The sequence below is a fragment of the Natrinema sp. 74 genome (assembly GCF_046097095.1).
In the GTDB taxonomy this organism is placed as follows: Archaea; Halobacteriota; Halobacteria; order Halobacteriales; family Natrialbaceae; genus Natrinema.
Genome location: NZ_CP175698.1, coordinates 782,143 through 895,669, shown reverse-complemented (window position 1 = coordinate 895,669; position 113,527 = coordinate 782,143). Strand labels below are relative to the sequence as shown.

Sequence of the window (113,527 nt, the reverse complement as noted above, 5' to 3'; positions counted from 1 at the left end):
CAGTTACTGCCTTCCGGGTATCGCCAAATCACATTGGGTTGTTGACAGTGACTGTCGTGTGGCTACCAGAGTACCGCGCTCGAGAACGACCCGACCTCGCAAGCCGGTATCGAAAGCGGGGCAGTTCCGTTACGTCCCGAATGGTCCGTCGAGGAACCGCGTCATCGCCGCGTTGAACGCGTTCGGTCGATCCCGATTGACGAGGTGGCCCGAGTCGGACAGTTCCACCCGATCGCCGTCGGCGACTGCCGAGACGATCTGCCGGCCTTGGCGCTTGACCAGCGGGGCTTCTTGCTCGCCGTGGACCACGAGTGTCGGCGTTTCGACGTCGGTCAGTTCGGGCGGGTCGTACCGGTAGAGCGCGTCGAAAATCTTCCGGAACTCGGCCGTCGAGATGTCGCCTACGTTCGCGATCGCGTCGGCTCTGACCTCGGGATTGACCGACAGCCACCGCTCCCCGGTTGCCACCTGGATCGAGTACAGCATCGACTGGAACGTTCCCGTCGGCCCCGAAAGCGACAGCGATGCGGTCAGCGCCGGCACCGGCGACCAGAACGGCTTCAGGACGACCGGGACGTCGATCGGCGGCATTGATCGGACCGCGCCGCCCATAACCGCGCTCGTCGCGCCGTCAGGATGGCGGTCGAGGAACTCCTGGACGATCATCGAACCCAGCGAGAGCCCGCAGAGAGTCGGCCGCTCGATCGCGAGAGCCGACAGCAGCGCCTCAAGGTCGTCCGTGAAGAGTTCGATCGAGTATCGATCGGGCTCGGTCGCGCCGGTCTCGCCGTGGCCGCGAACGTCGAGGGTGACGACCTGATAGTCGTCGGCAAAGTGCTCGACCTGTGGCCGCCAGGCCTCACCGTTCATCCAGCCGCCGTGGACGAATACCAGCGGCGGGCCGTCGCCGGTCGTCTCGTAGTGGATCCGGCCGTCCTCGAGCGCGAGTTCCGCCATGCCTCCCTGTGAGCGCCGCGCGGTCTTAGAACGACTGGTTGCGTTGGCATAGCGTGAGAACGGTCGACGACGGCACCCTCGGATAGCTCGCGGCCGCGCTCACCGCTCAGCGCTCGAGTCGGTGCCGAGCCAGCGGTCCCAGAATGAGTCGAAATCAGACTCGTCTTCGGTGAGGCGATCCCACTGCGCGAGGCCGCGTTCCTCCCGCGACCCTGGAATCGTGTTGTCGAGGACGAGCGCCGCGAGCCCGCCGACGGCCATCCCGGTCGAACCGATAATGTAGATCGTGTCGACGACGGCCTGCGCGGCGGTCTCGAGTGGCCCCGCAGCGGCCGTCTCCGAGACGCCGATCGCGGCCAGCAACGGATCGATCGCGTCGACCAGCGCCGCGACTGTTCCCTCGAGACCCACGGCCTCGCGGAACGCGATCGTACTCTCGAAGTTGCCCATATAGGCCGGGATCGCCAACCCGACGAAGAGCGCAAAGCCGATGACGAAGGTGTTCCTCGAGGAGTCGAGATCCACGTGGCGCAGGTTCGAGATACCGACGGCGACGATCTGGCCGAACATGGCGATGAAGAGGCCGCCGACGATCGGGTCCGGGATCGTCGCGATCAGCTGGCCGAAGTAGCCGACGAAGCCGACCACGAGCATGACGGCGGCCCCGAGTTGGACGACGTACCGGGAGGCAACGCCGGTCAGCCCGATCGCGCCGATGTTCTCGGAGTAGGAGGTCGAGCCGGAGGTTCCCATGATCCCCGAGAAGACGTTCATCAGCCCTTCCATCCCGATGCCGTGGTTCATCCGCTTCTCGCTCGGCGCGCCCGACCCCGAGAGGTTCGCCACCGCGTAATAGTCGCCGATGCTCTCGACCATCGAAGCCAACACCCCGGCGAACATCCCGATGACGAACGCCGTCGTCACCTGCGGAACGCCCCACTGGAAGGGATAGATCGGGAGGAGGAAGCGGCTGTCCGTTACCTGGCCGAGGGGGACGTAGCCCGGGTGATCGCTTCCGAGGACGGGATCGATCGACACCGGACCCAACGTCACGTCGAGCGAGAGAGCCGCGGCGACGACCCACGCGATCACGAGCGCGAGGATCACCGGGTAGAGACGGAACGCCTTGTGCCGAACGTCGAGGTACTGCGAGAACAGCAGGATGAGGCCGAGCGTGAGACCGAGCAGCCACCAGCTCTGGTTCGCTGCCGTGATCTGGGGGGCGCTGAACAGCGAGAGCCCGATCAGTGCGATCGTCGGTGCGACGACGACCGGCGAGAGGAACCGGCGCAGTTTCCCGACCAGCCCGAAGTACCCCATCGCTACCTCCACCGTGGCGGCGACGATGATCGCACCCTGTAACTGCAGCAGTGCGGCCTGCCAGTCTGGCTGTCCCGCGACGCCACCGGCGGTGACGACGCCGACGATCGCCAGCGCCGGCGCGAGCATCGAGAACGGCGCGCCCTGAACGATCGGATACCGGTTCCCGAACGTCGTCTGGGCGAGCGTCGCGATCCCCGAGACGACGAAGAACGTGCCGACGAAGCGGGCGGTCACGTCGGAGGGCATCCCCATCGCCCCCGCGAGGATCAGCGGCACCGCGATGTTCGCCCCGACCATCGTCAGGTAGTGCTGGATCCCGAGGACGAACGATTCGCCCAGCGGCGGTTTGTCGTCGATACCGTACTCGATGTCCTCGCTGACGGCAACCTCGGAGTCCGCGTCGCTGCCGCCACCAGCGTCCCGATCGCTGAATTCGTCCCCCGCGTTACTCATAGTTCTCGTCGGATAACGAGCGAGGGCGCTGAAATGGATATTGATCCGGCGTCGCCGGCGTTTCGGTCTGTGTGAAAGTACTGTGAGGTGACCAGACGAGGCCGGACGGCGTCCGATCGACGCCGACGCTACCGCTCGTCCGCGGCCCGATCGGCCGCGGCGCGGACCGTCTCTGGCGACAGCGCCTCGAGGGAGACAACCTCGCCTCCCGTCTCACCGGCGACCAGTTCCGAGAGGCCCGCTCGGGAGTCGTCGCCGGCGTCGACGACGACCACGGTCGCGTCCTCGGCCGCGAGTCCACGCGCGGCCCGTCGCGTCGCGTCCGTCGGACTGCCGTCGGCGACGTTGGCCCGCCCGTCCGTGACGAGGACGACGACCGAGGCGTCGGTGTCGGTCCGCTCGACGACCTGCCGCGAGGTCTCGAGCCCCGCGGGCAGGGGCGTCCGATCGCCCGACGGGAGGTCCTTGAGGTGACGAGCCGCCAGCGAGACGCTGTCGGTCGGCGGCAGGAGTACGTCGGCGTCTTCGCCGGCGAAGGCGACGAAGGCGACCCGATCGCGGTGCTCGTAGCTGTCACGCAGTAACTCGAGGACGACGCCTTTTGCGGTCCGCATCGCCGGCCGCATCGAGGCGCTGGCGTCGACGGCGAAGACGATCGTTACAGAGGTCTCACCCGTTCGGACGGACTGCTGGAGGTCCCGCTTTTCGATCCGAGACTCGCCGCGGGTCGCGGCCGACCGGACCGACGCCGCGGCGTCGATCGGCCCTTCGCCGGACGCGGGCTCGGTGCGGACGCGAGCGCCACGGTTGTCGACGCTCGGGGCGGTGCTCGCACGCGCTCCCGTCGCCGCTGCCCCATCGGTGTTCTCGACCGTGGTGGCCTCGAGATCGGGTGCCCGCGCCTCGCCGATCTCGGCTCGCTGCTGGCCGGGGACAAGCGGCTGGACGGTGTCGTCCTCCGCGTCGTCGGGCGACTCGTCGTCTCCATCGTCCAACTCCGAGTCGGAGTCGCGGTCGCTCGAGCCGTCGGACCCGCCGTTGCCGGCTTCCGCTGGTGACTGGTTCGCCGACGCCGGTCGCTCGCCGTCCTCCGGTGGCTGCTCGGGGTCGGCATCGTCGCCTGATTCGCCGTCGGCGTCGTCGCTCGAGGGACCCCCATCGTCGCCGTCGGCTCCCTCGTCTCGCTCACCCTCGCGACGACCGGGTTCGTCACCGTCATCGGAGTCGGGGTCGGCTTCCGCGTCGCCGTCATCCGCGTCCGCGTCGCCCTCGTTGGACTCGCCGTCTCCGCTGGCGTCGTCCGGCGACTCCTCGTCGAACCGATCCTCGAGCAGGTCGTCCAGGTCCGGTTCGTCCTCGAACGGGGTGCTCCGGAGGCGGTGGGGGAGCGCGTACGTCGCGGCCTCGTGGACGTCGGACTCGATGACCGTCTCGCGGCCCTCGAGTGCGGCCAGCGTCATCGCGGTCCGGGCGGTCGCCACGTCGCCGCGGTGGCCGTCGACGCCGGCCTCGAGGCAAAGTTGGGCGATTTCTTCTTTGAACTCGGTCGGGAGCGAGACGCACGAGAGGCGGTCGCGGGCGGCAGCCAGATCGTCGCGCAGGGTCTCGGTTTCGGCGGCGTACGCCGTTTTCGGGTCCGTCGCGCCGCCGTCGGCCTCGAGCGCGCGGTCGATGATTTCGACGCGGTCGTCGATCTCGCGACAGCCCTCGACGGTGGCCTGCAGCGCGAACCGGTCGCGCAACTGAGGCCGGAGGTCGCCCTCTTCGGGGTTCATCGTCCCGATCAGGGTGAAGTTCGCAGGGTGGGAAACGCTGACGCCGTCGCGCTCGACGGTGTTGACGCCGCCGGCCGCGGCGTCGAGGATCACGTCGACGAGATGGTCGTCCAGCAGGTTGACCTCGTCGACGTAGAGGATACCGCGATTCGCCCGAGCCAGAAGGCCGGGATCGAAGTCGGCCGCGCCGGCCAGCGCGTCCTCGACCGAGAGCGTGCCGACGACGCGGTCGCGGGTCGCGCCGAGCGGGAGCGTGACGAGCGGGACGGGCCGCGTTTCGACCGGCAGGTCGGCTGGATCGCGGTCGCGACAGTCCGCACACTGCAGGTCGGGGTCGGCGGGCGAACAGCCGTACGGGCAGTCGGCGACGGCCTGCTGTTCGGGCAGGAGATCGACGAGCGCTCGCACGGCGGTCGACTTCGCGGTTCCCTTTTCGCCGACGACGAGCGCCCCGTCGAGGCCGTCGTTGGCGGCGACGGTCAGCAAGACTCGCTTCAGATCGTCCTGTCCGACGATCGCCGGAAAGGGGAGTGACGATAGCTTTTTGCCTCCGGCGTTTGCAACCATACTTGAGCTAATACAATAGAGGTTTAAAAACGCGATGACAACGATCGGGATATATACCGCGACGGAGAACGAACTCGGCTCGATCGGGCGGGCTGCCGACCGCCTCGAGGATATCGAACTCGTGGTCCGCTCGGAAAGCGACCTCGAGGACGAGGCCGCCGTCGAGGAGTTCGTCGAGGAATCGCGCGACGCCGCGGCAGTGATTTGCTGGCTGCACGGGGCCGAAGACAGCATGCCGGGCTACGATTACGCGACGAGCGCGCTCGAGGACGCGGGCGTCCCGCTGATCGTCAAGGCGACCGGCGACGCATTCGCCGTCGAGGACACGACGGTTTCGACGGCGCATCGTGAGCTGGTCTACGACTACCTCGAGAAGGGCGGGACGATCAACGTCGAGAACCTCTGTCGGTTCCTCGCCGCCGAGTACGAGGGCCGGGACCTCGAGTACGACGAGCCCACGGAACTGCCGACAGAGGGCGTCTACCACCCCGACTATCCGGGGATCGAGTACGAGGACCTGCTCGCGACCCACGACCCCGGGAAGCCGACGGTCGCGATCTGGTTCTACGAGTCTCACTGGACCCACGAGAACACCCGCTACGTCGACGCGCAGGTCCGGGCGCTCGAGGAGCAGGGTGCAAACGCCCTGCCGATCTTCTGTAACCCGGCAACGGACACCGACGAGCAGGAGGACGCAGAGTGGGTGACCGACAACTGGCTGCTCGACGACAGCGAGGCGTCGGAGATGCCTCGAGAAGGCGGCGAAGCCGCCGGTAGCGAGCCGATCGTCGACGCCGTGCTCTCCTCCTTTATGTTCTCACTCTCGATGGACGAGCGCGGCCGCAGCGCCAGCGATGAAGGCGATTCCGCGGAAGACGTCTTCCTCGATCGGCTCGGGGTTCCCGTCCTCCAGACGATCACGACCATGCGCTCGCGCCCGCGGTACGAATCCAGCGACACGGGCGTGATGGGCTTCGAACTCGCTCTCTCCGTGGCGCTGCCGGAGTTCGACGGTAACGTCATCACCCACCCGATCTCGGGCAAGGAGCGCACCGACGACGAGGCCGGCATCGGCTCCGCGCCGAAACACCACTTCCCGATCGCAGACCGGATCGACCACGCGACTCGGCTCGCGGTCAACTGGGCCGAACTGCGCCACACGCCCAACGAGGACAAGCAGGTCGCCGTCGTCCTGCACAACTACCCGCCGAGCGACGACGGGATCGGCACTGCGTTCGGCCTCGATTCGCCCGAGTCGACGGTCAACCTGCTCGAGGAACTCGACGCTCGAGGGTATGATTTGGGCGACAACATGCCGGACAGCGGACAGTCGCTCGTGGAGAAACTGACCGCGCAATTGACGCTCGAGGACCGCTGGGTCGCGCCCGAAGACGTTTGCGATCTCTCTGTCGACGTGGTATCGCCGGAGACCTACGAGGGCTGGTTCAGCAGCGCCGACGAACGCTTCCAGGAGAATATCGTCGAGGAGTGGGGCAACCCGCCGGACCGCCCGTTCGCGATCCCGGGCGTCGAGTTCGGCAACGTCCTCGTCACCGTCCAGCCCCCGCGCGGGTTCGGGATGGACCCTTCGAAGGTCTACCACGACTCGGATCTCCAGCCGCCCCACGACTACTACGCCTTCTACGGCTGGCTCCGGAATTCCTTCGAGACCGACGCGGTCGTCCACCTCGGGACCCACGGTAGCCTCGAGTGGCTCCCCGGGAAGACGGTCGGGCTGAACGGCGAGAGCGCGCCCGACCAGTTGATCGACGACATCCCGAACGTCTACCCCTACATCGTGAACAACCCCGGTGAGGGGACCCAGGCCAAGCGCCGCTCCTACGCGGCCATCGTCGACTACCTGACGCCGGTCATGCGAAACGCCGGCACCTACGACGAGCTCTCGGAACTCGAGGAACTCGCGAACCAGTATCGCGAGGCCGGCATGGAGGACGCCCGCGCCGACGACGGCGAGCACCTCGAGACGCTGATCCGCGAGAACGTCGAGGAACTCGACCTCGCCGTCGAACTCGGGATTTCGGGGACGATCGACGAGCAGGCGGACGTTCGCGGCCCCGACGAGGCCGGGTCAACGCTCGCGGAAGGCGAAGTCGCGGGCGATGCGGTCGACGTTGACGAACTCGTCGAGCGCGTCCACGAGTACCTGACCGACGTGAAGACGACTCAAATCCGGTTAGGGCTACACACAATGTCCGAACCACCGGCCGACGAGCGCCTTGTCGAATATCTGGTCGCGCTCACCCGACTCGAGAATCCCGGCGCGCCGAGTCTGCGCGAGAGCGTGGCCGGCGTGCTGGGCGTCGACTACGAGCAAATGCTGAACGCGCCCGGCGAGTACGACGAGGCCCTCGGGATGACCTACGCCGAGGCCGCCGACGAAGTCTACGAGACCAGCGTCGACCTGCTCGAGACGCTGGCCGCACACGGCTTCGACGTGCCCGAATCGGAACGTGAAGCCGGTCCGGACGAGGAGGTGAACATGAATCTGCTCGTGGTCGACCTCGAGACGATCGGCGACGCGCGAGCGAAGTCGGGCGCGCACGACGACCTGCGCGAGGTGCTGGCGTACGTCTGCGAGGAGGCCCAGCCCCGCGTGCAGGGGGCCGAAGACGAGATCCCGCGCACCGCGGACGCCCTCTCGGGGGAGTACGTGCCTCCCGGGGGTTCGGGCGCGCCGACCCGCGGCGGCGTCGACCTGCTCCCGACGGCGCGGAACTTCTACACGCTCGACCCCCGCAAGGTGCCTGCGAAGGCCGCCTGGCAGGTCGGGAGCGAGGTCGCCGAGGGCGTCCTCGAGCGCCACTACGACGAAAACGACGAGTACCCCGAGGAGATCGGCGTGGTCGCCTGGGGGACACCCACCGTGCGAACCCGCGGCGAGACGATCGCACAGGTGCTCGCGATGATGGGCGTCGAGCCCCAGTGGACCGACGCCGGCCGGATCGACAACGTCGAGCCGATCCCGCTCGAGGAACTCGACCGACCCCGAATCGACGTGACGACCCGCGTTTCGGGGCTGTTCCGGGACGCCTTCCCCGCCGCTGCGGGGGTCATCCACGACGCCGTCGACGCGGTCGTCGATCTCGACGAGCCCCTCGAGATGAACTACGTGAAGAAACACGTCGAGGAAGAGCAGGCGGAACTCGAGGAAGAGGAGGGGCTCGACGAATCCGACGCCCACAAGGCCGCAAAGCATCGGGTCTTCACGACCAAGCCCGGCGGCTACGGTGCCGGGACGAACAAGGCCGTCGACGAGGGTAACTGGGACGACCGGTCGGATCTCGCCTCCGTCTACGTCCAGTGGGGCGGCTACGCGATGGGGTCGAGAGGGCGCGTCTCCGACGCCCACGACGCCTTCGAGCGCCGCCTCTCGTCCGTCGACGCGACGGTCAAACTCGAGGACACGATGGAGCAAGACGAGTTCGACTCCTCGGACTGGTACGCCTTCCACGGCGGCTTTATCTCCGCCGTGAGTGAGCTTTCGGGCGCGGAGCCGGCCGCTTACGTCGGCGACTCCTCGGATCCCGACAACGTCGACGTCTACACGAACGAGGAGAAGGTCCGCAAGGCGATGCGCTCCCGGGTCCTGAACCCCGACTGGCTCGAGTCCATGGAGGAACACGGCTACAAGGGCGCGGGCGACCTCTCGACGACGGTCGACGTGACGCTCGGCTGGGACGCTACGACGGGCGTCGTCTCGGACACGCTGTGGGAGGAGGTCGCCGAGAAGTTCGCGTTCGACGAGGATCGCCAGGAGTGGATGCGCGACGTGAACCCGTGGGCGCTCGAGTCCATTACGGACACCTTACTCGAGGCGATCGAACGCGACCTCTGGGACGCCGACGAGGAGACCGTCGACCGCCTTCGCGACCTGAACCTCGAAGTCGAAGGCGACCTCGAGGCCAGAACGACCAACGAGGGCGTCGGTGCGGACGCGGAGGTATCGACCGATGACTGACGGCACGGAACAGCAGGGATTCGAACAGGAGTACGCCGACCTCGGCGCGACGACGCAGAACGCGATGGAGATCGCCGAGACGAGCATGGACATCGTCCGCCAGTTCGTGCCGGACGAGACGCTGGCCGATCGAATCCGCCAAAAGTCAGTCCACTCGATGGGCGACATCGAGTTCCAGCACCTGATCGAGTTCACCGGGAGCGACGACCTCGGCGACGACGAGGACGCGCCGGTTCGGGCCGGCGCGCAGGCCGTGCTCGACGAGGCGACCATCGTCACGGATATCACCATGTCCAAGGCCGGAATCACCGGCCGCGGTCACGACTGCGAGAAGCGCAAGGCGATCGGTAACGGCGCCGAACTCGCGAAGGAGACGGGGATGACCCGAACCGCCGCGTCGGTGCTCGAACTCGACAAACAGGGAGCCTACGACGGCGCGATCGCGACGATCGGTAACGCGCCGACGGCCGCCTTCGCGCTGGCGGACTGTATCGAGAACGGCACGCGCCCGGCCGCAATCGTCGCGACCCCCGTCGGCTTCGTCAAGGCCGAGGAGAGCCGCGAGCGCATCCGCGAGATCAGCGAGGAGCACGGCGTGCCGGCGATCACGAACGTCGGCCGCCGCGGCGGCAGCGGGCTGGCAGCGGCGCTGACGAACGAACTGATCCACGTCGCGAAAGATGTGCGGACCGACGACCTTGACCTCGAGTTGACGGCCGAGGCTCGAGCGGCGAGGGTCGAGTCCGACAGCGAGGACGAATGAGCGACGAGTACGACCTCGAGGCGGGGCCGGATCCGGCGACGTTCGCTGCGGGGGCGGCGGAGCCGGATATCGACGAATCGACCGACGATCCCGTCTACGCCGTCGGCGTCGGCCCCGGCAACCAGGAGTATCTCACCCCTCGCGGGGAGCGAGCGATCCGCGAAGCCGACGTCGTCGTCGGTTTCACGACCGTCGTGGAGTTCGTCGCGGACCTGACCGACGCCGACCTGCTGACCTGCGGCTATAAGGACGAAGCCGAGGCGCTCGAGGAGTTCGGCGAGCGCGTCGCGGCCGGCGAGTCCGGAACCGCGGTCGCGATGGGCGACCCCAACCACTCGGGCTACCAGTTCGTCGGGAAGGTGCAGGACGCCGTGGAACGCGAGGATTCCGATATTCCAGTCCGCATCGTTCCTGGCATCTCCTCGCTCCAGATGGCCGCCAGCCGCGCCCGCACGCCGATGGAGGACACCGCGTTCGTCACGCTCCACAAGAGCGGCGACCTCGAGGCCGACATGGAACGCCTTGCGGCCGCCGCGACGGTCGACGAGCGCCATCTGCTTGTGCTCCCCCGGCCCTACGACCGGATGCCTGGAGATATCGCGGCCTTCCTGCTCGAGGAGGGTGCTGATCCGAACCTTGAGGCGCTGGTGCTCGAGAAGCTGACCCACGAGGACGAGGCGATCTACCGGTTCACGCTCGCGGAGCTGTCGGAACACGCCGGCGGGAGCGGTCCAGACGACACGCCGTTCTCCGATCTGGTGGTGCTCGCCGTTCGACAGCCGATCGAATCGAAGGCTAAAACGTCGGCACGACGCTGAAACCGACGATTCGCGTCGTCGATCCGTTGGCGTGCGTCGTGATCCGCCGACGACTCGACGCCGTCTCTTTCGTCAGTCTGCCAAGCGCCAGCCGAACTCGAGCCACGCGACGCCGAAACAGAACGCCAGTATACCGATCGTGGCCCCCGGAGTGGCACCGTGGGCGACGAGAGCGATCGGCGAACCGGCGAGCAGGACGACCGGGACGAGCGGCGCGCCCGAGCGCCGAAGCAAAACGGCGATCGCGAGCACGGCGACGAGGTTACCGACGGTCCCGACGACCGCCAGCAGGCCCGCGACGCCGTCGATCGGCTCCGTCAGCACGACGTCGACGGCCGCTGCGACGCCCTCTCGCTGGTCGGCAGTGAGGTCACCGGATTCTCGAATCAGGACGGCCGTCGCAATGCCGGCGATCGCTTCGAACGCGAGATAGCAGACGAGATACACTGCGACGCCGACCCGTCCGACGGTTGCGACGGTCCCGCGGTACTCGCTCAGCAATAGGTAGAGGCCGATCCCGAGGAGACCAAAGAGCGGTAACAGAAGCGCATGGACGAGAAACCACGTGTCCACGACCGGAGAGAGGGCCGCGAACGGCTCGTTGCCCGCGCTCGGATGGATCCACAGAACGACCGCGAGGAGAAACGGCGCTCCGACGAGGAGGAGCCCTCGGCCGACGACCCGCGGATCGCGGATCGATCTCGCAGTCTCCCTCGACTTCGATTCCGTGTCGGTCGTCATTCGACGGTCCCCATCGTGTGTTACCGCCGAGTACGTGTCAACTCATAAATCTTTAGCAGATCGGATCGATGGTATCGCGGGCGGTCCGTCACCGTCTCCGTTCGGTCTCTTCCGCCCCGTTTCACTCCGGAACGTCGCCGGCAACGACGTACTGCTCGTAGTTCGGCTCCTCGCCCCAGAGCACCGACTCCATCAGCGGCTCGTACTCGACCCGCTCGAGCCCGTGTTCTTCGAGTACGTCCACCAACTCTCCCGGCGGCCGGCCGTCGTACAGCGGCAACTCGTCGTGGATCTCCTGATAGCCGTCGAACGCCTCGTCGAAGTCCCAGTGACCCTCGACCAGGACGATCCGGCCGCCCGGACGGACGACTCGTTGCCACTCCCGAAGCGCCGCCGACGGGTTCGGCAGCGTCCAGACGAGGTGCCGGGCCGTCACCAGATCGTATGCGTTTTCGGGATCCGAGATCGATTCCGCGTCCCCGTTTCGGAACTCGACCGACCGGCCGCGGTCGCAGGCTTTCGCTCGAGCGCGCTCGAGCATGTCCGTCGAGAGGTCGACTCCGGTGACGTCGTGACCGAGTTCGGCCAGCAACAGCGAGATGACGCCCGTTCCACAGCCGACGTCGAGCGTTCGTCGAGGTGGGTCACCGGTCCAGTCCCGGAGGATCGACAGCCACGCGTCGCGCTGCTCGTCGCTGTGGATGGCGTGGTGGCTGTCTCCGTCGTACGACTCCGAACGGCCGTCCCAATACTGCTGGACGCGCTCTTTGACGGTCTCGTCGTCTCGAGTCGTCACGACTGGCCACCCCTGGTCCGGCCTGCAGATCGGTTCGAACCGATCCGACGATCTTCGAACGACATTGTTCCCTTCAATCGACCGTCGAACAAAATAACTGTTTCGAGAACCGGCACCGTGGTGAGACTCCGCGCGAGGCCACGGACGTCCCCGTCTCGATCGGCCGGCCGCGGACGGCACCCCTGCGCTGGAGCGACCGATCAGATCGGCCTCACTCGACTTGCTCGTACTCCCGTAAGACCGTCGAAACGGTGTTCTCGACCTCTTCGAGCGCGACAGCGTTGGTCTTTCGGAGGTCGTCGGCGTCGCGGGCCTCGCTCAAGTGCTGCAGCGCTTCCCGAAGGTGGTGCTCGATCTCGGTGTCACTCCCGCTTTTCCCACTCATAGTTCGATCCGACGGTCGTAGCCGACTCGAGCGGTTAAGTCCGTCGGTGGTGTGAATCGGTCGTACGCGGATAGCTCGGCCCGCAGCCCGGCGGGCGGTCACTGGCGCGCGGCGTAGAATAGGCCGGCCCTGTCCTTTTCCGAGTCGCGGCCGACGTTCCGCCATGAGCCCTACCATCGAAGTGAGCGAGGACCTCCTCGAGGAGATCGACAGCCACATCGCCGAGGGCGAAAGCCGCGAGGAGTTCATCGCCGAACTCGTCCACCACTATCAGGCCGAGGGCAACCTCCTCTGGGAGGGCTACGGCGGTCCTCCGTAGCGTCACGCGCTGAAACCGTCGGCGCTCTCTTACTCGAGTGCGTCTCTGAGCGCCGCTCGACGTTCGGCGAAGGCTGTGTCGTCGAGCACCGGCGTCGTCGACGCGAGATCGAGTTCGACCGCATCGGCCAGTTCGATCCAGGTTCGACACCCCCGGTAGCTCCCGCGTTCCTCGATGATCGTCGGCGACTCGAGTGTCGACACGCGGAGCAACAGGACCCGTAATTCGTCGTCCGGATCGTACTTGTCTCGTAGCCCCGCTGGCGTGTAGACGTAGTGGCGTGAGAGGGCCTCGAGGTCGTCGCTCGAGACGGCGAACTCCTCGCGGACCTCGGCGACGGCGCGAATCGGCACGCCGGCCTCGGGCTTAGCGCTCGCCCGGTGGTAGTAGTCCTCGTACCGGGACTGGTAGCGTGCTGGCTCCTGATGCGCGTAGGCCGGATAGAGGACGAACCGGCCCTCGAGATCGCCGGGGTCGAGAGTCGGATGCCGGACGAGCACCGTCTGTTCGCCATCGAGTAGGGCGTTGACCACGCCGGCGCGTTCTTTCAGCGCCGGGGCCGGAGTCGGTATCGCGTCGCTCATGACTGTCGGTCGATCGGACGTGCGCTCGCCTCAATTGGGTTGCGATCGTTCGAGCGGTCGATTCCGTCCGTTCCGACCGGTATCGGCAGCCCACAGTCGCCGTGTCTCGACGACGCCCGACAGGTCCCAACCGGAACAACCGGTAGCAACGGCGAGAGCGCGCCGTCGGTATACCCTCCCCCCGGACCATCCAATCGATGGGACTGACGCTGACGCCGGCGGCGCGAACGCGAAGCCGCATCGCTGCGTTCAGTCATCGGCACCGGATCCCGCTCCCGTCGTTCCGCTCTCGACCGTCTCGGGATAGCTCGATACGTCGGCGTACGCGACGAGGTCGTGACCGAGACGGCGGACGCGGTCGGCGACTGCGTCGTCCTCGATTCCGTCATCTGTGATCGTCGTACGGGAGTTGGGAACGGCGACCTCGGTCGGGAGCGGCCACGCGTGTAGCGTCCGGCTGACGGTCCGGAGGTGTGCGATCGCCGACCCGGGGAACTCACCGCCGGCCACCTCGAGTAGCCCGACGGTCGTCTCGGCGAACTCCTCGCGGCGACAGTAGTCGAGGGCGTTCTTCAGCGCCCCGGTGTACGACCCGTGGTAGTTGGGCGTGCCGAGCGCGACGCTGTCCGCGTCTGCGATCGTCGCACGGAGGTGATCGGCGTCCGACGGCTCCGGTTCGACGGCGTTCAGACTCGGGAGTTCGTACGAGCGGAGATCGACGAGTTCCGTCGTCGCTCCGTTCTCCCGTGCGGCCTCGAGGACCGATTCGAGAGCGATTTTCGTTCTGCTCCCGTCGCGCAGACTGCCACAGAGCGCGACGACGTGTGGTTCGTGTGATTCGGTCGTCCCAACCATCGTATTAGGGAACGATGTCGGTTGGCTAAAATGGTCGCCAAACGCGTATTTTATCCGTCGATTCGCAAACCGCGGGTGTTATCGCCGGACGGACGCGTCGTCGGACGACGTGAGCGTCGTCGGTGTTCCATCCGATAGGACGGCGACTCGATCGAGGTGGGCAGACATCGGCCGACGCTCGGCCGGTGCCGGCGGTGGCTGACGCATCGTTGCCACCGACGGATTCAAGGTCAGTTGTGCTAACGCAAATACAGTGATGGACGAGACCCGGACGCCGATGCGGATCGAACGAATCGCCGCGAACCCGGATCGATTCCCGGCGCGAGGACCATGAAGGGGTTCGTTCTCGGCGGCGTCAGTTCCGGCGTCGGCAAGACGGTGGCGACGCTGTCGATCGTACAGGCACTCGAGGACGCCGGCCACGCGGTGCAACCGGCCAAGGCCGGCCCCGATTTCATCGACCCGAGCCATCACGAGGCGATCGCAGGTCGCCCGTCTCGGACGCTCGATTCGTGGCTTGAGGGGACCGACGGACTGCGCCGAAACTACCGCCGCGGCGAGGGCGATATCTGCGTCGTCGAGGGCGTGATGGGGCTGTACGACGGCGACGGCTCGAGCACCGCGATGGTCGCCGAGGCCCTCGAGTTGCCGGTCGTCCTCGTGGTTGACGCCAAGGCGGGCATGGAAAGCGTCGCGGCGACGGCGCTTGGCTTTCGCGAGTACGCGGCTGCCATCGGTCGCGATATCGACGTCGCCGGGATCGTCGCCCAGCGCGCCCACGGCGGCCGTCACGAGCAGGGCATTCGCGACGCCTTACCCGACGATCTCGAGTATTTCGGCCGGATTCCGCCGAACGGCGACCTCGAGATCCCCGATCGACATCTGGGCCTCGAGATGGGCGACGAAGCGGCGCTTCCGAGGGACGCGCTCCGGGAAGCCGCCGAGTCGCTCGAGGCAGAGCGACTGGCAGACGTGTCGAGCGAGCCGCCAGCACCCGAGACGCCGTCCTCGACCGCCGGAGCCGTCGAAACGGTCGACGCCACGATCGCCGTCGCCAGCGACGCTGCCTTCTGTTTCCGGTATCCGGCGACGATCGAGCGCTTCCACGAACATGCGGAACTGGTGACGTTCTCGCCTGTAGCGGGCGACCCCGTCCCCGACTGCGACGCGGTCTATCTCCCCGGCGGCTACCCCGAACTCCACGCCGCCGACCTCGAGTCGGCCGGCACCCTCGCGGAACTGGGCGAACGGGCGAGCGAGGGGCTGCCCGTCCTCGGGGAGTGCGGCGGGCTGATGGCGATGAGCCGGTCGCTGACCACCGCCGACGGCGAGCGCAGCGAGATGGCCGGCATCCTCCCTGCGGACGTGACGATGCACGACCGCTATCAGGCGCTCGATCACGTCGAACTCGAGGCCACCGAGGGGACGCTGACCGCGAACGCCGGCGAGACGATTCGGGGCCACGAGTTCCACTACTCGAGCGCCGACGTCGACGGCGACGCCCGATTCGCCTTCGAAACGGCCCGTGGCGACGGGATCGACGGCGACCACGACGGCCTGATCGAGTACGACTCGCTGGGTACGTACGTCCACGTCCACCCTGAGAGCGGGGCGTTCGACCGGTTTCTCGAGCGTGTCGTGACGACGGACTGACGGTCACACGGCCACTCACGATTCTGAGAGTATAGTCAACTAAGTAACACGATCAGCCGAGTAGGGGCGCGTATGGCAGAAACCATCCAGCGACTCGACCCCCTGGAGCGAAAGCCACTGACTGACCGCACCTGCCTCGTCACTAGTTCCTCGCGCGGGATCGGTCGCGATACCCCGTTCGAACTCGCCCGTTGTGGTGCCGACGTAGCGATCAACTTTCGCTCTACGGAGGAACGAGCGCTCGAGGTGGCCGAAACTATCGAGGAGAACTGCGAGACGGCGGTGCCGGTACAGGCGGACGTCTCCGACCCGGCGCAGGTCGAACGAATGGCCGAAACGGTCCACGAGGAACTCGGTGCGATCGACGTGCTGGTCAACAACGCGGGGATTACGATCGACCGAACGTCCGAGGACACGACCGACGAGGACTGGCAGACCGTCATAGACGTCAACTTACACGGGACGTTCAACTGCACAAAGGCGTTCTACGAGGACATCAAGGCGTCGGAGCATAACTCCTGAGTAACATCTCGAGCGTCATCGGCCAGCAGGGCAACTTCCGGGCAGGGACTCGGTATCAACGGCGACATAGAGTGATAAAACCGGCAGTCCGCGGCGCTCGAGCCGACGGTCCGACGGCTCGAACGCGGGTCAGCGGCCCGTCGCTGTCACTGACAGTCGAGCTCGCTTTAACAACTCTCGTTGTTCTACTCCAACTTCGTCTGAGCAATCGAAGTTGCTCTATTCCAAACAAAATTGTTTTAGGGACGGGCTCTGTTCCAACGGGTGATGCCACCCATCGCGCTTCCACACGACGCGAAGGCCGGGCCGACCAAGTCGGAGGTCCGCGCCGTCGTCCGCTCGAAGCTCGCGCTCGAGCCGGACGACCACTTCGCGGAGGTCGGCTCCTGTACGGGGGCCGTCACGATCGAAGCCGCACAGCGAGCCGGGCGGGTGACCGCCATAGAACGGAAGGCCGAACGCCTCGAGACGACAGAGCAGAACCTCGCCGCGAACGAGGAGTCCGTGCGCGCGGCCGTCGAACTCCGCAACGCGGAAGCGCCCGAGGGACTGCCCGACGACGCCGACGCCCTCTTTCTGGGCGGGAGCCGGAACTTCGAGGCGGTGCTCGATCACGCCGTCGAGACCGGCGTCGACCGCATCGTGATGAACGTCTCGCGGCTCGAGGTCGCCGGGACGGCGACCGAGGCCTTCCGCGAGCGCGATCTCCTCGAAGAGGTCGTCCAGTTTCAGGTGAGCCACGGCTACGAACTCGCCGGCGCGACGAGTTTCAACTCGGATAATCCGGTCTACATGCTGGTCGGGAGCGCGACGACAGACGACGACGGTGAGACGGTCGCTGCCGATGGAGGGAGCACCCGCCAATGACGCTCTACGGCGTCGGACTCGGTCCCGGCGAGGCCGACCTCGTGACCGTTCGCGGGAAGCAGGTCCTCGAGAACGCCGACGTGGTCTACTCGCCGGGCCGCTTATCGCGGACCGTCGCGCTGAACCACGTCGCCGAGTCGAAGATCGGCGACCTCGACTTCCCGATGACGAGAGACGAGGAGAAGCTCCGGGCGGCCTGGAAGGAGGCCGCGGCGGAGATCGCCCCGAACGCGCGCGACGGCGACGTCGCCTTCGTGACGTTGGGCGATCCGAACGTCTACTCGACCTTCGGCCACCTGCGCCGGACGATCGACGCCTTCCACCCTAAGGTCGACCTCGAGATCGTCCCTGGTGTGAGCGCGGTGACGGCCTTTGCGACCGCGCTCGGCGTCGAGATCGAAGCCGGTGCAGGTCTCTCGCTCCGCGAGGCTGCAAGTGGGGCGAGTCCGACGGGACCGGATCGGATGATCCTCTTCAAGGTCACCGACGCGCCGGCGACCCACGAAGGGCTCGTAGACGCCGGCTACGACGTGACCTACGGCCGCCGACTGTTCATGGAGCAAGGCGAGACGCTCGTCACCGACGACCCCGAAGACATCGACGAGCGCGATTACTACACGCTCGCCTACGCCGAGAAGGAAGCCCTCGAGGTCGAGCAGGCGACGGCCGCCTTCGAGACCGACGGTACTGAGTCGGAGGTTCGATCAGATGGCGGCCGCGAGCTGAGCGACGACGAACTGGCCGCCCTCGAGCGCACCGAGGGCTGCGAAGGCGGCGATTGCGGAGGCCATCGATGACCGACGAGACGCCAGACGACCCGCAGGACGCGATCGACTCGGAAAGCGAGCGCCGCCGCGAGGAACTGGACGACCGGATCTTCGAGCACAGCGCCGGCGACGATCAGGAGGGCATTCCCTTCGTCGGGGCCGGCCCCGGCAACCCGCGGCTGCTGACCGTCGCCGGGAAAGAACTGCTCGAGGAAGCCGACCTCGTGGTCCACGCAGGCTCGCTGGTCAACAGCGAACTGTTAGACGAGTACTGCGGCCACGCCGAACTCGTCAATTCGGTCGGCAAGGACCTCGAGGAACTGATTCCCCTGATGCGGGACGCCTACGAGGACGGCGAGAACGTCGTCCGGCTCCACAGCGGCGACCCCGCGATCTACGGGGCCGCGCTCGAGCAGATGGACGCGCTCGAACACGAGGGGATCCCGACCTACTTCGTGCCCGGCGTCACGTCGGCGTTCGCGGCCAGCGCGACGCTGCGGACCCAGTTGACGCTGAACGAGGTCTCGAACCACGTCGCGTTCACCCGGCCGCAGGGCAAGACCCTGACGCCGGAGGAAGACCACATCTCCGACTTCATCGAGATGGGCGACGTGACGACCTGCATCTACCTCGGCACCCACGCGGTTCGAGACACGATGGATCGGCTGCTCGAGGACGACCACGACCCTGAGACGCCGGTCGCGGTAATCTATCACGCCTCGTGGCCGGACGAGGACGTGATCGTCGGCTCGATCGGTGACATCGCCGATAAAGTGGAGGAAGCAGGGTATCGTGCCTCGGCACTGGTCGTCATCGGCGACGCCGTGACCGGCGCGGGCTACGAGCGCTCGTTCCTCTATGGCGACTGGGCGAATCGCGGCTCCTCGGAAAACTCGGCTGAAACGGAGGCCAGCGATGACTGAGATTCGGTTTGATTGTTACTGCGAATACGGTGAAAGCCCCTGCCACGCTCGACCGGTTGCGACTCGCTGCGGTCCTCACTGCGTTGCGGTCCTTGCGTCGTCTCACCGGGCCGAGCGCGGCAGCCCCTTTCAGTCCCACCCCCGCGGTGGACCGGACGGGCTGGAGGAACGCGGACAGGACGAGTTTGCTACGATGGAGGCTTCACAATGAGTTCAGGAACTGAGAACGCGGATACGACGGACGACACCGGATCGGACGACGGCGGTCACTGTTCGACGCCGGATTCGGACGGCGAAGTCGCCGAGGAGATCGCGATCGTCTCCTTCGGCCGGAAGATGGACACCGCCGAGGAGATCAAGGAAGAAATCGGTGATCGCTACGAAGCGATCGAGATCCTCGAGTATCACGGCGACGTCTTCGAGGAGCACTGGGGCGAGTACGACTGTTTCATCGGGCTGATGGCCTCGGGGATCGCGATGCGGAAGACGGCCCACCTGCTCGACGACAAGTGGGAGGACCCTGCTATCTGCGTCGTCGACGAGGAACTGACGTGGGCGATCCCGATCACCGGCGGCCACCACGGCGCGAACCAGGTCGCACAGGACCTGGCGACGATGGGTGCCGTTCCGGCGATGACCACTGCGAGCGAGGCGGCTGGGAAGCAGGGCGTCGAGTCCCGCGCGAAGGCGATGGACACCCACGTCGTCAACGGTGATTCGACGGTCAAGACGAACCTCGCCGTACTAGACGATAACCTCGGCCCCGTCGAGCGACTCGAGGGGCCGAAGGCCGTCCTCGTCGGCGACGACGTGACGGTGCTCAAGCGAAACAAGGACAACGGCGTCGTGCTCGGCACCGGCAGCGTCTCCGGTGCCGACAAGGAGGCCTTCCTCGCCGCGTGGGAAGAAGCCCTCGAGCAAACCGACTACGGCTTCGCCGACGTCGAGTTCGTCGGGACCGCGACGCGAAAGGAAGACGAGGAGGGCTTGCTCGAGGCGGCCCAGGAACTCGATCTGGGCGTCGTCGCCTTCGACAAGGAGACGCTGCTCGCACACGAGGGGCCGACCCCCTCCAAATCGAAGGAGTTGATCGGCTGGCCGGGCGTCTCTGAGGCCTCGGCGATCGCCGGCGGAGCCGAACAAGAACTGGTCTTAGAGAAGCTCAGCTACGAGAACGAGGTCACGGTGGCGATCGGCAAATGAGCGTCGAGGATACAGCGACCAGCGGCGACGGCACACCCGACGACCACGGCACCCTCTCCGTCGTCGGCATCGGCCCCGGCCTGCCCGACCACATGACCATGCGGGCCAAGGAGGTCATCGAATCGGCCGACGTGGTCATCGCCTCGAGTCTCTATCAGGAGTTCCTGCGGGCCGACGGGACGATCCCCGCCGAAGAGCGAACCGACGAGGACGGAATCGCGACGCGCGAAGACGGCACAGAACAGGAGATCGTTCGCTCGACGATGGGCCGCCAGATCGAACTCGCCCGCGCGGCGTTCGACTACGTCCGCGAGGGGAAAGACGTGGCCCACGTCTCGGGCGGCGATCCCTCCGTCTACGGCAAGTCCGACCTCATCTTCAAGATGGCCGAGGAGGAGGACGCGACGGACGTGCCGATCGAGATCGTCCCCGGTCTGACCGCGGCGCTGGGCGGCGCGGCCAACGTCGGCGCGCCGTTGTGTAACGACTTCTGTACGATCTCGCTGTCGGATAAGTGGCGCGGCTGGGACGAAATCGAGGAGAAGTTGCGCGCGGCCGCGATCTCGGACTTCGTGATCGTCCTCTACAACTGCTGGCGCAACTACGAGAAGGCGGTCGAGATCGTCCGTGAGGAGCGGACCGACGACGCCTACGTGGCCATCGTCAACGACGCCGGCCGGAAAGACGCCGGCCGCAACGGCGAGAGCCAACACGTGACGACCCTCGGCGAGGCCGCCGACCACGACGACAAGGTGTCGGGGATGGGCACCTCGCTGATCATCGGCAACCACGAGACCGAGACCTGGCGCAACGACGACCGAACGTACCTCGTCACCCCGCGCGGCGGGCGTGACGTCGACGATTTCTAAACTACGACCATGAGTACGGACACCAACGCGGACGCTGACGACGAATCGACTTCCAACTGCGGTGCCTCCTCGAGCGAGAGCACCACCGAGACTTCGAGTTCCAAGTGCGGCGGGTCGAGCACCACCGAGACTTCGAGTTCCAAGTGCGGCGGGTCGAGCACCACCGAGACCGAGGCCTCGAGTTCGGGTTCCAAGTGCGGCGGATCGAGCACCGGTGACGACTCGAGCAGCTCGACGTGTGGTGCGTCCTCAAGTTCGAGTTCCTCGTCCTCGAGCTGCGGGGCCTCGAGTTCGGACGACGATAGTTCGAACGAACAGGAGGTCGGCGCGACGATCGAGGACTTCGACGCCGAGCCCGGCCAACTGATCGCCGTCGGCCTCGGTCCTGGCCACCCCGAGGGGATGACCGAGCGCGCGAAGGACGCCCTGCTCGAGGCCGACCACATCGTCGGCTACACGACCTACATCGACCTCATTCCGGACGAGATCACCGACGAGGCGGAGGACATCTACGACACGCCGATGTGCGGCGAAGTGTCGCGCACGGAGGAGTCGATCGACCGCGCGCTCGCGGGCAACGACGTGGCGATCGTCGGCAGCGGCGACCCCAACGTCTACGCGCTGTCCGGCCTCGCACTCGAGATCTTAGAGTCCAAGGGCGCGACGGCCTCGATGGTCGACTTCGACGTGGTGCCGGGTGTCCCCGCGGCCCAGTCCTGTGCGGCCCGACTAGGCGCACCGTTGGTCAACGACACCGTCTCGGTCTCGCTGTCGGACCATCTCGTCCCGATGCCGGAGATCGAGTCGCGACTGCACTCCGTCGCGAGCGAGAACTTCACGATCACGATCTACAATCCCTGGAGCCGCAAGCGCCGCGAGAACTTCGAGAAGGCCTGCGAAATCCTCCTGACCCACCGCGACCCCGACACGCCGGTCGGCATCGTCCACGGGGCCGGCCGCGAGGACGAACAGGTGATGATCACCGAACTCGGCGAACTCGAGGAACTCGGCGAGAGCGAGATCATCGACATGACGACGACGATCGTCGTCGGCACCGAGGACACCTACGTCTGGGACGACCGGATGGTGACCCCGCGGGGCTACGAGACGAAGTACGACTACTGAGCGACGATCCAACCAGCGAACGCCACCACTATGCCACGATACGAAGTCACCATCGAGAAGGACGCCTGCGACGGCATCTTCGCCTGTCTGACACGCGATCCCCGGTTCGTCGAGGGCGAGGACGGCCTCGCGACGATCGACCCCGGTGCGGATCCGGTCTACGACTGCGAGGGCGAAGTCATTGACAACACCGAGCGCGTCGTCGCGACGTTCGACGACGACCGAATCGACGAAGCGCAGCAGGCCGCAGCGGCCTGCCCGACGGACGCGATCGTCGTCCGGGAGGTGGGCGAATGAGCGACGCTGAGTCGGCGGCCGACGGCGAATCCGACGCAGGCCTCGAGATCGAAGTGCCGTCCGATCCGCTCGCCGGCCACCCCGCGACGGCGTACTTCTGGGGCCACGTCGCCGGGAGCGGCGACGTGTCCGACAGTGAGATCGAGGTCGTCACCAACGACGAGGAATCCGCGCAGGTGCTCGCAGCCGTCGCGGGCGGCGACGTAGCACACGAGACGACCACCCGCGACTACGCCCACGACACCTCGATTACGCGTACGGAGGACGAGTACACGCTGTCGATCGGCGGCGACGGAAACGCTGGCGACGACACCGGCGACGCCGGACTGCTGGGCCGCAGCGGCGCGCTCGGCCTTCCGGTCGACGGCCGCGGGAACTACCGCTTCGGCGCGTTCGCGAGCCACGATCGAGAACTGCTCCGGGGCCTGCTCGAGGGCTGTGGCACGATCTGCTTCAAGTCAAAGAGCGGGACGGTCGGCATCTCGTTCGTCCACGACAACCGGGAGCTGCTCGAGCTGGCACAGGAGTTGATCGCGGAGTGCCCGATCGACGCGCCCTACGACGACCTTTCCGAGACCTCGTCGGGCGGTTACTGGTTCGGCGTCGACGACGACGCCGCGCCCGACTTCGGCACGTGGCTCTACGAGGGCTGCGAGGCGACCGGCCTCTTCGCGCCGAGTCGCCGCCGCAAACTCGAGAAGAGCCTCGAGCAGGCCGAGGCGTACGACGAGTAGGCGAATGACCGACCGACACCCACGCTATCGATGAGCACACCCGACGAGACCACGCCCGCGACGGTTGCCGGCTTCGACGACGAGGCCGTCCTGCTGGTCGGCCACGGCTCCAGACGCGAGCAGTCAAACGAGCAGGTCCGCGAACTGGCGGCCGACCTCGAGTCGCGGCTCGGGATCCCGGTCGACGCCGCGTTCCTCGAACTCGCAAAACCGGCGATCGACGAGGCGTTTACGGGACTCGCGCCCGTTGCCGACCGGGTAACCGTCGTCCACTGCTCGCTGTTCGCGGCGAGTCACGTGAAAAACGACGTGCCGCTGGCGATCGAGCAGGCCCGCGCAGAACACGACCTCGAGATCCGAAACGGGGCGCATCTGGGGGTTCATCCGGCGATCCTAGACCTGTTGGACGACCGCGCCGCCGCGGTCGAGGACGAACTGGGCGTTGACCGCGAGGAAGACGACATCGCGGTCGTCGTCTGCGGCCGGGGCTCGAGCGATCCAGACGCCAACGGCGACGTGCACAAGCTGGCCCGGCTGCTGTTCGAGGGCCGCGCGTTCGACCGCGTCGAGGCGACGTTCATCGGCGTCACGGAGCCGACGCTCGAGGACACCCTTCACGGGCTCTCGAAACACCGCCCGGACGCGGTCGTCGTCCTGCCGTACATGCTCGGCGATGGCGTCCTCACCCAGCGCGTGCGCGACTGGACGGCGGAGTTCGACGCCGAGTACCCGTACGTCAACGCGCTCGCTGGCGACCCGTTGGGCACCGATTCGCGGCTACTCGATGTCTTCGCCGACCGCTGGCAGGAGGCCCGATCGGGGAGCGTCGAGATGTCCTGTGACACGTGCAAGTACAAGGTCGACCTCGAGGGCTACGAGGAGGACGTCGGCGGGGCGCGGGCGATGCTCCGCGCGCTCGCCCATCAGGAGGCCCACGCCGACCGCGAAGACGTCGACGACGAACCCCACAGCCACGACGCGCCCGAAAAGCACGTCGCGGTCTGTCTGAACCAGACCTGCGCCGAGCAGGGGTCGCCGGCGGTCCTCGAGCGCCTGCGCCAGGAAGCCCGCGACTCCGAGCACTGCGACGCCCGCATCACGCGGTCGTCCTGTCTGGGCCGCTGTGGCGACGGGCCGATGGTCGCGGTCTACCCCGACGGAATCTGGTACGGCGGCGTGGCGAGCGAGGACGCCGAGCGGATCGTCGCCGACCACCTCGATCGAGACCGGATCGTCAGTGATCTCGTCGATCAGACGCTGTAGCCACGCGGATTATCGCGGTATCCATGCGGAATCGCACGCGAAGTGACTGCGGATACGAACCCAATTCACCGACCAACTCATGAGCTGCCACGAAATCGAAGCACTGCGACTCGGACTGATGAACGTCCTCGGCGTCGGGGACGATAGCGCCCGCGAACACGCGGAGAACGAACTCGAGGGCCACCTCGAGGGCCCGATTCAGGGCCTCGCGGAGGCCGACAGCCTCGCGGCGGTACAGCGCCACCTCGACGCGGCGCTGGTCGACTTAGAGGAGGAGGTCGCCGCGATGGACGCCGACGATCCCGAATACGACTACACGCGGGGGCGGCTGCTTGCGGTCCGCGACGCCGAGCGCGCGGTCGAACGGCTGTCCGCCCAGGGCGAGCACATCGTCGACGGGCTCGGGGACGCCCACGACACCCTCCACGAGACGTTCCCGGTCGAGGAGTGACGATGAGCGAGACCGTACCCGACGACGATCACGAGACTTCGTTCCGATCGGCCCCGCTCGGCGAGATCGAACCCGCTCGGAGCAGACATATGTGGACCCGCTCCGCGGTCTGCGTCGCCGAGTCCAGTGACCTCGTCGTCACCGGCGAGTGGGACGGCACCGTCACCGCCCGCGACGCCGATTCGCTCGAGACGCGCTGGACGGTCGATCATCCGGACCACGCGGTGGGAATCGCGTCGCTCGAGGGCGGAAGCGACCCGACCGACGACGGCGACGAGGCAGCAACGATCATCGTCGCCGGCCGCGGCGAGACGGGCACGATCGCGGCCTACGACGCCGAGACGGGCGACCGGCGCTGGCGCTACGACACCGCCGACGACGTCGGCGACCCGACCGAGGACACCATCTTCTACCTTCCCTATGTCGTCGCGCTCGAGGTCGGCACCGACGCCGACGGCAACGATCGGCTCTACGCGGCCGCGCGTCGCTACGAGCGCGACGGCGAGATCCGCCAGTGGCACAGCACCGTCTACGCGTTCGACGCCGACGGTAGCGTCCGGTGGACCTACGGGACCGACGCCTCGCCGATCGCGCTCGATTGCCGCGCCGACGGCGAGCGCCTCGCAGTCGGCTACAACCGCTGTATGGGCAACCACGACACCGGGCTCGTCGTCCTCGAGACCGGGGGCGCGACGACCGAGTCGCCACAAACCGGCGGCGGCGACCTCGCGTGGACCTGGGATCCCGGCACCGAAGGCGACCGTCGGGTCGGGGACGTGTCGTTCGACGGGGAGACGATCGCCGTCTCGAGCCACGGCGACAAGCGTGGCTACTTGCTCGGACCTGGCGGGGCCGAGCGCTGGAGCGTCGACCTCGCGGTCGAGACCGAAATCGACGGCGAGACGCTGTATGCGTACCCGAACCACGCGTACGCGAACGACGGCCGGGTGGCGTTCGTGACCGGCAACACCTACGCGGTCGAGAGCCGCGAGACCGAACACCGGCATCCGAATGAACACCGGATCGCGACGTTCGACGCCGACGGTGAACTGCTGTGGGACGACGAGGTTCGTGGCTTCGTCCACGGTCTCGCCGCCGACGGCGACCGGCTCGTGGCACCCTGTGCGCAGAACTTCCGGGTACGCGATCCCGACACGCACACCGTCCGCCGGTTCGACCTCGCGTCCGGCGCGGCGAGCCGTGAGCGCGTCGACGGCATCGCCACGGCGGCCGCCGCCGGCCACAGCACCGTCGCGGCGATCGAGGAACCGGTACAGTATCACGACGAGGGGCGGACCCGCGGCCAGTACGCGCTTCACGTCGACTCGCTCGAGTAGCCGTCGGTCGGTTCGGACCGGTGGTCGCCTATTGTGTTGGATAGTCGCACACGCAAGGCCAACCCCCACAACGCCGACTCTCGTCTGTCCGTCCGTACCATGAGCGAGGATTTTACATCGAACGGCGACGGGGGGCATTCGTCTCTCGAGCGCGCCACGTCCCGTCCCAATGAGGGCGAGCAGACTGCGGGACCGCCGCCTCGAGTGATGACCGACGGCGGCCAGGCGGAGATGGAGGAGTCGGAAGACGAAGAGCCGGAAGACGAGGCCGAGACGAACGCGGAAGCGGAGGCAGCAGTCGAAGACGAGGGGGAAGCGGCGGAATCGGAGGTGGAAGTCGAAACTGACGAGGAACCGGAGGAAGAGGGAGAAGAGGAACCAGCGGAAGCGGAGGAGGAAGAGGAAGAAGAGGAACCGGAGGAAGAAGACGAGTACCACGTCGAAGGTGCCGACGAGGTGTACGAGAGCGACGACACGTCGGGCGTCCTCCATCTCGATCTCGGCGGATTGTTCTTCGACTTACTCGGACTCGAGGTTAATCTGGACCCGGTGACGCTGGACGTGTCGGCACGTCCGGGTGAGAACAACCTGCTCGGCAACCTCCTGTCGGCGGTGTCGGGGCTGCTCGACGGGACCGGCGGCATGATCAACAAGGCGAAATCGCTGTTGAGTAAGCCGGTCGAGTTCGTCCGGAACGTGCTGAACAAGCCCGTCGAGAAGCTCACAGGGCTCTTCGGTGGAGGCGAATCCGACGAGGCCGCTGAAGACGAAGACGAGGGCGAGACCGAGGGTGAGGCGGGCTCCCCCGGCCCGCTCTCGTCAGCCGTGACCCGCCTGAAAAACGGCGTGTCGGGGGCCGCGAGCTGGCTGCGAGAGAAGTTGGCCGCGCTCGTTCCCAGCTTCCCGACCGAGGAGATCGTCTCGGCGATCGTCAGCGCGATACTCGAACAGTTGCTCGAGCAACTCGAACCCCAACGCACCGACGAGACCCGCGGTGAGACGGAGCCGTCACAGGCGGAGGCGACATCATGAGTGATGATTCACTGACACAGCGGATCGATACCGAGAAGATCACCGAAAACGTCGACGTCGACGAACTGGTCGAAGGGACCGACTGGGAGGACGAGATCGATCGAGATAAACCGCTCGGCGAGGCGCTGGGCGGCCAGATCGGCGCAATCCTTGGTCGAGCGATCGGCGAGTCCCTCGGCCGAACGATCGGGAATATGGTCGTCGACGAACTGCTCAGTTCCGACGAGACGGCGGACGAATCGGCCGCGGAAGACGAGGAGGCAGGCGACGAACAGCAAGCAGAATCCATCGAGGAGGGCGAGGAAGACGAGTCGGACGAAGAAGCCGCCGAGGCGGGCGAAACCGAACCCGAGGCCGAGAGCGACGACGACGAGACGGCCGCGGACGAGGGCGATACCGACGCTGAGGGTGAAGGTGATACCGACGCTGAAACCGACGCCGAATCGCAAGACGACGTCGAGGACGAGGAATCGACCGACGAAGAACGGACTGCCGAAGCCGAGGAGTGATCCGCTGATGCAGGGACTCCGTTCGCACCACGAAACGAGTCGCGGTGATCGCCGTGAGTGACGACTCGGGACTGACGGAAGTGGTCGCCGAGGAGGTCGGCAACCAGCTCGATGCATCCGATATACTCGGCGACGGAAGCATCGAGGACGGTATCGACAGCGGCGAGGTCGGCGCTGCGGTCGGTCGTCGGTTCGGCGAACGGTTCGGCCGCGAAGTCGGCGCGGCGATCGGCCGGGAGGTCCACGAGACGATTGCCACGGGCCTCGACGAAGGGAACTCCCTCAGTGAGATCCAGGCCGACCTCTCGACGGCGGTCCGGGACGCCCTCCGCGAGTCGTTCGCGAACGTGGGTGGCCGTGACTCGCTCGAGTCGATAGCCGAGAGCGTGACGAAGGGCAGCGGTGCCGAGGACCTTCTCGAGGGCGTCGGAGGCGGTGAGAGCGACGAGGCGGCGGACGAAGCACCGTCATCGGCTGACGAAGGCGGCGAGAGCGGCGAGACGAGCGCCACAGAGGCGGTCAAAGAGGCCGCCGGCAAGGCCGGTGACTCGGTCAAGACGACCGCCAGCAGGGCAACAGAGACGGTCGACGGGGTCACCGGCGGCGCTGAGGCCGAGGAACCGGCCGACTCCGAAGCGACGGCCGAGGAGGTTGACGAGACCGATGAGGGCGACGAACCCGACGAACCGGCCGACGAGAACGACGAGCCCACCGAAGAACTCGAACCGGCCGACGTGGACGACCCATCCGCGGCGGACCTCGCAAATCTCAGAAGAGAGACGCTCGAGGACTTCCTCGGGGTGATGACATACAGCGACCTCCAGTCGGTCGCGAAGGACGTCGACGTGAAGGCGAACCTCAGTCGAGAGGAGATGACCGCGAAGATCATCGAGGTGGTGACGGACGAGGAGTCCGACGGCGACTCGGACTCGGAGTCGGACACCGAGGGAGCGGAAGCCGAGTAACGCCGCGACGCGTCTGTCCTCCTCGTGAGCGACCACGGACGACGGCGCGCCAAACCGATATCGAACACCTATGAGCGACTCACAACTACGGGAACGCGTCAGCGACGTACTGAACGAGGCCGACACATCGAGCGAGTCGATCGTCGGCGGTGACGATGCGACCGCCGAAGACGGCGAGGCGGCCCTCCTCGAGACGGCTGCCGAGGCAAACGATATCGTCGAGTCGACGGAACCAACCGAGTTGCTCGCGGCGGTCGGATTGGACGTCCTCGAGGACGGAAGCGAGCCGGAATCGATACCCGAGGCAATCGCCCGCGGCGAGGAAGAACGCGTCGAGGACCTCCGGCGGTTGCTGCGGCTGGCGAAGCTCGCCGACCGCGCGGGCGACAGCGAGTTCGAAGGCGCGGTCGACGACCTCCGTGCGACGATCGGGGAACGGGCCGATTCCACCGACGACGCCACAGAGCGCACGGCAGACGGAGACGAAGCGGACGGCGACCTCGCGGCGGACGCGGCCGAGAGAGACGGAAACGCGTCGGGGACGGCCGACGACCTCGGTGACCGGCTCCGATCGGCGATGAACGGGTCGTTCGTCGAGTTCGGCGAGGAGGTCTCGCGGCTCAAAGCCCAACTCGAGGAGCGACGCGCCGGAGCGGCCGACGGTGAGACGGCCGCGGACGAGGAGGACGCGACGACGGCTGCGGGCGAAACCGACAACGAGCCGCGACAGTCCGGGTCCGGCGATCCGGATCGCGACACGGCGTCGCGCGGTCCGAGTCGCCATTCCACGATGGCGCCGCCGCCGTCGAAGCGGGCGGACATGCGCGGGACCGCGCGCTACTCGACGATGCCGACCAAACGCAGGTAGTGAGGCGACGTTCGGCCCGAGCACGAAACGGATCGCGACGGCGAGTCGGACAGGCCATCGCCCGCTGAAGCCTTATTCGGTTCCTCGCTGACGACTCGGTATGACGAGGCACATCAGTGAAACGCAGGTCCGCCACTGGCTCGACGAGACCGCGATCCGAGACGTGACGCGCCACACCGACGAGGACACCGAGTTCAATTTTCAGGTCGAACTCTCGCGTCTGCCAATCCACGTCATTAAGGAAGACGAGTTCGGGCCGATCCGGGTCGTCGGCCGCAGCGGGTTCGACACCGAACGGGCGAAGAATCTGCTCCGAGACGACCGGCGACGGAGCGAACTTCTCGAGTACGTCGGGCCGATGCTGGCCGCGACACCGGGCTTTTATACGTTTCTCGACGAGGAGGGGACGGCCTGTCAGTTACGCGAGGCCGAGACGGTTCAGGTGGAGTACCGCGTCTACCCCGACGAGGCCAGCCAACAGGCGCTGATGGACGGCGTCATGTCGATCGCAACGAGTATGCGGTACGTTCAAAACGCCGTGGCAGCGGTCGCACAGGTCGAGTAACGGCCGTTGGGTGGCTCGACGAAACCGAACGCCAGGCGGTCGGCTCGGACCGCGAGCGCGTTCGATAGCCAGGCCGCTTTCGGGAATTGCGTTCAGGGAGTTAACAGCGATGCAACTCGGCGCGCGGAAACGTCAGCTGGACCGTCTCCCCGACGGTCGGAGGGTCGTCGGTGAACGCATCGATGGCGACCTCGTCGAACGATACCGTCACTCGGGTGGTCGCGTCCTCACGGACGACGCGGTCGACGATCCCCGAGACGTCACCCGTCGATCCGCCGATCGCGACCGATTCTGGCCGGATCGCTACGTATCCGTCAGACGGTCCGTCGCGGCCGAGCGCGTCCTCGAGCGAGGGCGCAGCCGACAGCGGAATCGCGTTCGAGCCCGTGAACTCGGCGACCATCGGTGACGCGGGCCGCTGGAAGATCTCGTCGGGCGTACTGATCTGGACGACGCGGCCGTCTCGCATCACTACGATCCGATCCGCGATCGCTCGCGCGGTCGTGCGGTCGTGGGTTACGTACACGCTGGTCACGTCCGCGAGCACGTCGGCCAGATCATCTCGTAGCGTCCGCCGAGTCGGGACGTCGAGCGCGGCCAGCGGTTCGTCGAGCAACATCACGTCGGGCCGAACGGTGAGCGCTCGAGCGAGTGCGACGCGTTGTTTTTCGCCGCCGGAGAGCGTCGGCGGGTAGCGGTCGGCGAGGTCGGCAACGCCGAGTTCGGCCAGCAACTCGTCTGAATCACGCGTCTCGTGGTGGTACCGGACGCCATATTCGACGTTCTCTCGGACGGACAGATGGGGAAACAGGGCGTAGTCCTGAAAGACGAAGCCAAAGCCTCGTTGCTCCGGCGGGCGGTCGTCGAGCCGGCGTCCGTCGAGCGTCACGGTCCCGTCGTGGTCGTGAAAGCCGGCGATGGCCTCGAGCAACAGCGTCTTGCCGCTGCCGCTTGGTCCGAGGATGGCGAGGCTCTCGCCGCGCTCGACGTCGAACGCGGCGTCGACGGTGAACGCTTCGGCACCCTTCGCGGTGAACGTCGCTTTGAGGTCTGCGTGTAGGCTCATCGGGAGAGTCCGCCGCCGATCGTGGTTCTGTCGGTGAAATACCTGACGACGAGGAAGACGAACGCGGACACCCCCAGCAGCAAGAACGCGACCGCGCCGCTCTCGTCGAGCCCGCCCTGGAGATATGAGTTGTAGACGAAGACGGGAGCGTGCTGTGCGGTCACCTGCCCGCCCGCGGGCGGATAGAAGAACGAGACGCTGTAGGCGACGACGGCGACGGCACCGAACTCCGAGACGGCCCGCGCCCATGCGAGGATACCGCCGGTGATCATGCCTCGAACCGCGAGCGGGCCGGTAACTCGGCGGAACGTCTGCCAGCGGTTCGCGCCGTGAATGCGAGACGCGTACTCCAGACGCACGTCGATCGTCTCGAACGCCTCTCGAGTCGTGTTCACGGCGTAGGGCGCGGCGACGAACGTCATTGCAAGGACCATGCCGACCATCGTCCCGAGCACCGACAGTTGCGGAAACGCGCCCTTCTGTCCGAAGCCGAAGAGAATGATGATGCCCGCGACCGAGTGTGGGACGACCAGCGGGAGGTCGACGAGGCTTTCGACGAGTTGCTGGCCGGCGAATCCCTTCGCGAGCAGGTGTGCGAGCGGGACGCCGAGCAGGAGACTGAGCAGCGCCGCCAACAGCGGACCATAGACGCCGAGATAGAGCATGCGCTGTACGTCCGGATCGAGCGCCTTCTCGAGGATGAGCGAGGGTGACTGTCGCGCGACGAACAGCAACAGCGGCAGCCCCAATGCGACCATGAGGAGGCTCCCGGCGGTCGCGGTCGCGACGGTAAACGGCGACCCGTCGAGCGCGTAGGCGGTGACGGCCGCACTGCCGACCATGAAGTACGCGTACCAGGTCGGTTTCTCGAGCAGGAACGCCGTGGCAAACGCCAGTAGCTGTACGGCGATGAACGCCGCCACGAGCGGCGTTCGGCCCACCGTTTCGGCTCCGAATCGCGTCTCGGTTTCTGTCGCCATGAGTGCGTCGTATCGTTCAGTAGTCGAGTATCGGTGCAGCGAAAGTCAGGAGCCGCTGAGGTCCAGCGGTCCGAGAGTGGACTTCGCGCTGGCGACCTCCATTACGCGGTCCGGAACCGCGTCCTCGGAACTGTTCGGCACGACGATGGGGTCGACCGGGGCGAGCCCCTGGTTTTTCAGGATCTTCCGTCCCGGCTCGGTTCCGAAGTACTCGACCCACTGAGCACCGAGGTCCGGAGACCGTGCGACGCTCGGGACGGTGATGCCGTAGGCGATGGGCGCACCGGTGTAGGTCCCCGAGTCGGTCTCGACCTCCGCCTTGGCGTAGTGGTCCGCGTACGTACTCGTCGCCTTCGAGAGGTCGACTTCCGGCTGCAGGTCGATGAACGGTTTCCCCGACGTACTGGAGATGGACTGGTAGTAGAACACGTAGTCCAGTTCGCCCGACTCGAGTTGGCCCTCGAGTTTCGTCTCCGTCCCGGTCGGGACCGTCGAGTTCTCCCGAAGCTGCTGGTAGGTGGCCTCGTCGTACAGCCGCTCGCCCTCGAACTCCTCTTTGCCGAGTTGCTGGGTCATCACCGCGCGGTAGCCGCCCGGGTCGACCGCCGGGTCGGAGTGGCCGATCGTGACCCCGTCGCGGCTGAGCACTTCCCACCAGTTGTCCGTCGAGATGTCGTCCGCCCCCGGGGAGTCCTCCCGGTACTGGATCGACATCGAGTTCGTGGTGAAGACGGCGTACCAGTCCCCGTAGTCGGGCAGGACGTCGTCGCGAATGAGTCGGAAGTCGGAGACACCGAGCACGTCGGCTTTCCGATTCTGCTGGGTGATCTTGTTCTTGGAGTCGACCGAGCCCTTGGCTTCGCGCGTGACGTCGACGTCGTATTCCTCCTCGAACTGCGGTTCCGCCTTGCCGAACGGCGACGAGAGCGACCCGGCGTGGAAAATCATCATCGAGTCGCTGCCCCCGCTGCCGTTTCCACCACCGAGACACCCGGCTACGGCGAGCGCCGCAGCGCTCCCGCTTCCCGCCAGAAACGCTCGTCGGCTGCGTTGTTCCGACATAGATACATCGCTGTTCCGTCGGTATCGGTATAACCGTTTCCCTCATAATCCGAACGCAATAGTTCTCTCTTCCACGTCTGGAGGACTTGAACGATGGCTGACCGCGCCACGAACGAAGCCGAAAGGTGGTCGCGAGCGCCGTTCGATCGATGAAAACGAACTTCTCGTCCGCCCGCAAACGGAGACGCAAGCGGCCATACCGAACGGCCGGGCACCGCGTGGCCGATGATACCCATGGAAAAAGCGTTCGACCCCTACCTGCGTATCGACGACGTGACCGTCGATCGGAGCGATGTCGAGATGCTGCGCGCGATCGACGACCGCGGCTCGCTGTCGGGCGCGGCAGACGCCCTCGAGCGCTCCTATCCGCGCCTCCAGCAGCGCGTGGTGGACCTCGAGGAGGCGATCGGCCCGCTGGTCGAGCGCACCCGCGGCGGGGCCGATGGCGGCGGGAGTTCGCTGACGGCGGCGGCCAGGGACTTGCTGGCGCGGTTCGACCGGCTAGTCGCGGCTTACGAGGGCGTTGCCCGCGTCGACGAGGCGGTGTTATCGGGCCCGGTCGTCGACCGTGACGGCGAACTCGCGACCGTCGAGACGGCGGTCGGCGAGGTGCTCGCGGTCGTCCCCGCGGAGGCCGAGACCGCCGCCGTCACGATCCGCTCCGACGCGGTCTCTCTCCACGCGCCAAGCGACGCGCCGCCGGCCGAGGGGACCAGCGTCCGCAACCGCTTTTCCGGGACCGTCGCGTGGCTCGAGGCCGGCGACGCCGTCGCCCGCGTCGGGGTCGACCTCGAGGGCGACTCGACGGCCGACGACGACCCCGTCGAACTCGTAGCGCTCGTCACCCGTCGGAGCGTCGACACGCTCGGCCTCGAGTCCGGGCGCTCGATCGTCGCCTCGGTGAAGGCGACGGCGGCGCGGGGCGTCGCGGTGACGGACCGAGACGGAGACCTATCGGCGAGGTGACGCGCTCGAGTCGGTCCTAATGTGCGTACCGCCCGTGTCGGGAGTGGGGATTCGACCCCGTGTATCGACGCGTTTCGTTGCGATCGGTCCAAAGCTCTCCGTTCCGCCTCCGCGTTGTGTCCAAGAGCCCGACGGTGCTCGCGGGGCCACAGGTCTTTCTCGCGGGGAGTTGTAGCGATTGGCATGTACGACTCGATTCTGGTCGCGACCGACGGTAGCGAGGCCGCGGCGACCGCGGTCGATCACGCGGTCGCACTCGCAGAGCGGTTCGACGCGCCGCTTTTCGGCGTCGCCGTCGTCGACGATCGAACCGAGTACGATTCCGGCATCGTCGATCCCGAAGAGGCTCGCCGGCACCTCCGAGAGCGCGCCGCGGGTTGGCTCGCGGCTCTCGAGGAGACGGCGAGTGAGGCCGGCGTGGCCGTCGAGACGGCCGTTCGAACGGGCACGCCACACGAGGAGATCCTCGCGTACGCGGCCGAGAACGACATCGACGTGATCGTCGTCGGTGCCCGCGGTCGCTCGTCGTTCAAGGGGGCGCTGCTCGGAAGCACCGTCGACAGAGTCGTCAGAATCACTGATCGGACGGTGCTGGTCGTCGGAGCCGACGGCGGCTCGGCAGCAGGTCGGACCGACGGTGAGCCGCCCCGCGAGACCGGGGCCGATGGCGAGTGAGGACGCGTCCGGGCGTGGAGGGCGAACACTTACCTTCGCTGTCGTGTGAACTACCCGCATGTCATTGCTCGTCCCCTTCGACGGATCGGTGCTGGCGACGAACGCGCTCGAGCGGGCGTCGACGTTCGGCGACTTGCTCGACGAGGAGGTCGTCGTGCTGACGGTCATCCCGGACGACGCGGACTACGCGCGGGAGCGGGGCTGGATCACGGAAGGCGAGCCGTTCGATGCAGAGGCGATCGCCACGGGGATGCAGACCCGCGCCGACGAGGTCGCGCCGGAGGCGACGTTCCGAACCGAGCGGGTGAGTTCCGACGAACCGACCGCGACGTCGACGACGAACGTCGTCCGCGAGATCCGACGGGTCGCCGGAGAGATCGAGGCCGCCGTCGTCTTCATCGGTTCGGAGAACGCAGGCTCGGTCATCGCGCCGCAGTCGAGCGTCGGCAGTCCGGTCGCCAACGACCAACGGTACGACGTCTACGTCGTTCGCGAACCGGGCGACGAGGTCGCTCCCGAGGACGTGACCGATATCGACTCGACGCTGGACGACCGCTGATCGGCGAGCGGTCGCCGTCCGCCCGACCCGCTATCGGCGACTCGCCCCGCCTATCGCATGGCGGCTCGGAGGAACGTTTATTCCGCTGACCGACCACGATTCGGACGACAATGGACGATCGGAACGGGTCGGGCCGAGACGCGACCACGCCGACCGGGCCCACCCACAGCCCTCCACGCTCGTTCATCGAGCAGGCGAACGTCGCGGACCCGGACATCCACGGGACGTTCGACGCGAACTGGCCGGACTGCTGGACGCGCGCGGCCGACCTCCTCTCGTGGGACGAGCCCTACGACACTGTCCTCGAGGACGCCGACGCCCCCTTCTATCGGTGGTTCGCCGACGGCCGACTCAACGCCGCGTACAACTGTTTAGACCGCCACCTCGAGGCGGGGCGCAAAAATCACGCCGCGATCCGCTGGGAGGGGAAACGAGGCGAGCGCCGGACCTACACCTACCGGGACCTCTACGTCGAGGTCAACGAGTTCGCGGCCGCACTGCGGGACCGCGGCGTCGAGGAAGACGACGTCGTGACGATCTACCTACCGATGATCCCGGAACTCCCCATCGCGATGCTGGCCTGTGCCCGCATCGGCGCGCCACACAGCGTCGTCTTCGCCGGGCTCTCGGCGGACGCGCTCGCGACGCGGATGGCCGCCGCCGACAGCGAGTATCTCGTCACCTGCGACGGCTACTATCGGCGCGGCGACGCCTTCAACCAGAAGAGCAAGGCCGACAACGCCCGCATCGGCCTCGAGCAGGACGTCCAGACGGTCGTCGTCGATCGGCTCGGCGACGACCTGCCCCACGTCCTCGGCGAGGACGAGTGGGACTACCACGAGCTTCGCGATGCATTCGCCGGCGAAACCGTCGAGCCGGTCTCCCGGAGTGCGGAGGACATGCTGTTTCTGATGTATACCTCGGGGACGACCGGCGAACCGAAAGGAGTCGTCCACTCGACAGGGGGGTATCTCGCACACGTCGCGTGGACGAGCCACGCCGTCCTCGACGTCAAGCCCGAGGACACCTACTGGTGTGCAGCGGACATCGGCTGGATCACCGGCCACTCCTACATCGTCTACGGCCCGCTCGTGCTGGGGACGACGACGGTGATGTACGAGGGCACGCCCGACTACCCAGACCGGGATCGGCTCTGGGAGATCGTCGATCGGAACGCCGTCGACGTCTTCTACACCGCGCCGACGGCGATTCGCGCGTTCATGAAATGGGGATCGGAGTACCCCGAGCAACACGATCTCTCCTCGCTGCGGCTGCTCGGAACCGTCGGCGAACCGATCAGTCCCCGCCCGTGGAGGTGGTACCGCGAACACGTCGGCAGCGGTGACTGCCCGGTGGTCGACACCTGGTGGCAGACCGAGACCGGCGCGGTAACGATCTCGACGCTGCCCGGCGTCGACGACATGAAACCCGGCTCTGCCGGACCGCCGCTGCCGGGTATCGACGCCCGCGTCGTCGACGCCGGGGGCGAGGCGGTCGATCCCGGCGAGGCCGGCTACCTCGCGATCACCCGCCCGTGGCCGGGCATGGCCCGGACCCTGTACGACAACGACGAGCGCTTCGTCGCGGAGTACTGGCAGCGCTTTTCGGATCCCGACGCCGGCGAGTGGCGCTACTTCAGCGGCGACACGGCTCGAGTCGACGAGGACGGCTATATTACCGTCCTTGGCCGGGTCGACGACGTAATCTCCGTTTCCGGCCACCGGCTGGGCACGATGGAGATCGAGGGCGCGATCGCCGACGTCGACGGCGTCGCCGAGGCCGCCGTCGTCGGCCGCTCGAGCGAGGCCGGAGACACCGAAATCTACGCGTACGTCAGCACCGAGCGCGGCCGGGAGCCGAACGCGGCCGTCCGGGAGGCGATCCTCGAGAGTATCGAGTCCGCGATCGGGCCGATCGCCCGGCCGACCGAGGTCGTCTTCACGCCCGAACTGCCAAAGACCCGGTCGGGCAAGATCATGCGCCGCCTGCTCGAGGATGTCGCCAACGGTGAGGAACTGGGCGATACGAGCGCGCTCCGGAACCCCGAAATCGTCGGCGAGATTCAGGCCGAGATCGGGACCGAGGGTGACGACCGCGGCCACTGATTTCGCCGTTTCAGGTATCGCGAAACGGTCCGCGTCCCGACGATCGCCCTCGTCGAGTCGGATCGGGCCGGAATCCCCCGCTCTTGGCGACACAGTTATGTTCGCGTCGCCAGAACGGGCGAACCATGAGTCTCGAGGGGGCCAGGGGAACGGTGCTGACGCGGCGAGAGTACGAGTCGCTCCTCGACGCCGCGGAAACGTACCGCGAGGCGCTGGTCGTCCGCCTCTGCGGGGACGTGGGGCTCCGGCCGGCCGAACTGACGCGACTGACGATCGACGACATCGAACAGGTGCGGATCGATCCACCGCGCTATCTGATCCGGATACCGGGTGAGGACGACGGACGCGGCCGGACCGCCTACCTGCCGACCCGCGTCGAACGCGAACTCCGGCGGTACGCCCGCAGCAACGATCTGTCACCCGAGGATCGGATCTTCACCGTCACGGCCCGCCGACTCCAGATGCTCGTTTCGGACGTCGCCGATCGGGCGGCAGCCTTGTTCGACGATCCGACCCTCGCCGACGTATCGACGAGCGACCTCCGGCAGTATTTCGCTCACACGGCCCTGGTCACGCACGACGTCAACCCCCGCGTCGTCAAGGCCGCGGGCGGCTGGCGCAGCTTCGAAGCGCTCGAGGCCTATCTGCCGGAGCCGACCGACGCCGAGATCGTCGACGCTTTCGACGCCGTCGAGCGGCCGTCAGGCCCTCGTACCGGCGAGTCGCGGTCCAGTCCCGCGGTCAGCGACGACAGCGTCGTTCGGCTCCTACTGGCCGCAAGCGACCGGTACGCGCTCGTCCGTCTCGACGCGGACGGCTACGTCGAGCGCTGGAACCGTAGCGCGGCCGCGCTGTTTGGCTACCGGGCCGGCCAGATCGTCGGCACGCATGTCTCGACGTTCTACACCGACGACGCCATCGAAGATGGAGAACCCGAACGGACGCTCTCGGCGGCTTTAGAGGAGTCCGGTGCCGAAACCGAGGGCTGGCGCGTCCACGAGGACGGCTCGCGGTTTCGCGCGACGGAGGTCGTCTCGCCGCTGCGAGACGATCAGGGTCGCCACCGCGGCTTCGCCGTCTTCGTCCGCGACGTGACGGCCGCCCACGAGGAACTCGAGGCCGCCCGCGAGCGCCGAGACGAACTCGAGGGGCTATACACCGTCGCCCGCCGCCACCGGGCCGTGACCCACGCATTACTCGAGTCGAGCGACCACGAGGAAATCGAGCGAACGACATGTGCCACGCTCGCCGACGGGCGAGCCTACGACGCCGCCTGGATCGACCGTGCGACCGTCGGGGGACACGGCCGGAAGCAGCGCGCGGCGATCGGCATCGACCCGGAGGAGATCGATCGACTCGTCCCAGCGGACTGGCACGAGGACGAGCCGACCCCGGAACACGAGCAACGATCGGTGGACGCCGACACCGACTCGCGCGAGCGGACAGTGGCCGTCACGAACGACGTCACGGCGACGGTCGACGGCGACGCGTTCGCAGGTACCATCGCAAAGGTGCCACTCGCCTACGGCGACACCGTCTATGGGACGCTCTCGGTCGCGACCGAACGGTCGGGCGCGTTCGTGGACGACGAACGCGCGTGGCTCGCGACCATCGGCCGTCAGGCCGGCTACGCAATCGCCGCCATCCGCCGGCGGAACCTCCTGTTGTCGGATCAAGTGACCGAACTCGAGGTTGCCTGTCGCGACGACCGGTCGTTCTTCGTCGACGTTTCGCGCCGACTGGACTGCCGGTTCGAACTCGACTCGTTGGTCCCGATCGGGGAGACGACCCGGCTCTACTACGTCCGACTCGAGGGGGCGTCGCCAGCCGACGTCTTCGACCGCGCCGCAGACGACCCCGGAATCGACGACTGTCGGCTGGTCGAGACCGGCGAGGAGAGCTGGCGCGTCGAGTTCGTCATCGAGGGCTCCTGTCCGGTCGTCACGCTGACCGAGTACGGCGTCACCGTCCGCGAGGCGGTCTTCGAGGGCGGGACGGCGACGATCACCGGCGACTGCGCGGCCGACGCCGACCTCCGGACGATCGTCGACGGCCTGCGCACCGCGTTCCCCGAGTCCGAACTGATCGGCAAGCGCGAGGTCGAACGGACCGTCCAGACGGCCCGCGAGTTCCGCGAGGGGCTCGAGGACCGACTGACGGACCGCCAAGAAGCCGCGCTTCGGGCGGCGTACTTCGGCGGGTATTACGACTGGCCGCGAGAGAGCACGGCCGAAGAGGTCGCCGACGCGATGGGGGTTTCCTCGCCGACGCTGCACAATCACCTGCGAAAGGGCCAACACGAACTGCTGCGAACGTTCTTCGACGAACCGGACGGGTAACTCGCGGGCGCACACGCCGAGTCGAACGTCGGCTCGATCGATTCAGTACTAAGTCTCTAGATGTTCGGTTCGATTACAGCTATTCAGTGACTCGGACTCGCGCGAGCGGTCGATCGACGACTCGTCGCACCACCGCGTTTCCCCGCGAGCGACGGTCGGCGATGGGCTATGAGGACCAAACTCGGTCGATATAGCCGTCGTTTCCCCGGGAGAATCGGGTCGATTTTGCACAGCTAGAGGCCGGCTTTACTATGATCGTTGTAGATTGGGTCCATGTACCATGTCACAGGACAACGCCGATCTCGAGGCACGACTCGAGGAACAGGAGGCCTTCGAGCCTCCCGAGTCGTTCGTCGAGCAGGCAAACGTCACTGACGCGGGGGTATACGAGGAGTTCGAGGAGAATTGGCCGGAGTGTTGGGAGCGGGCCGCCGACCTCCTCTCGTGGGACGAGGAGTACGATACGGTTCTCGAGGACGGAAACGCCCCGTTCTACGAGTGGTTCACCGGGGGGACGCTCAACGCGTCGTACAACTGTCTCGATCGCCACGTAGAGGAGGGCCGCGGCGACAGCGTCGCCATCGAGTGGGAAGGCGAACTCGGCGACACGCGCACCTACACCTACGAGGAGCTACTCGACGAGGTCGAGGACTTCGCGGCGACGCTACGGGACCTTGGCGTCGAGGAAGACGACATCGTCACGCTGTACATGCCGATGATTCCGGAGTTGCCGATCGCGATGCTGGCCTGTGCCCGCATCGGCGCGCCACACAGCGTCGTCTTCGCCGGCTTCTCGGCGGACGCGCTCGCAACCCGAATGAACTCGGCCGACAGCAAATATCTCGTCACCTGCGACGGCTACTACCGTCGCGGCGACGCGCTCGATCACCTCTCGAAGACCAACGAGGGCCTCGAGGGGGTCGAGCACGAGGTCTCCGACGTCGTGGTCGTCGACCGACTGGGCGACGACCTCGAGCACGAGCTCGCGGGCAACCAACACGACTACGACGAACTCGTAGCCGACCACGAGGGGTCGACGGTCGAGCCGGTCCCCCGCGACGCCGAGGACATGCTGTTCCTGATGTACACCTCGGGGACGACCGGACAGCCAAAGGGGGTCAAACACACGACCGGCGGCTATCTGGCGTACACCGCGTGGACGAGCCACGCCGTGTTGGACATCGAGGCCGACGACACCTACTGGTGTTCGGCCGACATCGGCTGGATTACCGGCCACTCCTACATCGTCTACGGGCCGATGGCGCTTGGCACGACCAGTGTCATGTACGAGGGGACCCCGGACTATCCCGAAAAGGACCGACTGTGGGAAATCGTCGAGGACAACGAGGTCGACATCTTCTACACCGCGCCGACGGCCATCCGCGCGTTCATGAAGTGGGGATCGGAGTACCCCGAGCAACACGACCTCTCGAGCCTGCGACTGCTCGGAACCGTCGGGGAGCCGATCAATCCGCGCGCGTGGAAGTGGTACTACAAGCACATCGGTGACGAGGAGTGCCCGATCGTCGACACCTGGTGGCAGACCGAGACCGGCGGGATGATGATCACGACGCTGCCGGGGGTCAACACCATGAAACCCGGCTCTGCCGGGCCGCCGCTGCCGGGCATCGACGCCCGCGTCGTCGACGCCGACGGCGAGGCGGTCGACGCCGGGCAAGCCGGCTACGTCACGGTCAACAACCCGTGGCCCGGGATGCTCCGAACGCTGTACGACAACGACGAGCGGTTCCTCTCCGAGTACTGGGAGGAATACTCCGACGAGGACGCCGACGAGTGGGTTTACTTCCCCGAAGACGGCGCGAAAATCGACGAAGACGGCTACATCACCATTCTCGGGCGCGTCGACGACGTGATCAACGTCTCCGGCCACCGACTCGGCACGATGGAGATTGAGTCAGCCGTCGTCGGCGTCGAAGGGATCGCCGAAGCCGCCGTCGTCGGCGGACAACACGACGTCAAGGGCGAGGCGGTCTACGTCTACGCCATCCCAGAAGACGACTACGAAGGCGACGAGGAACTCGAGGAACGAGCCACCGAGGCTATCCTCGACTCCATCGGCCCGATCGCAAAGCCCGAGGACGTGGTCTTCACGCCCGAACTGCCAAAGACCCGGTCGGGCAAGATCATGCGCCGCCTGCTCGAGGACATTGCAAGCGGCAACGAACTCGGGAACACCTCGACGCTCCGGAACCCCGACGTCGTCGACGACATCGCAGAACAGGTCTCGAGCGACTGACGCTCATTCGATTTTCGAAAAAAGACACGACAAAACTACACGATTCACGCACATATGACAGAGAATAACAGCCACGATTCGACCGACGACGAGGTCGCAACGGACGGTGGCATCGCCGGACAACCCGGCCAAGCCCACCGAAACACGGACTACCTCAGTGCGGAGGTAAACCTACTGAATCCGAGCACGACGTTCATGCGCGATCACCTGCGTATCGTCTGGACCGGCTTCGCTATCTGGGTGCTCGCCGTGTGGGGTCCGGTGACGATGACGTATCTGGCGACCGACGCGATGACGACCCAGATGCCGGTGTTGGGCTTTCCGCTACACTACTTCCTGGTCGCGTTCGGCGCGCCGACGAGCGCATTGATCCTCTCGTTCTGGTACTCGCGCAAGCGCGACGCGCTCGACGAGAAGTACGGTATCGATCACACGACGGTCGAAGAAACGGGCCGCAGCGGTGGGGCCACGGCCGCTGACGGGGGGGTCGACGAATGACCGGCCTTCCAGTCGTTCCGCTACAGGAGAGTCTCCTGCCGGAGTCGCTCAATATTTCGTTCAAGTTACTCCCAGCCATACTGGTGTTGGGAATGCTGAGCCTGTTCCTCGCTATCGGGTTCGTGTTCCGCGTCGCGGACACCGAGAACATGTGGGTCGCCGGGCGCTCGATCGGCAACGTCGAGAACGGAATGGCCATCGGCGCGAACTGGATGTCGGCGGCCTCCTACCTCGGGATGGCGGCCTCGATCGCGCTGGCCGGCTTCTACGGACTGGTGTACGTCGTCGGCTGGACGACGGGATACTTCATCCTGCTCATCTTCATGGCGGCCCAGTTGCGCCGGTTCGGGAAGTACACCGCACCGGACTTCGTCGGCGACCGCTTCAACTCCGACGGAGCGCGCGCCATCGCGGCGGTGACGACGTTCCTCATCGGTTTCGTCTACGCCATCGGGCAGGCGAAAGGCATGGCACTCGTCGGCCTGTACATCTTCGGCGACTACGGCGGTCTCATCCCCGGTCTCGACGGCTATCAGGTGATGGTCGTCGCCATGATGGTCATCACGGTCGGCTACCTGACCCTGTCTGGCATGCTCGGCGCGACGAAGAACCAGGCGGTCCAGTACGTCATCCTCATCGTGGCGTTCGTGGCCGGCCTGTTCGTCGTCGGCTACGTGAACGGCTACTCGACGGTGCTGCCCCAGCTCGAGTACGGCATGCTCATCGACGACCTCGGCAGTGAGTTTTCCAAGCCGTTCGCCACCTCGAGTTACTACCTGTGGGTCGCAACCACGTTCTCGCTGATCGTCGGGACCTGTGGGCTCCCTCACGTGCTAGTGCGGTTCTACACGGTCGAGAGCGAGCGGACGGCCCGCTGGTCGACCGTCTGGGGGCTGTTTTTCATCTGCATCCTCTACTGGAGCGCGCCGGCGTTTGCCGCGTTCGGGACCGACCTGTACTCGCAGAACATCGGCTCGACGTACGGCGATCCCGGTATGAGTAGCGCGGCCAGTGAGGTCATCGTCGTGCTGGCAGCACAGCTGTCGAACCTGCCACAGTGGTTCGTCGGACTGGTCGCCGCCGGGGGTATCGCGGCGGCGATCGCGACGGTCGCCGGGCTGTTCATCGCCGGCTCGTCGGCCATCAGCCACGACATTTACACGAACATCATCAACGAGGACGCGACGCAGCGCCAGCAGATTCTCGTCGGCCGCCTCTCGATCGTCGCACTGGGTGTGCTGACCACGCTGGCCGCGCTCGACCCCGCGTCGTCGATCGCCGCGCTCGTCGGCTACGCGTTCTCGCTCGCCGGCTCCGTCCTGTTCCCGATGTTCTTCCTCGGGATGTGGTGGGAAAACGCCAACCGCGAGGGCGCACTCGCCGGCATGACAACCGGACTGGTCCTATGGTCGATCCCGATGATCAACCAGATTGTGCCGAACTACGTCTCCTCGCTCGAGGCCCCGCTGTCGGCGGGACTGGCACAGTGGATGCCGGCCATCGGGTCGGCGCTGATCACCCTGCCGATCGTCTTCATCGTCACCATCGGCGTCTCGTTGTTGACCGACGAGCCCGACATGGAGACTAAGCGGATCGTCCGGCAGTGTCACAGCCCCAAGCCGATGGCACAGCAACAGACCGCCGAAGACGTCGTGACCGACGGGGGCGAGACCCCCGCGGACGACTAACCCCATGTACGAACGCATACTGATTCCGACCGACGGGAGCGAAACGTCCGAGGAGGCGGTCGAGCACGCACTCGACCTCGCCGAGAAGTACGGAGCCGCGGTACACGCGCTGTACGTGGTCGATACCAACGCGATGAGTCTCAGCCTTGGCGGCGAACAGCTCGATCGCATCGAGCAGGGCCAGTACGGCGAGATGCAGGAGGTGCGCGAACGCGCCGAACGCGCCACCGGCTACGTGGCCGACCGCGCCGGCGAGCGGGGGATCGAGACCGTCGAGCACGTCTCGGCGGGTCGTCCCCATTCGATGATCGCCAACTACATCGACGACAACGACATCGATCTCGTCGTCATGGGATCGCACGGCCGCTCGGGTGTCCGGCGAGCGCTGCTCGGCAGCGTCACCGAGCGGACGCTCCGATCGACCCGCGTGCCGGTGTTGGTCATCGACGCGGACGAAGCCGAGTAACGAAGCGACGATTCGTTTTTTCGCTGCTCATCGAACAGCGATGGCGATCGCGAGAGCGCTACCGTGAGGCGGCCGGTCCCGCCGCGGGACCGTCCCCCGTTTCTCGCGGGCCTATCTGTTCTGCTGGCGGATCGCGAGTTCGACGTTCCACATGAAGCCAAAATACGCGACGATCCCCGCGAGCATCAGCATGTAGTACACCCAGGTCGGCGGCTCGAGCAGATAGGCGACGCCCTCGACCAGCGTCACCCAGACGACCGCGAACGCGAGATCGGTCAGTATCCCCCACCGCTCCTCGCGGGCGGTCCGCAGCCACTCGCCGGCACCCGTCATCGGTCCCTCACCCGGCTCTCGAATGCGTTCATCATGTGTGGGGTTCTCAGGGTCGACGAAAAAGCCTATCGACGTTTCCCCGGCCGAGAAGTGCCGAATGTCCCGGTGATGCTCAGTCCCAGTACCCGACCGCGTCGTCGATATCGTAGTAGCCGTGAAACGAGCGCTCGTCGCGCCCGCCCGGCGGTGAGCCGACGAAGACGCCGAACTTGTCCATCTCCGGGTAGATCGTCACGTCCGGCTCGTTCATCGTCGACATCGCGAGATATCGGAGCGGCTCATCCCCATCGTTGACGAGTCGGTGACCGCCGCTCTCGTTGGCCGGCAGCGTCACGAAATCGCCCGCCGAAAGCGGCTCGAGACCGTCCTCAGTCCGGAGTTGGCCGTCGCCCGCCAGCACGTAAATCGCCTCCTCGTTCGCCGTGTGGTAGTGGTAGGGCCACGAGCGCTGCCCGGGCGGAAGTTCGTAGAGGCTACAGCCGAGGTCGTCGGCATCGACGGCGCTCGAGAGCTCTTTCCGGCGGAACGTCGCCTCCTCGCGCTTGTAGACTGTCCAGTCGATAGCGGACTCGTTAACTTTCTCCATGGCTTGCTCTCACATCACCTCGAACGTACGTTTCCATGGAGCTTTCGTTGGATTTCGACCCCGCCCTCGAGTTACACGGAATTTCACGGAATCCATATGGCAAAATGTAGTCTGCCGGTGGATTCTGGTGGCCTCTATCTGACGAACCGGCTTCGCGACACCGCGAAATCCGGCTGCTCGGAACCCGTCGGCGGGCGCGAGCGAACCGAAAACGAAACCACCTAACCTTGCCCCGGAGTTGATGGACGCATGCACGACGATAGCGAGGTCGCCGTCCTCCGGCTCGGTCACCGCCCCGGCCGGGACGACCGGATGACGACCCACGTCGGCCTGACCGCGCGAGCGCTGGGAGCCGACCGCGTCCTCTTTCCCGATAACGCCGGCCAGTCCCTCGAGACGGTCGCGGATATCACCGATCGCTTCGGCGGCCCGTTCGACGCCGAACTCACCGACTCGCCGCTCGGCGTCATCCGCAACTGGGAGGGACGGGTCATCCACCTCACGATGTACGGCGAACGCGTTCAGGACGTGGAAGACGAGATCCGAGATGCCCACCGTGCCGACGGTGAGCCGCTCTTGCTCGTCGTCGGCTCCGAGAAAGTCTCCTTCGACGTCTACGAGGAGGCCGACTGGAACGTCGGCGTCACCAACCAGCCCCACTCCGAGGTCGCGGGGCTCGCCGTCTTTCTCGATCGGTTGTTCGAGGGGCGCGAACTCGAGCGGGAGTGGGCCGACGCCGACCGGCGTGTGATCCCGATGGAGACGGGCAAGCGCGTTGAGTCGGCGGACGAGACTGACGAACGTGGCGTAGACAGCGTGGACAGCGAAGAGTGAACTACCGACCCGGACCCGGAACGAGCACCGAAAACGGCCGATAGAGCCGGCGAATCGTATCGCGAACGAGCGACGACGGTCCCAGACGGCGTTCGTCGACCGCGTACCGCTCGCCGGTTCGTTCGACGGTCTCGCCCGCTTCGAGTCGCTCGAGTATCGGTTCGACCTCCTCGCACGAGAATTCCGTTCGATCGGCGAGCTGTGCCGGCGTGAGCGCGACCGGAGCGTCGCGGAGTTCGTCGAGGACCACTCGCGCATCCGATGTAAACTGCATCGTCTCGCGCAGCGACGCGTCCACCATTGGGTTCGGATCGGGCGTCCTCAAGCGGTTGATCCCGTGGCGTCGGTCATAGAGCGCGTCCAGACAGAGCCACCAGCCAATGGCCGCGAGGGCGACGTAGAGCCATGAGAACGCGACGACGGCGGCAACGGCACACCCGATTCCGATACCGCCGCCGACCAGTATTCTCGAAGCGTACTGCGGCGCATCGATCGCCGATAGTGCCGTCCTGAGAACGGCCAGTCCACCTATCGCAAGCAGACCGCCGACGACGATCCCCCAGGAGTCGGTGAAGACGGCGAACGCGACGAGCACGACCGAGACGCGGATCGGGTCTTCTCGTCCGAGTTCCGTCCGGAGGGTCTGAAGCGTTCGACCGACCGATTGGGTCATGGAATTCGGTTCGCCGTCACGATACAAAAAAGAAGTGGAGAGGTTGACACAATCGGGCGAACGGGTTCACTGATAGTTTGCGGGGTTTGGGGCGGTTAGCCGGCCGGCCGAAACAGACGAATCGGTCGGCACAGGCGTCGGCCAATCGATCGAGCGATTCCACCGGCCCCCATCTCGCGATCGTCGATCGCGTATCCGGTCCCGATCCGTTCGATCGGCCCCGAGTCGCCGTGGACCTTGAGTAGCCGTTCGAAATCGTCCTCCAGGAGTCCGGTTCGGTCGCAAAGCTCCGCCTTCGTGAGCGGTCGATCGGCCTCCTGTAGTTCCTTGAGCAGCCAGCTGTTGTGGAGCGCTATGAGGTGAACCTCGTCTTCTGACAGTTCCTCTTTGTCGATGTCGCTTGTATCGTCGGTCCGTCGCGCATACAGGCCGTCGAGACAGATCCAACAGCCGACTGTCAGCAGCACACCGCCGACCCAGAAGAGATTACCGTCTCGAAGTTGGACGATTCCGCCGGCGACGGCGAACAGACCGAAGGCTATCTGGGCGAGCGCCGGATCGATGTCGAACTTGTCGAAGATGACCTCCTCGGCCAGCGGTGTGATCACCACGATCGATGCAATCATCGCAATCTCGGTTACGTCAGCACCGAATACGGTGAGAACGCCGGCGAGGATGAGGGCAGCGACGACATCGGAGCTGTCGATCCGATCGCGAAGTCGGGAGACGGTCTCGAACTCCATTTGTTGGAGATAAAACACGACCGTTCCTAAGTCTATCGCTCGGGTTTCGTTTGCTCTGCGAATGTAAGAGAGATACAACTTTAAGAAAGGGGTGCGCTATCACGAGCCATGGACCTGGACGCGGTCGACGAATCCGCACTGGCGGGGAACGTCGCGACGCTCTTCGATCAGACGGCGGCCCAACACGGGGAGGCACAGGCGATGGAACACCACGGCCGGCGCTGGACTCACGCGGAACTGCGCGACTGGACGGCCGAGCTCGCCGGCGGGCTCCGCGACCTCGGCCTCGAGTCGGGTGATCGGATGCTGCTCTTCTTGCCGAACTGTCCGCAGTATCTTGTCGCCTCGATCGGCGCGTTCAAAGCCGGCGTCGTAATCTCACCGGTCAATCCCCAATACAAGCGCCGCGAAGTAGCCTACCAGCTCGAGGACACGGACGCGAAGGCGATCGTCACTCACCCAGCACTCCGGGAAACCGTCGATCAGGCGACCGAGGACGCCGGGATGGAGCCCGAGGTGATCACGATCCGGAGCGAGGACTGGCCGCGAGACGACGCGGACCACGCCTTCGAAGAGCTGCGCGGCGAACCGACGGTGGTCGACCGCGACGGCGACGACGTGGCCCTGCTGCCGTACACCTCCGGGACGACGGGCGATCCAAAGGGCGTCCAACTCACCCACGACAATACGCGAGCGCAACTGCTGTGGCCGCTGGTGGCTTCGAACGTCGACGTCGAACCCGAGGAGGTGCGCAGCCTCACCTGGCTGCCGCTGTACCACATCACCGGCTTCACCCACACCGCGCTCCAGCCGCTGGTCGGCGGCGGCCGGCTCTACTTCCGCAGCGCGCTCGAGTGGGACGCCCAGGAGTGCATGCAACTCATCGAAGAGGAGGGAATCACCCACTTCGTCGGCGTGACGACGATGTACGCTGACATGGTTGATTCCGACGACTTCGGCGAGTACGACCTGACCAGCCTCGAGTCGGCCTCCGAGGGCGGCGCGAAGCTCTCGACAGCGGTCCAGGAGCGGTTCGAGGAGACCGCTGGCGTCGACATCTCGGAGGGCTATGGCCTCACCGAGACCCACGGCGCGACCCACACTCAGAGCGGGTCAACCTTCGGCCTGAAACACGGGACGATCGGCCAGCCCTTGCGGATGATCGACTGCAAGATCGTCGACGAGTCCGGCGACGAGGTCGCGCCCGGCGAGGAAGGCGAACTCGTCGTCCGCGGCCCGCAGGTGATGAAAGGCTACCACAATCTGCCCGAGGCCACTGAAGCCGCCTTCACCGAACACGGCTACTTCCGGACCGGCGATATCGCCCGCCACGACGAGAACAACTACTACGAGATCGTCGACCGCAAAAAGCACATGATCAACACCGCCGGCTACAACGTCTACCCGAGCGAACTCGAGGACCTCTTACTCGAGCACGAGGCCGTCGCGGACGTGGCCGTCGTCGGCGTGCCGGACGAGCGGCGCAACGAAGTACCCAAGGCGTTCGTCGTTCCCGCCGAGGGGGTCGAGCCCGGCAGCGACGTGACCGCCGAAGCGATCAAAGAGTTCTGTCTCGAGGAAGTGGCCAGCTACAAACACCCCCGCGAGATCGAGTTCATCGACGAACTGCCGCGGACGACCAGCGGAAAGATCCAGAAGTTCAAGCTCGAGGATGACGTGAACTGATCGGCCACGCGAACTGTCGGCCCGCGGTCGGCTCTCTCGTCCGTGGCTACGTCGTCTCGTAATATCGAACGCCGTCGTCGAGGTCGGACGTCACTTCGTCCCGCCTCTCGAGGGTGCCGAGTGCTCCGAGCGTGTCGAGCACCGGAGCCATATGACGGACGGTGCCCGCACGCTCTTTTGCGATCGACAGCGGCGTAGCGGGTTCGATCGCCGCGGTCGCTTCCTGCGTCTCGGCCAGCAACTCATCGAGTCGGTCGCGGGTGGTCTCGATGACCCGCTGTGGGTCCTCAAAGGACGGGCCGTGGCCGGGGAAAACGTGCGTCGCGTCGGTCTCGCGCAGCCGATCCATCGCCGTGTAGTAGTCGTCGACCGCCTCGTCGGCCCCCCGATCGATGCCGACCTGGAAGGCCCCGGCGCGAAACGGCTCGATGAGCGCGTCGCCGGCGAACAGCACCGTCGTCCCCTCGAGCGTCGTCTCGTAACAGCAGTGGTTGATCTCGTGGCCGGGCGTCTCGAAGGCGCGGAACTCACGCCCGCCGACGGTGAACGGTTCGGTCGGATCGACGGGGTGGGCCGTCTCGAGGTCGATCAGCCGCCGGTCCCGACCGATCTCGTCGATTTCTTCGTCGACAAGTTCCTCGCGCTTGTCACCGCGGTAGCCGGCCGCCGTCGCCGCCTCCCACATCTCCGCTCGAGCCGTCTCGAGGTCGCGCTCGAGCCGCGACAGCGCCGCCGCCGGGACGTGGACAGTCGCGCCGGCCTCCCGGAGGGCGGGGAGTTGGCCGATGTGGTCGCTGTGGACGTGGGTCACGAGCACGTGGTCGACGTCTGCCGGTTCGCGGTCGATCTCGGCGAGACCCTCGAGCAGTTCCGACTGACCGACCTCGCCCGGTGCGCCCGCGTCGACGAGGATCGATTCCGGCCCCTCGAGCAGGTAGGCGGCGACATGTTTCGGCGGCCAAGGCACATCGAACTCGAGGCGATGGATACGAGAGCGGGCGCGATCGGCCCGGACAGTTCCGCAGGAGGAATCGGTCGTCATTGTCTCGAGAAGTGCCATCCACCCACATAAACGTCGCGTCCGAACGCGCCGCCGCCGATCGAAGCCGCCACGTTCGTGGCGGCAGTCGCCTCGAGCTATCTACCGAGTGTATCCGAACGACAGCTACGCAAGACGAGAACGAAAACGACGCACTCTGCTATCGCGGGTACGAGGGATTTCCACGCCCTCCCCAGCCGATTCACTCGCTGCTCACGGCTCCCGCTGGTCGCCGTTCGCTCTCGAGGGATTCACTCCGTTCATCCCTCACACCGCTCGCTCATCCCTCGCACGTAGTCGAGCAGACGGTTCGCCGTCAGCGAACCGTCGCACGGCGTGCGCCACCGCAAGCTGGGTTCTCGGTCCAGCGCGATACGCCGTCCTCGATTCTCGCGGTAGCGAGGCGGGGCACTTGATAAGACTTAATGGCTTCATGCCGTTACACGTAGGTAATGGCTTTTGAGGACCTGCTCGAGGACCCGGTGATCCAGAAATATTTGCACGAGCTGGTCGGTCCCAAGGGGATGCCCGTCGCGGCGGCACCCCCGGACGGGGAGGTGACCGACGAGGAGCTCGCGGAGGATCTCGACCTCGAGTTGAACGACGTGCGGCGGGCGCTGTTCATCCTCTATGAGAACGACCTCGCCAGCTACCGGCGGCTGCGCGACGAGGACTCGGGATGGCTGACCTATCTCTGGACGTTCGAATACGACAACATCCCGGAGAACTTAGAAGAGGAGATGTACCGCCTCCACGAGGCCTTAGCGGACCGCCGCGAGTACGAGCGCAACCACGAGTTCTACCTCTGTGAGATCTGCTCGATCCGATTCGAGTTCGGCGAGGCGATGGACTTCGGCTTCGAGTGCCCCGAATGCGGCTCGCCGCTCGAATCGATGGACAACAACCGCCTGGTCACCGCGATGGACGACCGCCTCGACGCTCTCGAGGACGAACTCAACATCGACGCCGACGCCTGATGGTCGTACTCGCAACCAAACTGTACGTCGAGGGCGACGCCCGCGAGCGGTCGCTGGACTCGCTGCGGTCGCTGGTGGACAACGAGATCGGCGACTTAGACGTCGCGTTCGACATCGGCGTGCGCCACGACGACTTCCCCTCGGTGACGATCGAGGGCGACGATGCTGTCGTCGCGCGCAACGTCCTCCGCGAGGAGTTCGGCGAGATCGTCCCCGACCTCGAGGCCGGCGAAACCTACGTCGGCACGCTCGAGTCTTGGGACGAGGACGGGTTCGTCTTAGACGCCGGCCAGCCGGTTCGGATCCCGGCCGACGAACTCGGGCTCGGCCCCGGGACCCCGACGCAGATCCGCGAACGCTACGGCCTCGTCCAGCACATGCCACTGGCGTTCGTCTACAGCGACGAGAACGAGGGCGCTTCCTCCCGACTCACCGACGCCGAGCGCGACCGCCTCTACGAGTGGACTCGCGGTGCTGGCCGACTCAACGTCAACAGCGCTACCCGGGCGGAGGTCCGAGCGACGCTCAACCGCGCGGGCCACGCTCAGGACTACGTCACCGTCGAGCGACTCGGCCTCTTAGAGCAGAGCGTGATCTGTACCGAAGATACCGACCCGCCGGGACTGCTCGCCAATGTCGGCGAGTACCTCCCGGCGGAGCTCCGCTGTGTCGTACCATAGCATGAACCGGCGATTCGTTCTCGCGACGCTCGCGGTCGTACTGCTGACGATGGGAGCCGGTTGCTCGGCGTTTTCCGGCGGGATATCGGACGAGCAACTCGACCGCGAAGCGAACTACAGTGACGTGCGCGACAGCGACGCCGACGTCGCTATCGCGCTCGAGGACGGAAACCTGATCAGCGGGGGTGAGTTCCGGGCCGTCTACGACCTCAACGGGACCCGGAAGCTGGAACTGTCTCGATCGTCCCTCTTCAACGATGAACCACTGAACGTCTACGGCGTTCGCTACTGGTATCCTAACGGAACCGAACTGAACGGCTCCGAACTTGAGGTCAAACAGGGTCGTTCGGCGACCACGATCGCGGTGCCAAACGAGAACGGCACCCTCGCGTTCTCGGGCAAGGCCGGACGCAAGACGTTCAGTCTGCCGGCCTACGTTGGCGGCTCCTACGAGATCACGCTGCCCGAGAATCACCGAACGACGAACTTCCTGTTCGGAGAGGTCTCGCCCAACGGAGCCGAGCGAGAGATCGTCGACGGGCAAGAGCGGCTCTCCTGGGAGCAGATCGAGGCCGACCGAACGATCTCGCTCCGGTACTACCTCGCACGAGATATCCCGCTGTTTCTCGGGCTTATCGGGACCACCGTCTTACTCGGCGGTCTCGGAATCGGCTACTACTATCGGCAGGTCAAACGGCTCCAGAAACAGCGCGAGGAGTTCGGCATCGACGTCAACACCGACGACGATTCGGACGGCGGCCCGCCGGGACTCCTGTAGTCGCCAGACGTATTTCTCAGCGTTTCGAAATACCGCTTAGCCGTGCATCGCTCGTTCGTCGAGCCAGATGACGGCGGCGCCGTCGATCTCGAGTCGGCCCATGACGTACCTCGTCTGTAGCTGCGGCGGCTCGAGCGACGACGGACGGGCAGAACGAGTTGAGCCGGCCTCGTCGACGAGCCAGCCGTAATAGCGGTCGTTCTCGTCTGCAATATCGAGGACGAGCACCTGCGGATCGTCGATCCGTGTTGGCGTTCGAAACGACGAGCCGAAAAGCCGCGGGAGGTCGACGACGGTGACCCGCTCTCCGGCGACGGTAATCGTTCCCGCGTTCCAGGGGTCGTCGGCGTCTGCCAGCGGGTCGTCGTCCCCGATACCGAGGACGGAGGCAACGGCGTCGGCCCTGATGCAGTAGCGTCGCTCCTCGAGGTCGAACGTGAGCACGGTCACACGGTCGTCGGTCCCGTTTCTGCGGTTCGATGCCGATCCCATTCTGTCTGAGGGATGGACGGTCGGAAAATAAGTATTTTGATGGGGCAAATAGTAGCTCGAGCATGATATCTACTAGAGTGGAATTACCGTGATTCCGACGTGAGTCCCGCAGGGGTGGCGGTCGGTGGTTAAACGACCGCAGAGAGAACCGCGAACAAGCCGGGTACGGCGAGTGCGGCGATACCAGTTGGGGAACGATCGCGTGGGACAAAGGTCGAGAGCGGTTCAGTGGACCAGACAAAGAGGTACGTATGGCGGCTAGGGGAGCACAAGAGGGTTCGGTATCCTCGAGCGAGTACACGTCCGTTGTTGGGAACTAGAAGACGGGGTCGTTTCTATCCAAGTACACGAAGACGGAAGCTGGGGGCCGGTATCTCTTACTCATGACGGAGTCTCGTATGAAAACGAAACGTGTTACGCAACGAGATACTATCTCGTCAGATGACTGTCAACGTAGAGTCAACGTTTTAGTGATGGAACTTGATACACGAACAGGACTATGGCCCCGGATCTCTCGGAAAAGCTTCTCGGAATGGATATCGACGCTGCCGACCGGACTCGCGATGCGGGCGGCGAGGCGGGCGAACAGGAGGAACTCGTCCAGTTCGTCGTCGTCGGCGTCGGCGAACATCGACTTGCGCTGCCGGTCAATGCGGTCAGGACGATCACGAAACCGCCGGCCGAACTGACTCGCGTTCCGCGGTCACCGCCCGCGGTCGAGGGGCTGATGGACCTACGCGGGGAGATCACTGCGGTCATCGATGCACACGTCCATTTCCCGACGACCGAATCCCGTTCGGGGCGCGAGCGCTTGCTCGTTCTCGACCGACCCAGCGATCAGCAGTCGGCCGCGATCCGAGTCGACGACGTCATCGGCGTCGAGACGACACCCGAGAGCGACATTCTCGACGGTGACGCGGTCGAAGCCAGCGAGTTCGATGGCGATGCGCTCGAGCATCCGTTGGTCGTCGCGCTCATCAGACAGGAGCGAGAACCCCGCGCCGATGTCGGTCGTGTGGTCACGGAGCGACCGGCCGACGACGGCGTCGCACCGACACCGAGTCCCGACGCCGGTGGCGCGACCGGAACCGGCGGATCCGCGGCGCTGTCGTCGGCACAAGGCGTCGGCGGCGAACTCGGCGATTCGGTCGGCGAGACGTTCGAACTCGAGCCCACCGAGGACGCCGACGCCGAACCCGGCGGTGAGACGGAGGGAGAGCCCGAGGATTCGGTCGAGGAGATCGTCGTCGAGGCGACGCCGCTCGTCGACGTCGAGCGCCTGTTGTTAGCGTCGGAGCAGAACTGAGACCGCCGTTGACGTCCGGTCTCGAGGTGCGGGTTCGAATGGGTTCTCCGAGGCGGACTTGACACTTATCACGACTGATAATCGAGAGACAGCATTTATGGTAGTCGTATCTCTATCAGAGTCTGGTGTACTACTGAATGTCGACAGGGGTGCTCATCGTGGACGACTCTCATTTTATGCGGAATTTACTGCGTCAGATCTTGGAACAGGATTACCGCATCCTCGGAGAGGCGTCCAACGGAGCAGAAGCCGTCAAACTGTACAAAGAACACGATCCCGACATCGTTATGATGGACATCGTGATGCCCAAGTGCAACGGTATCAAGGCGACCGCGGCGATCAAGAAGATCGATCCGGACGCCCGCGTCATCATGTGTACGAGCGTCGGACAGCGTGAGAAAATGAAACTTGCCGTGAAGGCTGGCGCTGACGGCTACGTGACGAAACCGTTTGAAGAACCCAGCGTCAGAAAGGCTCTTTCAGACGTCGTCGCGGCATGACGCGAGTACTCGTTGTCGACGACTCGCAGTTTATGCGGACAGTCATCGGCAACGCGCTCACCGGGGCCGGATACGAGGTAGAAACGGCTGCGAACGGATCGGAAGGCGTCGAACTCGCCGATACGTTCGATCCGGATGTCGTTACGATGGACGTCGAGATGCCCGAAATGGACGGAATCGACGCTGTCGAGCGAATTATGGCGACGAATCCGACCGCGATTCTCATGCTCAGCGTTCACACCGAGCGTGGTGCGGAGGCCACGTTCGACGCCTTAGAGCGCGGTGCCGTGGATTTTCTCCATAAACCCGACGGTACCGGATCGCGGAACATTGCACACTTGACCGATGAGGTCATCGAGACGGTCGACGACCTCGCCGAAGCGGACGTCTCGTCTGTCGCGCTCGCCCGCGCTTCGGCGACGGCCTACACGACCGGTGCGGACCGCGTTAGCAGTCCCGGGCACACGACCACAACCGGGAGCGCCGTCGCCGGCGGTTCGGACGTCCAGTCGAACGTCGACCACAGCGCGCCCGGGCCCAGTGTGACGCCCGGGATCGGCTCCGACGTCGAACATGACGAACCGGCACCGATCGCGGTCGACGGCGAGCGTGCGGCGGCCCCGACGATCGTTATCGGCGCGTCGACCGGCGGCCCGAAGATTATCGAACGGCTGTTCGAACGGCTTCCGGCCGATCTCGAGGCGAAGGTGCTGGTCGTCCAGCACATGCCCCCCGGTTTCACGACGCGACTGGCCGAGCGACTCGACGATCGCAGCGCCTACGACGTCACCGAAGCGACCGACCGCCAGCGGCTCGAGCCCGGCGAGGCCGCGGTCGCGCCGGGTGACTTCCACCTCGAGGTGGTGAGCAACCTCGGTGAGACGCTGCGTCTGGGTCTCGACGACGGCGAGCGCGTCCACGGCGTTCGGCCGGCGATCGACGTGACGATGCACAGCGCAGCCGAACGGGTTTCCGACGCCCTCTGTGGCGTCGTACTGACCGGGATGGGCCACGACGGCGCAGCCGGGATCGAGGCGATCAAGGCTGCCGGCGGGCACACGATCGCACAGGACGAGGCGACGAGTCCGGTCTTTGGCATCCCCTGTCAGGCGATCGAAACGGGCGACGTGGACACGGTCGCGCCCGCCGGTGGCGTCGCCGATGCGATCGTCGACGCCTTCACGACGGACGGTGAGAACGATGACTGATTATCTCACAGACTTCGTTCAGGAGAGCGAAGAACGGATCACGGAACTGAACAACGCCCTGCTCACCCTCGAGCGTGACCCCGACGACGAGGCGGCGATGGAGAACATCTTCCGGATCGCACACACCCTCAAGGGCAACTGTGGGGCGATGGGGCTGGAATCGGCAAGCGATCTCGCCCATGCGATCGAAGATCTCCTTGACGCCGTCCGCGCGGGCGACCTCGTGGTGACGTCGGAGTTGATGGACGCCGTTTTCGACGCCGTCGACGAACTCGAGACGATGATCGACGAGGTCGGCGCGACCGGTGAGGTCGAGACCGATCCGTCGGCGACGATCAGGGCGCTCAGAGCGCACCTTGAGGCCGTCGACGAGACGGGATTCGTCGCGCCGTCGGCCGACGAGATCGACGGCGTCTGTTCCCGGTTCGAGCCGCCGGCCAACGACGACCACGACGTCTATTTCGCTCGGCTCGCGATCGCCGAACGCGAGGGCGTGAACAACGGCAAACTGGTCGTCGACGCCCTGATCGACGCGTTCGACCTCATTGGGACCGACCCGTCACAGGACCGGATCGAGGCCGCGGAGTACGACGGCGGTTTCGACGCCGTGTTCGCGACCGCGGTCGGCGAAGCCGCGATCACCTCCGGTCTCGAGCCGGTCGAAGAGGTCGACAAGTTCGAAATCATCGACGTGACAGACCGGTTCGACGAGGCCGACGAGGCTCCTCAGCCAGCCGACGAGATCGAGGCAGGCGACGAGATTTCCGCCGAAGAAGCACAGGACCTCGAGGTCGACGACCTCCTCGACGAGTTCAACGAGTTCGACGACTTAGACGAGATGGTCGAGGACGTCGACGACGACGACCTCGAGGCCTTCGAGGACATGGGCGAGGCCGGCTCGTTCGACGACCTGCTCGAGGACGAAGAGGTCGACCTCGAGGCCGAATCGGACGGGTCGCCGGCCGATTCGATCGATGCGGGCGATGGATCGCCGTCCGACTCGTCGGAGGACACTGACGCGGCCGCCGAGGGCGAAGCGGCCGACGCGGCGTCCGAACCTGACGACGTCGACGACGCCAGTGCGGTCTTCGACGAACTCAAAGACGAGGTGGAGATGGTCGGCTTCGACGAACTCCAAGACGAACTCGCCGAACTCGAGTTCGACGAGTTCGACGAGGAGGAGGAGGTCGGTATGGACGAACTCCTCGGTGACGACGCCGACGACGACTCGTTCCTCGAGGGCGACGCACCGTCGGAGAGCGAGGTTGACGATATCCTCGTAGACGAGGACGTCACGGCCGATATCGACGAGAGCGCCGATGACGATGCGTCCGGATTCGAGTCCGCTTTCGAGACGACGGAACCGGAAGCAAGCGATGCGACAGAGACGAACGCTACCGACGGCGTCGCGGACTCGACGGCGACCGAGACGCCTGACACGGAGGCCGACGAAGAGATGCCTGATACGGCGTCCGACGAAGCCGGTTCCGCGGCCGACGAGACATCTACAGCGTCAGACTCGGAACCTAGCGAATCGGCCGACATAGCCGATCTCGAGGGGGCGACGGGCGACGAACCAGCCGCCGAGGAACCGACGGACGACGTGACCGACGAAATCGACGAATCGGACGCCGCTGGCGTTGCCGAGGCGACGGATGACGAGCGCTCTGCCGACGAGGTGACGGCCGAAGACACCGTCGCCGACGAACCGACGGCCGACGACGAACGTAGTAGCGACGGCGATGGCCCGGCGACGACCGACGATGTGGCCACAGAGACGACCGACGCCGAGTCGCTCGAGGGCGAATTCGAATCGGCGACGATCGGGGATACAAGCGACGACGAATCGGTTGCAGAGACGGTCGCGTCGGACTCGGAGGACTCGTCCGAGCCGAGGGAAGCGGAACGCGGCGCAGCGAGCGACGAAGCGACCGAATCCGACGGCGCGGTCGACCGCGAGTCCGAGGAGAACGACACGTTCGAGGACGGTGACGATCCCGCGACTAGCGGTTCGTTCGGAGCCGACGCCGCCGATGAGTTCGAGTCGGCCGACGAGACAGCGGCGTTCGACGATTTTGGAGTGTCAGACGACGAGGCGGCGGCGTTCGACGAATCGGCGGACGACGAGTTCGAGTCGGCCGACGAGGCGGCGACGTTCGATGATTCGGCAGATGATGAGTTCGAGTCGCCCGACGAGACAGCGGTGTTCGACGAATCGGCAGACGACGAGTTCGAATCGCCCGACGAGACAGCGGCGTTCGACGATTCGGCAGATGACGAGTTCGACGAGGAACTCGACGACGAGGTCTTCGCCGGAACCGACGAATTCGACGTTGGCGCGGCGGAATTCGATTCTTCGACGCCGGAGTCGGATGGGGACGACGACTCGAGTCCGGCGTCGGCGGCCGCCTTCGGTGACGGATCGGCCGGCGGAGATGACGACGACGATGACGATGTCGTACGGACCGTCGAGGAACCGTCTCTCGAGGTGCCGGCGCTCTCCGTCCCCGAGACGGACGAACGGACGGAGAACGACGACGACCAGACCGATGAGGTTCAGTCCATCCGAGTCGACGTCGAGCAGATCGACTCGCTGTTGACCCTCGTCGAGGGGCTGGTCACGAGTCGCGTCCGCCTCCGCCACGCGGCCGAGGCCGACGGCGACAACGGCGCGCTCGAGACGGAACTCAACTCGCTATCGGAGCTGACGACGGACCTCCAGGAGACGGTCATGGACATTCGACTCGTGCCGCTTCAGACCGTGACGAGCCGTCTACCGCGGGTCGTCCGTGACATCGCTCGCAATCAGGACAAGGAGGTCACCTTCGAGATGAACGGCGAGAACGTCGAGCTCGATCGCGGTATTCTCGATCGGATCGGTGACCCGCTCATCCACCTCGTTCGAAACGCCGTCGACCACGGGATCGAACCGCCCCAAGCGCGTAAAGCGGCGGACAAGCCCCGTGAGGGGACCGTCGAGGTCCACGCCGATCGCGAACGCGACCGCGTAACCATCACGGTCGAGGACGATGGGAGCGGGCTCGATCCCGATCGGCTTCGGGCCGAGGCCGTCGATGCCGGCGTTATCGAGGAGTCCAAAGCGGCCGAACTGTCCGACGAGGACGCCTACGAACTCATCTTCCACCCCGGCCTCTCGACGGCCGAGGAGGTGACCGACGTCAGCGGCCGCGGCGTCGGTATGGACGTGGTCAAGCGGACGATCGACGATTTAGATGGCACGGTCTCGATTGACAGCGAGCCGGGCGAGGGGACGACCGTGACGATGGAACTGCCGGTGTCGGTTGCAATCGACGAGATCCTGTTCGTCGAGAGCGGCGGCGAGGAGTTCGGCGTCCCGACCAAGGCCGTCCGCGACATCGAGTCGGCCAGCGCACTCGAGTCGACCGGCGAGCAGTCCGTCCTCCCGAGCGAAGACGGCGACTACCCCGTCATCCCGCTCGCCGACGTTTTAGAGACGCCGACACCCAGTGCGAACGGCGATGGGATGGTCGTTCGCATCCGCGGTGAGGTCCGCGAAGTAGCCCTGCACTGCGACCGCGTCCACGGCCAGCAAGAGGTCGTTGTCAAGCCCTTCGAGGGCTTTATGAGCGGCGTGCCGGGGCTCAGCGGTGCGACGGTTCGGGGGCGGGGAGAAGTAGTCAACATCCTAGACGTGACAACACTATGAACGAACGCGAACACCCAACCCTACGGAGGAACGCATGACGATGATGGTCGACATACGCAAGCTGAGCTTTATAAACGAAATGGCGAAAGTCGGGACGAACGGCGTCGCCGACAACATGGGCAAACTGACGGGCGAGGACGCCCAGATGGAGGTGACCAAGACCAACTTCATCGACGTCGAGGACATCGAGTCCCAGCTCGACGGCGGTAAGCGAGTCGGCGTCCGCGTCCGGCTGTTGGATCCGCCCCACGGTCACATCCTCATCCTCTTCCCCGAGGCGAGCGCGAAGAAGATCACCGCGATCATGCTGCGCGATGTCGTCGACGATATGGGCGACGTCTCCGGCAAGATGGCTCGCAGCGCAGTCGAGGAAATGGGCAATATGATGGCCAGCGGATTCATCGACGGCTGGGCCGACGTCCTCGGCCGTGCGATCGATATCGCCGCGCCACAGCTCGTCTATGCACCGGCGGGCGATATCGTCACCCGGACGGCCAGTTTAGGCGGCGACGATCTCGCCCTGTTCTTCGACTCGGATCTGTCCGTGCCGAGCTATCAGATCGAGGCCGAGATCTACGCCTTCCCCGACCTGGCTGAGTTCGTCGAAATGGTCAACGGCATCGAAGTCCAGACCGCATGAAACTCGACGTCAACGCACTCGGTACGTTCTACCGAATGGCTCGAGAAGGGGCCGGACTGGCGGCGGGCCGACTCACCCACATGCTCGGCGTCGAGACACAAGTCGGCGTGACGAAACTCAACTTTATGCGCGGCCAGGAGATCCGGCGTGACTTCGAGGACTCGACCGAGAAGGTCGGCGTCCGGGTCAAGCTCACCGGCGCGATCGAGGGCTACTCGGTCGTCGTCTTCGAGCGCGAGAACGCGCTTCGCATCGTCCAGACGCTGCTCGCCGAAGCCGGCCCCGAGGCAGATGTCGACGCCGATGTCGACGAACTCGACGGGTTCGACGAGATGACTGAAAGCGCCACGACCGAGGTCGGCCACATCATGAACAGCGGGTTCATCGACGGCTGGGCCGACGTCCTTGAGGCCGTCATCGACGTCTCCACGCCGGAGTTCGTCGAAGGCCAGACCGCCGACCCGTTCTTCGGCGACATCGACGAGGCACCGGCCGACGACGACCTCGCTTTGCTCTTCCAGAGCCGGATCGAGACCGTCGGCACCGAGGTCGGCTTCAGCCACTACCTCTTCCCCAAACGCGAGTCGCTCTCGACGCTCTTAGAGCGCCTGCGAACCAGCGAAGGTATCGAGTACGACAAACTCGATGGCTTCGACCGAATGGCCGAGCGCGGTGCCGAGGAGGTCGCCAAGACCGCGACCACGCTGACCGGCATCGATACGAGCGTCGAGATCCGTCGACTGAACTTCGTCTCGCTCGAGGCGATCCCCGAGCAGGTCGCAAACGAGACGCTCGTCGGCGTCGCCTTCGAGTTCGACGGGATGCCAAGCGGCTATCTCCTCTTCCTGTTCGACGAGGAGTCGGCCCACGAGATCGTCGACGCGATGGTTCCGATGGAAGTCGAAGAGGAGGGCTTTGGCGAGATGGGAACCAGCGCGATCAAGGAGCTAGGAAACATCATGGCCAGCGGCTTCCTCGACGGCTGGGCGAACGTCCTCGATACGACGATCGACCACTCGACGCCGGAGTTCATCCACGACATCGGCGCTGCTGCCGTCGACCCGGTTATTATTCAACTTGGCGAGAATCAAGACTTCGCGTTCGTCTTCGACACGGTCGTCGTCGCCGACGGCCGCGAGTTCGACTGTGAAGTGTACGCGATTCCCGACGAATCGGACTTAGAACGGGCGCTGAACAACTTGGACGTCGATCGGATCGAAGAGACGCCGACGACGGCAGAGTTCCAGGAAGTCGATAACGCATGAAAACCTACGGAACCGAACCAGGTGCACCGACGCCGGTCCAGGTCGGCATCTCCGAACTGGTCGTCAGCGACGGCGACGACACGCTCAAATCCTACGGGCTGGGGTCGTGTCTGGCCATCGCCCTCTACGATCCAAACACCGGAATCGGCGGGTTGGCACACGTCATGCTCCCCGACGGCGACGACGCGGACAACAGCGAACGTAAACCCGGCAAGTACGCCGACACGGCGATCCGCGCCCTTCTCCGGCGGATGGTCGAGCAGGGAGCTAATTACACCGCCGTCGAAGCGAAGATTGCCGGCGGCAGCGACATGTTCGAGTTCGAGAGCTTCGGCGACGGCGTCGGCCAGCGAAACATCGCCGCCGCAAAAGAGGAACTCGAGAAGTTGGGCGTCCCGCTTGAGGCCGAAGACGTCGGCGGCGAATACGGCCGGACCGTCGAGTTCACGCCCGGATCGGGCACGCTCACGGTGACGTCCTCGAGCAGCGACAACGGAGTGACGGAACTGTGATCGGCGACGGCGCTGGTGACGCCGACACCCCACGAGACGGAACCGATGACGACGACACGTTTTCTGACCTCCTCGCGTTCGTCGAGGACGAACTGTCGTTTGCGACGAGCCACTACAACGATAGTTACCTCGACCGGCGCGTCTCCTCTCGGATGCGCCGCACTCAAAACGAGAGTTACGAGTCCTATCTCGCGACTCTGCGGAGCGATTCTGACGAACAGGAGGCGCTGCTCGAGGCGCTGAGTATCAACGTCACGGGCTTCTTTCGTAACCCCGACGTCTGGTCCGGGCTCCGGGCGGTCCTCCGCCGGCTCACCGCGACCACCGAACCCGTCCGCGTCTGGAGCGCCGCGTGTGCGGACGGTCGAGAGCCGTACTCGCTGGCGATGCTCGCCCGCGACGATCCCGAGATCGACGGCGCTTCCGTCTACGTCCTCGGCACCGACATCAGCGAACCGGCGCTCGAGACGGCTCGAAACGGCATTTACGAGGAGTCTCGGACAATCGATCTAGACGAGCAACTCTCCTTTCTCGACGACTATCACCGGTACGTCGACGTCGACGGGCGGACCTACCGCGTCCGCGACAACGTGAGACGCAACGTTCGCTTCCAGCGTCACGATCTGATCAACGACGCGCCGAAATCAGGTTTCGATCTCGTCGTCTGTCGGAACCTGTTCATCTACATCGACAACGCGTACAAGGAGTCGATGCTCGAGACCATCGCCCGGTCGCTACGGCCGGCCGGCTACCTCGTCATCGGCAAGGCCGAGACGATCCCGCCGAACCTCAAGTCCGCCTTCGCCGTCCGCGATGCTCGCCTGCGCATCTATCAACGCGAGATGACGGAGACGAGCCCCGGGCGAGCCGACCGGCGCGCGGACTCGAGCCAGGACTTCTAATCCCGCCGGGTACAGCTGAACGATGATCGGGTGTTACATGACCGTCCGCCGAATACTCCCGACGAATGCCACCGCTCGACCTCCGTTCGTTTGTCGCCCGCGTCGCGGCGCTGGTCGATTCCGCTCCGCCGGCCGATCTGGACGAAACGCGCACCTGGCTCGTCGAACCTTTCCTCGAGACGCTGGGCTGGGACCTCGCCGATGCGTGTGTGACGGACCGTTCCGTCGACGATATCCAACTCGAGTACGTTCCGACGGTCGAGTCGGTCCCGGCGCTGTTCGTCGCCGTCGAGCGCTATGGCGACCCTCTAGACGAGTCCCGAGCGAACGCCCTTCGGACGGCCATGGCGTGGACCGGCGTCGATCGCGCGATCTACACTAACGGACGGCAATTTCTCCTCTGTTCCGGAGCGACGGACGTCGAGTATCGCGCACTCACCGTCGCCGAACTCGCCGACGCCGACTCGGCCGTCGCGGCGTTTTCGCGAGCGGCCTGTACGCGTCGCCTCGAGCGCCACGCGCGAGATCACGTCGCCCGCCAGCTCGCCGTCGAGCGGCCGGCAGTGGTCGAGTCGATCGTCGATTGCCTCGCGGACGCGACCGTTCAGGGCAATGTCTACGCCGACGAATTCGAGTCCGCGACGGACCGCTTTCTCGACCGGCTTATCATCACGTTCGCCGACGACGAACCAGAGACAGCGCGTACAGGCGGGACAGACGACGTAGCAATACGGTTCGACGAGTCGACGATCACGGATGACGGCGAATCGACGGGCTCCGAACGCGACCGGACGGCACGAGCGGAACTCGACGAGCAACGGACACCCGGCGACGGTAGCATCGCAGACCCGACATCGACGGAACGAGCGAACAGTGCGGACGCGAACAGCAGTACCGAGCCCGATGCACCGGACGGGGCCGACGAGCCCGATATCGACGATGCGCCCGAACCGGCAGCCGGTGGTCGCGACGACGGCTCGGACCGTGCCTCGGGTTCCGACGGCGAGGGCGATGGCGGCGAGTACGTCGTTCGGTTCTTCAACGAACGCGGGTCGATCGGCGCGGTCGGCCACTCGACGTCCGCGGGCGCGCTCGTCCAGGCCGCCGACTACCTCCTCGAGCGCGGGCTCGCCGGCGTCGACGTTCCGTGGAGTCCGGACGACGCCGAGTCGACCGTCCTGAACGCCGAACCGACATGCGCCGACGGCTCGTCGATGACCCAGCCACGGAAGCTTTCGAACGGCCTCGTTCTCGAGGTCGCCGGCACCGTTGATGCTCGCGCCGCACGCGTTGAGGCGTTGGCCGCGCGAGCCGGGCTGCGGGCAATGCTCACCGGCGACTGGGAATAAACCGTTCTGCACTGACAGGGGGAAGAGGCGCCGTCAGTAGGTGACGTCCGCTTCGACGACCGTTATGACGACCCGGTCGAGATTGGTGCAGGTCGCACGGAGATCACCACTGGCCGACCCCGACGTCTGCCAACCGGATCGCTCGAGCGACGCGTTCCACGCCCGCTCGTAGGTGGTGTTCAGCCGGATCGAGACGTTCGAAATGCCGTCTTCGATCTGTGTCTCACGCTGACGTTCGGTCATCGTGACACCGAGTCCGCCGCTGCTCGTGATCGCTCGCTCGCTCGCGTTGATCGCGATCAGCGAGATGACGGCAGTGTCGCTTTCGGGCCGACACGTCAACTGCGGTCGCTTAACGACGGCGCTGCCGGTTTCTCCGGCGCGAACGACCCCTCCGCCCTCGTAGGCGATCGTGGTATCTCCGGTTTCGTACGTGAACTCGCCGAGGTCGACGGGAACCGTCGAGACGGTACCCGAGCTATCGTTGATACGGATCGTGAGATTCGTCCCGCTGTATCCCGTCGAGACCGTCCCCTTCCGCAGTGACAGTTCACCGTACCGTTGCTCAATCCCGTCATGACGGAGAACGGAATCGAAGTTCACCGCGAGCGCCTCCATCGCCCGTTCGGCGTTTCGCAGCTGTTCGCCCTCCTGGTAGTCTCTCATCGACTGGAACCCAACCGTCGCCAGCAACGCGACGGAACTGAGGATGATCCCGAAGACGAGGATAAATGCGAGCACGTCGGAGACGGCACGGTCGTCTCGACTTGGTTCCGTCGTCTGTGGTCGTGTTCGTCTCATTGTGTTCCGTCCTCGATCGATATTGAACCGCTTTCGTAGACGATCTTGATCGTGCCGCCGGACGTAGAACTCCCGGCGTCGATGGCAGCTTCGGTCTTGATCGGCACGTAAACGACGGCGTCAGCACCGTCAGCCGTCAGCTTGACGCAGCTAGCACTTCCGTCGAGAAGCGGTGCAGAGGCACAACTGCTGGGCTTCAGGAGTTTGACGGTGTACCGCGAACTCGCAACCGTCCGCGGATGATCGACCGTGAGGGTCACGTTGTCCGTTCCTGCTCCGATCTGGTCGGCGTTGCCGATCTGGTCGGCCAACCGCTCGCCAATCGTCTCGAGCGAGGCGTCGGCGCTGCGGTCCGTCTCGACTTCCAGCATCGTCCCGGCACTGGCCACCAACATTGCGATGAGAATCGTCGTGATGCCGAGTGTCAGAACGTGGGTGACCGAAATCGACACCGCACGATCTCGTGACGTCCGCCGTCGAATCATACTCATGTGGGGCAATCACCCGGTTCGATGGTCGTTTTTCGCCTGAAATGCAGGCTGCTCGAGTCGTACGTGACGACCACAGTCACGTTTCGGATCTGGCTTCCGGTGACACCCGTAGCGTCAACGCTGACGTTCACGGCCGCCGGTGTCGATCGAACCGTCCTGTGGCGATAGGAGTCGCTGAACGTCGAGACGTTTTGCTTGATGTGATCCGCCAGCGTGGAATTCGATGCGCTCGAATCGTTTTCGACCCGCTCGAGTAGACAGCCGACGCCGTGTTCGACCTCGAGGGCGACCGTGTCGGCGGTGCTCGCGCTCTGGCTCGTCCCGCCCGAGGAGAGGGTTTCCGTGTAGAGGACGCCGTTGAAGACGACGACGACGCCGAGAATAATGAACGCGAGCGTGATTGCACCGATCAGGATCAACTGTGCGCGGTCGTCACGCTCGCTTACCATACGATCACCCGGACTTCGACGACGTTGTACAGCGGCGTCTCGCCGTCGTACTTATGCGGAATCATTCGTTCGTTACTGCTTGTCTCATGTAGTTTATCGTCTGACGAGTCCGATGTCACGGTCTGATTATCGTACAACGTGACGGTGTAACTCGCCGTCAAGGAACTCGAGGGTGGACTCCCCTGATACACGAGCGTCCGTTTCTCTCCGTCTTCCGCGTACAGCTCGACGTTGTACGTCCAGCCGTTTTCGCTAAAGCGTTCCTTCAAAATGGCTCCGAGTACGGACTCGTTCGCGAACCGATCGACCGAATAGGTCTTGGTGTCCTCATTGGGCGCCGGCGGTTGGCCAGCATCCTCGAACCCGCCGTCGTCATGCCAGTTTCGAACGATCTCTGAGAGGTTGCCGTCCTGGCTCGAAACGATCAGGGAGTCCTGTACCTCCTGTTGGATCTGCAACTGAGCCGTCCGATCGGCCTGCCCGCCGGTCGTCGGTGTGATGACGACCGATTGCAGCGCGAACAGGACCGCCATCAGCACGACCATCGCGCCGATGAATCCCTCGAGGGTGTAGGCCTGTCCGCGGTCGGTATCGCCGTCCGGTGAGTCGTGTGGCCGAGGCATACGATCACCAGACCCTCACGACGAGCCGACATGCGGGATCACACTTGTTCTCGTCCGTCGTGATGATCCGCGCCGAGCTGGCGGCCGACTGATTGTTATACGCGTCTCCGCCGGACCAAGTCGACGGAGACCCGATCATGGTTCCGTTACCGAGATACTCTACGCTCACGTTTACCTGATCGAGGGTATTGCCATTGGCGTTCCGAAGTCCTAACTCAGCGGTGAGATTCGATTTTGTGTACGTCTGAAACTCGCTCTTGCTGATATTGTTCTCACCGGCCGACGTGTTGTGCACGATCAGGTCCGCGATCCGATCGGCCTGTGCCGTCTCCGCCCCGCCGACCGACGAGTCGAAGGGCGTAATGATCGTGGGCAGAAACGAGAAGACGAAGGCAATCGCAAGCAGGAAGACGCCGATTCCGACGGCGAAGTCCTGCGTCGTCTGCCCCCGTTCGTCGAGCGAGACCGAGACCGTCTGCGGGTGCCGGACTCGTTCGTTCCGACTCTGCGTTCGGTCGCGCGTCTGGTTTCGGATCATGTTAGGCCACCAGCGTCCAGCCGATGAGTGCGACCGCCGACAGTGCGACCGCGTACTTCAACCCGCTCAGCAGGTCTGCGTCGCGAATATAGCCGCAGATGAACCCGGAGATGATCCCCTGCAGTGTCACCGCGTGGAAGAACAACACCGATAGCATGTCGACGTCGATGTTCTTGCTCAGGTTCCCTCCCTGCATCGCACCGCCGCCGGCACTGCTGGCACTGGAACTAGCACTGGCACTGGCACCGGAACTGCCGCCGGTGTTGAGGCCGGCCATGGTGTCGATGAACTGGGTCTTGAGGATCGCGATCACCGCAAGCACCGTCATGAACGTCATGATGATGATCACGATCTGCATTCGGGTTCGCGACTTGCGCTCGCGCTCGATATCGTCGTGGTTCTCGCTCGCACGCGCCGCCGTCCGAAGGACATCCGAAATCTGGTTCGACGCCTCCTGGGCTTCGGTGATCAGACGCGTCGTCCGGGCGAGTCGCGGGATGTGATATTTGTTGTTAAATTCGATGAGCGCCTCCTTCAGGCTCGTCCCGTAGTTGACCTTCGTGTGCATCATCTCGAACTCGCGAGCCAACTTGCCGCTCGTCGTATCGGAGACCGCCTTGAGCGATTCGAGCAGCGTCAATCCGGTATCGTTCGAACTCGAGAGCTTACGGAGGTCCTCGGAGAGTTTGTTGACGACGGCGTTGCGGTGGCGGACGTTCCACTCGCGAAAGATCGACAGCGGAATCGCCGTGATGTACAGCGGCAAGTAGACGTAGATGACCGTACCCCAGATGGGTCTTTCGAGCATCCCCTGCCACGACGTGGGGGCCGACCCACTGACCATGGCCGTGACGACGATTACCAGCGCCAGAGGACCGGTCAACGCGAGAGTCACTAAGGGATGGTCGCGGAAGAAGAGATGCGGCTTTCGCAGGACTTCCATCGTCTCGTAGGTCCCCTCCCGATTCTTGATTCGGTCGAAGACGCTGTGGTCGCCGGTGAACTGCTCGACGAGTCCCAGGCTCAGTAAGCCGCCTTGCTGGCCGGTTTCGGTCCGCTGGTCGGTATCTCCCATCGAGAGGTAGCCGTCCCCGGGTTCGTCGTGTTTGACCGTCGAGACGAGGACGAGAAACGCGACGCCGATCATCGGAATGAGTCCATAGACGACCATATAAAGCATCTGATTGGTCACGCTCGCGTTCGGGATCATCTTCATGACGACCATGATGATGATCAGCAACAACGGGAACAGCGACAGCGTCATGTACATTTCGCCGAACAACTCGAGCGTCTCGAGCGTGAGTTCCTGTTCTTGCTTTGCGGTCCGCATGTGTTTCTCCTTCTTGTCCTCGAGGAAGCTCTCCATGTCGCCGCCGCTGTTGACGATCGAGAGCATGTCGGTCAAAAACTGTGAGAGGTCGTCACTCGGCGTCTCGAGGGCCTGTTTTCGAATCGACGACCGGTAGTCGATGTCGAAATATTCCGTCTCCTTGACGATGCTCTGGAACTCCTTTGCGACCTCACCGTAGGTGTCGTCGGCCTGGGCCATCGCCTCGATGATCTCGAGTTGGTTGAGACCGCCGACGGACAGGGCGTACATAAAGGAAACCGCGTCGGTCAACAGCATGTTGATCTCGCGCTTGCGGGTCGATGCGCGCGAATAGGGAATCGCGACCATCGAGCCAAAGCCTATCGCGAACCCGATCGATCCGAACAGGAGACCGGTAAACAGAACCAGCGCGGGCATACGCAGCGCGATGACGAGATTGAGCAGTTGCTCGTTGCTGATCGGAATGCCAAAGATCGTTCCGACGTCGATAAGCCCGGTAGCAAAGAGGCCGTAGCCGAGCATCAACCCGAGCATCCACAGACTCAGTCCGCTGATGGTGCCGATTCCGAGGGCTCGAGAAAGGTAGAGCTCGACGGTGTCGGTCATCCGGGCCTGAGCGAGTTTCGTCTCGACGTCGGCGACGAACTCGCTGTCCTCACCGAATAGCCGTTCGTAAAGGGGGTAGAACCGGTCCCCGAGCGCGTCGGAGGTGGCCGACATATCCGAGCCGCCACCGCTGTCGGTCTGGAGGCTCATGCGTCGTCGTCCTCGCCGCTCTCGTCGGTGTCGAAGATACTCCCGTCACGCTCGGTCGTCTCCTCGCCACCGCCCTCGCTCTTGAAAATCGACTCCTCGTCGTCGCTCTCGTCGGGTCCGTCGAACAGCGAACCGCCGTCGTCGGCCGCTTCCTCGTCATCGCTGAAGACCGAGTTCGATTCGTCACCGAAGATCGAACCGCTTTCGTCCTCGTCCTCACCCTCGTCGCCGGCCGGCGCGGCTACCGGCTTGGTATCGTCGGCATCTGACTCGCCGTCGACTGACGACGCTTCGGCCGTCGCGTCTCCAGTCTCCGGACTGCGACCGGAGATTGGTTCTTGGTCGGCGTCGTTCTCCGTATCGGGAGTCGGCGGTGATCTGGCGATCGGCTCTCCGTCGTCCGATGCGTCCTCGTCACCGTCGTCAGGATCGTCACCGAGATCTATCGTTGGTGGCTCGCGATCGGCCGTCTCCGCCGTCTCCGATTCGTCGTCCGTGATGGAGGCAGTCTCGGCGTCACGACCGGGCTCGCCGGCCGAGTCTGTCTGCTCGGCACCCTCGTCGTCAGTGTCCGCGCCGATGTCGATCGTCGGCGATTCGGGCTCTTCGGCGGCCTGGTCAGCGTCGTCCAGTTGATCGCTGAAATCGCTGTCGGACGCGGTGTCTGCCGACTCTGGATCGAAGATCGAATCGAGATCATCTTCCGGGAACATCGTCTCAAATCCGGAGGTGTTCGGCTGCTCGCCGGTCGATCTACTGCTTCCGTTCGGCCGATCGGCGTTCGGATTGTCGAGTTCGTCGATGGTCTCGCCCATATCGTCGAACAGCCCACCGAAATCGCCGTCACTGGCGTCTTCTGCGGGGAAGACCGTCGGTCCGGATCCTTCAGATTCGGGACGACCGCCACCGCCGTCGGCGTTCGATTCCGAGCGGGACTTCGCGCTCGAGGCCGACGGCGGATCGCCGCTCGGGTCGACGTCCGTTGTCGATGCTGACGGTTCCGCCGGCACGGCTGCGGTCTCGGATTCCCCGGTCGACGCTGCTACCGTCGCGGCGTCGCCGTCCGTGGCCGTCGCCTCGTCGGTGTCCGCGCCGGTCGAGGCATCGGCGGTGTCCGTTGTGTCGTCGCCGCCGATATCGAAGCCGGTCTCCTCGCTGAGCCACGCCGGCTCGTTGTCGCCGTCGCCGCCGTCTTCAGGAGCGAACTCGGCCGAGCCGTCACCAAGTTCCCACTCGTCTTCCTCGACACCGTCGTCGACCTCGCCGGCGAAGTCGAACTCATCGCTGTCGGCGCGGTCGACCTCGATCGTGTTCTCCGATTCGACGTCACCGAGTGCGCTCGCAAGCCCGCTCGGTACCTTGCCCCGGTACTCCTCGAACAGCGACTCCTCGGCTCGCTCCAGGATGTCCATCGAGAGGTTGTACGTCTCGCTGGTCGCCTCGGGTCGCGGGACGAGTTCCTCTTTCTCTTGATCGACGTCGATCAGAACGCTCTCCATCTCGCGGAGGTCCTCAAGACTGTCCTCGAGTTGGCCGTTCGCAATGAGCGTGAGGATCGTATCGGGATCGTTGATGAACGCCTGAACCGTCGCTGCTACCTGCGCGTACGTGTTGAGTTCGTTCTTGATGAGATACGCGAGGATGACCTCCCGTTTGAAGAGTTCCTCCTCGAGTTTCTCCGTGCTCCAGCCGCGATCGAACTGGATCTCCTCTAGCGTGTTCGAGTCCCCCATCTTGAGGAACTCGTCGGTCTCGGCTTGCCACTGGTAGACGTCTTGAACGTTGATCTCGTCGTGTTCGGCGTCGTAGTGGTTGATCTCGGTCAGGGACTTGTTCCGGCGGACCTTCCGTCCTTGAACGCGGGTCTGCGTCTGGATCGAGACCAGATCCAGTGCCGTAAACATCGTCTTCGAGACGTTAATCGGGTCCGTGGTGAACCGCTTGAGAACCTCGTCGACGGAGTCGGCGTGGAACGTCGTGTACGTGGTGTGACCGGTCGACATGACCTGGAACAGCGTCCGACCCTCCTCACCGCGGATCTCGCCCATGACGATGTAGTCGGGTCGCTGGCGCAACGCGGCCTCAAGCAGGTCGAACTCGTCGACGTCGCCTTGTTCGTCGTCGGAGAACGAGGGCCGCGTGACGCTGGCGATCCAGTTTCGCTGGGGAAGTTCGACCTCGCGGGTGTCCTCGATGGAGACGATCTTCGCGTTCGAGGGGATAAAGAGGGAGACGGCGTTTAGCGACGTGGTCTTCCCGGACGCAGTACCGCCAGCGAAGATCAGGCTCTTGTGGTTCTCGATGGCGAGCCACAGGAAGGCCATCTCGTCTAAGCTGAACGTGTTCCAGTTGATGAGGTCGATCGGGGTAAAGGGGACGTCCTTGAACTGACGGATGGTGTAGTTGGTCCCGTGGTCGGACACTTCTTTCCCGAGGGTGAGCTGGGCGCGCGAGCCGTCGGGCAGCGTCGCGTCGACCTGCGGTAGTCGTTTACTGATCCCCTTGCCTGAGCGCTGGGCGAGTTTGACGACGAAGTCGTCGAGTTCATCCTCGCCGTGATAGACGTTCGTGATGATCTGTTCGTACTCGGAGTGATAGACGAAGACGGGCGAGTTGTAACCATCGACGGAGATGTCCTCGACGTTGATGTCGTGTTTGATGCCGTCGATGCGCTCGTAGCCGATGAAGTTGCGTTTGAGAAGGTAGAGGAGCTTTTCGACCTGGTACTCGCTTAGTGTGTCCGGATCGTCCGCGAGAATCGCCGGCTCGGGCCGGACTTCGATTCCCTCGAGCTGGCTCGGCCCGGCCTCAAGCTCGACGTCGTCCTCGTCGTCGTCGAGGAGGCCCCGGAGCGTCTCGATGATTCCTTTCGACGCCTCGTCGGAGGTTGCCTCGAAGAGGTCGTAGCGCTTCAGCAGGCGGCGAGTCTCGTCTTCGATGACCGTTCGGCGGCCGTCATCACTCGATTTCTCCTTGATGCCGTCCTCGGTGTACTTGATCGCCGTCCGAAGCTTTCCCGAGAGGAACTCCTGGAGTTCTGTCTCGATCTCGTTTTGGTACGGCTCGATCACGTAGTACTTCTTCTCGTTTTCCTTCTCCGAATGGAAGATGACGACGTACGCGTAGGGTTTGTTTACCCAGTAGCGCTCGTCCTCGCGAAAGTGGGTCTTCTTCTCCATCGGGACCGCTTTCTCGAGGTCGTAGCGGTTGGAGACGGTGGTGTTGCCCGCGGCCGTCGAGAAGAACTCGTCCTCGTCGAGATCGTCTTGGACGTTGACGGTCCGCTCCTCGACGAGATCGTCTAGCTCGAGGGCGGCGTCGTTACCCGCTGCGAGCCGTCCCTCGAGGGTCTCGGGATCGAATCCGAGCGCCTCCTCCTCGTCGTGAGAAACGACCTCGCCGCTCGAGTCGCGCGGGCGACTGCCGTCGTCCTCGTAGTAGTATTCCCACTTATAGTGCTCCCAGGTCCAGGTATCCTTGACAACTGGTGTCGTCTCCGGATCGACGTACTCGAGGAAGATCTCCCAGAGTGCTTCGGCATCGTCACCGGCGGTCGGCAAAACGCTGTCCTCGAGGTCGTCCGGATGGTGGCCGAGGTACGCTTCCGGATCGAACTCGATCCGAGCCCAGTCCTCGCCGCGTGGGGCCCTGCTGCCCTCGTTCGTATCGAGACCGAGCTGATCGTCGGCCTCGGGGTCGTCCGGATAGAGGGTAGATACCTCGTCGCCGTAGCCGTACTCCTCCATGAATTCCACCCACGTATATTCGCCGACTCGGACACCCGGATCAGATGCGGTATCCGACCCCTGAGACCGCTCGTCCTCCGACGCGGGGTCGGACACCTCCCCCTCAGAGAAGTCCCCGGTATCCGACTGGTCGGCCTCGTCAATAGCCATTGCATCCACCCTAACTCTCACCCCTCAAAAAATTCATCCACCCATTACCATTTCTGATAATCTAGATATCGGTGAATTCCGCCCGGTTCCGACGCTGTCGCGATCGGTTTCGATACACGCAGTGCTCCGCGCTACCGTAACGGCGAGGCCGGAGACCGCATGATAGGTCCACTACCAAATACTCCACGGCGGCGTCGTCACTACCGAAGTCGCCGGCCCCGACGAAGACGGGTTATAGACCCACCTGCCGGAGCTTCTCGATCAGGAAGTTCGACAAGTAGGGGCTGCGCGAAAAGCTTGACGTGGCCGCCGACGAAACGGAGGCCCGATGAGCGACCTATTCGACCTCGAGGGGCGAGTCGCAGTGGTGACGGGCGGCGGCCGTGGCATCGGCCGCGCGATCGCCGTCGAACTGGCAAATGCGGGTGCCGCGGTCGTTCCGAGCGCCCGATCGACGGACGAGATCGAGGCCGTCGCCGCGGACATCGAAGCGGCGGGTGGTGACGCCGTCGCCGTCTCCGCGGACGTGACCGATCCCGACGCCGTACGTGACGTTATCGACCGCACGGTAGACGCGTTCGGCGGCGTCGACATCGTCGTTAACAACGCCGGTTTCAATCCGGACGACGCGCTTGGGCGACCGGAGGACGTCGACACCGAGCATCTCGACCGCGTCTTCGATGTCAATCTAAACGGCGCGTACGAAGTGACGCGGACGGCGGCCGACCATCTCCTCGCAAGCGACGGCGGCTCCGTGATCAACGTCGCCAGCGTCGGCGGACTTGTCGGCCTCCCGCGCCAGCATCCCTACGTCGCCTCGAAGCACGGCCTAGTTGGGCTCACGAAGAGCATGTCGCTCGACTGGGCTCCAGAGGTCAGGGTCAACGCCGTCGCACCGGGCTACGTTTCGACGGACCTGACAACGGATCTCGAGGGGAACGACCGGCTTCGCCAGTCGATCATCGACCGCACGCCGCTGGAGCGCTTCGCCGACCCCGAAGAGATCGCCGGGCCGGTCGTCTTCCTCGCGAGCGAGGCCGCCAGCTACGTGACCGGCTCGGTGCTCGCGGCCGACGGCGGGTGGACGGCGCGATAACGTCGTCCGGTCCGTCACGGCGGTGACCGTCTGACCGCGAACCGACGTTCACGTTCTCGGTCGGTCGACCGGGTTCGGCCCGGTCGCGTTCGAAGCGAACCTGCGGTGATGGATACTGATCGGACCGTGCATCACCTCGAAGCCGCTGTCGTCCTAAGACCGAGAACGGAGCGCGGGTTCGGCGCTGCCCGCTCGTCGATCGGTCACGATCGAGGCTCTATAACCGAATTTCCGACCGGCGTTTCGCCGGTCGTTGGCACGATTCTCTAGGTCCTACCGACGACACGTCCGGCGCTTCGAGTGGCGATCGCGAACTCGAAGCGAGCCACCATCGGCGTGACGATCCGTTCGCAGCCGGCACGCGACCGTGGCCTGTGACTCAAGGACGTCTCGAGTCCGTCGTTCGAAGCGGTCGTAGCGGCATTCGAACCGAAGTCTGACGGTTGCTCACATCGTTTGCGCTGCGTCCAACCGAAGTTGAATCTGCTACGCCGGTTTGTTCGCCACTACGTGACTCGTTACACGGGCGTGGCGGGATTCGAACCCGCGATCAGAAGGTTAGGAACCTCCTGCCCTCTCCGCTAGGCCACACGCCCCGGCGCGAAAAGAGCTTAGCTGGTTTCCGTTTCGGTTTCGGTCTCTGTCGCCGACCTCTCATCGGAGGTGACCGGCTCCGTGTCGACGAAATCTTCGTTCTGCTGGCTAGCGGTCTCGGTCTGGCCGGACTCACGCATTTCCTCGAGCTCCGATTCGACCTTTTCGCGCCCTTTCTGGAACTCACCCATGGCCTCTCCGGTCGACCGTGCGAGCTTCGGGATCTTGTTGGCCCCGAACAGTAGGACTGCGATGACGAGGATGATCGCGAGCTCCGGTGGCCCCATGCCGCCGGGGATGAACAGCGGTGCGGTTTCGACTACCATCTCTATGCGTGGCTTACCCGCTGTCAATTATAACCTTTTTGGACCGATAAGACAAGCAAGCGGCCGTGACAGTCGTCGTACGCTCAAGATTCGTCGAGAACTAGGTTCGATTCTCTAGCCCTGGCGGCCACTCGGTGCTCGACCGAACGGGCATCCGATCGTTCCGCGAGCGAAACTGTCTTTCCGGGTTGGACACAATAGGCGAACGATGGTAACGACCGGAGACGATGCACCTGACTTCACCGCACCGCTTGCAAACGGCGACATCGAGGAGTTCTCGCTCTCGGAGCGCCTCGACGGGGAGGCACCGATCGTCCTCGCGTTCTTCCCCGGTGCGTTCACCAGCGTCTGTACGACCGAGATGTGTACGTTCCAGGATCGACTGGCCGACTTCGACGACCTCGACGCTGCCGTCTACGGCGTCAGCCGCGACTCGCCGTTCACGCTGAACGAGTTCCGCGACCAGAACGATCTCGAATTCGGACTCATCAGCGACTACAACAAGGAGATCATCGACGAGTACGACGTTCCGATGGACTTCGCCGACTTGGGCGTCTACGGCGTCGCCAAGCGGTCCGTGTTCGTCGTCGACGGCGACGGCGAGGTCGCTTACGCGTGGGTCAGCGACGACCCCGGCGTCGAACCCGACTACGACGAGGTCGAGGCCGCCGTCGAAGACCTCTCCTGACGAATCGGCACGAACAGCCTCAGACACGACGGCGCAGCGCTTTTTAAGCGGGACATCGACGTTTGGATATGAGCGATTCCGCCGCCGACGAGGCTCCCCGCCGAGTCTACGCTCCCGACGACGATCACGCCTTCCCCGACGAGAAGTTAAACGCCATCCTCGAGTATATCAAGACCGACGAGGAGATCGCGGCCTACCTCGAGGCACAGAACGTCAACGCGGTCGACCGAATGCGGTACAACGATCACGGGACGAAACACATCGAGATCGTCCGCAACCGGGCGCTGTGCCTCTATGATTTGCTCAAGCAGGGTACTGTCGATTTCAACGGCGCGCGGCAACAGGGACTCGAGGAGGAAGACGAGTCGGTCATCATCGCGCTCGCGGCGACCCTCCACGACGTCGGCCACGTCGTCCACCGCGACAGCCACGCCTACTACTCTATTCCGCTCGCTGCAGACATCCTCGATCGAATCCTCCCCGAGTTCTACGACGTCGTCGACACCGTCCGGATGAAAGGTGAGGTGCTCCACGCGATCCTCTGTCACCACCGCTCCGAGACGCCGCTGACGACCGAAGCGGGCGTCATCCGGGTCGCCGATGCACTGGATATGGAACACGGCCGCTCGCGAATCCCCTACGAACACGGCGGCCGCGGTATCAACACCCTCTCGAGCCAGGCCATCAGTCGCGTTTCCCTCCAGGAAGGCGATACCACGCCCGTCATGGTCGAAATCGAGATGACCAACGCCGCCGGTGTCTATCAGGTCGACAACCTGCTCAAGGCCAAACTCGAGGACTCCGGGCTCGAAGACCAGATTCGGATCGTCGCGCTCAACACGAACGAGAACCGCGAGCAACTGGTCGAGCGGATCGAACTCTAGAGGAAGGGGTACGCTGTCGTTCGGAAGACGCGAAGCGCCTTCCGTGGTGACGAAAGGAACGAAACGTCTCTCGAACCACGTGCGGTCGCGAAGCGACCGCACTCGGTGAAAATCGATGACATGCACTCCTCGTTCCCTGTCGTTCGGCTCGCGGTGACGCCACTCGTTTTCCCGCGGCGCTTTGCGCCGCGCGCTCGGTCATCTCGTTCAAGCGAGTTCGAACTGTCCGTCTTGCCGCTCGAGGTACCCGCGATCCCGAAGCGTCCCGGTGATCGAAAGGACGGTTCCCTTGTTGATCACGAGGTCGTTACAGAGTTCGTCGGCGGTCGCGCTCCCGCCGGCGGCGAGATACAGGTACACCAGCTTCGCTCGAGCGGAGTCGAGATCGGTCGGAAGCGATACGTCGAGCCCCGTCGTCGTTGGCGATGTCATACTCGCACCTCTTCCCTTCGACGATAATAAAATTGGCCCACAACAATTGTCGAAATAGCGCTGCGAAACCGGGGGTCGTGCGCTATCGACGGCGCTGACGATGATCGTCTATTCGTTTGACGGCCGATGAGAGGTCGTCACTCCCTCCGTACGGAGAGATAGTTGATCGTCGTGATCGCGATCGGATGACAACAGGTTTCACACCCCCTCGCGATAGTCCGTCGGCGGAACCGACCGCGAGGTGGAGCGACCGGTCACTTATAGGTGCTCCAACGAGTCAGTACGATACTGATGTCGATGCAGCTCACCGCCCTCGCGCTCCTGACCGGGCTGGTCACCGGCGCACTGTTCCGGGTTCTCAATATTCCGATCCCCGCACCGCCGGAGCTGCCCGGCCTCATGGGTATCGTCGGTATCTATCTCGGGTATAAACTAATCGAGTATCTGAACGTCAGCGTCGATTTGCTCGAGACGCTCGGGTTATAGCGGTCCGACCGACGGCGAGCGCTGGTTGCGGGTCGCGACTTCACGCCGACGATCTCATATTGAATAGAAACCGCATGAGAATCCAGAGCGTCAGCAGGATCGCTGTGGGAGCCAACACTACCGCCAGGAACAGCAGCGGACCTGTCAGGGCGGAACCGATGAGGAGAGCCTGGACGATAACGAGCAGAGGGACAGCGCTCATAGATCCGCCATTCGCCGGGAGCGGGATAAACGATTCCACTCGCGGTGAGGCAGGGTCACTGCCCGTAACCTAAAATCGACGGCGTCGGGCGTCGAGGTCAGTAGCTGCGTTCTTTCGGCTCGTAGGTCTTGTTCTCTCCCTCGAGGATGACCGGTCGATAGAAGATCGAGGGTTCGCCATCGTCCCACGAGATGAGCGTGTGCTTGAGCCAGTTCTCGTCGTCGCGGATCTGGTTCTCCTGACGCCAGTGTGCGCCGCGGAACTCGTTGCGCACCAGCGCGCCGAGTGCGATCGTCTCGGCGACGTCGATCAGGTTGCGCGTCTCGATTGTCTGCTGGAGGTCGGTGTTGAACGTCCGCGACGGATCGTCGACGTAGACGTCCTGGTACTCCTCACGACACTCGCGGATGATCTTCAGCGCCTTCTTGATGCCGTCGCCGGTACGGAAGACGTTGACGTAATCGGTCATCGCCTGCTGGAGCTTGGCGCGGATCTCGGCGTGCTGGACGCCGTCGTCTTTCTCCATCAGGGCGTCGACGCGCTCGCGGGCCGACTCGACGGTGCGCTCTAAGACGCCCTCGGTGTCGGCGGTGACGCCACCGTCGGCGGCGACGCCGCCGGTCGTGTCGAGTCCCGCCTCGCCGGGCTGGACCGGCAGTTCGGTGTCGGTCTCGTCCTCGACGTCGTCGCCGTAGCCGGTCCGGATCTCGGGCTCGCCGAGGTCCTCGCCGGCGGCGTGGCGGCCGGCGCGCTTGCCAAAGACGATCAGCTCCGGCAGGGCGTTCCCGCCCAGCCGGTTCCCGCCGTGGACGGAAACGCAGGCGCACTCGCCGGCGGCGTAGAGGCCGTTGACGCAGGTCTGCCCGTTCTCGTCGACCTCGATGCCGCCCATCGCGTAGTGCTGGCCGGGCTTGACCGGCATCGGCTCGACGAGACCGTCGACGCCCTCGAAGTCCTCTGCGAGGTGGAGGATGTTCTCGAGGCGGTCCATGATGCGCTCCTCGCCCAGGTGGCGCATGTCGAGGTGGACGTACTCGTCGTTGACGCCGCGTCCCTCGTTGACCTCGGTGAGTTCGGCGCGGGCAACGACGTCGCGGGAGGCGAGTTCGCCGGAGTTGTTCGCGTAGCCGTACTCGAACATGAACCGCTCGCCCTCGTTATTGTAGAGGATGCCGCCTTCCCCGCGGACGCCCTCGGAGATGAGGACGCCGGTAGAGGGCAGCGAAGTCGGGTGGAACTGGATGAACTCCATGTCCTCGAGCGGTGCGCCTGCCCGATAGGCCATCGCGTGGCCGTCGCCGGTACAGGAGACGGCGTTGGTGGTGTGGTCGAAGGCCTGCCCGGGACCGCCGGTCGCGAGGACGACACCGTTGTTGGCCTTGAAGCCCTCGATTTTGCCGGACTGGACGTCGTAGGCGACGACGCCGTGACACTCGCGGTCGTTCGGGTCCGATTCGTCGGTCGTCGCCAAGTCCATGACGTACCACTCGTCGTAGACCTGAATGCCGCGTTTGACGACCTGCTCGTACATCGTGTGCAGCAGGTGGTGGCCGGTCTCCGCTCCGGCGTAGGTCGTCCGCGGGTAAGAGAGGCCGCCGAACGGCCGCTGGGAGACGCGCCCGTCCTCCTCACGGGAGAACGGCATTCCCCAGTGCTCTAGGTTCATCGTCTCCTCGGGGGCATTCTTCGCGAGGGTCTCGACCGCCGGCGCGTCGCCGAGATAGTCCGACCCCTTCATCGTGTCGTAGGCGTGGAGTTCCCAGTCGTCGCCTTCCTGGAGGGCGGCGTTGATACCGCCTTCCGCCGCGCCGGTGTGGCTGCGGACGGGGTGAAGCTTCGAGACCATCGCTACGTCGGCTCCCGCTTCGTGCGCCGCGACCGCGGCTCGGAGGCCGGCACCGCCTGCGCCGACCACGATAACGTCGTGTTCGTACATGGTTACCAGAACTTCAGGTTCTTCTTGACCGCTTCCCGCTTGAGCTCCTGAATGTGCTCGGTGAGCGGAATGTCTTTCGGACACACCTCGGTACAGGAGAACTGGGTCTGGCACCGCCAGACGCCGTGTTCCTGCTCTAAGATGCGGAGTCGGTGCTCCTTGATCTGTTCGTCCTCGCGGTCGTCCATGGCGAACTTGTAGGCCTTGTTGATCGCCGCGGGACCCAGATACTCGTTGTCGCCGGCCGCGATGTTACACGAGGACATGCACGCGCCACACCAGATACACCGCGAGGACATCTTGATCTTTTCGCGGTTTTCCGGGCTCTGGCGCTGTTCCTCGAGGTCCTCCACCGGCGGCGTATCCTCGTCTTGGAAGTACGGCTCGACGGTGTGCATCTGGTCGTAGAAGTGGTCCATGTCGACGACCAGGTCCTTGACGACCTCCTGATGGGGCAGCGGCTCGACGCGAACCGGCTGCTCGAGATCGGCGATCTGGGTCTTACAGCCCAGTCGCTGTTTGCCGTTGACGAAGAACGCGTCAGAGCCACAGACGGCCTGCCGACAGGAGTGGCGGAAGGTCAGCGACGAATCGTACTCGTCGCGGGCGTACATGACCGCGTCGAGGACGGTCATCCCCTTCTCGAAGGGGACGTGGAAGTCGTCGAAGCGGGGTTCCTGTTTGCCCTCGACCTCGGGGTCGTAGCGGAACACCTTGATGTGGACCGTCTCTCCCTCGAGTTCCGCTGCGTCGGCTGCCGTCTGATCGACCATACCGCCGCCTTTCTGTTTCTCGGCGGCCGGCGACTCCGCGCCTCGCAGTTCCGGATCTTCCGGTGCTTCCTGACTTTCGGGTTCGGCTTGTTGTGTGCTCATGTTAGATCAGTCCCGACATAGTGAGTGCGACGTAGATTCCCTGTGCGACGAGCGCGAGGCCGGCGAGCGATAACACCGCTAGCACGGCCTTCTTCGGGCCTCCCTCGAGTCCCTGATTGACCAAGGCGTTGTAGACGCCGTTGACGCCGTGGAACGCGGCGGTGACCAGGAACAACACCATCGTGAGGAAGTAGCCGATATCCTCCATTCGGGCCTGCGTGCCCATAAAGTCTATCTCATACGCGTGATGGACGAAGTGCAGGAGGAAGAAGTGAAATGCCAGAACGACGACAAGAAACGCCGCCGTGATCCGCTGGAGGAACCAGCGAGTGCCGCCGGGCGTAAAGGAGGAGTAGCGCTCCGCCATTAGATCGACACCCCCGTGAGGAAGGTGGGGACGCTCGCGACGGTGATCGCGCCCGTCAACACCAGCGAAGCATAGAAACTCTTGTCCTGTGAGTCCAACCCGACGCCGAGATCGACCATTAGCAGGCGGAGGCCGTTTAAGATGTGGAAGACGGCCACCGCGAGCAGGCCGACCTCGAGCAGACGCACGAGGAACAGGCTCTCGAGACCCTGCAGCGTCGCGGTGTACACGTTGACCGCCTCGCCGTCGACCATTGTCGTTTCGCCCTGTGCGCCGCCGATGGAGCTACTCAGCACCGCAATGTGGGTAAACAGGTAGCCGATAAGCACCCAGCCGGTGAACTTGTGGAAGATCCACGCCCACATGCCGGCCGAGAACTCCTTCCAACGGCCGAAGTCCTCAATGAGGCCGCGATTGTAAGACTGACTCATACGCTCATGTGGTCCGTTAGACCGCGGGGGTATAGAAGTTACTTTTATCTCCCCGTCCGCCCCGCCGTCTCCGAAAATAACTACAGAAATCGTTAAGTTACGGCACCGGTTCCTCGAACTGATTCAAGACGCTCTCATCGAACGGTGAACGGTTCAGCGACCGACCGGTCAAGCGCCGTTGCTCTGTCGGCGAAGGTCGGAGCGCGACGTTTGCGTCGTCCGCTCGCGCTCGAGCACGGTGAGCGTGTCCGGCGAGAGGCCGACCAGATGACAGAGGGGGTTGCCTGGGTAGACGACGGGGTTCTCGAGGACGCCGACGATGAGGCCGGTGAAGGGGGACTCGACGGTGACGATGTCGTCTTCCTCTTTGAACGGGTTGGTGATGGTACAGATGACCTCGCCCTCCTCGACGAGTTCGCCGCGGCCGCGTTTCATGTCGACGATGCCGCCCGCGTCGGCGCGGAGCCAGGTCTTCTCGTCATCGGAGTCGATGACGGTTCGCCAGCCCGGCCAGTGGACCGACGACTGCCGGTGGCAGCCGAACTCGGCGAGGACGCTCGCGACGCCGGTGAGCGCGCGATCGATCAATCGCCGCTGGAACCGGTGGGCCTCGCCCATCTCGACGGTGATCGTGGGAATGCCGGCGTCGGTCGCCTCCCGCCGCAGCGTGCCCGACGGTCCCTCACCGGCGATGATGACGTTCGAACTGAACGCCTTGGCGAGTCTGCTTACGTCCGAGCACTCCATGTTCGCCCGGACGTGGAGCATATTCGTTCGCCCGCGCGTGGACGTATGGAAATCGATCCCGAGATCACAGGGCTCGATGAAGTTCGTATAGATCTGGTGGGCCATCCGCATGGCGCTGGTCGACCCCTCGCGGCCAGGAAACGAACGGTTCAGGTCCCGGTCGTAGATCGGGAGATACCGCTCCTGTGCAATGAATCCGGGGACGTTCATGACGGGGAGACAGATCAGCGTCCCGTGGAGGACGGAGTGGTCCCAGTCGTGTGCCACCTCGCGGACGACCTCGATCCCGTTGAGTTCGTCGCCGTGGGCCGCCGCCGAGAGGAAGACCGTCGGTCCGGGGTGTTCGCCGTTGATCACCGTGACGGGGATCCGAACGGGATCGCCCAGATACGTTTCGCTGATGCCGTAACGGATGTTCGCCGATTCGCCGGGATCGACTCGGCCGCCGTTGTACGTAAACGTCTCGTCCATGGATTCGGGGTGGGATAGCTCGTCGGGCGGTTCCGTCGCGGTCGTGTCGTCGCTCATACCGCCCTCACCGGCGGCATCACCGTGAATCTTCTCCCTGTGAACGACCCTATCCTACTCGCTCACGACTAAAACTCCCTATCGCTCGTCCGCGTTCGATCGTCCGTGCCGCTTTTTCCGGAGAAACCGGGTTTCGCTCGAACAACGTCGTGCAGAATGTGTGACCGTGGGCATACGTTTTGTATCTGGCCATGGTATGGCCACCCATGGAAATTCGTGAGGCGACCGACGACGACGCCGAGGCGATTCGATCGATCGCACGCGAGTCGCTCAACTCCACGTACACCGACTTTCTCGACGCAGAGACGATCGACGACGCGGTCGGGAAGTGGTACGGCGAGTCGTTCGCTGACGACCTCGCCGACGATCGGCTCCTTTTCCTGGTCGTCGAACGAGACGGCGACGTCGTCGGCTTCTCCCAGAGCGAACTGGTCGGCCAGCAAGCAAACACCGGTCACCTCCTCTGGTTGCACATCCACCCCGATCACCGCGACGGCGGCACCGGCGTCCGACTGCTCGTCGGAACTCGCGAAGCGCTGCTCGAGGAGGGCGCGTCGGAGATTCAGGGTTTCGTTCTCGAAGACAACGAGGGCGGTAACCAGTTTTACCGAGACCACGGCTTCGAGCGGGCCGGCCAGCGCGAGGTCGACATCGGCGACGAAACGTTCACCGAGAACGTCTACGTCGAGAGCGACCTCGAGGACGACGGTGAGTGGGGCGCGATCGACGAGGTTTCGGTCGGCGAGGCATCAGCCGACGGCCAGACCATTTACGTGAGTTACGGTGAGGCTGCCCGCGGGTCGAAGGCACCGTTCTATACGGCCTACCGAACGGCGGACCGACACGATCGCTACGCCTGGTTCTGCGGGCACTGTGAATCGATCGACAACGCGATGGACGCGATGGGCCGAATCGAGTGTAACGACTGCGGAAACCGCCGGAAAGCGACCCGGTGGGACGCCTCGTATCTCTGAGCTTGCACCTCCGGTCTGCGGTCGTCAGCTCCCCGTTTTCACGAACTGCCTAACGGCTGTCTGTTCGTGCGTACGCGACTCCTTCGGTCCTTTGACCGCCTTTACGCCGTGGAATCTTCTAGACCGATCCGAAACGGGGTTTGAGGCCGGCTCCGCGCCAAGAACCCGACCATCGCTGGCTCGCTGCGATCGGCTTCGGTCCGTTGTCTCCGCATTACAATTGGTCGCTCCCTCGATGCGGAGAGTGCGTTGGTCGCTATCGACTGCACCGTCGTGCGGATACGCGCGTCTCATCGAACCCATTACGTCGAATGAACAGAGAGGACCACATCGTACACGGCTTCAAGGCAACGCTCGTCGCGCGCGCGATCTACATGCTCTCGAGCGCGCTGTTAATGTTCATACTCGCGCGGTACCTGCTCGATCCGGACGGGTACGGCGCGCTGTACTGGGCGATTGGAGTGCTGGCAATCGTTCAGCTGTTCGCGGACCTCGGTCTCTCGCGGTCCGTCGCCCGGTATCTCTCGGAGTACCGCGAAACGGATCCGGGACAGGTTCCGTATCTCCTCAAGACGACGGTCACGGCCAAGCTAATCCTGCTCGCGGTCGTCGCGTACATGCTCTTGCTCTTCCACGATTGGATCGCGATCGCACTCGGCGAACCGGAGTCGGCCCCGTTTCTCGCGGCGGGCGTCCTCTACCTCGTCGCCTACTCCTTTAGCACCTTCTCGCAGGTGGCGTTTCAGGGGTTTAACCACCTCGGCTACAGCGCGATCGTCCAGGCGATCAGCGGCGCAGCCCGGCTGTGCTTCGCCGTCGTCTTCGTCCTCGCCGGCCTCGGTGCGCTCGGGGCTCTCTTTGGCTACATCGTCGGGTATGCCGTCGCCGGCGTCATCGGAATTGGCATCCTCTACTACGGGTTCTACCGGCAGTACGACGCGGCCGACGAGTACGAGGACGGCCTCTCGCGACGGCTGCTCGAGTACAGCGTGCCGCTGACGGCGACCCAGAGCGCGAACGTCATCGACAAGCAGATCGACATCGTGCTCGTCGGGATGTTCTTAAATCCCGCTGCGGTCGCGTTTTACACCCTCGCAAAGCAGATCACTGACTTCGTCCTCGCGCCCGCGGCGTCGCTTGGCTTTACCATCTCGCCGAACTTCGGCGAGCAGAAGGCCGCCGACGAGCTCGCCGAAGCCAGGCGGATCTACGAGAAATCGCTGACGAACGTCCTCTTGCTCTACATCCCGGCGGCGGCCGGCCTCGCGATCGTCGCGGGGCCGTTCCTGACGATGATCTTCGGGCAGGACTACGCGGCCGCGGTGCCCGTCTTGCAGGTGCTCGCTGGCTTCGTCGTCTTGCAGGCGATCACGAACCTGACGAGCGACAGTCTCGATTATCTCGGACGCGCTCGAGCGCGCGCGATCGCCAAGGGGCTGACGGCGCTCGCGAACCTGTGTCTGAACATCATTTTGATCCCGCGGATCGGCGTTGTCGGCGCGGCGATCGCGACGGTCGCGACCCACTCGGTGTACGTCGCGGTCAACCTCTATGTCGTTCACACCGAACTCTCGCTGAACGTCGCGCGACTCGCTCGCACGACGGGACTCATCTGTGCGATCACGGGCGTGATGGCGCTCGCCGTCTCGCTCGTGACGCCGATGGTCTCGAGTCTGGTCATGCTAGTCGGCGCAATCGCCGTCGGGGCGGTCACCTGGGCCGTGCTGGCGGTGCTGAGCGGACTGGTCGATCCGCGACAGGTTCGATCGGTGATCGGGTGATGTCTGATTCGAAATCGAGGAACAGGATTGGTGACGCCAATCAGTGTGGTGGTTGGCCGGTTCATGCCTGAAAGGCAGTTTCGACCCTGGTCTCAGATTGCCACAGCTATTGCTTGGGACCGCAAGGGTAGGTTAAAACAGAGGGCCACCCAAGTCACACCAGCAGCAGAAATGCCAGCCGTTGCTGTTCTGCTCGATCACTGCGGCAACGCACGCGCCGCAGGAGGCCGTCACCCACCCAGCGGAAGCGACACATGTTCCACAGGCAACGACTTCTACAGCGTGATTGTTCGCGATTTGGGCCACACATCCAGTATCGACGGTTCCACACGGCGCACAAGCGGTAAGTGGATTGTTGCCGAGTAGCGCCGTACAAGCACAGTCGCCGATACCTTGTGTCGAGATTTGATTACTCTCTGGTTCTGAGGTTACATCCGCTGCTAGTGGTATTGTACGGGCATTCGTTTCGGTCGTGACGCCCGTATCCCCCGGGAGCACGTTAGTGTGTTCGACGGTAACGGGGATTGTCTCCACTGAAGAAAGATCAGCGTCTACCTTCGACATCGCTGCCTCAACGTCCGTCGAAACGGATGCCGCCGTGTCTTTTCTGCTCTCGGTAATGTATCCGTATGGATCAACATCATCGTGTTCGTTCCAGAGGATTCCCGCGATTCGTTTTGTCGTATCCTGTTCGTCCGAACGAGTGCCGCCGCTTACGTCCTCCTTCGACTTGTTTCCGACTCGAACGTAATCCGCAACGTGCGATATTCTTCGTCCTTGTACCTCGCTTGGAATCCCCTTGCGGAGCCGTAGTCTGGTATGAATCCTTCGGAGATGAGCTTACTCCGGACTTGCTCGACGCCCCTGTCAGTCAGTGCGGCGTGGAGTACCTCTTTGGTTTCTTGCTCGTCCAGTTTTTCGACGGTCGTTTCGGGTTCGTTCGATATATCTACGTCGTCGGCTGCGACGACTGACGCAGCGTTCGAACCGAAGAGGAGACTGCTTGCAACGCCCGCCAAGAATCCGCGCCTCTTGATTCCACGGAGGTCTTGTGCCGCTTTCCATACCTCGGCACAACCTCCGCCGTCAGCCTTCTCTTGGAGTCGTTCTCTATATTCGTCTATCTCGTCTTGGACGGTATCTCTACTGTCACTGGTCATTTCAATCCTACAACCTGAAGTTATGGCCGAAAGTATAAAATACTATTCTTTATTCTATTAATAATGATAGTATAGAATTGAGATAATAGGGGTCGCTATCGCATCGCTGTAACGTACGAAACGATCAACGGTTCGCGTCGGGTAGTTGGAAATCTACGAGCGGATCCGTACCCAAAATCTCGAAAAGAGATATTGAACGTACAGCGTTCCGAAAAATGGAACCAGTAATGTGACATCTGAGATCATGAATCGCTGGACAACAGCGTACAGTCCCGTATACATTATAATAGTTATACTACTCCCAACAACGGTCCAGAGAAAACTGACACCTCTACTAGCTGCTTTGGGTCCTCGGATCTCATAGATGACAGGTAGGCATCCAGCGATATTGATAGTAAGAAGGGCTCGATCAACAACACTGCTTCCCAGTCCGAAGAAAAATAGTACACAAATACCGATAACTGTAGTCGTAAGTCCGACTACCGGATGCTCAGCGGCGGGGCCAAACACGCGCCGCCGGATCGGTCTGTTCGACATCGGAGTACGGTTGAAATTACGTTGAGGTATGAGATAAGTGTCTTGGTTCCGCATTAGCTATCAACACTTATCCGACGGCTCGGCGTCTAGTCGCTATGGCCGGTGGCGATCCCGTGACCGTCGGGGTGTTGAGCCTTCATACGAGCAAGGAAACGAAAGCGATTCTCAACGCGGTCGAAGATCTCGGCCACGATACCGAGTGGCTTCGGTCTGAGAACACGTCGATCAGCGTCACGGACGGCAGCCCGGTCCTCGAGCCCGAGGTCGACGTGATCGCAAATCGGATGTTGCTGTCGAACACCGAACAGCCCGCCGAGGAGCTCGGGCTGGTCAACGCCTTCTCGCGGCTCGTCCCGACGCTCAACGAGCCGAGCGCGGTGATGACGGCGATGCACAAGCTCTCGACCGCGACCGCGCTCGCGTCGGACGACGTCCGGACGCCCGACGTCACCCTCGCGCTCAGCAGCGACCAGTTAAACGCCGCGCGGGAGCGATACGGCGAGGAAGCGGTGTACAAGACCGCGATCGGCACGCACGGCGGCGGCACGTGGAAAGTCGGCCCCGACGACCCGATCAACGCCAAGGTCGGCAATCGGTATGCCTTCCTGCAGGAACTCGTCGATCGGGAGGACGTCCGCAACCGTGATCTGCGCGTCTACGTCGTCGGCAGCGAGATCGTCGGCGCGATGTATCGCTACGCGCCGGACAACGACTGGCGGACCAACGTCGCGCTCGGCGGCTCGGTCGAGGATGCGACCGACGATCTCCCCACAGAAGCCGGCGAGATGGCGCGGCGAGCGGCCGACGTCGTCGGCCTCGACTACGCCGGCGTCGACCTCGTCGAGGGCGACGAGGGCTGGTTTGTCCTCGAGGTCAACCCGACCGCGGGATTCAAAGGGCTCTACGAAGCGACACGGGTGAGCCCCGCTCCGTACATCGCCAAACTGGCGATCGAGCGCGCCGGCGGCGAGGTCGACGACGAGCGCGTTGGAGAACTCACGAACGTCCTCGACGACTCCCGGCCGACGGCCCAGCCGGCCGAAACGGTCATCCAAGACACGGAGCCGGCCGTGATCGGCTACACCGAGGAGGTCGTCCTCTCAGGAACCAGCGGCTCGACGTCGGTCCTCGCGAAATCCGACACGGGCGCGACGCGGACGAGCATCGACACCGGGCTCGCCGCCGACATCGGTGCCGGCCCGATCAAGTCCATTACCCACATCCGATCGGGAAGCAGCAAACAGTCCAAGAGCCGGCCCGTCGTCGACGTCGTCGTCGGTGTCGGCGGCAACCAACACACCGTCACGGCCAGCGTCGAGGACCGCAGTCACATGGATTACCCCGTCTTGCTCGGGCGAGACATCCTCGGAAACTATCAGGTCGATGTCAGCCGCCGGGTCGACGGCGACGCCGCCGATACGCCCGAGGAAGAGGAGTAGCCACCGCTTTTCGCCCCGATAGTTTCTTCGGCGACGTTCAACGGAAAGAGCGGTCGATAACACCGGGCGTCGCTTCACCGGCGTCCGGCAAGTCGGTGGTGCGTACGAACGGCGGAGAACTCGAGCGAGCGAACTTCTGACGAGAGCCGACGCCCGACGCTAATCGAAGTGAAAGCGGGCTCGCGGCCGATTCGGTGCCACAGAGAGGACCGAGCGCCGATCACTTTGGTGGGCTTCAATCGCGGTCTCGTTTTCGTCCTGACGGCATCGACCGGCGCGGACCGGTCGCTGACCGCGTAGTCGTGTTGCCGCTCGCTCGGCGACCGCTAGCGATAGCGGTGAGAGTCGTTTGCAGTATCGAAAACAATATGGGGCAAATCGTGAACTGGAAGTTGCGATCGGTACATCTATTATTCTCGGATCCAATCTTCCTCTCGTAGAGAGAATCTATGGTAGACGAGAATCTGGAACGCAGCGCGAACGGCGGTATTGCCGAGGTGAGCCGACGATGAGCGAGCGAAAGCGCAACCACAAGTGGTGGCCGAACGAACTGAGTCTGGACGTTCTCGACCAGAACGCCGAAGATGTCGGACCCTACGGCGAGGACTTCGACTACGCCGAGGAGTTCCAGAAGCTCGACCTCGAGGAGGTGAAAGCGGACCTCAAGGACCTGATGACGACGTCGCAAGACTGGTGGCCGGCCGACTACGGCCACTACGGTCCGCTGTTTATTCGCATGGCGTGGCACAGCGCCGGCACGTACCGCACCGTCGACGGCCGCGGCGGCGCTTCGGGCGGGCGACAGCGCTTTGCCCCCCTCAACAGCTGGCCCGACAACGTGAGCCTCGATAAGGCGCGACGGCTGCTCGAGCCGATCAAGCGCAAGTACGGCCGCAAGCTCTCGTGGGGCGACCTGATCGTCCTCGCCGGAAACGTCGCGCTCGAGTCGATGGGCATGGAGACGCTCGGCTGGGCCGGCGGGCGCGAGGACGCCTTCGAGCCCGACGAGGCCGTCTACTGGGGTCCCGAGACCGAGTGGGAAGCGCCCCAGGACGAGCGCTTCGACGAGGAGGATGAACTCGATGAACCGCTCGGTGCCACCGTGATGGGGCTCATCTACGTGGATCCAGAGGGGCCAAACGGGAATCCGGAGCCGCTCAAGTCGGCGGAGAACATCCGAAAGGCGTTCGGCCGCATGGCGATGAGCGACGCGGAAACGGCCGCGCTCATCGCAGGCGGGCACACGTTCGGCAAAGCTCACGGCGCCACCGACGACGACATCGGTCCTGAGCCCGAGGCTGCCTCCATCGAGGACCAGGGGCTCGGCTGGGCCGACTCCGGAAAAGGCTCCGAGACGACCACCAGCGGTATCGAGGGCGCCTGGAACGCCTGGCCGACGATGTGGGACACCTCCTACCTCGACAACCTGCTCGACTACGAGTGGGAGCTGACCGAAGGTCCCGGCGGCGCGAAGCAGTGGCAGCCGGTCGAGGAGGAGGCCTACGACACCGTCCCGGACGCCCACGACCCGTCGGAGAAACACGCCCCGATGATGATGACGACGGACGTCGCCCTCAAGCGCGATCCGGAGTTCCGGGAGATCATCGAGAACTTCCGCGACAACCCGCCAGAGTTCCTCGACGCCTTCGCGCGAGCGTGGTATAAGCTGATCCACCGCGACATGGGCCCACCGGAGCGGTTCCTCGGCCCCGACGTGCCCGAGGAAACGTTCGTCTGGCAGGATCCCGTCCCCGACGCCGACTACGAACTGATCGGCGAGGAGGAAGCCGCCGACCTCAAGGCTGAGATCCTCGGAACGGAACTCTCCGTCTCGCAGCTGGCCAAGACCGCCTGGGCGGCGGCCTCGACCTACCGCGACAGCGACAAGCGCGGCGGTGCCAACGGCGCTCGCATCCGCCTCGAGCCACAGCGGAGCTGGGAGGTCAACGAGCCGGCACAGCTCGAGACCGTCCTCGAGACCTACGAGGCGATTCAGGAGGAGTTCAACGGCGCTCGAGACGACGACGTGCGCGTCTCGCTTGCTGATCTCATCGTGCTGGGCGGTTACGCGGCCGTCGAGCAGGCGGCGGCCGACGCCGGCTACGACGTCGAGATTCCGTTCGAGCCCGGCCGGACCGACGCCACGCAGGACCAGACCGACGAGGAGTCTTTCGAGGCGCTCAAGCCGGAAGTCGACGGATTCCGCAACTACTTCGGCGGCGAGTACGACCAACCGCCCGAGGACCTGTTGGTCGACCACGCCGATCTGCTGGACCTGACGGCCTCCGAGATGACGGTGCTGGTCGGCGGCATGCGCGCGCTGGGCGCGACCTACCAGGACTCCGACCTCGGCGTCTTCACCGACGAGCCGGAGACGCTGACCAACGACTTCTTCGTGAATCTACTCGACATGGGCTACGAGTGGGAACAGGCCTCGGAGTCCGAGGACCGCTACGAGCTGATCGACCGCGAGACCGGCGAGGTCGAGTGGGAGGCCAGCCGCGCGGACCTCATCTTCGGCTCGAACTCCCGCCTTCGCGCCATCGCGGACGTCTACGCGGCCGAGGAAGAGACGTTCGTCGAGGACTTCGTCGATGCGTGGCGCAAGGTCATGACCAACGACCGCTTCGACCTCGAGTAGGCGTTATCGGCCGTCGCAGCCGCCATGAACCACGGCGGCTTCGACGTGTGCCGTGCGTGAGACGACCGATCACTCGCTGTGGATGACGACCTCGTCGTCCGTGATCTCTTTGATTTGTGCCGTATCGATGGGGTAGTCGTCGTCGCCGTGGCCGCCCCAATCGAGGCGCGCCTTGAGTCGGTCCGTCAGTCCCGGCTCTGGATCGATGTAGGCGGTCTGTTCCTCGACCTCGGCGATCATCCCGATCTGGTTGCCGTTCTCGTCGACGACGTCTTTCCCCTGCTCGTCCCGCGAGAGTTCGATTATCGCCGGCTCGGCCGCCTCGTCCGTCGCTCCCATGCCGGTGTCGGTCTCGGTGCCGGCCGTGGCCTCGGCGGATTCGGTCGCCACTTCGCCGGTCGGTTCGGCTTCCATCTCGCCGTATTCCTCGACGTCGATGATCTCGCCTTCGATCACGTCGCTGGCGACCATCTCGGACTCGAGCAGTTCGGTCTCCTCGAGCATGTATCGCATCCGCACCTGCTCGACCACCTCTTCCTCGACCGTTCGGCGCTCGATGAGTTCGCTCTGGACGGCGTCGCCTTCGGTCCGCTGGCTCTGGATCACTTCTCGTTCGATCACCTCGTCGGCCATCACGTCCGAACGGACGACATCGCTCTCGAGGATCGACCGCTGGACGGTATCGAGTTCGATGTCCGTCTCGACCGCCTCGATCTCGTCGCGCTCGATCGCTTCGTCTTGCTCGATGTCGACGTCGACGACGCGGCTCTCGACGGTGTAGCGTTCGATTTCCTCGATGGTATCGAGGGTGGTCTCGTCGACGATCAGTTCGATGGTGTCGTCGCTTACGAACTCGGTGTCGACGATCTCGCGGCTCAGGAGCTCGGAATCGACGACTTCGCGTTCGACAACCTCCGTGTCGACCACTTCGCTCTCGATCGTGTCCCGCTCGACGATCTCCTGTTCGACCACCTGCGTCTCGACGATTTCCGTCGTGACCGTCTCGCCGCGTCGCAGCGAGTCCTCGAGTTCGTCCCGGCCGAGGTCGGTTCGCTCGAACGCCTGTTCACGGTCGACGATCTCGAAAAAGCCCATCTCGTTGCCGGACGGCTCCTCCTCGTGGTAGACGAACACGAGATCCTCGTCCTGAAACCGGTTGTTGAACTCATCCCAGGTGTATTCCTCGTGGGTCTCGCCGACCTCGTCCCGGCGGGCGAACGAGTGGCCGTGGTCGTCGCGGTCACGGACTCTGACCGGGACCGCGTCTCGAGCCTCGGCCCACTCTCTTATCCGCTCGGTATCGGTCGTCATTCGCCGTTTATTCGCCGTGTCCGTGTCAGTCGAGGACGAATCGTTTGCCATCTCGTCGTGCGCTGGCACGGCTCCGTACTTCAGTATCAGTGACCGTCTCGTCGGGTCAGTTTCGCGTTTCTCGAGCCCCCTCTCGCGGCCGGCAGTGGCCGGGACGTAATCAACTGTTGCCGATTCTCGTAGGAACCGTTTCACGACTCGGCCGACGAGTAGCACGATGTTACCGGGGACGAATCGGGGGCGGTCGACGGCCGCCGATCACATGGTTCGGCGGCGACGTCCTCAGTCCGACTCGTACTCGGCCCAGATGTATCGCGTCGCAGTGCTTCGGTACGGCCGCCACGGCTCGGCGATCTCGCGCATCTCTCCGCGGGTGAGATCGTCACCGTTTCCGTACAACTGCTCGATGCCGCGGCGAACGGCGAGGTCGCCGAGGGGGAGGACGTCCGGTCGCTCGAGGACGAACAGGAGGTACATCCGCGCCGTCCACGCGCCGATCCCTTTGATCTCGGTCAGCAGGTCGATGACCTCCTCGTTGGAGTAGGTGGCGAGCCCCGCCCGCGTGTAATCGCGGTCTCGAAACGCGCGGGCGGCGTTCCGGAGGTAGTCGACTTTCATCTCCGAGAGCCCCGCATCGCGGAGCGCCGACTCGTCGGCGGCCAAGACGGCCGCCGGGGTCACGTCTCTGTCGAGGAGATCGAACACGCGCTCTCGGACGGCCGCCGCACTCGCCGTCGAGAGCTGCTGATTGATGATCGAGATACAGAGCCGCTCGTACTCGTCCCAGTCCGGTTCGATGTAGGGATCGTGGCGGTCGACCAGTTCCGCCATCACGGGGTCCTCCCGGAGGACGGCGTGTGCCTCGTCTCTCATACGAAGGTGGATGCGAGAGTAGGGGACCGAAAACGCATATGCGTCTCGGTCGCCGCCGGTCGACCGGCACGCTTACTCGAGGTGGTGGTAGTCGAGTTCGTACCCTTCCGCAAGCGCCTCTCGGACGGGGTCGCTCGGTTCGGCCACGCCGCGACGGGTGATCGACAGCTCCCCGGTGTCGGCGGCGACGACGAGGTTTACTCGCCAGTCGGCGTCCGTCTCGGGGTAGTCCGTCCGATAGTGGGCACCGCGGGACTCGGTCCGCTCGAGCGCCGTCCGAAGCATCGCCTCGGCGACGGTGAGGCTCGCCGAGAGGTCGACGGCGTACTCGAACGATTTGGATGTCCGTCCGCCATCGACGCGGAGATCGGTCGTCCGTTCCCGGAGTTCCTCGAGTTTCTCGAGCCCCATTCGGAGTCCCGCTTCGTCGCGGAGGATGCCGGCGTGCTCCCAGAGCAGGTCGCCGAGGTCCTCGAGGAGTGCTCTCGGCGTGACGGTGCCGTCCGCGGCGGCGAGCGCGCGATGGGCGCGGAACTCCCGTTCGGCCAGTGCCCGCTGGCCGTCGGTGACGCTGGGGACCTCGTCGGCCTGCGTCACCGCGCTCGCGACGTGGTCGCCGACGAGGTTTCCGATCGCGACGGTTTCGGCGAGCGAGTTCCCGCCGAGGCGGTTCGCGCCGTGGACGCCGGCGACCGTCTCGCCAACGGCGTAGAGGCCCTCGACGCCGGTCTCGCCGGTCCGGAAGTCGATGTCGACGCCGCCCATCGTGTAGTGAGCCGTCGGCGCGACCGTCATCGGCTCTTCGGTGATGTCGACGCCAAGGGACTCGAAGCGCTCGACCATCGATGGCAGCCGCTCGCGGACGTACTCGGGATCCCGGTGGGAAATGTCGAGGAAGACGCCGCCGTCCTCGGTACCCCGTCCTTCGCGAACCTCTCGAGCGATGGCCCGTGCGACGACGTCGCGAGCGTCGAGTTCCATCTGCTCGGGCGAGTAGCGCTCCATGAACCGCTCTCCGTCGGCGTTGTAGAGCCGGCCGCCGTCGCCGCGGACCGCCTCCGTGACGAGCCGGCCGTCCCACTCTCCGCCGTAGCGCTCGCCGACCATCCCGGTCGGATGGAACTGGACGAACTCGAGGTCGAGTAGCCGCGCGCCGGCCTCAAGGGCAAGCGCCTGGCCGTCGCCGTTGTTCTCGTCGTCTCGCGAGGAGTGGCGGTGATAGAGCGCGGAGAACCCGCCGGCCGCGAGCACGACGTGGTTCGTCCGGAACAGCAGCCCCTCGCCGGTCTCCATGTCGAAGCCAACGGCCCCGTCGACGCGCCGGCCGTCGGAGAGCAGTCGGGTGATCAGCACGTTCTCGCGGTGGGGGATCTCGAGGTCGCGAGCGCGGTCGATGAGCGTCTCGAGCATGGCCTCACCGGTTCGATCGCCGACGAAACAGGTGCGGCGATAGGACTGTGCGCCGAAGTAGCGCTGATTGATATCCCCGTCGTCGGTCCGGTCGAACGGCACGCCCCAGTCCGCGAGTTCGCGGATGCGATCGGGCATCTCCCGTGCGGTCAGTTCGACGGCGTCGGGGTCGTTCAGGTGGTGGCCTTCGGTGAGCGTGTCCGCCGCGTGGATCGGCCAGTCGTCGTCGGGATCGAGCGAACCGAGCGCGGCGTTGACGCCGCCGGCCGCCCACGTCGTGTGTGCGTCGCCGTGGTCGCGCTTGCCGATCACGAGCGGCTCGATACCTGCCTCGGCGAGTTCGATCGCGACGCGAGCGCCCGCCGCGCCCGCCCCGATGACGAGCACGGGCGTCGTCACGACCTCGTACTCGAGGTCGCCGGCCGATTCCGAGTCGATATCGGTCTCGATGCGGTTCTCGAGGCCGGCGGGAGGCCGTCCGCGACTCGTCGCTCGGCGATCGCCGGCGGTCGGTCCGTGGCTGTCGGACGGTGTCGCTGTCATCGTATTACCATCAGTGCCGGCCGCGTTTAGACCCGTTCCCGAACAGTGTAAAGTCCGTCTTGGTCGCCCGAACGCCGCGTTTTGGCCCTCGTGTGCGATTTTCGATGAGAACCCGACCGGAGACTGGCGGTCGCTCATCCCGCCACCGGTAGTGACGTGGCGGCCACTACCGCCAGAAGCTCTCGTAACTAACGACGGTTCGGCACTCGTTGACCCGTTCGTTTCGGTATTTGCAACTGACACCCGATCCGATCGGTGTTCGTTCGAATCGGAGGCACGGAATGGCCGGCACGGCTAGCTTGGTCAACGGCAGTTATACCCCATTTTCATCCATACTCCACACCTATTAATATAACTATAGTAAGGAATAACGGCCAGTAATTCCGCCCGAGGAGCGATGACAGCTAATTACACAAGACGATCGGTGCTGACACTCGCGGCCGGGAGTGCAGTCGCCTCGGCCACCGGGGTTGCAGCGGCACGCGGAAACGGTGCACAGGCACAACAAGGGGGAAGCGGAATCCTTCGACAGTACTATCTCCGTCACGACGAACGGTTCCAAATCGTCAGGGAGTCGTCCGTCGTCACCAGAGGGTGTCGCGGCCGTCCGAAGGAGTGGCAGTGCTACGTGATCCAATACGAAAGCGACTGCCACGAAGTTCGACTGCTCGTCAATCCCAACCGCAGACTCGATCTGGACGAGGCGGACGAGTGGCACGAGTTCACCGCCGCCCGCCCGCTCGAGTGCACGGACCAGGAGGGCAACCCAGCGCCGTACTACAAGGTGTCGTTCAAGCCGGCGACATCGGGTGGGCCGGGGAACGGTCGCGGAACCGGACGAGGCCGTGGCCGAGGTAACGGAAAGAGCCGTGGACGGGACAACGGAAAGAGCCGTGGACGGGACAGCGAAAAAGGTCACGGCCGGGGTAACGGAAAGGGCCATGGCCACAAACACGGCAGAGATACCGGTCACTGATCGGCTCGAGCGCCGAACACCGGGCCCGACCACTGTAACGGCCCGTAGAAAAGCGGAGAAGCGAGTGGGCGAGCAGACGTCTTTGACGAGAGAGTGTCGCTCTCTTGAACGACAGCGCAAACGTTCGTCGTTAGTCGTCCAGCAGTTCCCGCGCGATGACGTTCTTCTGAATCTCGGTGGTACCCTCGTAGATCTGGGTGATCTTCGAGTCGCGGTAGAAGCGCTCGACGGGGAAGTCGTTGACGTAGCCGGCCCCGCCGTGGATCTGGACGGCCTCGTTGGAGACGTCGACGGCGACGCGGGAGGCGTACTCCTTGGCCATCGAGGCGAGTTTGGTGATGTCGTTGCCCTGATCGACGTTCCAGGCGGCCTTGTAGGTCAGGTTGCGCGCGGCTTCGGTCTTGGTCGCCATGTCGGCGAGTTTGTGCTGGATAGCCTGGAACTCCGAGATGGACTGGCCGAACTGCTCGCGGTCCTCGGCGTACTCGAGGGCGGCCTCCAAGGCTCCTTTCGCGATGCCCAGTCCCTGCGCGGCGACGCCGGTGCGGGTGGCGTCGAAGAACTGCATCTGCTGGAGGAAAGCGGCGTCTCGCTCGCCGACGAGGTTCTCCTCGGGGACGCGGACGTCGTCGAGGATGAGTTCGGCGGTGTCGGAGGCCCGAATGCCGAGCTTGCCGGTGATCTTGTCCGCGCTGAAGCCGTCGCGGTCGGACTCGACGATGATCTGGCTGAAGCCGCCGTAGCGGCTGTCGGCGTCGGGGTCGGTCTTACAGAGGACGACGAAGAAGTCGCCGATGGAGCCGTTGGTGATCCACATCTTGTTGCCGTTGAGCACCCACTCGTCGCCGTCTTTCTCGGCGCGGGTCGAGACCGAGGAGACGTCGGAGCCGGTGTCGGGTTCGGAAATCGCCGCGCCAGAGATCTTCTCGCCCGTCGCGACGGGCTCGAGGTACCGCTCTTTCTGGTCTTCGGTCCCGAACTCGCGGATGGCCTCAGTCCCGAACGAACAGGCCATGATCGAGAGCGCGATTCCGGGGTCGTGGGAGAACAGTTCTTCGGCGATGATCGCCGACTCGAGGGTCGAGTAGCCGGCACCGCCGTACTCGATGGGGATCGAAGAGCCGACGAGGCCCATCTCGGCGGCCTTGTCGACGATCTCGTGTGGGAATTTCTCTGCGGTGTCGTACTCCTCCGCGTTGGGAACGATCTCGTTCTCGGCGAAGCGCCGAACTTCATCGCGGATCTGTTGCTGTTCTTCGCTGAGTCCGAATTCCATGGACATTCGTTACTATCCGAGCGATAAAGAGCTTTGTAACCGTGAGTGAACGGAATTATAGTTTCTAGTCCGTAATAGGGAAACGTTGAAACGAGGGCGAGTGGGACTCTCGACTATGGATTTGGAGGACATCAACAGTATCACAGTTCTGGGTGCGGGAAACATGGGTCACGGTATCACGGAGGTAGCCACGATGGCCGGCTACGACGTGGTCATGCGCGATATCAACGACGAGTTCGTCCAGAACGGCTACGACCAGATCGAGTGGTCGCTGAACAAACTCGCCGAGAGCGATCACCTCACGGACGATGAGGCCGACGCTGCGCTCGAGCGTGTGACGCCGGTTGTCGATATGGAAGAGGCCGTCGCCGATGCCGATTTCGTCATCGAGGCCGTCCCCGAGCAGATGGAGATCAAGAAGGACGTCTACGGCGAACTCGAGGAGTACGCCCCCGACCGCGCGGTGTTTGCGACGAACACTTCGAGTCTCTCGATCACCGAACTGGCCGACGTGACCGAGCGCCCCGAGCGCTTCTGTGGCATGCACTTCTTCAATCCGCCGGTTCGGATGCAACTGGTCGAGGTGATCTCGGGCGCGGAAACGGCTGAGGAGACGCTCAAGCTGACCGAGGCCCTCGCCGAGGACCTCGAGAAGACGCCGGTTCGCGTCCGCAAGGACTCGCCGGGGTTCATCGTCAACCGCATCCTCGTGCCGCTGATGAACGAGGCCTGCTGGCTCGTCGGCGAGGGCGAGTCCACCATCGCCGAGGTCGACTCGACGACGAAGTACGGGCTGGGCCTGCCGATGGGCAGCTTCGAACTCGGCGATCAGGTCGGCAACGACGTGAGCTATCACGTCCTCGAGTACATGCACGAGGTACTCGGCGACGCGTACGAGCCGGCCCCATTGCTCGAGGAAAAAGTCGAGAACGAGGAACTCGGCAAGAAGACCGGCGAGGGCTTCTACGACTACGAGGACGGCGAGGGCGCACAGGTCCCGACCGATCAGCAATCGGACCGCGTCGAGGCGCGCCTGCTCGCGACGATAGCCAACGAGGCCGCGAAGCTGATCGGCGGCGACGTCGCGCCGCCCGAATCGATCGACGAGGCGGTCCGGCTGGGGGCCGGGTTCCCCGACGGACCGGTCGAAATGGTCGACGACTACGGTCTCAAGCGACTCCACGAAACGCTCGAGGCGGCCCACGAGGAGACCGGTCACGAGCGGTACGCGCCTGCCGACTACCTCGCGGAGCGCGCCGACGCGGGTGGGTTCTACGAAAGCGACAGGTGATCCGCTCGGAGCGATTCCGAGCCGAGAGCCGATCGGGGCGGTTTCGCCGACGTTCGGGCGTCGATTGTCCGTGTTCGGACAGATCGGCGTCGGTCGCCATCATATTGTGCGTATCTGACATCTGGTCGCGAGATTTATCATGCAGAGGTACCATTGGTGACGCGTGGCTGTAATCGATGCAAAGAACGGAGGGGGAACCCGATGACTGACGGGCCCGAAATACTGGTCGTTGACGACGAAGCCCGGCTCGCGGACTTGTTCGCGGCGTGGCTTCAGGCCGAGTGGGACGTCGAGACGGCGTACGACGGAGAGGAAGCGCTCGAGAAGATGGCCGATTCCGTCGAGGTCGTCCTGCTAGACCGGCGCATGCCGGGGCTCTCCGGCGACGAGGTTCTCGAGGAGATCCGCGACCGGGAACGCGATTCGCGGGTCGTTATGGTGACGGCGGTCGATCCGGACTTCGACATCATCGAGATGGGGTTCGACGATTACCTCGTGAAACCGGTCTCGAAGGACGAGCTCGTCGACATGGTCGAGGACGTCGCCGACCGCTCCGACTACGAGTCCGATATTCAGGAGTACTACGCACTCGTTTCCAAGAAAGCCCTGCTGGAATCCGAGAAGGCAGACCGCGAACTCGCGGACAATGAGGAGTATCAGGAGCTCTGTGAGCGCGTCGACGAACTCGAGCAACGGGTCGACGAAACGGTCTCCGGTATGTCCTCCCACGACGACTTCGTCGGTGCGTTCGAGGACCTCCAGTCCGAACACTAACCGTCAGTTTCGAACTCGAATCGGGCCCCTCCGCCCTCGCTTTCGGTCGCGGCGACCGACCATCCGTGTCCGGCAGCTACTTCTCTGACGATCCAGAGGCCGATCCCCAACCCCTCCGACGACGACGAGACCGACGGATCGAACAGCCGACCCTGTAGCTCCTCTGGGAGGCCGTCGCCGTCGTCCGCGACGAAGAATCCACGGACACCACTTTCCCAGTCGTCCGCCTCGAGCGGGCCGACGCGAACGGTCACGGTCTCGCCGCCGTGTTCGACAGCGTTTCGGAAGCAGTTCTCGAGCAGTCGCAAGAGCCGCGAGCGGTCGGCCTCGAGCGTCGCCGTGGCCGTCACCGACAGCGTCGCCTCCGGCGTCGAGACGTGGTCCCACGCCTCGTGAGCGATCGACTCGAAGTCGACGGACTCCGCGTCGGTCGCCCACTCGCCCTCGCGGGCGATGGCCAGTACGTCTTCGATGATCGTCTCCATCCGGTTGAGTCCCTCGCGGGTCCGTTCGGCGTACTCGAGGTCGCCGGTCTCCTCGACGAGTTCGAGGTAGCCCTGGGCGACTCCCAGCGGGTTGCGGAGATCGTGGCTGACGATCCGGGCGAAGGCATCGAGGCGTTCGTTGCGTTCGTGGAGTTCGCGCTCGCGGCGCTTGCGCTCGGTGATATCACGCAAAACGCCGACGGTGCCGTGAAACTCTCCGCCGGGGATGAGGACCGCGATCTGGGCCTCGCAGGGGATCCGCTCTCCGGCTTTCGTCTCGAGCGGGAGCTCTAAGGTGTCGGTGCCGTCGCCGCGCTCGACCAGCGAGCGGATGGTGTCCGCGGCGGCGTCGACATCGTCGTCGTCGAACAGCAACGAGGCGTGTTCGCCGAGCAGCCCTTCGCGGCTGTAGCCGGTCATCTCGACGAGCGCGTCGTTAACCGTCGTAAAGTGGCCCGTGCTGTCGAGGACGTACATCCCGTCGCCCGCGGTCTCGACGAGGCGCTCGTATCGATGCAGCGTCCGCTCTTGTTGCTGATGGCGGCCGCGGAGGGCGATCGTCTCGAGGACGTGAGACGCGGCTGCCGCGAGCGCTCGAATAGCGTCTCGCTCCGCGTCGGAGATCGTCCCCGAGGCGTACACGACGATGACGCCGTATAGTTCGCCGGTCGCCGTAAGCGGTGCGACGACGGCCGATCGGATGCCGTGTTCGAACGCGCGGTCACCGAAGGGGACGGCGTCGCGGCTCTCCGCGTCGTAGCGACGGGCCTGCAACGTCTGCGTCCGTATCGCCTGCTCGAGCAAAGGATGATCGCCGTTTCCGATGGGAAACGTCCGCTGGAGCGACCACTCGACGGCGTCGGGGTCGGACAGCCACGGGACGACAGCGCGTTCGCCGCGGTCGTACTCGCCGACCCAGGCGGCCGAGAACCGCTCGCCGGCCGTGAGTTCCTCGCGGAGGATGCGCTCGACGGCGAGCGGCGAACGGACGTCGACGAGTCGACAGCGGGCAGCGGTGACGATTTCGGAGAGGTCCTCGGGAAGGTCGTGAATCGACGGCGTGCGCTCGTCGGCCGGCGTATCACCGGCGGCGCTCGAGCCGATATCAGCGCCGAGCTCGAGGTCCGACTCGGCGTCGATCTGCTTGGCAACGGCGTTTGCAAGCCGCGTGCCCGTCCCGGTTTCGGCCGTTCTCGCGGCGACTTCGCTCAGCACGGCGGCGTCCTCGTCGCGGTTTCTCCGGTGGACGAACGTCGGCGTCGTCGATATTTCGGCCTGGACGGTATCGACGAGCCAGTCCACGTTCGCGACCGTGCTCGCGTCGATGACGACCGCGTCGATCGACTCTCGCTCGAGTCGGTCGACGGCCTCGGACGATTGCTGGGCGATGACCACGTCGACGGGAGCGTCTGTCAGCGACAGCGTGACGGACGCGCGCGTCGATCGGTCGCTGCTCACACAGAGGACGCGCGGGCGGCTCATAGCGGTATACTCTCGGACATTGTCTTCATTGCGACGACAGTTGGGTTACCGGTATACACGGTACCGACCGGGATTGTTCTTTCGACCGACTCGTGAACCGATCGAGCCGATCGGCAGCGACGGCCGGGTCGACGATCGACCGGTCGCACCCGTCGTCGCTCGAGAAAGCAGGCAGCGGTTCAGGGAGCCTGTCCGTAGATCAGGTTCCGCTGGATCTCGTTTGCGCCCTCGTAGATGACCGGGATCCGCGCGTCGCGGTAGACGCGGGCGATCCGGCGCTCGTCGAGTATCGACCGGCCGCCGTGGAACTGCATTCCGCGCTCCGAGACGTCGACGGCCGTCTCGGTCGCCTTCGTCTTCGCCATCGCGGCCCAGTAGCCCGCGTTCTCCTCGTTTTCGACCTTCTCGCGGGCGCGCCAGGTGAGCGTCCGGGCGCTCTCGAACTCGAGCAGCATGTCCGCCAGATCGTGCTGGACGGCCTGAAAGTCGCTGATCGTCCGGCCGAACTCCTCGCGGTCGTGGGTGAACGCCCAGGCCTCCTCGATGGCGGCCGCTGCGATGCCGAGGCCGTGGCCCGCGACGGCGACGCGGCCGTGATTGAAGAAGTCCGCGAGCAGGAAGAAGCCGTCTCCCTCCTCGCCGATCAGGTTCTCCTCGGGAATCCGGCAGTCGTCGAACTCGATGTGAGCCTGTTTCGAGGCGCGCATCGCCATTTTCTCGGGGATATGCTCGGCCTCGTAACCGTCCGTGTCCGTTGGGACGATGAACATCGAGTGGTTGCCGTACGGGTTCTCTTCGTCGTCGCCGGTCCGTGCGTAGAGCGTGATCCAGTCGGCCTCGACGCCGTTGCCGATCCAGTACTTCTCGCCGTTTATCACCCACTCGTCGCCGTCCTTCTCCGCGCGGGTCTGCATCCCCGAGAGGTCGCTGCCGGTGTCGGGTTCGGACACGGCGAGACCGGAACGCTGCTCGCCTTCCGCCACCGGTCGGATGAACTCCTCGCACTGCTCATCGGTGCCGTGCTCGTAGGTGATCTCACAGCCAAAACTCGCGAGTTGGAGTGTCAGCGCGATCCCCGCGTCGGCTCGGTAGAACTCCTCGGTCATCGCGAGGAGTTCCGCGAGATCTAGCCCTCGGCCGCCCCACTCCGCCGGAATGTCTTGAGCCACGAGGTTCGCCTCCCGACCCGCCTCGAGGATCTCCTCGGGATACTCGCCCGCCTGAAAGTACTCCTGGGCGTTCGGTTCGATGTGCTCGCGGGCGAACTCGCGGGCCTCGGCCTTGACGTCCCGGGCGTGTTCCGGGATGATGCTGTCGTCGAGTAACTCCATAGCTCGTACCACGGTGACACGAGGCAAATAGCCGCGGTCGAACAATGCAACCTGAGAAACCGGCGCTAACACGTTCGATCGACTGTCGACGCCGTGTTAGCCGAGCATTCGCTCGAGGTCGTCGATCGAGGTGGCCGCGTCCGCGTGCTCGGGAAGTAACTGGAGATCCCAGACGAGGTCGGCAAGCAGGTGCGCGTAGAGGACGGCCCCGGTAAGGACCGCGAGCGGAACGCTGACGAGGGTGAGCGCCGGGACGACGACGCCAGCGATTACGACGTGGCTCAGCAGTCTCGAGAGGACGCCGACGTCGCCAGGCTCGAAGATGCGCGATTGGTCGCCGATCGCCGCGCCGGGATTCGCGAGACAGAATCTGACGGCGGTCCAGTCGCCGGTCTTGCGGCGAGCGATGAGGAAGTGATCGAGATCGATGAAGACGCCGACGGCGGTCCCGTAGGCGACGACGACTGCGGTGGGAATCGAATACCCGGCGAGGGTGACGGGCGAGAGCAGGGACGCGAGGATCGCTGCGACGACGAACGAGACGAGCGCGTGCTGTTTCGAGTAAATGGAACGTCACCTCCCAAAGACGAGTACGTCGATCCAGGAAACAGTTCCGCCGGGGGCGCTCGCGGGTTCGACGTGGACGGTTCCGCGACCGTCCTCCTAGCCCGCAAAGCCCGACAGGAGCCACTCGTCGCCATCCTCGTCGTCCGCGATACTCGGCGCACTTACGAGGACGAACGCGCTCTCGCTGTCGCCGTTGCGGATCTGTCGGGTCGACTCGGGCGGGATCGACAGCGCGTCGCCCGCCTCCATCGCCACGGGTTCATCGTCGACGACGACCGTCGCTTCCCCCTCGATGAGGACGTAGATCTCCTCGTGGTCGTTGTCGGTGTGGTCGTGTGGCTTGCTGTTCCACCCGGGATCGCAACGAGCCACTGTCACCCCAACTTGCTCGGTTTCGAGCGGGTCACTCAGAAAGTGCATCGCACTCGAGACTTGCTCGACCTCCTCGTAGTTGACCTTCCGGTATGTCATAGGTGACCATTGGGGAGGCCGACAGTAAAACTACGCGTTCCGGTTCGGTCCATGCAATTTCGGCGACAAACGGCGCTCGGCAGTCGGCACTCGGGGTCGGAACCGCGGCGTCAGGACTGGGCGAGCGGATCGAAGCTGTCGACCGGGATGACGGAGTAATCGACGGTCAGCGCGTCTCTGGTCGCTCGGATCTTTCCGACGAACGTGGAAATTTCCTCGAGTTCGCCCTCAAGGACGAACAGTTCCATGCAGTAGTGATCGCCGACGTGGCTGTGGAAGTTCGACGCGACGAGGGTCTCGTGTTCGTGGCGCAGGTTCATCATCCGCTCTTCGACGCTCGTGGTCTCGTAGTCGAACAGCACCGTGACGATGCCCATCAGGTCGCGGTCCTCGAGGCGCGTGTCCTCGAACTCCCCGAGGAGATTGCGGGAGGCTTCCCTGACGACTTCGCTTCGACCGGTGTACCCGTGCTCGTCGGCGAACTGGTCGAGGCGCTCTAGCAGTTCGTCCGGCATCGAGACGCTAACGACGGCCATATAATAACACATCCGGTGTCATCTATTAAGGCTTATTATCCGAATGGGTCGGCAGTGGGTGCCGGCTCGGGCGGAACCGCCTCGAGTGGTCTCGACGGCCTCGCTCTCGAGCGCGCCGTCTCACGGTGCCCCATCTAGACGTGGGCTTTCGGCATGAGGTCCGCGAAGTCCTGGGCGGCGAGCCACTCACAGAGCTGAACGAGCTGGTCGCTCGCGGCCTCGAACAGCCGCTCGCCCTTCTCGGCCGTCGCGTCCGTCTGGTCACCCAGCACCCCGTTGTCCGTGTTGTCCGCGGCGTCGTAGAACGTCCGCGAGCCGTGTTTGACTGTGTCGGCAGCATCGACACTCGGGACGCCGGTATCTCTGGCCTCCGCGAGCCGGTCGCCGTGGACCAGGTCCGGCTCGAGGTACTGGATCATCGCGGTCTCTTTGGGGCCGCCGTGGGGGCCGTTCTGATCGAAGAGGTCGTCGACGAGGTCGGGGATGGACTCGTCCCACATCCACTCGATGGCGTAGGCCGTCTCGTCCTGACGGAGCCGTGCGCCGACCTCTCGCAGGTGGGGGACGTTGCCGCCGTGGGCGTTGACGTAGATCACCCGGTCGATCCCATGAGACGTGAGGTTCCGCGTCAACGACTCCATGTACTGGCGAAATTCCGGCGGGTCGACCCACATCGTCCCGTGGAACTGGCGATGGTGGCCGCTGACGCCGACGTTGATCGTCGGCGTACAGAGGGAGCCGGTCCGCTCCGCCGCTTCGCGTGCGAACGCCTCCCCGATCACGTGATCGGTCGCCTCCGGCAGGTGCGGCCCGTGTTGTTCCGTCGAGCCGAGCGGCACGAGCGCGAGCGATTCCGCCGCGAAGTACGACTCGAGGTCCGGCCAGGCTTCGTCGCCGAGATACATGGTACGCTATCGCGCGTGAACGCTCAATAGCCTACTGGAAGCCGCCCCGTGTTTTGGTCTTAGAACCGCTCGAGTACGATTCGGACATCGGGCCGGCGAACGAGCCGGCGAGTACGCCGCCGCGACGCTGTCGGTAATAGTAGATTACCGATCCCGGATTTCAACGGCACGAATGACTGGACCCTGACATTCGAATAAGGGGATAAGAGACGTAGCGGCGGGCGTGTAGCGGCCTCTGAAATATATGTGTCCGCTCGAGTGCTGCTTTCTCCCGATCGCTATCGGCTCGGACCGTTCTTCGAAGCACACCGCCGACGGCCGTTCGTTCGCTCCTCGAGCCGGCGGTCACCTCCGTTCGACGTGTAAACGGCCGCGCCCCACTGGGTGTCTCGCCGACGGAACGCTATGAGCGAAAGTAGACACGTCCGGTCGCCCGGCGATAGACGGTACCGCTCGCCGGCAGACGACCGTCATCCGACGAGTATGTCAACTCGAGACAATCCGGGTTTATCGCCTGCGGGGCCGCCGACCGGGACGCGGTCGCGTTCGATACGCTGCGTCGTGTCCGAACGGATTCATAACCATCAGCCACGGTGCGCCCGCCGCGTAATTCGCCGTAACAGACAGTTCAATCGCCACACCGTCGCCGGTCGAGAACCGTTCCTTTCGCGGACAATTGATACCCACTCAATTACGAAGGTCGGTGGACGGCAACGGATACTCGCATATGGTACAGACATTCCCCGCCCAACAGGTGCAAGTTCCGAACTGGCTACAGGACCCCGTCGCGGAGTTGGTCACCTTCCTGCCACGCCTCGTCGGTGCGGTGGTCATCCTCCTCATCGGCTGGATCATCGGTCGGCTGGCAGGACGAGCCGTCCGTCGGATCGCCGACGGCGTCGAACTCGACCGTATGGTGCTCGAGACGCCGCTCGGACGCCTACTCGGCGGCACCGAGCAGGCGGTCTCGAGCGCGTTCGGAAAGCTCGCGAAGTGGTTCGTCTACGCGCTTGCAATCCTCGCGGCCGCGAACGCGCTCGCGATCACGCTGCTGTCGGAGTGGATCGCGACGGCGGTGTCGTACCTGCCGGCCTTTATCGCCGGACTGGCGGTCATCGTCCTCGGCTTCGTCGTGGCCGACTTCATCGGCGATGCGATCGAACGTACTCGCGCGGCGACCCAGACGGCTTACACCAGTTGGTTCGCGACCGGTGCGCGGATGTTCCTCTACTTCACCGCAATCGTCATCGGGCTCGACACGATGGGGATCGATGTCGGTATCCTCTACGTGTTCGCGCGAGCGCTCGCGTGGGGCCTCGGCGCGGCCATCGCTATCGGCGTCGGCGTCGCGTTCGGCTGGGGCGGCAAGGATTACGTCGCCGAGAACATCGGCGGCTGGATGGGACGGACGAGCGAAGTCGCACCGGGCGAGCAGCGCTCCGGTGGCCGATCGACCGACGACGACTGAGCGACCCGCTCAGTCGGCCGCCGAGCGAACGCCGTCCGGTTCGGCGGTCTGCTCGCGCGGAAAAAGCGGCTTCACCGGGACCACGACGTCGGACCGAACCAGCTGGCCATCCCGCGGCCGTACCTTCTCGAGATGGGCCAGCGAGTGGGTCTCGGCGTACCCCGATTCGATCCGTTCGATGGTCTCCTCGAGGGCGTCGAGGTCGACCCGTTCGATAGGGACGCGGTCCGTGACGACCGTGACGCTGTGCTGGCGGGCGTACACGTCGAGTCGGCCCTCGAAGGCGACCTCGAGGTCGGCGATCCACTCGTAGACACGGCCGATCGTCGGCCGATCGGGTGCCGTTGGGAAAGTGACCGACAGTTGGCATTGTTCGGGACGGTCGTACGCGTATCGTCGCCAGAGTCGGCGCGCGCGCCGCACACCAGCGCCGCCGGGGAGTCGTGAAACGATGCGCCTCGCTCGCTCGGATGCTGTCACCGCGCCGCGTCGGCTCGTCGTGTCGGAACCGGATCGGTCGCGTTCCCCCATTCGTTCTCACCGTCGTCTTGCCGGCACCGGTAATACATCCTTTGTTGTCCGATCCCGACCAACCCCATCGGCGCGTCGCGTCGCCGGTCCGCGAACGTTTTCTGCAATGGGTTACTACCGGGGAGCGACATGCCTCGAACAGGGCTCAGTCCGCCGGTTCCGCGACTCGTCGGTGGCGTCGCGCTCGTCGCCGTCGGCGTCGCGGGTAATGCCGCCTTTGACGCCCCGCTTCGAACGGTTCTCGCGCTTGTCTTGATCGCGCTCGGTGTCGCCGGCGTTACGAGCACGGCACGAGAGCACGGTCCGGCCAGACTCCGAACCGATGCGAAACGATGGTGGCTCCTCGCGCTCGCGGCGTTCGTCCCCTACGGACTCGCGACGGCTCCCGACAGCGAGTCGGCGGCCGCCGTCGGCGACGCGTTCGCCGGTCCGGTCGTCGGCCTCGCCCTCGAGGCGGTCGCCGGTGCGATAGTGCTCTGTGCGGTTTCGATGACGGTACTATACGGGCTCGCTCGCTACGGAGTTCACCCCGGACGACCGACGCCCGAAGAGCGCATCTTGACGGACGACTGACGCGGCGGACGGCCATCGGCGTCTCTCGACGGCCCGCCGTCGAACGGGCGGACTCGAGGTCACAAGTCACCTCGAGCCGCGGGCTACGATCGTGAGAGCAGGCGGTCCACACCGAACGAACTGGGAGAAATCCCTCATATCCTCCCGCTCGGGGTTCCACGGCCTGAAAGCCTGTGGCGATGTACTAGTACTGCTCCGGCTCGCAGTGCTGTCTGCGGTGTTGACTGCTGAATTCACGAGAGCCGCGACTTCCCCGCTCGCGGCGAACGGGTCGGTGCGGTTGGAACCCCCGACCGGAAATCGACGTTGGACGGACTCTCCGGGCGGGACGAGGGACGATGTCTCGGTGTCGGCATTCCAATCGTGGCAACGACCGGTGTGTTGTCCCTCGCGATCACCGTGTCGGTGCCCGGACCAATAGGGCTATCGGCCACACGTCGGAGCTGCCGCTAGCCCGTCGAAGATGCACTCGGACCCGCATTTCGGCCGCGTCGCGCCAACGCAAAAACGCTCGTTTCAGTTTACACTAAACTTATGCCGATCCCCTCGAGAGACCGATGACATCTAGCGCAAACGATGCATCGACTCCCCTCATTCAGTTCGGACGACAGACTCGCCGCCGTTCTCGACCGCCTTTCCGGCGCGATCACACGCCGGTTCGCGGTCGATATGCGAGCGCTCGCGGCGTTTCGGATCGCGCTCGGGCTGTTGTTGCTCGCCGACCTCGCGCTCCGCTCGCGGAATCTCGTGGCGTTCTATACTGATATGGGGGTCCTCCCGCGGACGGCGCTGTATTCAGACTACTCGCCGGTCTATTCGCTCCACGCCGTCTCCGGCGAAGCCTGGGCGATCGGTCTACTGTTTATAGTCGCCGCCGGCTTCGCCGTCGCGATGGTCGTCGGCTATCGAACGCGACTGGCGACGGTCTGCTCGTGGCTCTTGCTCGTCTCGCTGCACGTTCGCAACCCGATGGTCCTCAATGGCGGGGACGTCCTGTTTCGTATGCTGCTCTTCTGGGCGATGTTCCTCCCGCTGAGCGACCGCTGGGCGATCGACGCCGGACGCACCGATCGGACTGGCGTGACCGTCTCGAACATCGCCACGATGGCGCTGCTCTGCCAGGTCGTCGCCATGTACGTGGTAAACGCCCTCCACAAGACGAAGGGGGAGATGTGGATGAACGGAGAGGCGATCATCTACGTCTTCAGCCTCGACTACCAGTTTACCATCTTGCTGGGCAACGTTCTCGCCGGGTATCACGACCTCCTGTCGATCATGACCTACATGTGGATCGTGCTCGTCGTCTGTTCGCCGCTGTTGCTCGTCCTCACCGGCCTCCCGCGAGCGGCACTGGCATCGGCGTTCGTCGGCATGCACTTTGGGATGTTGCTGACGATGCGAATCGGTCTCTTTCCGCTGATCGTCATCGCCGCGTTCATCCCGTTCTATCCGCCCGTCGTCTGGAACGGCGCGAGCGCGCTGGCGGCTCGAGCCGGCCTCGCGGAACCCGCTCGCCGCTGGGGCCGGCGGTTCGAGGCCGCCGTACCTACCGGCTTCGGCTCGAGGATCGACGCGTTCGCAGACTCTATTTTCTCTCCTCGCGGTGTCCGTTCGCTCGTCGCCGACATCCGCGAGCGCGGACAAACGCTGTTTACGTCGGCGGTGCCGGCCCTGTTTCTCGTCCTCGTGGTCCTGTCGAACGCACAGGCGGTGGGATACACGCAGGTACCCGACCCCGGACAGTCGGCCCTCGAGGCGGCCCAGGCCGAGCAACACTGGCGAATGTTCGCGCCCGAGCCGCTCCAGACCGACGGCTGGTACATTGTTCCGGCGACCCTCGAGAACGGCTCGACGGTCGACGCCATGTACGAGTCCGAGGTGAGGTGGGAACCGCCGCCGAGCGGGACGGCGGTGTACCCCAACGCCCGCTGGCGAAAGTACCTCTCGAACGTCTATCAGGCCGACAACGAGAACCACCGGTCGTATCTGTCGAATTACCTCTGCCAGCGCTGGAACCGCGGCCACGAGACCGACCTCGAGGAACTCGAGCTGTACTACATCCGACAGCCCTCGCAGCCGTACAACGAGACCGAGCCGACCAACGCGATCATGATCCAGCAGTACAACTGCGGCGGGGACTTCGTCCAGTGATCTGCCGCTCGCCGTCGGCGTCTCGATCGGGCTCGGCGAGTTCGGTCGCCCGGTGGGCTACGGCTTCGTGTCAGTCCCGTAAACGGTGACCGTCCGCTCGGCCGTCCGCCCCGCCGCTTCGACTCGCACCGGGAACGACTGCTCGGTCGCCACGACGGCCGTCTCGAACGTGAGAGGGACCGTCTTCGACCCGCCGCCGTCGACCGTCACCTCGCGCGTATCCACAAGCGTCGGCTCGTGGCCGACGATCAGGTCGACGGTCCGCGTGACGGCCTGGTCGCTGGCGTTCTCGAGGGCCGCTGTCACCTCGAGCCGGTCGCCGGCGTCGACGGGGTCGTTCGTCTCTGCGATCGAGACGGTCACGCCGGTATCGCCGCCGGTACCGCGTTCGGCGCCGCCGACCGTCCAGAGAGTCTCCGCGGTGAACGTGCCATCCGCTGAGATCACCCAGGCGATGACGGGGCAGGTCTGCGGGAGGCCGCCTTCGACCGTCAGGGACGCGGTGTCGGTCGCGCCCGATACCTCGGAGACGCCGAGGATGCGGTCGACCTGGCCGACCCACCAGACGACGCGATCGACCGCCCCGTCGGGGTCGGCGACGTCGATCTCGAGGTCGGTTGCTCCCTCGGAATCGACCGGCAGCGAGCCCCGCGCCGGTCGAGCGCCCTCGATCGTCGGCGACGCGCGTCCGTCGGGGGTCACGGTGACCGTCCAGTCGGCTCGATAGGTGCCGTCTTCGGTCTCGACGCCGGCGGTGATCTCGTGGGTGCCCTCGGTATCGGCGGTGTACTGCCAGTAGTGGGCGTTTCGTTCCGCGTAGTAGACCGACTGCCAGGGCGCTGCCGTCGACTCGCCGACGGATTCGCCGTCGACCCACCAGGCGGTGGTCTGTGACGCGTCGGGGTCGACGGCACCGGCCTCAAAGAGGACCGACGTTCCCGGCTGTACCGCGAGCTCCGCGTTCGGGAACGTCAGTCGGTCGTCGAGTTCGGCCGCGCCGCGGACGGTCACCGCCCGCTCGGCCGAACCGCCCGCTGCCTCGACGCGGACCGTCACCTCGCGGTCCTCGGCGGTGGGTTCGACGCGATAGCTCGCGGGGAAGGGTCGCTTCGTCTCCCCCGGCTCGAGCGTCAACGTGACATTACCGATCGATTCACCGTCGACGACGTACTCGACGGTCGGGCGCGCCGTCCGGGTCGTCGCGTTCTCAAGTTCGGCGGTCACCTCGAGCAGCCCCGCGCCCGCGACGGGATCGGTCGCGTCGGCGATCCGAACGAGCACGCCCGAGCCGTCGGACATCGGTGCCGAGTCCGCGCCTCGAGACGACGGCTCTGCTCCGTTATCCGGGGAGCGAACGCGGCCGTACGCACCGGGAACGATACTACTCGCCGCGACATCTCGCAACAGCGTCCGCCGGTTTACCATTCGTGCTCGGAAACCGGAATGTCGGGTAAAAAGCGATACTACCGTTTCGGCGAGAAAACGGACCATTCATCTCGTTTGCCGTCCCTGAAACTGCCACCGGGCCTCGTTCCTCACTCGCGGGGGCGTTACGTTACCGGCGCGGGACAGCGCTCAGACGGTCGCTCAGCCCACCTGCCGCGGCCGTCGTCGTCTGCGATACCTCGTATGCGGTCCTTACTCCCGGCCTTTCGCGACGCGACCCTCGCTCGTCACGGCGTCGACGTGGACGTGGACCGGTCCTGCGTCGGTCTCGAGCGGAACGATCCACGACGCGCTGGTCCGATGTGGATCCTCGAGGATACTGACGTCGCCGTACCCCTCCTGTTCGGCGGTCTTGCGGGCGATCCGCGCGGCCTCGTCGGCGTCTTCGATTCGGATCTCGTCGGTCAACCGGACGGTGACGACCGGCACGTCGGCCATCCGGACGATCCGTTCGGTGACGCTGCCGACAAGCACTCGGTCGAGTCCGGTCCGTCCCTGCGTTCCCATGACGATCATGTCGATTCCGTTGTCGTCGGCGTACGCGAGAATCTGTTCGTGAGGGACGCCCCGTTCGACCGCCGTCACGACGTCGATGCCCTCACGGGTCGCCTCGATCTCGATCCGCTCAACCGCGCGGTCGGCCGCCGGAATCGCCTCGTCGGTCTGGAGCGTCCCGAGTGGTCCCTCGGGAACGACCGACAGCGCGTGGATCGTCGCGTCGAAGCGATCCGCGATCGTCACCCCGTGATTGATCGATCGCCGAGTGCCGTCGCTCCCGTCCGTCGGCACGAGAATGTCCTGGTACATCGATACCGCGTGGGTAGGAAACGCGGCCGTAAATACCCTCGATCAGGAGTTCGATCGGTCCGCCGTATACCGCTGCCGTCACGACCGTGAGACAGGCGAGAATTATCGCTGGAAAGAAACCCCGACGCCGTCCCCGAACGATGTAAATCTTTTTTACGGTACGCGGAAACATGCCGCATAGAGCATGCCAAATCT

104 protein-coding genes, 1 tRNA gene and 2 pseudogenes (1 of these 107 cut by a window edge) are annotated in these 113,527 nt (G+C 64.8%); 60 read left to right on the top strand and 47 right to left on the bottom strand.

Features of this window, described 5'->3' with window-relative positions:
* Positions 1-129 precede the first annotated feature (129 nt).
* From ACJ70B_RS04415 to ACJ70B_RS04405, 3 genes are all read right to left on the bottom strand, one after another.
* Entirely contained in the window at positions 130-957 is an 828-nt protein-coding gene (locus ACJ70B_RS04415) for an alpha/beta fold hydrolase (protein ID WP_408959202.1), read from the bottom strand.
* A gap of 99 nt (positions 958-1,056) precedes the next feature.
* Positions 1,057-2,733 (bottom strand): uracil-xanthine permease family protein, encoded by a 1,677-nt coding sequence (locus ACJ70B_RS04410; RefSeq protein WP_408959201.1) that lies wholly within the window; start codon positions 2,731-2,733, stop codon positions 1,057-1,059.
* Positions 2,734-2,861: 128 nt separating this feature from the next.
* Complete coding sequence (locus ACJ70B_RS04405) at positions 2,862-5,075, bottom strand: VWA domain-containing protein (RefSeq protein ID WP_408959200.1); 2,214 nt, start codon at positions 5,073-5,075, stop codon at positions 2,862-2,864.
* A 34-nt stretch (positions 5,076-5,109) separates the two neighbouring features.
* On the opposite strand from ACJ70B_RS04405, the gene cobN reads away from it, so the two are divergent.
* The 3 genes from cobN to ACJ70B_RS04390 are packed head-to-tail and all read left to right on the top strand — an operon-like array spanning position 5,110 to position 10,635.
* Complete coding sequence (gene cobN / locus ACJ70B_RS04400; RefSeq protein WP_408959199.1) at positions 5,110-9,054, top strand: cobaltochelatase subunit CobN; 3,945 nt, start codon at positions 5,110-5,112, stop codon at positions 9,052-9,054.
* Positions 9,047-9,817, top strand: coding sequence for a precorrin-8X methylmutase (locus tag ACJ70B_RS04395; protein ID WP_408959198.1), 771 nt, complete (start codon positions 9,047-9,049; stop codon positions 9,815-9,817). Before cobN ends, ACJ70B_RS04395 begins: the two co-directional genes overlap by 8 nt.
* Positions 9,814-10,635: a cobalt-precorrin-7 (C(5))-methyltransferase gene (locus ACJ70B_RS04390; protein WP_408959197.1), complete on the top strand. Its 822-nt coding sequence runs from the start codon at positions 9,814-9,816 to the stop codon at positions 10,633-10,635. The genes ACJ70B_RS04395 and ACJ70B_RS04390 overlap by 4 nt, the downstream gene beginning before the upstream one ends.
* Positions 10,636-10,707: 72 nt before the next feature.
* Here ACJ70B_RS04390 and ACJ70B_RS04385 read toward each other — a convergent pair whose 3' ends face one another.
* The 3 genes from ACJ70B_RS04385 to ACJ70B_RS04375 form a co-directional block, all read right to left on the bottom strand.
* The gene (locus ACJ70B_RS04385; protein WP_408959196.1) at positions 10,708-11,376 is read right to left on the bottom strand and encodes a hypothetical protein; all 669 of its coding nucleotides are present in this window, start codon (positions 11,374-11,376) and stop codon (positions 10,708-10,710) included.
* Between the two features lie 121 nt (positions 11,377-11,497).
* The gene (locus ACJ70B_RS04380) at positions 11,498-12,172 is read right to left on the bottom strand and encodes a class I SAM-dependent methyltransferase (protein ID WP_408959195.1); all 675 of its coding nucleotides are present in this window, start codon (positions 12,170-12,172) and stop codon (positions 11,498-11,500) included.
* A gap of 211 nt (positions 12,173-12,383) precedes the next feature.
* Positions 12,384-12,557, bottom strand: a complete 174-nt coding sequence (locus ACJ70B_RS04375; protein ID WP_408959194.1) for a hypothetical protein — start codon at positions 12,555-12,557, stop codon at positions 12,384-12,386.
* A 163-nt stretch (positions 12,558-12,720) separates the two neighbouring features.
* On the opposite strand from ACJ70B_RS04375, the gene ACJ70B_RS04370 reads away from it, so the two are divergent.
* Entirely contained in the window at positions 12,721-12,876 is a 156-nt protein-coding gene (locus tag ACJ70B_RS04370; protein WP_408959193.1) for a ribbon-helix-helix domain-containing protein, read from the top strand.
* 29 nt (positions 12,877-12,905) lie between these two features.
* Here ACJ70B_RS04370 and ACJ70B_RS04365 read toward each other — a convergent pair whose 3' ends face one another.
* Together ACJ70B_RS04365 and ACJ70B_RS04360 are read right to left on the bottom strand one after the other, a co-directional pair.
* The gene (locus ACJ70B_RS04365; protein WP_408959192.1) at positions 12,906-13,460 is read right to left on the bottom strand and encodes a DUF1802 family protein; all 555 of its coding nucleotides are present in this window, start codon (positions 13,458-13,460) and stop codon (positions 12,906-12,908) included.
* Positions 13,461-13,709: 249 nt separating this feature from the next.
* A complete protein-coding gene (locus ACJ70B_RS04360) occupies positions 13,710-14,315 on the bottom strand; it encodes an NADPH-dependent FMN reductase (protein ID WP_408959191.1) in 606 nt (201 codons plus the stop codon).
* Between the two features lie 330 nt (positions 14,316-14,645).
* Between ACJ70B_RS04360 and ACJ70B_RS04355 the strand changes: the two genes are divergently transcribed.
* From ACJ70B_RS04355 to ACJ70B_RS04270, 18 genes and pseudogenes are all read left to right on the top strand, one after another.
* Positions 14,646-15,968 carry a cobyrinic acid a,c-diamide synthase gene (locus ACJ70B_RS04355; protein ID WP_408959190.1) on the top strand — a complete coding sequence of 441 codons (1,323 nt, stop codon included), beginning with the start codon at positions 14,646-14,648 and terminating at the stop codon, positions 15,966-15,968.
* Between the two features lie 72 nt (positions 15,969-16,040).
* Positions 16,041-16,528 (top strand): annotated as a pseudogene (locus tag ACJ70B_RS04350) (SDR family NAD(P)-dependent oxidoreductase); the annotation flags it as partial.
* 229 nt (positions 16,529-16,757) lie between these two features.
* The gene (cbiT, locus tag ACJ70B_RS04345) at positions 16,758-17,357 is read left to right on the top strand and encodes a precorrin-6Y C5,15-methyltransferase (decarboxylating) subunit CbiT (RefSeq protein WP_408959189.1); all 600 of its coding nucleotides are present in this window, start codon (positions 16,758-16,760) and stop codon (positions 17,355-17,357) included.
* Complete coding sequence (locus ACJ70B_RS04340; RefSeq protein WP_408959188.1) at positions 17,354-18,154, top strand: cobalt-factor II C(20)-methyltransferase; 801 nt, start codon at positions 17,354-17,356, stop codon at positions 18,152-18,154. Before cbiT ends, ACJ70B_RS04340 begins: the two co-directional genes overlap by 4 nt.
* A complete protein-coding gene (locus ACJ70B_RS04335; protein WP_408959187.1) occupies positions 18,151-19,047 on the top strand; it encodes a cobalt-precorrin-4/precorrin-4 C(11)-methyltransferase in 897 nt (298 codons plus the stop codon). Before ACJ70B_RS04340 ends, ACJ70B_RS04335 begins: the two co-directional genes overlap by 4 nt.
* Positions 19,048-19,254: 207 nt before the next feature.
* Entirely contained in the window at positions 19,255-20,250 is a 996-nt protein-coding gene (gene cbiG / locus ACJ70B_RS04330) for a cobalt-precorrin 5A hydrolase (protein ID WP_408959186.1), read from the top strand.
* Entirely contained in the window at positions 20,247-21,119 is an 873-nt protein-coding gene (locus tag ACJ70B_RS04325) for a precorrin-3B C(17)-methyltransferase (protein WP_408959185.1), read from the top strand. The genes cbiG and ACJ70B_RS04325 overlap by 4 nt, the downstream gene beginning before the upstream one ends.
* Before the next feature lie 9 nt (positions 21,120-21,128).
* Positions 21,129-22,244 (top strand): precorrin-3B C(17)-methyltransferase, encoded by a 1,116-nt coding sequence (gene cobJ / locus ACJ70B_RS04320; RefSeq protein ID WP_408959184.1) that lies wholly within the window; start codon positions 21,129-21,131, stop codon positions 22,242-22,244.
* A 30-nt stretch (positions 22,245-22,274) separates the two neighbouring features.
* Entirely contained in the window at positions 22,275-22,541 is a 267-nt protein-coding gene (locus ACJ70B_RS04315) for a ferredoxin (protein WP_408959183.1), read from the top strand.
* Positions 22,538-23,275, top strand: a complete 738-nt coding sequence (locus ACJ70B_RS04310; RefSeq protein ID WP_408959182.1) for a cobalamin biosynthesis protein — start codon at positions 22,538-22,540, stop codon at positions 23,273-23,275. The genes ACJ70B_RS04315 and ACJ70B_RS04310 overlap by 4 nt, the downstream gene beginning before the upstream one ends.
* Positions 23,276-23,305: 30 nt before the next feature.
* Positions 23,306-24,538, top strand: coding sequence for a CbiX/SirB N-terminal domain-containing protein (locus ACJ70B_RS04305; protein WP_408959181.1), 1,233 nt, complete (start codon positions 23,306-23,308; stop codon positions 24,536-24,538).
* Positions 24,539-24,617: 79 nt separating this feature from the next.
* Positions 24,618-24,989: a DUF3209 family protein gene (locus ACJ70B_RS04300; protein WP_408959180.1), complete on the top strand. Its 372-nt coding sequence runs from the start codon at positions 24,618-24,620 to the stop codon at positions 24,987-24,989.
* Positions 24,990-24,991: 2 nt separating this feature from the next.
* Complete coding sequence (locus ACJ70B_RS04295; protein WP_408959179.1) at positions 24,992-26,326, top strand: PQQ-binding-like beta-propeller repeat protein; 1,335 nt, start codon at positions 24,992-24,994, stop codon at positions 26,324-26,326.
* 99 nt (positions 26,327-26,425) lie between these two features.
* On the top strand, positions 26,426-27,358 hold the full coding sequence (locus tag ACJ70B_RS04290) for a hypothetical protein (RefSeq protein WP_408959178.1): 933 nt from the start codon (positions 26,426-26,428) through the stop codon (positions 27,356-27,358).
* Entirely contained in the window at positions 27,355-27,867 is a 513-nt protein-coding gene (locus tag ACJ70B_RS04285) for a hypothetical protein (protein ID WP_408959177.1), read from the top strand. The genes ACJ70B_RS04290 and ACJ70B_RS04285 overlap by 4 nt, the downstream gene beginning before the upstream one ends.
* Positions 27,868-27,920: 53 nt before the next feature.
* A complete protein-coding gene (locus ACJ70B_RS04280; protein WP_408959176.1) occupies positions 27,921-28,832 on the top strand; it encodes a hypothetical protein in 912 nt (303 codons plus the stop codon).
* A gap of 70 nt (positions 28,833-28,902) precedes the next feature.
* On the top strand, positions 28,903-29,700 hold the full coding sequence (locus tag ACJ70B_RS04275; RefSeq protein WP_408959175.1) for a hypothetical protein: 798 nt from the start codon (positions 28,903-28,905) through the stop codon (positions 29,698-29,700).
* Positions 29,701-29,800: 100 nt separating this feature from the next.
* Entirely contained in the window at positions 29,801-30,265 is a 465-nt protein-coding gene (locus tag ACJ70B_RS04270) for a hypothetical protein (protein ID WP_408959174.1), read from the top strand.
* A 100-nt stretch (positions 30,266-30,365) separates the two neighbouring features.
* On the opposite strand, the gene ACJ70B_RS04265 is transcribed toward ACJ70B_RS04270, so the two are convergent.
* The 3 genes from ACJ70B_RS04265 to ACJ70B_RS04255 are packed head-to-tail and all read right to left on the bottom strand — an operon-like array spanning position 30,366 to position 33,373.
* Positions 30,366-31,331, bottom strand: a complete 966-nt coding sequence (locus tag ACJ70B_RS04265; RefSeq protein ID WP_408959173.1) for an ABC transporter ATP-binding protein — start codon at positions 31,329-31,331, stop codon at positions 30,366-30,368.
* Positions 31,328-32,311: an ABC transporter permease gene (locus ACJ70B_RS04260; protein ID WP_408959172.1), complete on the bottom strand. Its 984-nt coding sequence runs from the start codon at positions 32,309-32,311 to the stop codon at positions 31,328-31,330. The genes ACJ70B_RS04265 and ACJ70B_RS04260 overlap by 4 nt, the downstream gene beginning before the upstream one ends.
* A 45-nt stretch (positions 32,312-32,356) precedes the next feature.
* A complete protein-coding gene (locus ACJ70B_RS04255; protein ID WP_408959171.1) occupies positions 32,357-33,373 on the bottom strand; it encodes an extracellular solute-binding protein in 1,017 nt (338 codons plus the stop codon).
* 234 nt (positions 33,374-33,607) lie between these two features.
* Between ACJ70B_RS04255 and ACJ70B_RS04250 the strand changes: the two genes are divergently transcribed.
* The 9 genes from ACJ70B_RS04250 to ACJ70B_RS04210 all read left to right on the top strand — a co-directional run bounded on the left by ACJ70B_RS04250 (position 33,608) and on the right by ACJ70B_RS04210 (position 44,926).
* Positions 33,608-34,339 (top strand): TOBE domain-containing protein, encoded by a 732-nt coding sequence (locus ACJ70B_RS04250; protein ID WP_408959170.1) that lies wholly within the window; start codon positions 33,608-33,610, stop codon positions 34,337-34,339.
* A gap of 183 nt (positions 34,340-34,522) precedes the next feature.
* Complete coding sequence (locus ACJ70B_RS04245) at positions 34,523-35,014, top strand: universal stress protein (protein WP_408959169.1); 492 nt, start codon at positions 34,523-34,525, stop codon at positions 35,012-35,014.
* 58 nt (positions 35,015-35,072) lie between these two features.
* Positions 35,073-35,573: a universal stress protein gene (locus ACJ70B_RS04240; RefSeq protein ID WP_408959168.1), complete on the top strand. Its 501-nt coding sequence runs from the start codon at positions 35,073-35,075 to the stop codon at positions 35,571-35,573.
* Between the two features lie 110 nt (positions 35,574-35,683).
* Positions 35,684-37,678 carry an acetate--CoA ligase gene (gene acs / locus ACJ70B_RS04235; RefSeq protein ID WP_408959167.1) on the top strand — a complete coding sequence of 665 codons (1,995 nt, stop codon included), beginning with the start codon at positions 35,684-35,686 and terminating at the stop codon, positions 37,676-37,678.
* Positions 37,679-37,803: 125 nt separating this feature from the next.
* Positions 37,804-40,017, top strand: a complete 2,214-nt coding sequence (locus tag ACJ70B_RS04230; protein ID WP_408959166.1) for a bacterio-opsin activator domain-containing protein — start codon at positions 37,804-37,806, stop codon at positions 40,015-40,017.
* Between the two features lie 280 nt (positions 40,018-40,297).
* The gene (gene acs / locus ACJ70B_RS04225) at positions 40,298-42,274 is read left to right on the top strand and encodes an acetate--CoA ligase (RefSeq protein WP_408959165.1); all 1,977 of its coding nucleotides are present in this window, start codon (positions 40,298-40,300) and stop codon (positions 42,272-42,274) included.
* 54 nt (positions 42,275-42,328) lie between these two features.
* Positions 42,329-42,772 (top strand): DUF4212 domain-containing protein, encoded by a 444-nt coding sequence (locus ACJ70B_RS04220; RefSeq protein WP_408959164.1) that lies wholly within the window; start codon positions 42,329-42,331, stop codon positions 42,770-42,772.
* Positions 42,769-44,460: a VC_2705 family sodium/solute symporter gene (locus ACJ70B_RS04215; RefSeq protein WP_408959163.1), complete on the top strand. Its 1,692-nt coding sequence runs from the start codon at positions 42,769-42,771 to the stop codon at positions 44,458-44,460. The genes ACJ70B_RS04220 and ACJ70B_RS04215 overlap by 4 nt, the downstream gene beginning before the upstream one ends.
* Before the next feature lie 4 nt (positions 44,461-44,464).
* Complete coding sequence (locus ACJ70B_RS04210; RefSeq protein ID WP_408959162.1) at positions 44,465-44,926, top strand: universal stress protein; 462 nt, start codon at positions 44,465-44,467, stop codon at positions 44,924-44,926.
* 111 nt (positions 44,927-45,037) lie between these two features.
* Here ACJ70B_RS04210 and ACJ70B_RS04205 read toward each other — a convergent pair whose 3' ends face one another.
* Both ACJ70B_RS04205 and ACJ70B_RS04200 read right to left on the bottom strand, forming a co-directional pair.
* Positions 45,038-45,259, bottom strand: a complete 222-nt coding sequence (locus tag ACJ70B_RS04205; protein WP_408959161.1) for a hypothetical protein — start codon at positions 45,257-45,259, stop codon at positions 45,038-45,040.
* A gap of 112 nt (positions 45,260-45,371) precedes the next feature.
* Positions 45,372-45,845 (bottom strand): cupin domain-containing protein, encoded by a 474-nt coding sequence (locus tag ACJ70B_RS04200; RefSeq protein ID WP_408959160.1) that lies wholly within the window; start codon positions 45,843-45,845, stop codon positions 45,372-45,374.
* Between the two features lie 249 nt (positions 45,846-46,094).
* Here ACJ70B_RS04200 and ACJ70B_RS04195 point away from each other — a divergent pair, with 249 nt between their 5' ends.
* Positions 46,095-46,679 carry a tRNA (cytidine(56)-2'-O)-methyltransferase gene (locus ACJ70B_RS04195; protein WP_408959159.1) on the top strand — a complete coding sequence of 195 codons (585 nt, stop codon included), beginning with the start codon at positions 46,095-46,097 and terminating at the stop codon, positions 46,677-46,679.
* A gap of 1 nt (position 46,680) precedes the next feature.
* Here ACJ70B_RS04195 and ACJ70B_RS04190 read toward each other — a convergent pair whose 3' ends face one another.
* Together ACJ70B_RS04190 and ACJ70B_RS04185 are read right to left on the bottom strand one after the other, a co-directional pair.
* Positions 46,681-47,352 (bottom strand): hypothetical protein, encoded by a 672-nt coding sequence (locus ACJ70B_RS04190; RefSeq protein ID WP_408959158.1) that lies wholly within the window; start codon positions 47,350-47,352, stop codon positions 46,681-46,683.
* Positions 47,353-47,447: 95 nt separating this feature from the next.
* On the bottom strand, positions 47,448-48,095 hold the full coding sequence (locus ACJ70B_RS04185) for a hypothetical protein (RefSeq protein ID WP_408959157.1): 648 nt from the start codon (positions 48,093-48,095) through the stop codon (positions 47,448-47,450).
* Between the two features lie 108 nt (positions 48,096-48,203).
* On the opposite strand from ACJ70B_RS04185, the gene ACJ70B_RS04180 reads away from it, so the two are divergent.
* Positions 48,204-49,781 carry a class I adenylate-forming enzyme family protein gene (locus ACJ70B_RS04180; RefSeq protein ID WP_408959156.1) on the top strand — a complete coding sequence of 526 codons (1,578 nt, stop codon included), beginning with the start codon at positions 48,204-48,206 and terminating at the stop codon, positions 49,779-49,781.
* Positions 49,782-49,827: 46 nt separating this feature from the next.
* Here the strand turns inward: ACJ70B_RS04180 and ACJ70B_RS04175 are convergent, their stop codons facing one another.
* A complete protein-coding gene (locus tag ACJ70B_RS04175) occupies positions 49,828-50,823 on the bottom strand; it encodes an MBL fold metallo-hydrolase (RefSeq protein ID WP_408959155.1) in 996 nt (331 codons plus the stop codon).
* 449 nt (positions 50,824-51,272) lie between these two features.
* On the opposite strand from ACJ70B_RS04175, the gene ACJ70B_RS04170 reads away from it, so the two are divergent.
* Genes ACJ70B_RS04170 through ACJ70B_RS04160 form a run of 3 tightly spaced genes read left to right on the top strand, consistent with a single transcriptional unit; the run spans position 51,273 to position 53,255 of the window.
* Positions 51,273-51,797, top strand: coding sequence for a transcription factor (locus ACJ70B_RS04170; protein ID WP_408959154.1), 525 nt, complete (start codon positions 51,273-51,275; stop codon positions 51,795-51,797).
* Positions 51,797-52,477: a DUF2110 family protein gene (locus tag ACJ70B_RS04165; protein WP_408959153.1), complete on the top strand. Its 681-nt coding sequence runs from the start codon at positions 51,797-51,799 to the stop codon at positions 52,475-52,477. Before ACJ70B_RS04170 ends, ACJ70B_RS04165 begins: the two co-directional genes overlap by 1 nt.
* Before the next feature lies 1 nt (position 52,478).
* A complete protein-coding gene (locus ACJ70B_RS04160; RefSeq protein ID WP_408959152.1) occupies positions 52,479-53,255 on the top strand; it encodes a DUF5803 family protein in 777 nt (258 codons plus the stop codon).
* A gap of 36 nt (positions 53,256-53,291) precedes the next feature.
* Here ACJ70B_RS04160 and ACJ70B_RS04155 read toward each other — a convergent pair whose 3' ends face one another.
* Positions 53,292-53,747 (bottom strand): chemotaxis protein CheW, encoded by a 456-nt coding sequence (locus tag ACJ70B_RS04155; protein WP_408959151.1) that lies wholly within the window; start codon positions 53,745-53,747, stop codon positions 53,292-53,294.
* A 499-nt stretch (positions 53,748-54,246) separates the two neighbouring features.
* Between ACJ70B_RS04155 and ACJ70B_RS04150 the strand changes: the two genes are divergently transcribed.
* The 9 genes from ACJ70B_RS04150 (at position 54,247) to ACJ70B_RS04110 (ending at position 65,117) form a co-directional block, all read left to right on the top strand.
* Entirely contained in the window at positions 54,247-55,053 is an 807-nt protein-coding gene (locus ACJ70B_RS04150; protein WP_408959150.1) for a chemotaxis protein CheW, read from the top strand.
* A 137-nt stretch (positions 55,054-55,190) separates the two neighbouring features.
* Positions 55,191-55,553: a chemotaxis protein CheY gene (cheY, locus tag ACJ70B_RS04145; RefSeq protein ID WP_006181855.1), complete on the top strand. Its 363-nt coding sequence runs from the start codon at positions 55,191-55,193 to the stop codon at positions 55,551-55,553.
* Positions 55,550-56,761 (top strand): chemotaxis-specific protein-glutamate methyltransferase CheB, encoded by a 1,212-nt coding sequence (gene cheB / locus ACJ70B_RS04140; protein WP_408959149.1) that lies wholly within the window; start codon positions 55,550-55,552, stop codon positions 56,759-56,761. Before cheY ends, cheB begins: the two co-directional genes overlap by 4 nt.
* Positions 56,754-60,449, top strand: a complete 3,696-nt coding sequence (locus ACJ70B_RS04135; RefSeq protein WP_408959148.1) for an ATP-binding protein — start codon at positions 56,754-56,756, stop codon at positions 60,447-60,449. Before cheB ends, ACJ70B_RS04135 begins: the two co-directional genes overlap by 8 nt.
* 34 nt (positions 60,450-60,483) lie before the next feature.
* Complete coding sequence (locus ACJ70B_RS04130) at positions 60,484-61,089, top strand: chemotaxis protein CheC (protein WP_408959147.1); 606 nt, start codon at positions 60,484-60,486, stop codon at positions 61,087-61,089.
* A complete protein-coding gene (locus ACJ70B_RS04125) occupies positions 61,086-62,354 on the top strand; it encodes a chemotaxis protein CheC (protein WP_408959146.1) in 1,269 nt (422 codons plus the stop codon). Before ACJ70B_RS04130 ends, ACJ70B_RS04125 begins: the two co-directional genes overlap by 4 nt.
* Positions 62,351-62,866, top strand: a complete 516-nt coding sequence (locus tag ACJ70B_RS04120; RefSeq protein ID WP_408959145.1) for a chemotaxis protein CheD — start codon at positions 62,351-62,353, stop codon at positions 62,864-62,866. The genes ACJ70B_RS04125 and ACJ70B_RS04120 overlap by 4 nt, the downstream gene beginning before the upstream one ends.
* Complete coding sequence (locus ACJ70B_RS04115) at positions 62,863-63,768, top strand: CheR family methyltransferase (protein ID WP_408959144.1); 906 nt, start codon at positions 62,863-62,865, stop codon at positions 63,766-63,768. The genes ACJ70B_RS04120 and ACJ70B_RS04115 overlap by 4 nt, the downstream gene beginning before the upstream one ends.
* 65 nt (positions 63,769-63,833) lie before the next feature.
* A complete protein-coding gene (locus tag ACJ70B_RS04110; RefSeq protein WP_408959143.1) occupies positions 63,834-65,117 on the top strand; it encodes a hypothetical protein in 1,284 nt (427 codons plus the stop codon).
* A 33-nt stretch (positions 65,118-65,150) separates the two neighbouring features.
* On the opposite strand, the gene ACJ70B_RS04105 is transcribed toward ACJ70B_RS04110, so the two are convergent.
* The 7 genes from ACJ70B_RS04105 to ACJ70B_RS04075 are packed head-to-tail and all read right to left on the bottom strand — an operon-like array spanning position 65,151 to position 74,001.
* Positions 65,151-65,918, bottom strand: coding sequence for a hypothetical protein (locus ACJ70B_RS04105; protein WP_408959142.1), 768 nt, complete (start codon positions 65,916-65,918; stop codon positions 65,151-65,153).
* Entirely contained in the window at positions 65,915-66,409 is a 495-nt protein-coding gene (locus tag ACJ70B_RS04100) for a hypothetical protein (RefSeq protein WP_408959141.1), read from the bottom strand. Before ACJ70B_RS04100 ends, ACJ70B_RS04105 begins: the two co-directional genes overlap by 4 nt.
* Positions 66,406-66,858, bottom strand: a complete 453-nt coding sequence (locus ACJ70B_RS04095) for a hypothetical protein (RefSeq protein ID WP_408959140.1) — start codon at positions 66,856-66,858, stop codon at positions 66,406-66,408. Before ACJ70B_RS04095 ends, ACJ70B_RS04100 begins: the two co-directional genes overlap by 4 nt.
* Positions 66,852-67,481 (bottom strand): hypothetical protein, encoded by a 630-nt coding sequence (locus ACJ70B_RS04090; RefSeq protein WP_408959139.1) that lies wholly within the window; start codon positions 67,479-67,481, stop codon positions 66,852-66,854. Before ACJ70B_RS04090 ends, ACJ70B_RS04095 begins: the two co-directional genes overlap by 7 nt.
* 4 nt (positions 67,482-67,485) lie before the next feature.
* Positions 67,486-68,019, bottom strand: a complete 534-nt coding sequence (locus tag ACJ70B_RS04085; RefSeq protein ID WP_408959138.1) for a hypothetical protein — start codon at positions 68,017-68,019, stop codon at positions 67,486-67,488.
* 1 nt (position 68,020) lies between these two features.
* Positions 68,021-70,105 (bottom strand): type II secretion system F family protein, encoded by a 2,085-nt coding sequence (locus tag ACJ70B_RS04080; RefSeq protein ID WP_408959137.1) that lies wholly within the window; start codon positions 70,103-70,105, stop codon positions 68,021-68,023.
* Positions 70,102-74,001, bottom strand: a complete 3,900-nt coding sequence (locus ACJ70B_RS04075) for an ATPase, T2SS/T4P/T4SS family (protein WP_408959136.1) — start codon at positions 73,999-74,001, stop codon at positions 70,102-70,104. The genes ACJ70B_RS04080 and ACJ70B_RS04075 overlap by 4 nt, the downstream gene beginning before the upstream one ends.
* Before the next feature lie 328 nt (positions 74,002-74,329).
* On the opposite strand from ACJ70B_RS04075, the gene ACJ70B_RS04070 reads away from it, so the two are divergent.
* Positions 74,330-75,097 (top strand): SDR family NAD(P)-dependent oxidoreductase, encoded by a 768-nt coding sequence (locus tag ACJ70B_RS04070; protein WP_408959135.1) that lies wholly within the window; start codon positions 74,330-74,332, stop codon positions 75,095-75,097.
* A gap of 523 nt (positions 75,098-75,620) precedes the next feature.
* Here ACJ70B_RS04070 and ACJ70B_RS04065 read toward each other — a convergent pair.
* Both ACJ70B_RS04065 and ACJ70B_RS04060 read right to left on the bottom strand, forming a co-directional pair.
* Positions 75,621-75,693: transfer RNA gene (locus tag ACJ70B_RS04065), tRNA-Arg, on the bottom strand.
* A 15-nt stretch (positions 75,694-75,708) separates the two neighbouring features.
* Positions 75,709-76,017, bottom strand: coding sequence for a twin-arginine translocase TatA/TatE family subunit (locus ACJ70B_RS04060; RefSeq protein ID WP_408959134.1), 309 nt, complete (start codon positions 76,015-76,017; stop codon positions 75,709-75,711).
* A gap of 208 nt (positions 76,018-76,225) precedes the next feature.
* On the opposite strand from ACJ70B_RS04060, the gene ACJ70B_RS04055 reads away from it, so the two are divergent.
* Positions 76,226-76,705 carry a redoxin domain-containing protein gene (locus ACJ70B_RS04055; protein WP_408959133.1) on the top strand — a complete coding sequence of 160 codons (480 nt, stop codon included), beginning with the start codon at positions 76,226-76,228 and terminating at the stop codon, positions 76,703-76,705.
* Positions 76,706-76,773: 68 nt separating this feature from the next.
* A complete protein-coding gene (locus ACJ70B_RS04050) occupies positions 76,774-77,589 on the top strand; it encodes an HD domain-containing protein (protein WP_408959132.1) in 816 nt (271 codons plus the stop codon).
* A 207-nt stretch (positions 77,590-77,796) separates the two neighbouring features.
* On the opposite strand, the gene ACJ70B_RS04045 is transcribed toward ACJ70B_RS04050, so the two are convergent.
* Complete coding sequence (locus ACJ70B_RS04045; protein WP_408959131.1) at positions 77,797-78,021, bottom strand: MarR family transcriptional regulator; 225 nt, start codon at positions 78,019-78,021, stop codon at positions 77,797-77,799.
* Positions 78,022-78,312: 291 nt separating this feature from the next.
* Here ACJ70B_RS04045 and ACJ70B_RS04040 point away from each other — a divergent pair, with 291 nt between their 5' ends.
* Positions 78,313-78,507: a XapX domain-containing protein gene (locus ACJ70B_RS04040; protein ID WP_408959130.1), complete on the top strand. Its 195-nt coding sequence runs from the start codon at positions 78,313-78,315 to the stop codon at positions 78,505-78,507.
* Positions 78,508-78,547: 40 nt separating this feature from the next.
* Here ACJ70B_RS04040 and ACJ70B_RS04035 read toward each other — a convergent pair whose 3' ends face one another.
* From ACJ70B_RS04035 to ACJ70B_RS04010, 6 genes are all read right to left on the bottom strand, one after another.
* Complete coding sequence (locus tag ACJ70B_RS04035) at positions 78,548-78,709, bottom strand: hypothetical protein (RefSeq protein ID WP_408959129.1); 162 nt, start codon at positions 78,707-78,709, stop codon at positions 78,548-78,550.
* A 97-nt stretch (positions 78,710-78,806) separates the two neighbouring features.
* Complete coding sequence (locus ACJ70B_RS04030; RefSeq protein WP_408959128.1) at positions 78,807-80,645, bottom strand: FAD-binding protein; 1,839 nt, start codon at positions 80,643-80,645, stop codon at positions 78,807-78,809.
* A 2-nt stretch (positions 80,646-80,647) separates the two neighbouring features.
* A complete protein-coding gene (locus ACJ70B_RS04025; RefSeq protein WP_408959127.1) occupies positions 80,648-81,520 on the bottom strand; it encodes a succinate dehydrogenase/fumarate reductase iron-sulfur subunit in 873 nt (290 codons plus the stop codon).
* A gap of 1 nt (position 81,521) precedes the next feature.
* Positions 81,522-81,887, bottom strand: a complete 366-nt coding sequence (locus ACJ70B_RS04020) for a succinate dehydrogenase hydrophobic membrane anchor subunit (protein ID WP_408959126.1) — start codon at positions 81,885-81,887, stop codon at positions 81,522-81,524.
* A complete protein-coding gene (gene sdhC, locus ACJ70B_RS04015; RefSeq protein WP_408959125.1) occupies positions 81,887-82,318 on the bottom strand; it encodes a succinate dehydrogenase, cytochrome b556 subunit in 432 nt (143 codons plus the stop codon). Before sdhC ends, ACJ70B_RS04020 begins: the two co-directional genes overlap by 1 nt.
* Before the next feature lie 168 nt (positions 82,319-82,486).
* Positions 82,487-83,593: a succinylglutamate desuccinylase/aspartoacylase family protein gene (locus ACJ70B_RS04010; RefSeq protein ID WP_408959124.1), complete on the bottom strand. Its 1,107-nt coding sequence runs from the start codon at positions 83,591-83,593 to the stop codon at positions 82,487-82,489.
* A 206-nt stretch (positions 83,594-83,799) separates the two neighbouring features.
* On the opposite strand from ACJ70B_RS04010, the gene ACJ70B_RS04005 reads away from it, so the two are divergent.
* Together ACJ70B_RS04005 and ACJ70B_RS04000 are read left to right on the top strand one after the other, a co-directional pair.
* Complete coding sequence (locus tag ACJ70B_RS04005) at positions 83,800-84,567, top strand: GNAT family N-acetyltransferase (RefSeq protein ID WP_408959123.1); 768 nt, start codon at positions 83,800-83,802, stop codon at positions 84,565-84,567.
* Positions 84,568-84,878: 311 nt separating this feature from the next.
* A complete protein-coding gene (locus tag ACJ70B_RS04000; protein WP_408959122.1) occupies positions 84,879-86,348 on the top strand; it encodes a flippase in 1,470 nt (489 codons plus the stop codon).
* Positions 86,349-87,061: 713 nt separating this feature from the next.
* On the opposite strand, the gene ACJ70B_RS03995 is transcribed toward ACJ70B_RS04000, so the two are convergent.
* A complete protein-coding gene (locus ACJ70B_RS03995; protein WP_408959121.1) occupies positions 87,062-87,508 on the bottom strand; it encodes a hypothetical protein in 447 nt (148 codons plus the stop codon).
* Positions 87,509-88,140: 632 nt separating this feature from the next.
* Between ACJ70B_RS03995 and ACJ70B_RS03990 the strand changes: the two genes are divergently transcribed.
* A complete protein-coding gene (locus ACJ70B_RS03990) occupies positions 88,141-89,484 on the top strand; it encodes a RimK family alpha-L-glutamate ligase (protein ID WP_408959120.1) in 1,344 nt (447 codons plus the stop codon).
* Positions 89,485-89,992: 508 nt separating this feature from the next.
* Positions 89,993-92,125, top strand: coding sequence for a catalase/peroxidase HPI (gene katG, locus ACJ70B_RS03985; RefSeq protein WP_408959119.1), 2,133 nt, complete (start codon positions 89,993-89,995; stop codon positions 92,123-92,125).
* 69 nt (positions 92,126-92,194) lie between these two features.
* Here the strand turns inward: katG and ACJ70B_RS03980 are convergent, their stop codons facing one another.
* The 3 genes from ACJ70B_RS03980 to ACJ70B_RS03970 form a co-directional block, all read right to left on the bottom strand.
* Positions 92,195-93,487 (bottom strand): hypothetical protein, encoded by a 1,293-nt coding sequence (locus tag ACJ70B_RS03980; protein WP_408959118.1) that lies wholly within the window; start codon positions 93,485-93,487, stop codon positions 92,195-92,197.
* A 231-nt stretch (positions 93,488-93,718) separates the two neighbouring features.
* Positions 93,719-94,309: a DNA-3-methyladenine glycosylase family protein gene (locus tag ACJ70B_RS03975; RefSeq protein ID WP_408959117.1), complete on the bottom strand. Its 591-nt coding sequence runs from the start codon at positions 94,307-94,309 to the stop codon at positions 93,719-93,721.
* 72 nt (positions 94,310-94,381) lie between these two features.
* Entirely contained in the window at positions 94,382-96,262 is a 1,881-nt protein-coding gene (locus tag ACJ70B_RS03970; RefSeq protein ID WP_408959116.1) for an L-aspartate oxidase, read from the bottom strand.
* A gap of 397 nt (positions 96,263-96,659) precedes the next feature.
* On the opposite strand from ACJ70B_RS03970, the gene ACJ70B_RS03965 reads away from it, so the two are divergent.
* Entirely contained in the window at positions 96,660-97,238 is a 579-nt protein-coding gene (locus ACJ70B_RS03965) for a hypothetical protein (RefSeq protein ID WP_408959115.1), read from the top strand.
* A 130-nt stretch (positions 97,239-97,368) separates the two neighbouring features.
* Here ACJ70B_RS03965 and ACJ70B_RS03960 read toward each other — a convergent pair whose 3' ends face one another.
* Positions 97,369-98,514 carry an acyl-CoA dehydrogenase family protein gene (locus ACJ70B_RS03960; RefSeq protein WP_408959114.1) on the bottom strand — a complete coding sequence of 382 codons (1,146 nt, stop codon included), beginning with the start codon at positions 98,512-98,514 and terminating at the stop codon, positions 97,369-97,371.
* 115 nt (positions 98,515-98,629) lie between these two features.
* On the opposite strand from ACJ70B_RS03960, the pseudogene ACJ70B_RS03955 reads away from it, so the two are divergent.
* Together ACJ70B_RS03955 and ACJ70B_RS03950 are read left to right on the top strand one after the other, a co-directional pair.
* Positions 98,630-99,796 (top strand): annotated as a pseudogene (locus tag ACJ70B_RS03955) (3-hydroxyacyl-CoA dehydrogenase NAD-binding domain-containing protein); the annotation flags it as partial.
* 210 nt (positions 99,797-100,006) lie between these two features.
* Positions 100,007-100,579, top strand: coding sequence for a HalX domain-containing protein (locus ACJ70B_RS03950; protein WP_408959113.1), 573 nt, complete (start codon positions 100,007-100,009; stop codon positions 100,577-100,579).
* Here the strand turns inward: ACJ70B_RS03950 and ACJ70B_RS03945 are convergent.
* The 6 genes from ACJ70B_RS03945 to ACJ70B_RS03920 all read right to left on the bottom strand — a co-directional run bounded on the left by ACJ70B_RS03945 (position 100,576) and on the right by ACJ70B_RS03920 (position 106,356).
* The gene (locus tag ACJ70B_RS03945; protein ID WP_408959112.1) at positions 100,576-102,546 is read right to left on the bottom strand and encodes a PAS domain S-box protein; all 1,971 of its coding nucleotides are present in this window, start codon (positions 102,544-102,546) and stop codon (positions 100,576-100,578) included. The genes ACJ70B_RS03950 and ACJ70B_RS03945 overlap by 4 nt on opposite strands.
* Positions 102,547-102,725: 179 nt before the next feature.
* Positions 102,726-103,877, bottom strand: coding sequence for an acyl-CoA dehydrogenase family protein (locus tag ACJ70B_RS03940; protein ID WP_408959111.1), 1,152 nt, complete (start codon positions 103,875-103,877; stop codon positions 102,726-102,728).
* Positions 103,878-103,973: 96 nt separating this feature from the next.
* On the bottom strand, positions 103,974-104,399 hold the full coding sequence (locus ACJ70B_RS03935; protein ID WP_408960075.1) for a hypothetical protein: 426 nt from the start codon (positions 104,397-104,399) through the stop codon (positions 103,974-103,976).
* A 141-nt stretch (positions 104,400-104,540) separates the two neighbouring features.
* The gene (locus ACJ70B_RS03930) at positions 104,541-104,915 is read right to left on the bottom strand and encodes a cupin domain-containing protein (RefSeq protein WP_408959110.1); all 375 of its coding nucleotides are present in this window, start codon (positions 104,913-104,915) and stop codon (positions 104,541-104,543) included.
* A gap of 110 nt (positions 104,916-105,025) precedes the next feature.
* Positions 105,026-105,451 (bottom strand): nickel-responsive transcriptional regulator NikR, encoded by a 426-nt coding sequence (gene nikR, locus ACJ70B_RS03925; protein WP_408959109.1) that lies wholly within the window; start codon positions 105,449-105,451, stop codon positions 105,026-105,028.
* Positions 105,452-105,585: 134 nt separating this feature from the next.
* Positions 105,586-106,356 (bottom strand): creatininase family protein, encoded by a 771-nt coding sequence (locus tag ACJ70B_RS03920; protein ID WP_408959108.1) that lies wholly within the window; start codon positions 106,354-106,356, stop codon positions 105,586-105,588.
* Positions 106,357-107,083: 727 nt separating this feature from the next.
* On the opposite strand from ACJ70B_RS03920, the gene ACJ70B_RS03915 reads away from it, so the two are divergent.
* Positions 107,084-107,824 carry a mechanosensitive ion channel family protein gene (locus tag ACJ70B_RS03915; RefSeq protein ID WP_408959107.1) on the top strand — a complete coding sequence of 247 codons (741 nt, stop codon included), beginning with the start codon at positions 107,084-107,086 and terminating at the stop codon, positions 107,822-107,824.
* Positions 107,825-107,833: 9 nt separating this feature from the next.
* Here ACJ70B_RS03915 and ACJ70B_RS03910 read toward each other — a convergent pair whose 3' ends face one another.
* Positions 107,834-108,355: a hypothetical protein gene (locus ACJ70B_RS03910; protein WP_408959106.1), complete on the bottom strand. Its 522-nt coding sequence runs from the start codon at positions 108,353-108,355 to the stop codon at positions 107,834-107,836.
* Between the two features lie 129 nt (positions 108,356-108,484).
* Here ACJ70B_RS03910 and ACJ70B_RS03905 point away from each other — a divergent pair, with 129 nt between their 5' ends.
* Complete coding sequence (locus ACJ70B_RS03905) at positions 108,485-108,928, top strand: hypothetical protein (RefSeq protein WP_408959105.1); 444 nt, start codon at positions 108,485-108,487, stop codon at positions 108,926-108,928.
* Between the two features lie 576 nt (positions 108,929-109,504).
* The gene (locus ACJ70B_RS03900; RefSeq protein WP_408959104.1) at positions 109,505-111,079 is read left to right on the top strand and encodes an HTTM domain-containing protein; all 1,575 of its coding nucleotides are present in this window, start codon (positions 109,505-109,507) and stop codon (positions 111,077-111,079) included.
* Positions 111,080-111,136: 57 nt separating this feature from the next.
* On the opposite strand, the gene ACJ70B_RS03895 is transcribed toward ACJ70B_RS03900, so the two are convergent.
* The gene (locus tag ACJ70B_RS03895) at positions 111,137-112,504 is read right to left on the bottom strand and encodes a hypothetical protein (RefSeq protein WP_408959103.1); all 1,368 of its coding nucleotides are present in this window, start codon (positions 112,502-112,504) and stop codon (positions 111,137-111,139) included.
* 213 nt (positions 112,505-112,717) lie between these two features.
* Positions 112,718-113,332 (bottom strand): universal stress protein, encoded by a 615-nt coding sequence (locus ACJ70B_RS03890; RefSeq protein ID WP_408959102.1) that lies wholly within the window; start codon positions 113,330-113,332, stop codon positions 112,718-112,720.
* Positions 113,333-113,516: 184 nt separating this feature from the next.
* Here ACJ70B_RS03890 and ACJ70B_RS03885 point away from each other — a divergent pair, with 184 nt between their 5' ends.
* A protein-coding gene (locus ACJ70B_RS03885; RefSeq protein WP_408959101.1) for a long-chain-fatty-acid--CoA ligase crosses the window boundary here: on the top strand, positions 113,517-113,527 show its 5' end (the start). The gene runs 1,564 nt beyond the window's last position; only the first 11 of its 1,575 coding nucleotides appear in the window; its start codon is at positions 113,517-113,519; its stop codon lies off the right edge, out of view.

Excerpts from the sequence above, each read along its gene's own strand:
- ACJ70B_RS04415 (WP_408959202.1), bottom strand. The coding sequence starts at position 957 with ATGGCGGAACTCGCGCTCGAGGACGGCCGGATCCACTACGAGACGACC.
- ACJ70B_RS04410 (WP_408959201.1), bottom strand. The coding sequence starts at position 2,733 with ATGAGTAACGCGGGGGACGAATTCAGCGATCGGGACGCTGGTGGCGGC.
- ACJ70B_RS04405 (WP_408959200.1), bottom strand. The coding sequence starts at position 5,075 with ATGGTTGCAAACGCCGGAGGCAAAAAGCTATCGTCACTCCCCTTTCCG.
- cobN (WP_408959199.1), top strand. The coding sequence starts at position 5,110 with ATGACAACGATCGGGATATATACCGCGACGGAGAACGAACTCGGCTCG.
- ACJ70B_RS04395 (WP_408959198.1), top strand. The coding sequence starts at position 9,047 with ATGACTGACGGCACGGAACAGCAGGGATTCGAACAGGAGTACGCCGAC.
- ACJ70B_RS04390 (WP_408959197.1), top strand. The coding sequence starts at position 9,814 with ATGAGCGACGAGTACGACCTCGAGGCGGGGCCGGATCCGGCGACGTTC.
- ACJ70B_RS04385 (WP_408959196.1), bottom strand. The coding sequence starts at position 11,376 with ATGACGACCGACACGGAATCGAAGTCGAGGGAGACTGCGAGATCGATC.
- ACJ70B_RS04375 (WP_408959194.1), bottom strand. The coding sequence starts at position 12,557 with ATGAGTGGGAAAAGCGGGAGTGACACCGAGATCGAGCACCACCTTCGG.
- ACJ70B_RS04370 (WP_408959193.1), top strand. The coding sequence starts at position 12,721 with ATGAGCCCTACCATCGAAGTGAGCGAGGACCTCCTCGAGGAGATCGAC.
- ACJ70B_RS04365 (WP_408959192.1), bottom strand. The coding sequence starts at position 13,460 with ATGAGCGACGCGATACCGACTCCGGCCCCGGCGCTGAAAGAACGCGCC.
- ACJ70B_RS04360 (WP_408959191.1), bottom strand. The coding sequence starts at position 14,315 with ATGGTTGGGACGACCGAATCACACGAACCACACGTCGTCGCGCTCTGT.
- ACJ70B_RS04355 (WP_408959190.1), top strand. The coding sequence starts at position 14,646 with ATGAAGGGGTTCGTTCTCGGCGGCGTCAGTTCCGGCGTCGGCAAGACG.
- cbiT (WP_408959189.1), top strand. The coding sequence starts at position 16,758 with ATGCCACCCATCGCGCTTCCACACGACGCGAAGGCCGGGCCGACCAAG.
- ACJ70B_RS04340 (WP_408959188.1), top strand. The coding sequence starts at position 17,354 with ATGACGCTCTACGGCGTCGGACTCGGTCCCGGCGAGGCCGACCTCGTG.
- ACJ70B_RS04335 (WP_408959187.1), top strand. The coding sequence starts at position 18,151 with ATGACCGACGAGACGCCAGACGACCCGCAGGACGCGATCGACTCGGAA.
- cbiG (WP_408959186.1), top strand. The coding sequence starts at position 19,255 with ATGAGTTCAGGAACTGAGAACGCGGATACGACGGACGACACCGGATCG.
- ACJ70B_RS04325 (WP_408959185.1), top strand. The coding sequence starts at position 20,247 with ATGAGCGTCGAGGATACAGCGACCAGCGGCGACGGCACACCCGACGAC.
- cobJ (WP_408959184.1), top strand. The coding sequence starts at position 21,129 with ATGAGTACGGACACCAACGCGGACGCTGACGACGAATCGACTTCCAAC.
- ACJ70B_RS04315 (WP_408959183.1), top strand. The coding sequence starts at position 22,275 with ATGCCACGATACGAAGTCACCATCGAGAAGGACGCCTGCGACGGCATC.
- ACJ70B_RS04310 (WP_408959182.1), top strand. The coding sequence starts at position 22,538 with ATGAGCGACGCTGAGTCGGCGGCCGACGGCGAATCCGACGCAGGCCTC.
- ACJ70B_RS04305 (WP_408959181.1), top strand. The coding sequence starts at position 23,306 with ATGAGCACACCCGACGAGACCACGCCCGCGACGGTTGCCGGCTTCGAC.
- ACJ70B_RS04300 (WP_408959180.1), top strand. The coding sequence starts at position 24,618 with ATGAGCTGCCACGAAATCGAAGCACTGCGACTCGGACTGATGAACGTC.
- ACJ70B_RS04295 (WP_408959179.1), top strand. The coding sequence starts at position 24,992 with ATGAGCGAGACCGTACCCGACGACGATCACGAGACTTCGTTCCGATCG.
- ACJ70B_RS04290 (WP_408959178.1), top strand. The coding sequence starts at position 26,426 with ATGAGCGAGGATTTTACATCGAACGGCGACGGGGGGCATTCGTCTCTC.
- ACJ70B_RS04285 (WP_408959177.1), top strand. The coding sequence starts at position 27,355 with ATGAGTGATGATTCACTGACACAGCGGATCGATACCGAGAAGATCACC.
- ACJ70B_RS04275 (WP_408959175.1), top strand. The coding sequence starts at position 28,903 with ATGAGCGACTCACAACTACGGGAACGCGTCAGCGACGTACTGAACGAG.
- ACJ70B_RS04270 (WP_408959174.1), top strand. The coding sequence starts at position 29,801 with ATGACGAGGCACATCAGTGAAACGCAGGTCCGCCACTGGCTCGACGAG.
- ACJ70B_RS04265 (WP_408959173.1), bottom strand. The coding sequence starts at position 31,331 with ATGAGCCTACACGCAGACCTCAAAGCGACGTTCACCGCGAAGGGTGCC.
- ACJ70B_RS04260 (WP_408959172.1), bottom strand. The coding sequence starts at position 32,311 with ATGGCGACAGAAACCGAGACGCGATTCGGAGCCGAAACGGTGGGCCGA.
- ACJ70B_RS04255 (WP_408959171.1), bottom strand. The coding sequence starts at position 33,373 with ATGTCGGAACAACGCAGCCGACGAGCGTTTCTGGCGGGAAGCGGGAGC.
- ACJ70B_RS04250 (WP_408959170.1), top strand. The coding sequence starts at position 33,608 with ATGGAAAAAGCGTTCGACCCCTACCTGCGTATCGACGACGTGACCGTC.
- ACJ70B_RS04245 (WP_408959169.1), top strand. The coding sequence starts at position 34,523 with ATGTACGACTCGATTCTGGTCGCGACCGACGGTAGCGAGGCCGCGGCG.
- ACJ70B_RS04240 (WP_408959168.1), top strand. The coding sequence starts at position 35,073 with ATGTCATTGCTCGTCCCCTTCGACGGATCGGTGCTGGCGACGAACGCG.
- acs (WP_408959167.1), top strand. The coding sequence starts at position 35,684 with ATGGACGATCGGAACGGGTCGGGCCGAGACGCGACCACGCCGACCGGG.
- ACJ70B_RS04230 (WP_408959166.1), top strand. The coding sequence starts at position 37,804 with ATGAGTCTCGAGGGGGCCAGGGGAACGGTGCTGACGCGGCGAGAGTAC.
- acs (WP_408959165.1), top strand. The coding sequence starts at position 40,298 with ATGTCACAGGACAACGCCGATCTCGAGGCACGACTCGAGGAACAGGAG.
- ACJ70B_RS04220 (WP_408959164.1), top strand. The coding sequence starts at position 42,329 with ATGACAGAGAATAACAGCCACGATTCGACCGACGACGAGGTCGCAACG.
- ACJ70B_RS04215 (WP_408959163.1), top strand. The coding sequence starts at position 42,769 with ATGACCGGCCTTCCAGTCGTTCCGCTACAGGAGAGTCTCCTGCCGGAG.
- ACJ70B_RS04210 (WP_408959162.1), top strand. The coding sequence starts at position 44,465 with ATGTACGAACGCATACTGATTCCGACCGACGGGAGCGAAACGTCCGAG.
- ACJ70B_RS04205 (WP_408959161.1), bottom strand. The coding sequence starts at position 45,259 with ATGACGGGTGCCGGCGAGTGGCTGCGGACCGCCCGCGAGGAGCGGTGG.
- ACJ70B_RS04200 (WP_408959160.1), bottom strand. The coding sequence starts at position 45,845 with ATGGAGAAAGTTAACGAGTCCGCTATCGACTGGACAGTCTACAAGCGC.
- ACJ70B_RS04195 (WP_408959159.1), top strand. The coding sequence starts at position 46,095 with ATGCACGACGATAGCGAGGTCGCCGTCCTCCGGCTCGGTCACCGCCCC.
- ACJ70B_RS04190 (WP_408959158.1), bottom strand. The coding sequence starts at position 47,352 with ATGACCCAATCGGTCGGTCGAACGCTTCAGACCCTCCGGACGGAACTC.
- ACJ70B_RS04185 (WP_408959157.1), bottom strand. The coding sequence starts at position 48,095 with ATGGAGTTCGAGACCGTCTCCCGACTTCGCGATCGGATCGACAGCTCC.
- ACJ70B_RS04180 (WP_408959156.1), top strand. The coding sequence starts at position 48,204 with ATGGACCTGGACGCGGTCGACGAATCCGCACTGGCGGGGAACGTCGCG.
- ACJ70B_RS04175 (WP_408959155.1), bottom strand. The coding sequence starts at position 50,823 with ATGACGACCGATTCCTCCTGCGGAACTGTCCGGGCCGATCGCGCCCGC.
- ACJ70B_RS04170 (WP_408959154.1), top strand. The coding sequence starts at position 51,273 with ATGGCTTTTGAGGACCTGCTCGAGGACCCGGTGATCCAGAAATATTTG.
- ACJ70B_RS04165 (WP_408959153.1), top strand. The coding sequence starts at position 51,797 with ATGGTCGTACTCGCAACCAAACTGTACGTCGAGGGCGACGCCCGCGAG.
- ACJ70B_RS04160 (WP_408959152.1), top strand. The coding sequence starts at position 52,479 with ATGAACCGGCGATTCGTTCTCGCGACGCTCGCGGTCGTACTGCTGACG.
- ACJ70B_RS04155 (WP_408959151.1), bottom strand. The coding sequence starts at position 53,747 with ATGGGATCGGCATCGAACCGCAGAAACGGGACCGACGACCGTGTGACC.
- ACJ70B_RS04150 (WP_408959150.1), top strand. The coding sequence starts at position 54,247 with ATGGCCCCGGATCTCTCGGAAAAGCTTCTCGGAATGGATATCGACGCT.
- cheY (WP_006181855.1), top strand. The coding sequence starts at position 55,191 with ATGTCGACAGGGGTGCTCATCGTGGACGACTCTCATTTTATGCGGAAT.
- cheB (WP_408959149.1), top strand. The coding sequence starts at position 55,550 with ATGACGCGAGTACTCGTTGTCGACGACTCGCAGTTTATGCGGACAGTC.
- ACJ70B_RS04135 (WP_408959148.1), top strand. The coding sequence starts at position 56,754 with ATGACTGATTATCTCACAGACTTCGTTCAGGAGAGCGAAGAACGGATC.
- ACJ70B_RS04130 (WP_408959147.1), top strand. The coding sequence starts at position 60,484 with ATGACGATGATGGTCGACATACGCAAGCTGAGCTTTATAAACGAAATG.
- ACJ70B_RS04125 (WP_408959146.1), top strand. The coding sequence starts at position 61,086 with ATGAAACTCGACGTCAACGCACTCGGTACGTTCTACCGAATGGCTCGA.
- ACJ70B_RS04120 (WP_408959145.1), top strand. The coding sequence starts at position 62,351 with ATGAAAACCTACGGAACCGAACCAGGTGCACCGACGCCGGTCCAGGTC.
- ACJ70B_RS04110 (WP_408959143.1), top strand. The coding sequence starts at position 63,834 with ATGCCACCGCTCGACCTCCGTTCGTTTGTCGCCCGCGTCGCGGCGCTG.
- ACJ70B_RS04105 (WP_408959142.1), bottom strand. The coding sequence starts at position 65,918 with ATGAGACGAACACGACCACAGACGACGGAACCAAGTCGAGACGACCGT.
- ACJ70B_RS04100 (WP_408959141.1), bottom strand. The coding sequence starts at position 66,409 with ATGAGTATGATTCGACGGCGGACGTCACGAGATCGTGCGGTGTCGATT.
- ACJ70B_RS04095 (WP_408959140.1), bottom strand. The coding sequence starts at position 66,858 with ATGGTAAGCGAGCGTGACGACCGCGCACAGTTGATCCTGATCGGTGCA.
- ACJ70B_RS04090 (WP_408959139.1), bottom strand. The coding sequence starts at position 67,481 with ATGCCTCGGCCACACGACTCACCGGACGGCGATACCGACCGCGGACAG.
- ACJ70B_RS04085 (WP_408959138.1), bottom strand. The coding sequence starts at position 68,019 with ATGATCCGAAACCAGACGCGCGACCGAACGCAGAGTCGGAACGAACGA.
- ACJ70B_RS04080 (WP_408959137.1), bottom strand. The coding sequence starts at position 70,105 with ATGAGCCTCCAGACCGACAGCGGTGGCGGCTCGGATATGTCGGCCACC.
- ACJ70B_RS04075 (WP_408959136.1), bottom strand. The coding sequence starts at position 74,001 with ATGGCTATTGACGAGGCCGACCAGTCGGATACCGGGGACTTCTCTGAG.
- ACJ70B_RS04070 (WP_408959135.1), top strand. The coding sequence starts at position 74,330 with ATGAGCGACCTATTCGACCTCGAGGGGCGAGTCGCAGTGGTGACGGGC.
- ACJ70B_RS04060 (WP_408959134.1), bottom strand. The coding sequence starts at position 76,017 with ATGGTAGTCGAAACCGCACCGCTGTTCATCCCCGGCGGCATGGGGCCA.
- ACJ70B_RS04055 (WP_408959133.1), top strand. The coding sequence starts at position 76,226 with ATGGTAACGACCGGAGACGATGCACCTGACTTCACCGCACCGCTTGCA.
- ACJ70B_RS04050 (WP_408959132.1), top strand. The coding sequence starts at position 76,774 with ATGAGCGATTCCGCCGCCGACGAGGCTCCCCGCCGAGTCTACGCTCCC.
- ACJ70B_RS04045 (WP_408959131.1), bottom strand. The coding sequence starts at position 78,021 with ATGACATCGCCAACGACGACGGGGCTCGACGTATCGCTTCCGACCGAT.
- ACJ70B_RS04040 (WP_408959130.1), top strand. The coding sequence starts at position 78,313 with ATGTCGATGCAGCTCACCGCCCTCGCGCTCCTGACCGGGCTGGTCACC.
- ACJ70B_RS04035 (WP_408959129.1), bottom strand. The coding sequence starts at position 78,709 with ATGAGCGCTGTCCCTCTGCTCGTTATCGTCCAGGCTCTCCTCATCGGT.
- ACJ70B_RS04030 (WP_408959128.1), bottom strand. The coding sequence starts at position 80,645 with ATGTACGAACACGACGTTATCGTGGTCGGCGCAGGCGGTGCCGGCCTC.
- ACJ70B_RS04025 (WP_408959127.1), bottom strand. The coding sequence starts at position 81,520 with ATGAGCACACAACAAGCCGAACCCGAAAGTCAGGAAGCACCGGAAGAT.
- ACJ70B_RS04020 (WP_408959126.1), bottom strand. The coding sequence starts at position 81,887 with ATGGCGGAGCGCTACTCCTCCTTTACGCCCGGCGGCACTCGCTGGTTC.
- sdhC (WP_408959125.1), bottom strand. The coding sequence starts at position 82,318 with ATGAGTCAGTCTTACAATCGCGGCCTCATTGAGGACTTCGGCCGTTGG.
- ACJ70B_RS04010 (WP_408959124.1), bottom strand. The coding sequence starts at position 83,593 with ATGAGCGACGACACGACCGCGACGGAACCGCCCGACGAGCTATCCCAC.
- ACJ70B_RS04005 (WP_408959123.1), top strand. The coding sequence starts at position 83,800 with ATGGAAATTCGTGAGGCGACCGACGACGACGCCGAGGCGATTCGATCG.
- ACJ70B_RS04000 (WP_408959122.1), top strand. The coding sequence starts at position 84,879 with ATGAACAGAGAGGACCACATCGTACACGGCTTCAAGGCAACGCTCGTC.
- ACJ70B_RS03995 (WP_408959121.1), bottom strand. The coding sequence starts at position 87,508 with ATGACCAGTGACAGTAGAGATACCGTCCAAGACGAGATAGACGAATAT.
- ACJ70B_RS03990 (WP_408959120.1), top strand. The coding sequence starts at position 88,141 with ATGGCCGGTGGCGATCCCGTGACCGTCGGGGTGTTGAGCCTTCATACG.
- katG (WP_408959119.1), top strand. The coding sequence starts at position 89,993 with ATGAGCGAGCGAAAGCGCAACCACAAGTGGTGGCCGAACGAACTGAGT.
- ACJ70B_RS03980 (WP_408959118.1), bottom strand. The coding sequence starts at position 93,487 with ATGGCAAACGATTCGTCCTCGACTGACACGGACACGGCGAATAAACGG.
- ACJ70B_RS03975 (WP_408959117.1), bottom strand. The coding sequence starts at position 94,309 with ATGAGAGACGAGGCACACGCCGTCCTCCGGGAGGACCCCGTGATGGCG.
- ACJ70B_RS03970 (WP_408959116.1), bottom strand. The coding sequence starts at position 96,262 with ATGACAGCGACACCGTCCGACAGCCACGGACCGACCGCCGGCGATCGC.
- ACJ70B_RS03965 (WP_408959115.1), top strand. The coding sequence starts at position 96,660 with ATGACAGCTAATTACACAAGACGATCGGTGCTGACACTCGCGGCCGGG.
- ACJ70B_RS03960 (WP_408959114.1), bottom strand. The coding sequence starts at position 98,514 with ATGGAATTCGGACTCAGCGAAGAACAGCAACAGATCCGCGATGAAGTT.
- ACJ70B_RS03950 (WP_408959113.1), top strand. The coding sequence starts at position 100,007 with ATGACTGACGGGCCCGAAATACTGGTCGTTGACGACGAAGCCCGGCTC.
- ACJ70B_RS03945 (WP_408959112.1), bottom strand. The coding sequence starts at position 102,546 with ATGAGCCGCCCGCGCGTCCTCTGTGTGAGCAGCGACCGATCGACGCGC.
- ACJ70B_RS03940 (WP_408959111.1), bottom strand. The coding sequence starts at position 103,877 with ATGGAGTTACTCGACGACAGCATCATCCCGGAACACGCCCGGGACGTC.
- ACJ70B_RS03930 (WP_408959110.1), bottom strand. The coding sequence starts at position 104,915 with ATGACATACCGGAAGGTCAACTACGAGGAGGTCGAGCAAGTCTCGAGT.
- nikR (WP_408959109.1), bottom strand. The coding sequence starts at position 105,451 with ATGGCCGTCGTTAGCGTCTCGATGCCGGACGAACTGCTAGAGCGCCTC.
- ACJ70B_RS03920 (WP_408959108.1), bottom strand. The coding sequence starts at position 106,356 with ATGTATCTCGGCGACGAAGCCTGGCCGGACCTCGAGTCGTACTTCGCG.
- ACJ70B_RS03915 (WP_408959107.1), top strand. The coding sequence starts at position 107,084 with ATGGTACAGACATTCCCCGCCCAACAGGTGCAAGTTCCGAACTGGCTA.
- ACJ70B_RS03910 (WP_408959106.1), bottom strand. The coding sequence starts at position 108,355 with ATGGGGGAACGCGACCGATCCGGTTCCGACACGACGAGCCGACGCGGC.
- ACJ70B_RS03905 (WP_408959105.1), top strand. The coding sequence starts at position 108,485 with ATGCCTCGAACAGGGCTCAGTCCGCCGGTTCCGCGACTCGTCGGTGGC.
- ACJ70B_RS03900 (WP_408959104.1), top strand. The coding sequence starts at position 109,505 with ATGCATCGACTCCCCTCATTCAGTTCGGACGACAGACTCGCCGCCGTT.
- ACJ70B_RS03895 (WP_408959103.1), bottom strand. The coding sequence starts at position 112,504 with ATGGTAAACCGGCGGACGCTGTTGCGAGATGTCGCGGCGAGTAGTATC.
- ACJ70B_RS03890 (WP_408959102.1), bottom strand. The coding sequence starts at position 113,332 with ATGTACCAGGACATTCTCGTGCCGACGGACGGGAGCGACGGCACTCGG.